General features: G+C 71.2%; 98 protein-coding genes, 2 tRNA genes, 1 other RNA gene and 1 pseudogene (1 of these 102 cut by a window edge). 56 read left to right on the forward strand and 46 right to left on the reverse strand.

The annotated features are described in order from the left end of the window. Both FQY79_RS12930 and FQY79_RS12935 read left to right on the forward strand, forming a co-directional pair. Positions 1–113: integrase core domain-containing protein (locus FQY79_RS12930; protein WP_146313328.1), on the forward strand; the 113-nt coding region annotated here is incomplete at its 5' end. Then, complete coding sequence (locus FQY79_RS12935; protein ID WP_222434288.1) at positions 110–367, forward strand: hypothetical protein; 258 nt, start codon at positions 110–112, stop codon at positions 365–367. The genes FQY79_RS12930 and FQY79_RS12935, both read left to right, overlap by 4 nt. A 6-nt stretch (positions 368–373) precedes the next feature. Here FQY79_RS12935 and FQY79_RS12940 read toward each other — a convergent pair whose 3' ends face one another. From FQY79_RS12940 to ssrA, 3 genes are all read right to left on the reverse strand, one after another. Beyond that, on the reverse strand, positions 374–1,288 hold the full coding sequence (locus FQY79_RS12940) for a nucleotidyl transferase AbiEii/AbiGii toxin family protein (RefSeq protein ID WP_146313329.1): 915 nt from the start codon (positions 1,286–1,288) through the stop codon (positions 374–376). Then, on the reverse strand, positions 1,285–1,884 hold the full coding sequence (locus FQY79_RS12945) for a type IV toxin-antitoxin system AbiEi family antitoxin domain-containing protein (protein WP_146313330.1): 600 nt from the start codon (positions 1,882–1,884) through the stop codon (positions 1,285–1,287). Before FQY79_RS12945 ends, FQY79_RS12940 begins: the two co-directional genes overlap by 4 nt. Positions 1,885–2,233: 349 nt before the next feature. Next, positions 2,234–2,586: a transfer-messenger RNA gene (gene ssrA, locus FQY79_RS12950) on the reverse strand. 114 nt (positions 2,587–2,700) lie between these two features. On the opposite strand from ssrA, the gene FQY79_RS12955 reads away from it, so the two are divergent. Continuing rightward, positions 2,701–4,914 carry a CHASE domain-containing protein gene (locus FQY79_RS12955; protein WP_186760047.1) on the forward strand — a complete coding sequence of 738 codons (2,214 nt, stop codon included), beginning with the start codon at positions 2,701–2,703 and terminating at the stop codon, positions 4,912–4,914. A gap of 33 nt (positions 4,915–4,947) precedes the next feature. Here FQY79_RS12955 and smpB read toward each other — a convergent pair whose 3' ends face one another. After that, positions 4,948–5,442 carry an SsrA-binding protein SmpB gene (gene smpB / locus FQY79_RS12960; RefSeq protein ID WP_146313332.1) on the reverse strand — a complete coding sequence of 165 codons (495 nt, stop codon included), beginning with the start codon at positions 5,440–5,442 and terminating at the stop codon, positions 4,948–4,950. A 40-nt stretch (positions 5,443–5,482) separates the two neighbouring features. On the opposite strand from smpB, the gene FQY79_RS12965 reads away from it, so the two are divergent. Both FQY79_RS12965 and FQY79_RS12970 read left to right on the forward strand, forming a co-directional pair. Then, complete coding sequence (locus FQY79_RS12965) at positions 5,483–5,908, forward strand: type II toxin-antitoxin system RatA family toxin (RefSeq protein WP_146313333.1); 426 nt, start codon at positions 5,483–5,485, stop codon at positions 5,906–5,908. A gap of 5 nt (positions 5,909–5,913) precedes the next feature. Then, on the forward strand, positions 5,914–6,183 hold the full coding sequence (locus FQY79_RS12970) for an RnfH family protein (protein WP_146313334.1): 270 nt from the start codon (positions 5,914–5,916) through the stop codon (positions 6,181–6,183). 9 nt (positions 6,184–6,192) lie between these two features. Here FQY79_RS12970 and FQY79_RS12975 read toward each other — a convergent pair whose 3' ends face one another. Beyond that, positions 6,193–6,579, reverse strand: a complete 387-nt coding sequence (locus FQY79_RS12975; protein ID WP_146313443.1) for an outer membrane protein assembly factor BamE — start codon at positions 6,577–6,579, stop codon at positions 6,193–6,195. A 117-nt stretch (positions 6,580–6,696) separates the two neighbouring features. On the opposite strand from FQY79_RS12975, the gene FQY79_RS12980 reads away from it, so the two are divergent. Next, the gene (locus FQY79_RS12980; RefSeq protein WP_146313335.1) at positions 6,697–7,101 is read left to right on the forward strand and encodes a Fur family transcriptional regulator; all 405 of its coding nucleotides are present in this window, start codon (positions 6,697–6,699) and stop codon (positions 7,099–7,101) included. Positions 7,102–7,147: 46 nt separating this feature from the next. Here FQY79_RS12980 and recN read toward each other — a convergent pair whose 3' ends face one another. After that, the gene (gene recN / locus FQY79_RS12985) at positions 7,148–8,818 is read right to left on the reverse strand and encodes a DNA repair protein RecN (protein ID WP_146313336.1); all 1,671 of its coding nucleotides are present in this window, start codon (positions 8,816–8,818) and stop codon (positions 7,148–7,150) included. A gap of 189 nt (positions 8,819–9,007) precedes the next feature. On the opposite strand from recN, the gene hrcA reads away from it, so the two are divergent. The 5 genes from hrcA (at position 9,008) to dapB (ending at position 14,688) form a co-directional block, all read left to right on the forward strand. Next, positions 9,008–10,072: a heat-inducible transcriptional repressor HrcA gene (gene hrcA / locus FQY79_RS12990; RefSeq protein WP_146313337.1), complete on the forward strand. Its 1,065-nt coding sequence runs from the start codon at positions 9,008–9,010 to the stop codon at positions 10,070–10,072. Between the two features lie 42 nt (positions 10,073–10,114). Further along, complete coding sequence (gene grpE, locus FQY79_RS12995) at positions 10,115–10,639, forward strand: nucleotide exchange factor GrpE (RefSeq protein WP_146313338.1); 525 nt, start codon at positions 10,115–10,117, stop codon at positions 10,637–10,639. Positions 10,640–10,737: 98 nt separating this feature from the next. Beyond that, positions 10,738–12,654, forward strand: coding sequence for a molecular chaperone DnaK (gene dnaK / locus FQY79_RS13000; protein ID WP_146313339.1), 1,917 nt, complete (start codon positions 10,738–10,740; stop codon positions 12,652–12,654). A 133-nt stretch (positions 12,655–12,787) separates the two neighbouring features. Beyond that, positions 12,788–13,912 (forward strand): molecular chaperone DnaJ, encoded by a 1,125-nt coding sequence (gene dnaJ, locus FQY79_RS13005; protein WP_146313340.1) that lies wholly within the window; start codon positions 12,788–12,790, stop codon positions 13,910–13,912. A gap of 53 nt (positions 13,913–13,965) precedes the next feature. Next, the gene (dapB, locus tag FQY79_RS13010; RefSeq protein WP_146313341.1) at positions 13,966–14,688 is read left to right on the forward strand and encodes a 4-hydroxy-tetrahydrodipicolinate reductase; all 723 of its coding nucleotides are present in this window, start codon (positions 13,966–13,968) and stop codon (positions 14,686–14,688) included. Here dapB and FQY79_RS13015 read toward each other — a convergent pair. Continuing rightward, positions 14,685–15,170 (reverse strand): hypothetical protein, encoded by a 486-nt coding sequence (locus tag FQY79_RS13015; RefSeq protein ID WP_146313342.1) that lies wholly within the window; start codon positions 15,168–15,170, stop codon positions 14,685–14,687. The genes dapB and FQY79_RS13015 overlap by 4 nt on opposite strands. 180 nt (positions 15,171–15,350) lie before the next feature. Here FQY79_RS13015 and carA point away from each other — a divergent pair, with 180 nt between their 5' ends. From carA to recJ, 5 genes are all read left to right on the forward strand, one after another. Continuing rightward, the gene (carA, locus tag FQY79_RS13020; RefSeq protein WP_146313343.1) at positions 15,351–16,475 is read left to right on the forward strand and encodes a glutamine-hydrolyzing carbamoyl-phosphate synthase small subunit; all 1,125 of its coding nucleotides are present in this window, start codon (positions 15,351–15,353) and stop codon (positions 16,473–16,475) included. 108 nt (positions 16,476–16,583) lie between these two features. Then, positions 16,584–19,835, forward strand: a complete 3,252-nt coding sequence (gene carB, locus FQY79_RS13025) for a carbamoyl-phosphate synthase large subunit (RefSeq protein WP_146313344.1) — start codon at positions 16,584–16,586, stop codon at positions 19,833–19,835. Between the two features lie 12 nt (positions 19,836–19,847). Continuing rightward, positions 19,848–20,324, forward strand: coding sequence for a transcription elongation factor GreA (greA, locus tag FQY79_RS13030; RefSeq protein ID WP_146313345.1), 477 nt, complete (start codon positions 19,848–19,850; stop codon positions 20,322–20,324). An 11-nt stretch (positions 20,325–20,335) separates the two neighbouring features. Beyond that, positions 20,336–21,274, forward strand: coding sequence for a phosphoglycerate mutase (locus tag FQY79_RS13035; protein WP_146313346.1), 939 nt, complete (start codon positions 20,336–20,338; stop codon positions 21,272–21,274). After that, positions 21,274–22,995, forward strand: a complete 1,722-nt coding sequence (gene recJ, locus FQY79_RS13040) for a single-stranded-DNA-specific exonuclease RecJ (RefSeq protein WP_146313347.1) — start codon at positions 21,274–21,276, stop codon at positions 22,993–22,995. The genes FQY79_RS13035 and recJ overlap by 1 nt, the downstream gene beginning before the upstream one ends. Before the next feature lie 6 nt (positions 22,996–23,001). On the opposite strand, the gene FQY79_RS13045 is transcribed toward recJ, so the two are convergent. After that, complete coding sequence (locus FQY79_RS13045; RefSeq protein WP_146313348.1) at positions 23,002–24,243, reverse strand: acyltransferase family protein; 1,242 nt, start codon at positions 24,241–24,243, stop codon at positions 23,002–23,004. Positions 24,244–24,388: 145 nt separating this feature from the next. Between FQY79_RS13045 and FQY79_RS13050 the strand changes: the two genes are divergently transcribed. From FQY79_RS13050 to FQY79_RS13070, 5 genes and pseudogenes are all read left to right on the forward strand, one after another. Further along, on the forward strand, positions 24,389–25,261 hold the full coding sequence (locus tag FQY79_RS13050; RefSeq protein ID WP_146313349.1) for a LytTR family DNA-binding domain-containing protein: 873 nt from the start codon (positions 24,389–24,391) through the stop codon (positions 25,259–25,261). Positions 25,262–25,351: 90 nt separating this feature from the next. Then, a protein-coding gene (prfB, locus tag FQY79_RS13055) for a peptide chain release factor 2 (protein ID WP_146313350.1) occupies positions 25,352–26,480 on the forward strand; the annotation gives its coding sequence in 2 pieces (ribosomal slippage) (positions 25,352–25,426 and positions 25,428–26,480; 1,128 coding nt in all). 86 nt (positions 26,481–26,566) lie between these two features. Next, positions 26,567–28,084, forward strand: a complete 1,518-nt coding sequence (gene lysS / locus FQY79_RS13060; protein ID WP_146313351.1) for a lysine--tRNA ligase — start codon at positions 26,567–26,569, stop codon at positions 28,082–28,084. Positions 28,085–28,315: 231 nt separating this feature from the next. Beyond that, positions 28,316–29,380, forward strand: a pseudogene (locus FQY79_RS13065) (HD domain-containing phosphohydrolase); the annotation flags it as partial. 22 nt (positions 29,381–29,402) lie between these two features. Next, complete coding sequence (locus FQY79_RS13070) at positions 29,403–31,553, forward strand: ATP-binding protein (protein WP_146313353.1); 2,151 nt, start codon at positions 29,403–29,405, stop codon at positions 31,551–31,553. Between the two features lie 36 nt (positions 31,554–31,589). Here FQY79_RS13070 and FQY79_RS13075 read toward each other — a convergent pair whose 3' ends face one another. Together FQY79_RS13075 and FQY79_RS13080 are read right to left on the reverse strand one after the other, a co-directional pair. Continuing rightward, complete coding sequence (locus FQY79_RS13075; protein WP_146313354.1) at positions 31,590–32,492, reverse strand: crotonase/enoyl-CoA hydratase family protein; 903 nt, start codon at positions 32,490–32,492, stop codon at positions 31,590–31,592. A gap of 188 nt (positions 32,493–32,680) precedes the next feature. Next, the gene (locus FQY79_RS13080) at positions 32,681–34,348 is read right to left on the reverse strand and encodes a long-chain fatty acid--CoA ligase (RefSeq protein ID WP_146313355.1); all 1,668 of its coding nucleotides are present in this window, start codon (positions 34,346–34,348) and stop codon (positions 32,681–32,683) included. A 143-nt stretch (positions 34,349–34,491) separates the two neighbouring features. Here FQY79_RS13080 and FQY79_RS13085 point away from each other — a divergent pair, with 143 nt between their 5' ends. Then, positions 34,492–34,965, forward strand: a complete 474-nt coding sequence (locus FQY79_RS13085) for a nuclear transport factor 2 family protein (RefSeq protein WP_027072484.1) — start codon at positions 34,492–34,494, stop codon at positions 34,963–34,965. Between the two features lie 42 nt (positions 34,966–35,007). On the opposite strand, the gene acnA is transcribed toward FQY79_RS13085, so the two are convergent. Beyond that, on the reverse strand, positions 35,008–37,755 hold the full coding sequence (gene acnA, locus FQY79_RS13090) for an aconitate hydratase AcnA (RefSeq protein WP_146313356.1): 2,748 nt from the start codon (positions 37,753–37,755) through the stop codon (positions 35,008–35,010). 170 nt (positions 37,756–37,925) lie between these two features. Between acnA and FQY79_RS13095 the strand changes: the two genes are divergently transcribed. The 3 genes from FQY79_RS13095 (at position 37,926) to acnB (ending at position 41,195) form a co-directional block, all read left to right on the forward strand. After that, a complete protein-coding gene (locus FQY79_RS13095; RefSeq protein ID WP_146313357.1) occupies positions 37,926–38,135 on the forward strand; it encodes an AbrB/MazE/SpoVT family DNA-binding domain-containing protein in 210 nt (69 codons plus the stop codon). After that, complete coding sequence (locus FQY79_RS13100) at positions 38,132–38,530, forward strand: type II toxin-antitoxin system VapC family toxin (protein WP_146313358.1); 399 nt, start codon at positions 38,132–38,134, stop codon at positions 38,528–38,530. Before FQY79_RS13095 ends, FQY79_RS13100 begins: the two co-directional genes overlap by 4 nt. 70 nt (positions 38,531–38,600) lie before the next feature. Next, on the forward strand, positions 38,601–41,195 hold the full coding sequence (gene acnB / locus FQY79_RS13105) for a bifunctional aconitate hydratase 2/2-methylisocitrate dehydratase (RefSeq protein WP_146313359.1): 2,595 nt from the start codon (positions 38,601–38,603) through the stop codon (positions 41,193–41,195). Positions 41,196–41,262: 67 nt separating this feature from the next. On the opposite strand, the gene FQY79_RS13110 is transcribed toward acnB, so the two are convergent. From FQY79_RS13110 to FQY79_RS13135, 6 genes are all read right to left on the reverse strand, one after another. Further along, complete coding sequence (locus FQY79_RS13110; RefSeq protein WP_146313360.1) at positions 41,263–42,732, reverse strand: MFS transporter; 1,470 nt, start codon at positions 42,730–42,732, stop codon at positions 41,263–41,265. After that, entirely contained in the window at positions 42,732–43,961 is a 1,230-nt protein-coding gene (locus FQY79_RS13115; RefSeq protein WP_146313361.1) for an amidohydrolase, read from the reverse strand. Before FQY79_RS13115 ends, FQY79_RS13110 begins: the two co-directional genes overlap by 1 nt. A gap of 116 nt (positions 43,962–44,077) precedes the next feature. Continuing rightward, positions 44,078–44,680 (reverse strand): lysogenization protein HflD, encoded by a 603-nt coding sequence (locus FQY79_RS13120; RefSeq protein ID WP_146313362.1) that lies wholly within the window; start codon positions 44,678–44,680, stop codon positions 44,078–44,080. Beyond that, complete coding sequence (gene mnmA / locus FQY79_RS13125) at positions 44,677–45,798, reverse strand: tRNA 2-thiouridine(34) synthase MnmA (RefSeq protein ID WP_146313363.1); 1,122 nt, start codon at positions 45,796–45,798, stop codon at positions 44,677–44,679. The genes FQY79_RS13120 and mnmA overlap by 4 nt, the downstream gene beginning before the upstream one ends. Beyond that, the gene (locus FQY79_RS13130; protein WP_146313364.1) at positions 45,795–46,259 is read right to left on the reverse strand and encodes an NUDIX hydrolase; all 465 of its coding nucleotides are present in this window, start codon (positions 46,257–46,259) and stop codon (positions 45,795–45,797) included. The genes mnmA and FQY79_RS13130 overlap by 4 nt, the downstream gene beginning before the upstream one ends. 13 nt (positions 46,260–46,272) lie before the next feature. Then, positions 46,273–46,752 (reverse strand): hypothetical protein, encoded by a 480-nt coding sequence (locus FQY79_RS13135; protein ID WP_146313365.1) that lies wholly within the window; start codon positions 46,750–46,752, stop codon positions 46,273–46,275. A gap of 115 nt (positions 46,753–46,867) precedes the next feature. Between FQY79_RS13135 and clpS the strand changes: the two genes are divergently transcribed. Both clpS and clpA read left to right on the forward strand, forming a co-directional pair. Next, entirely contained in the window at positions 46,868–47,188 is a 321-nt protein-coding gene (clpS, locus tag FQY79_RS13140; RefSeq protein WP_146313366.1) for an ATP-dependent Clp protease adapter ClpS, read from the forward strand. A gap of 81 nt (positions 47,189–47,269) precedes the next feature. Beyond that, on the forward strand, positions 47,270–49,552 hold the full coding sequence (clpA, locus tag FQY79_RS13145) for an ATP-dependent Clp protease ATP-binding subunit ClpA (RefSeq protein ID WP_146313367.1): 2,283 nt from the start codon (positions 47,270–47,272) through the stop codon (positions 49,550–49,552). Between the two features lie 109 nt (positions 49,553–49,661). Here the strand turns inward: clpA and FQY79_RS13150 are convergent, their stop codons facing one another. The 5 genes from FQY79_RS13150 to trxB all read right to left on the reverse strand — a co-directional run bounded on the left by FQY79_RS13150 (position 49,662) and on the right by trxB (position 55,012). After that, a complete protein-coding gene (locus FQY79_RS13150; RefSeq protein ID WP_246123123.1) occupies positions 49,662–51,530 on the reverse strand; it encodes a DUF885 domain-containing protein in 1,869 nt (622 codons plus the stop codon). 156 nt (positions 51,531–51,686) lie between these two features. Next, complete coding sequence (infA, locus tag FQY79_RS13155) at positions 51,687–51,905, reverse strand: translation initiation factor IF-1 (RefSeq protein WP_024890331.1); 219 nt, start codon at positions 51,903–51,905, stop codon at positions 51,687–51,689. 115 nt (positions 51,906–52,020) lie between these two features. Next, entirely contained in the window at positions 52,021–52,773 is a 753-nt protein-coding gene (gene aat, locus FQY79_RS13160) for a leucyl/phenylalanyl-tRNA--protein transferase (RefSeq protein ID WP_146313369.1), read from the reverse strand. Positions 52,774–52,859: 86 nt separating this feature from the next. Continuing rightward, positions 52,860–53,984: a GNAT family N-acetyltransferase gene (locus tag FQY79_RS13165; RefSeq protein ID WP_146313370.1), complete on the reverse strand. Its 1,125-nt coding sequence runs from the start codon at positions 53,982–53,984 to the stop codon at positions 52,860–52,862. A gap of 68 nt (positions 53,985–54,052) precedes the next feature. Then, a complete protein-coding gene (gene trxB, locus FQY79_RS13170; protein WP_146313371.1) occupies positions 54,053–55,012 on the reverse strand; it encodes a thioredoxin-disulfide reductase in 960 nt (319 codons plus the stop codon). A gap of 193 nt (positions 55,013–55,205) precedes the next feature. On the opposite strand from trxB, the gene ald reads away from it, so the two are divergent. The 4 genes from ald (at position 55,206) to FQY79_RS13190 (ending at position 60,321) form a co-directional block, all read left to right on the forward strand. Continuing rightward, the gene (ald, locus tag FQY79_RS13175; RefSeq protein WP_146313372.1) at positions 55,206–56,273 is read left to right on the forward strand and encodes an alanine dehydrogenase; all 1,068 of its coding nucleotides are present in this window, start codon (positions 55,206–55,208) and stop codon (positions 56,271–56,273) included. Positions 56,274–56,319: 46 nt separating this feature from the next. After that, positions 56,320–58,671, forward strand: a complete 2,352-nt coding sequence (locus FQY79_RS13180) for a DNA translocase FtsK (RefSeq protein ID WP_146313444.1) — start codon at positions 56,320–56,322, stop codon at positions 58,669–58,671. A gap of 284 nt (positions 58,672–58,955) precedes the next feature. Next, positions 58,956–59,582 (forward strand): outer membrane lipoprotein periplasmic chaperone LolA, encoded by a 627-nt coding sequence (gene lolA / locus FQY79_RS13185; RefSeq protein WP_146313373.1) that lies wholly within the window; start codon positions 58,956–58,958, stop codon positions 59,580–59,582. A 34-nt stretch (positions 59,583–59,616) separates the two neighbouring features. Next, positions 59,617–60,321: a hypothetical protein gene (locus FQY79_RS13190; RefSeq protein WP_146313374.1), complete on the forward strand. Its 705-nt coding sequence runs from the start codon at positions 59,617–59,619 to the stop codon at positions 60,319–60,321. On the opposite strand, the gene FQY79_RS13195 is transcribed toward FQY79_RS13190, so the two are convergent. Both FQY79_RS13195 and FQY79_RS13200 read right to left on the reverse strand, forming a co-directional pair. Further along, positions 60,233–62,254: a hypothetical protein gene (locus tag FQY79_RS13195; RefSeq protein ID WP_146313375.1), complete on the reverse strand. Its 2,022-nt coding sequence runs from the start codon at positions 62,252–62,254 to the stop codon at positions 60,233–60,235. The two genes, FQY79_RS13190 and FQY79_RS13195, sit on opposite strands and share 89 nt — an antisense overlap. Then, positions 62,255–62,434, reverse strand: a complete 180-nt coding sequence (locus tag FQY79_RS13200) for a hypothetical protein (protein WP_146313376.1) — start codon at positions 62,432–62,434, stop codon at positions 62,255–62,257. It abuts the gene before it with no gap. A 236-nt stretch (positions 62,435–62,670) separates the two neighbouring features. On the opposite strand from FQY79_RS13200, the gene FQY79_RS13205 reads away from it, so the two are divergent. Then, positions 62,671–64,065, forward strand: a complete 1,395-nt coding sequence (locus tag FQY79_RS13205; protein WP_425463209.1) for a replication-associated recombination protein A — start codon at positions 62,671–62,673, stop codon at positions 64,063–64,065. Positions 64,066–64,123: 58 nt separating this feature from the next. Here the strand turns inward: FQY79_RS13205 and FQY79_RS13210 are convergent. From FQY79_RS13210 to FQY79_RS13225, 4 genes are all read right to left on the reverse strand, one after another. Next, a tRNA-Val gene (locus FQY79_RS13210) sits at positions 64,124–64,198 on the reverse strand. Between the two features lie 127 nt (positions 64,199–64,325). Then, entirely contained in the window at positions 64,326–64,583 is a 258-nt protein-coding gene (locus FQY79_RS13215) for an acyl-CoA-binding protein (RefSeq protein ID WP_146313377.1), read from the reverse strand. Positions 64,584–64,692: 109 nt separating this feature from the next. Continuing rightward, a complete protein-coding gene (locus FQY79_RS13220) occupies positions 64,693–65,712 on the reverse strand; it encodes a restriction endonuclease (protein ID WP_146313378.1) in 1,020 nt (339 codons plus the stop codon). A gap of 153 nt (positions 65,713–65,865) precedes the next feature. Continuing rightward, positions 65,866–66,138, reverse strand: a complete 273-nt coding sequence (locus FQY79_RS13225; protein WP_146313379.1) for a polyhydroxyalkanoic acid system family protein — start codon at positions 66,136–66,138, stop codon at positions 65,866–65,868. A gap of 76 nt (positions 66,139–66,214) precedes the next feature. On the opposite strand from FQY79_RS13225, the gene FQY79_RS13230 reads away from it, so the two are divergent. Beyond that, the gene (locus FQY79_RS13230; RefSeq protein WP_146313380.1) at positions 66,215–67,015 is read left to right on the forward strand and encodes an FHA domain-containing protein; all 801 of its coding nucleotides are present in this window, start codon (positions 66,215–66,217) and stop codon (positions 67,013–67,015) included. On the opposite strand, the gene FQY79_RS13235 is transcribed toward FQY79_RS13230, so the two are convergent. Both FQY79_RS13235 and msrP read right to left on the reverse strand, forming a co-directional pair. Then, positions 66,935–67,594 (reverse strand): protein-methionine-sulfoxide reductase heme-binding subunit MsrQ, encoded by a 660-nt coding sequence (locus tag FQY79_RS13235; protein ID WP_246123127.1) that lies wholly within the window; start codon positions 67,592–67,594, stop codon positions 66,935–66,937. The two genes, FQY79_RS13230 and FQY79_RS13235, sit on opposite strands and share 81 nt — an antisense overlap. Before the next feature lie 86 nt (positions 67,595–67,680). After that, on the reverse strand, positions 67,681–68,649 hold the full coding sequence (msrP, locus tag FQY79_RS13240; RefSeq protein WP_146313382.1) for a protein-methionine-sulfoxide reductase catalytic subunit MsrP: 969 nt from the start codon (positions 68,647–68,649) through the stop codon (positions 67,681–67,683). A gap of 122 nt (positions 68,650–68,771) precedes the next feature. Between msrP and serC the strand changes: the two genes are divergently transcribed. The 3 genes from serC to aroA all read left to right on the forward strand — a co-directional run bounded on the left by serC (position 68,772) and on the right by aroA (position 72,552). Further along, positions 68,772–69,866 (forward strand): phosphoserine transaminase, encoded by a 1,095-nt coding sequence (gene serC, locus FQY79_RS13245; RefSeq protein WP_146313383.1) that lies wholly within the window; start codon positions 68,772–68,774, stop codon positions 69,864–69,866. Beyond that, positions 69,859–71,142 (forward strand): prephenate dehydratase, encoded by a 1,284-nt coding sequence (pheA, locus tag FQY79_RS13250; RefSeq protein ID WP_146313384.1) that lies wholly within the window; start codon positions 69,859–69,861, stop codon positions 71,140–71,142. Before serC ends, pheA begins: the two co-directional genes overlap by 8 nt. 87 nt (positions 71,143–71,229) lie before the next feature. Further along, complete coding sequence (aroA, locus tag FQY79_RS13255) at positions 71,230–72,552, forward strand: 3-phosphoshikimate 1-carboxyvinyltransferase (protein WP_146313446.1); 1,323 nt, start codon at positions 71,230–71,232, stop codon at positions 72,550–72,552. Between the two features lie 42 nt (positions 72,553–72,594). Here the strand turns inward: aroA and FQY79_RS13260 are convergent, their stop codons facing one another. Both FQY79_RS13260 and FQY79_RS13265 read right to left on the reverse strand, forming a co-directional pair. Then, positions 72,595–73,173, reverse strand: coding sequence for an energy transducer TonB (locus FQY79_RS13260; protein WP_186760050.1), 579 nt, complete (start codon positions 73,171–73,173; stop codon positions 72,595–72,597). A gap of 89 nt (positions 73,174–73,262) precedes the next feature. Continuing rightward, positions 73,263–73,916, reverse strand: a complete 654-nt coding sequence (locus tag FQY79_RS13265) for an energy transducer TonB (protein ID WP_146313386.1) — start codon at positions 73,914–73,916, stop codon at positions 73,263–73,265. 124 nt (positions 73,917–74,040) lie between these two features. Here FQY79_RS13265 and serS point away from each other — a divergent pair, with 124 nt between their 5' ends. Continuing rightward, positions 74,041–75,369, forward strand: a complete 1,329-nt coding sequence (gene serS / locus FQY79_RS13270; protein WP_146313387.1) for a serine--tRNA ligase — start codon at positions 74,041–74,043, stop codon at positions 75,367–75,369. 79 nt (positions 75,370–75,448) lie between these two features. Here serS and FQY79_RS13275 read toward each other — a convergent pair whose 3' ends face one another. Further along, complete coding sequence (locus FQY79_RS13275) at positions 75,449–76,027, reverse strand: FMN-dependent NADH-azoreductase (RefSeq protein WP_146313388.1); 579 nt, start codon at positions 76,025–76,027, stop codon at positions 75,449–75,451. A gap of 112 nt (positions 76,028–76,139) precedes the next feature. Between FQY79_RS13275 and FQY79_RS13280 the strand changes: the two genes are divergently transcribed. Then, entirely contained in the window at positions 76,140–77,147 is a 1,008-nt protein-coding gene (locus tag FQY79_RS13280) for a LysR family transcriptional regulator (protein ID WP_146313389.1), read from the forward strand. 98 nt (positions 77,148–77,245) lie between these two features. Then, positions 77,246–77,335: transfer RNA gene (locus FQY79_RS13285), tRNA-Ser, on the forward strand. Positions 77,336–77,348: 13 nt separating this feature from the next. Here FQY79_RS13285 and FQY79_RS13290 read toward each other — a convergent pair. Continuing rightward, entirely contained in the window at positions 77,349–77,816 is a 468-nt protein-coding gene (locus tag FQY79_RS13290; protein WP_146313390.1) for an AAC(3)-I family aminoglycoside N-acetyltransferase, read from the reverse strand. Between the two features lie 145 nt (positions 77,817–77,961). On the opposite strand from FQY79_RS13290, the gene FQY79_RS13295 reads away from it, so the two are divergent. Beyond that, positions 77,962–78,609 carry a response regulator gene (locus tag FQY79_RS13295; protein WP_146313391.1) on the forward strand — a complete coding sequence of 216 codons (648 nt, stop codon included), beginning with the start codon at positions 77,962–77,964 and terminating at the stop codon, positions 78,607–78,609. Positions 78,610–78,752: 143 nt separating this feature from the next. On the opposite strand, the gene FQY79_RS13300 is transcribed toward FQY79_RS13295, so the two are convergent. Next, positions 78,753–81,956, reverse strand: coding sequence for a ribonuclease E/G (locus FQY79_RS13300; RefSeq protein WP_146313392.1), 3,204 nt, complete (start codon positions 81,954–81,956; stop codon positions 78,753–78,755). Between the two features lie 433 nt (positions 81,957–82,389). On the opposite strand from FQY79_RS13300, the gene FQY79_RS13305 reads away from it, so the two are divergent. Continuing rightward, on the forward strand, positions 82,390–83,367 hold the full coding sequence (locus FQY79_RS13305) for an RluA family pseudouridine synthase (protein WP_146313393.1): 978 nt from the start codon (positions 82,390–82,392) through the stop codon (positions 83,365–83,367). Positions 83,368–83,385: 18 nt separating this feature from the next. Here the strand turns inward: FQY79_RS13305 and FQY79_RS13310 are convergent, their stop codons facing one another. Next, positions 83,386–83,727, reverse strand: a complete 342-nt coding sequence (locus FQY79_RS13310) for a 4a-hydroxytetrahydrobiopterin dehydratase (RefSeq protein ID WP_146313394.1) — start codon at positions 83,725–83,727, stop codon at positions 83,386–83,388. 115 nt (positions 83,728–83,842) lie between these two features. Between FQY79_RS13310 and FQY79_RS13315 the strand changes: the two genes are divergently transcribed. Beyond that, positions 83,843–84,436 (forward strand): NfuA family Fe-S biogenesis protein, encoded by a 594-nt coding sequence (locus tag FQY79_RS13315; protein WP_146313395.1) that lies wholly within the window; start codon positions 83,843–83,845, stop codon positions 84,434–84,436. A 15-nt stretch (positions 84,437–84,451) separates the two neighbouring features. Further along, on the forward strand, positions 84,452–86,089 hold the full coding sequence (locus FQY79_RS15440) for a hypothetical protein (RefSeq protein WP_186760052.1): 1,638 nt from the start codon (positions 84,452–84,454) through the stop codon (positions 86,087–86,089). Between the two features lie 187 nt (positions 86,090–86,276). Here FQY79_RS15440 and FQY79_RS13325 read toward each other — a convergent pair whose 3' ends face one another. Together FQY79_RS13325 and FQY79_RS13330 are read right to left on the reverse strand one after the other, a co-directional pair. Next, entirely contained in the window at positions 86,277–86,702 is a 426-nt protein-coding gene (locus FQY79_RS13325; RefSeq protein ID WP_146313396.1) for a c-type cytochrome, read from the reverse strand. Next, the gene (locus FQY79_RS13330; RefSeq protein ID WP_146313397.1) at positions 86,699–87,106 is read right to left on the reverse strand and encodes a c-type cytochrome; all 408 of its coding nucleotides are present in this window, start codon (positions 87,104–87,106) and stop codon (positions 86,699–86,701) included. Before FQY79_RS13330 ends, FQY79_RS13325 begins: the two co-directional genes overlap by 4 nt. 323 nt (positions 87,107–87,429) lie before the next feature. On the opposite strand from FQY79_RS13330, the gene FQY79_RS13335 reads away from it, so the two are divergent. The 3 genes from FQY79_RS13335 to FQY79_RS13345 are packed head-to-tail and all read left to right on the forward strand — an operon-like array spanning position 87,430 to position 95,123. Then, entirely contained in the window at positions 87,430–88,563 is a 1,134-nt protein-coding gene (locus tag FQY79_RS13335) for an efflux RND transporter periplasmic adaptor subunit (RefSeq protein WP_146313398.1), read from the forward strand. Next, positions 88,563–92,045: an efflux RND transporter permease subunit gene (locus tag FQY79_RS13340; RefSeq protein WP_146313399.1), complete on the forward strand. Its 3,483-nt coding sequence runs from the start codon at positions 88,563–88,565 to the stop codon at positions 92,043–92,045. The genes FQY79_RS13335 and FQY79_RS13340 overlap by 1 nt, the downstream gene beginning before the upstream one ends. A 3-nt stretch (positions 92,046–92,048) precedes the next feature. Continuing rightward, a complete protein-coding gene (locus FQY79_RS13345) occupies positions 92,049–95,123 on the forward strand; it encodes an efflux RND transporter permease subunit (protein ID WP_146313400.1) in 3,075 nt (1,024 codons plus the stop codon). A gap of 93 nt (positions 95,124–95,216) precedes the next feature. Here FQY79_RS13345 and FQY79_RS13350 read toward each other — a convergent pair whose 3' ends face one another. The 7 genes from FQY79_RS13350 to ykgO form a co-directional block, all read right to left on the reverse strand. Then, entirely contained in the window at positions 95,217–96,431 is a 1,215-nt protein-coding gene (locus tag FQY79_RS13350; protein ID WP_146313401.1) for a TraB/GumN family protein, read from the reverse strand. Positions 96,432–96,564: 133 nt separating this feature from the next. Continuing rightward, positions 96,565–97,461: an alpha/beta fold hydrolase gene (locus FQY79_RS13355; protein ID WP_186760054.1), complete on the reverse strand. Its 897-nt coding sequence runs from the start codon at positions 97,459–97,461 to the stop codon at positions 96,565–96,567. 186 nt (positions 97,462–97,647) lie between these two features. Further along, a complete protein-coding gene (locus FQY79_RS13360; RefSeq protein ID WP_146313403.1) occupies positions 97,648–98,274 on the reverse strand; it encodes a TetR/AcrR family transcriptional regulator in 627 nt (208 codons plus the stop codon). A gap of 67 nt (positions 98,275–98,341) precedes the next feature. Continuing rightward, positions 98,342–99,226 (reverse strand): carbon-nitrogen hydrolase, encoded by an 885-nt coding sequence (locus FQY79_RS13365; protein ID WP_146313404.1) that lies wholly within the window; start codon positions 99,224–99,226, stop codon positions 98,342–98,344. A 38-nt stretch (positions 99,227–99,264) separates the two neighbouring features. Further along, positions 99,265–100,302, reverse strand: coding sequence for an agmatine deiminase family protein (locus tag FQY79_RS13370; RefSeq protein ID WP_146313405.1), 1,038 nt, complete (start codon positions 100,300–100,302; stop codon positions 99,265–99,267). Between the two features lie 67 nt (positions 100,303–100,369). After that, positions 100,370–100,699, reverse strand: a complete 330-nt coding sequence (locus FQY79_RS13375) for a hypothetical protein (protein WP_146313406.1) — start codon at positions 100,697–100,699, stop codon at positions 100,370–100,372. A 294-nt stretch (positions 100,700–100,993) separates the two neighbouring features. Then, positions 100,994–101,119, reverse strand: a complete 126-nt coding sequence (gene ykgO, locus FQY79_RS13380; RefSeq protein WP_010342887.1) for a type B 50S ribosomal protein L36 — start codon at positions 101,117–101,119, stop codon at positions 100,994–100,996. Between the two features lie 168 nt (positions 101,120–101,287). Between ykgO and cmk the strand changes: the two genes are divergently transcribed. The 10 genes from cmk (at position 101,288) to FQY79_RS13430 (ending at position 111,846) form a co-directional block, all read left to right on the forward strand. Beyond that, positions 101,288–101,959, forward strand: a complete 672-nt coding sequence (gene cmk, locus FQY79_RS13385; RefSeq protein ID WP_146313407.1) for a (d)CMP kinase — start codon at positions 101,288–101,290, stop codon at positions 101,957–101,959. 236 nt (positions 101,960–102,195) lie between these two features. Next, on the forward strand, positions 102,196–103,884 hold the full coding sequence (gene rpsA, locus FQY79_RS13390) for a 30S ribosomal protein S1 (protein WP_146313408.1): 1,689 nt from the start codon (positions 102,196–102,198) through the stop codon (positions 103,882–103,884). Between the two features lie 109 nt (positions 103,885–103,993). Continuing rightward, positions 103,994–104,296: an integration host factor subunit beta gene (locus FQY79_RS13395; protein WP_146313409.1), complete on the forward strand. Its 303-nt coding sequence runs from the start codon at positions 103,994–103,996 to the stop codon at positions 104,294–104,296. A 16-nt stretch (positions 104,297–104,312) separates the two neighbouring features. Then, positions 104,313–104,585, forward strand: coding sequence for a lipopolysaccharide assembly protein LapA domain-containing protein (locus FQY79_RS13400; RefSeq protein WP_146313410.1), 273 nt, complete (start codon positions 104,313–104,315; stop codon positions 104,583–104,585). 3 nt (positions 104,586–104,588) lie between these two features. Continuing rightward, on the forward strand, positions 104,589–105,767 hold the full coding sequence (gene lapB / locus FQY79_RS13405) for a lipopolysaccharide assembly protein LapB (RefSeq protein ID WP_146313411.1): 1,179 nt from the start codon (positions 104,589–104,591) through the stop codon (positions 105,765–105,767). Continuing rightward, positions 105,767–106,789, forward strand: coding sequence for an MraY family glycosyltransferase (locus FQY79_RS13410; protein WP_146313412.1), 1,023 nt, complete (start codon positions 105,767–105,769; stop codon positions 106,787–106,789). Before lapB ends, FQY79_RS13410 begins: the two co-directional genes overlap by 1 nt. Before the next feature lie 2 nt (positions 106,790–106,791). Beyond that, the gene (locus tag FQY79_RS13415) at positions 106,792–108,711 is read left to right on the forward strand and encodes a polysaccharide biosynthesis protein (RefSeq protein ID WP_146313413.1); all 1,920 of its coding nucleotides are present in this window, start codon (positions 106,792–106,794) and stop codon (positions 108,709–108,711) included. Continuing rightward, complete coding sequence (gene galU / locus FQY79_RS13420; protein WP_146313414.1) at positions 108,708–109,610, forward strand: UTP--glucose-1-phosphate uridylyltransferase GalU; 903 nt, start codon at positions 108,708–108,710, stop codon at positions 109,608–109,610. Before FQY79_RS13415 ends, galU begins: the two co-directional genes overlap by 4 nt. 98 nt (positions 109,611–109,708) lie before the next feature. Continuing rightward, complete coding sequence (locus FQY79_RS13425; RefSeq protein WP_146313415.1) at positions 109,709–110,488, forward strand: hypothetical protein; 780 nt, start codon at positions 109,709–109,711, stop codon at positions 110,486–110,488. 53 nt (positions 110,489–110,541) lie between these two features. Beyond that, positions 110,542–111,846: a peptidoglycan-binding protein gene (locus FQY79_RS13430; RefSeq protein ID WP_146313416.1), complete on the forward strand. Its 1,305-nt coding sequence runs from the start codon at positions 110,542–110,544 to the stop codon at positions 111,844–111,846. 79 nt (positions 111,847–111,925) lie between these two features. Here the strand turns inward: FQY79_RS13430 and FQY79_RS13435 are convergent, their stop codons facing one another. Next, positions 111,926–112,939: the 3' portion of an acetyl-CoA C-acyltransferase gene (locus FQY79_RS13435; protein WP_146313417.1), read on the reverse strand. The gene runs 195 nt beyond the window's last position; the window shows 1,014 of its 1,209 coding nt (coding positions 196–1,209); its start codon lies off the right edge, out of view; its stop codon occupies positions 111,926–111,928.

The following is a 112,939-nucleotide window of genomic DNA, read 5'->3' on the forward strand; positions in this document are numbered from 1 at the left end:
GGTGGATGCTCGAGTACAACGAGGAGCGCCCCCACGATTCCCTCGGCGATCTCACGCCCGCCGAGGTCCGCCAGCAATACGAGGAAAGTTCTACTTTTGCGTTGTGTGCTTGACGGGGAAGCTTACGAGGGGGCACCGCTGGCTGGCCATGCTGGAGTCGGGGGAAGCGAAGTCACTGAAGGAGATCGCCGCGCGGGAGGGGATCGACAACAGCTACGTGAGCCGGATGGTCAACCTGACCACGCTGGCGCCGGACATCGTGGCCGCCATCCTCGACGACGCGCTGCCGAACCACATCACTCTGTTCGATCTGGCGGTCGATCCACCAGCGCTGTGGGAGGAGCAGCGCACGCGGATTGGGCTCTGACGCGCTTCAACCCGCCACTGGCGACCACGGGCCGCCAGCCTGCCAGTGCTGCGGATGGTGGGTGTCGGCGTTCGCTGCCGTGATGACGGGAAGCAAAAAATCGCGAAGCGTCGCCACGACGTCCTCCAGGCTCAGCGCTTCGATCTTGTTCTTCCCAAGAAACGCCTGCCACTGTGTCTGCTTCTGGGCGTCCTGCACAAAACCATCACTCAGGCCGAGGGGGGCATCCGTGGGCAGTGCCGTCTTGCGGCGATCGAAGGTCGCCCGGAGGGCGCGGCGCAGGGTGTCGCCGTCGAAGTCGGTGTAACGCGACAAGATCCAGAGATCGAAGTAATCCTTCATGCGGCTGTTGGCGATGCCGAGCGAGGCCAACGCCTCCAGCTTTTCCGCCACCACGGTGTAGCGTGGATAGACGCGCAGCTTCGGCGCGTCGAATTCCGGCAGCATCACGGGGTAGTGAACATCCTCGGGCCCTGGCGTGACGGCATCGCCGAAGCCGATGTCAACCTGGATCGGGCAACGTGCCCCATCGATCAGTCCGAGCAAGGTGACGCGCACGCCGGCGTAGTTGGCCTCCTTGCGAATCTCGGCTGCCTGGACGGTGTCCGGCCGAAACGTCACGCCGTCGCCGGTGTCGATGGCGCAGACTTCCTTGAAGACACCTTCGAGGTGCGGCAGCTCGGCCGGGCCAAAGCTCAGGAAATCCGCGTCGCGCGTCGGACGATGCGGGACATCGAACCACAAGTCGAACAGCAGCGCGCCTTTCAGCAGGAACTGGTCGGCGTGAGGCGAGATGCTGAGCCGGTACAGCAGACGCTCGAGCGCATAGCGGGTCAAGACCAGATTGAAGTCCTGCTGGGTGTCGCGTGCGCGATTGAGCCGTCGGGCGCGCACCGAGGCGGCTATGTTGCGTTGGTTCATGACAGGCTTTCCATGTAGGGCCGCATCACATTGGCCACTCGGCACAGCTCAGCAAAGCGCCACAGCTCATCCATGCTGACACGCTTGGCGCGCCAGGCTTCCTGCAGCGCCTCCAGCGCGACATCGAGGCCGATCTTGTTGCGGAATTTGAAGCAGTCGGCCACCGTCCGGGCGACGTTGGTCACGCGCACCGGCACACCATCGACGGAGTGTTCCTCGATCCCCTCCGTCAGCGCTGCGCCAGAGAAGCGCACGATGCGCAGCGGGGGATAATCCATCTTTGGCGCGCGCGCCTTGTTCGGGATGGCCAGCCAGACCTCGAATGGCGACTGTGTGGTGAGTTCGTGCACGCGCAGTGCCGACAGCAGGCAGACGATGGCCTGCGGGTGTTTGCGTGCCACTTCGGCCAGCGCGCCGTGCTCCGAGACGGGCCGGTCCGGAATCGCATACAGGCCCCGTCCCACGCGCTGGAGCAGCCCTTGCCGCACCAGCCGCGTGAGGGCGACAGTGGGCAGCCCGCGCTCATTGAGATCACGTGGACGAATAAGGCCGCGCTGGGCGGCAAGTTTCAGAATGCTCTGGTGTGAACTGTCCATGCCGCCATAATGTTGCGGAACGTCGGTAGTTGTCAATAATTACCGACAAAACACAACGGGCATAGTTTCCTTTGCCTGCCGATGCTGCAATCAAACCGCTTGATTCGTCCGCGCGTAACTCTTTGATTTGTATGCGTTGCGTTCGCGGCCTTTGCGGACTTCGGGCGTGTCCGGGGGAGCGAGGCCGGAGAGAAAAATGGCCAGGAGAGAGTGGAAGGTGGCCCTGGACGGGGCCAGGGGCCGGACGCCGAAGTCCACAGGCTTCCGCAGGAATCCCCGCGAACACGCGGGAGTCGGCGCGATCGGGCAAGAAAAAACCCCAACCGAGAACGGTTGGGGGTTTTGGTATTGGTGGAGGTGGGCGGAGTCGAACCGCCGTCCGAAGGCACTCCATCCCCGGTCCTACATGCTTAGCCCGCCGTTGGATCTCGTCCCCGGGCAGCACGGCGTGCGAAGCGCGCCCGGGAACCAGCCTGTGAGTTCAGCCGTGGCAGACAGGCGGCCGCCGCGGCTGGTTCCCGTGATGATGACCCTACATCCACGAGCACGGGCACAAGTGGGTTCGGGGCTTACGCCTTAAGCGGCGAGAGCGTAGTTGTCGTCGTTGGCAACTATGAGTTTGCCGCTGGATTAACGAGGAAAGCTGCCCCCTCGGCATGCACCAGGTGATTTCGCGACCCCCGTCGAAGCCAATTCACCCCCGGGAGCGTCGATCACGCTGACACTGGCAGTATATGGGCGCCCGGGCGCCACGCAAGGGCGCCCGCGGCCCCCGTTCAGGCCCACCGGCGGCGGATGGGCCGGTATGCTGTGGCGATGTCGCGCACTCCGCCCGAGGAAGGCACGCCGGGGACCGCCCGCCCGTCGCTGCGGCGGGGCTACCTGCTGGCGGTGGTGATCCTGCTCGGATCGCTGCTGATGGTGTGGATGTACGCACGCACCGCCGGCGAGCGCGAGCAGCGGGCCGCGCAGGCCGCGTTCGAAAGCCAGAGCGACGAGGTCCTGACCCTGCTGCGCCAGCGCCTGCTGCACTACGAGCTGGCCCTGCGCGGCGGGGTGTCGCTGTACTGGTCGGTCTCGCGGCCCACGGAGCGGCAGTGGCGCGACTACGTGGGCGGGCTGGACATCGAGCACCAGTTCGAGGGGCTGCTGGGCCTGGGCTACGTGCCGTACCTGCGCCGCACCGACCTGGAGGCCCTGCAGCTGGCGATGCGCGACGAGGGCAAGGGCCTGTTCCAGATCCGGCCGCACGGCGCGCGCGCGATCTACGGCCCGATCCTGATGCTGGAGCCGCAGTCGATCGGCAACCGCAGCGCGCTGGGCTTCGACATGTTCTCGCACCCGGTGCGGCGGGAGGCGATGGCGGCCGCCCGCGACACCGGCCAGGTCCGGCTCAGCGCCCCGGTCGAGCTGATCCAGCGCGGCGGGGACGGGCGCCGCAACGGCCTGCTGATGTACGCGCCGATCTACGCCAACGGCATCCAGCCGGCCAACCTGCAGGCGCGGCGCACGGCGATGTCGGGCTGGGTGTACGCGCCCTTCCACGTGCGCACCTTCATGGAGAGCGCGCTGCGCCAGCTCGACTCGGGCCAGCTGCTGCGGATCGTGGACCTCGGGCAGGGCGGGCCCGGCATCGAGGTCTACGTCGATCCGGAGTTCAGGGCCGATCCGGAGCCGGAGACGTTGCGCCACTCCGAGACAGTCGAGCTGTATGGGCGCACCTGGCGGGTGGATTTCCAGTCGGCGCTGCGCACGGCCGGCGCCGCCGGTGCCGGCGCGGACCTGCGCACCAGCGTCGCCGCGGGCCTGATCGTCTCGTTCCTGCTGTTCGCGGTGGTGCTGACCCTGGCGCACACCCAGTCGCGCGCCGAGCGCCTGGCCGAAGCAATGAGCGAGTCCTACCGGCGCAGCGAGCAGCGCTTCCGCAACGCCATGCTCTATTCGGCCGGCGGCATCGCCCTGCTGGACCGGCAGGGGCGGATCGTCGAGGCCAACCCGGCGCTGGCGCGGATCCTCGGCGTGGCCCCGGCCAGCCTCCCCGGCACGGTATTGGATTCGCGGTTCGTCGATCCGGGGACGGGCGTCGCCCAGGGGGACAGCTATTCCACCGCCACCTGCAAGCTGCTGCGCAGCGACGGCGACATCCGGCTGGTGGAGCTGGTGCGCTCGCCGGTCCCGGGCGACGTCGGCAGCGACGTCGCCAGCCTCGTGCAGGTGGAGGATGTGACCGACCGGGTGCGGGCCGAGCGCGAGGTGCGGCTGCTCAACCGTACCCTCGAGGCGCGGGTCGAGCAGCGCACGCGCGAGCTCACCCTGGCCAACCACGAACTCGAGTCGTTCGCCTACAGCGTCTCGCACGACCTGCGCGCGCCGCTGCGCACGGTGGAAGGCTTCAGCCGCCTGCTGGGCGAACGCTTCGGCGACGCGATCGGGCCGGACGGACAGGACTACCTGGCCCGGGTGCGCAAGGCCGCCAACCGCATGGACGCGTTGATCGACGCCCTGCTGAAGATGTCCCGGATCACGCGCGAACCACTGCAACGCACGCAGGTGGACCTGAGCCGCCTGGCCGGCGAGGTCCTGGCCGAACTGCGGCAGGGGGAGCCGGGCCGGACGGTCGAGGCGGTGGTGGAGCCCGGCCTGGAAGCGTGCGGCGACCCGGCGCTGCTGCGCAACCTGCTGCAGAACCTGCTCGGCAACGCCTGGAAGTTCACCGCGGGCCGTGCGGACGCGCGGATCGAGTTCGGCCGCGACCCCGACGCGCCGCCGGCGCCCGGGATGCTGGCGCTGCGGGTGCGCGACAACGGTGCCGGCTTCGAGCCGGCCTACGCATCGAAGCTGTTCCGGCCGTTCCAGCGCCTGCACGGCGCCGACGAGTTCGAGGGCCATGGCATCGGCCTGGCCACGGTCAAGCGCATCGTCGAGCGCCACGGTGGCGGAATCAGCGCCGAGGCCGCGGTGGGGGAGGGAGCGACCTTCCGGTTCACCTTGCCCGAGCGCGCCCCCGAGCCCCCCCACGAACCGCATTGACCGGGCCGCATCGACCCCGCTGCCGCGGGCCGTTCAGGCGTCGCGGTTGTGCGCGCGCAGCAGCCGCTGGCGGTCGCGCGACCAGTCGCGGTCGCGCGCGGCCTGGCGCTTGTCGTGGGCCTGCTTGCCCTTGGCCAGGGCCAGCTCGACCTTGACCTTGTTGCCCTTCCAGTACATCGCGGTCGGCACCAGGGTGTAGCCTTCGCGCTGGACCCGGCCGACCAGATTGTCGATCTCGCGCCGGTGCAGCAGCAGCTTGCGGGTCCGCTGGGCGTCGGCGACCACGTGGGTCGAGGCCTGGGTGAGCGGGGTGATCTGGGCGCCGAACAGGTAGAGTTCGGCGTCGCGGACCACGGCGTAGGCCTCGCCGATGCTGGCGCGGCCGGCGCGGATGGCCTTGAGCTCCCAGCCCTGCAGCGCGATCCCGGCCTCGAACCGCTGTTCGAGGTGGTAGTCGTGGCGCGCGCGCCGGTTCAGGGCGATGGTCCGGTCGCCGTTTGCCTTATCCTTTCCGCTCTTTTTTCCCATCCGGCCATTCTCCCCGAAGGCGGCCGGCGACGCGAGCCAGATGCCCACGATCGAACGCAGCGCCCTGGTCGAGCACTCCGTCAACCGGATGTTCGACCTGGTCAACGACGTCCCCGCCTATCCCCGCCGTTTCCAGTGGTGCGAGCGCGCCGAGGTGCTGGAGCAGGGCGAGGGGCGGATGTTGGCGCGGCTGGAACTGGGCCTGGCGGGCTTCCGCACCTGGTTCACCACCGAGAACACGCTCGATCCCCCGCACCGGATCGACATGGACCTGCGCGACGGTCCCTTCCGCCGGCTGCGTGGACGCTGGCTGTTCCATGCGCTGGACGAAAGCGCCTGCAAGGTGTCGCTACGCCTGGATTTCGAGCCGCAGCGGGCGCTGATGCTGCCGGTGCTGTCGCTGGGCATGCGCGGGCTGGCTGACCGGATGGTGGACGACTTCGTGCGCGTGGCCGACGGAGGCTGACGGCGATGCGGGTGCAGGTGGTCCGGGCCTGGCCGGAACGCTTCGACGCCGAGGAGCTGGACCTGCCCCGCGGCGCCACGGTCGCCGACGCCCTGGCGGCGACCCGGCTGCCGCTGGACGGCGTGGCCGGGGTGGCGGTCCACGGCACGCGCGTGCGCGAGGACACGCCGCTGGCCGGGGGCGACCGGATCGAGCTGCTGGGGCCGCTGGTCGCCGACCCCAACGAGCGCCGCCGGCGGCGGGCGCAGGCGCAGGCCGGACGCGGGCGGCGCTAGGGCCGGGCGCTAGCGCCGCCGGTTGCCCTTTTCCTTCGGCAGGTTGCCGAAGCGGCGCATGCGTTCGGACAGTTCCTTGTCCTGCTCGGGGAAGTAGTCGCCTTCCCAGCGCGCCAGGCGGTCGTTCTCGAACCACAGGGTCAGGTTCCTGACCTCGGTATGCCCGCGCCGGCTGGTGCGCTGGGTCGCGGTGTAGTCCCAGCGCTGATGGTGGAACGGATCGGCGATCGACGGTGTTCCCAGCAGCACCAGCACCTGCTGCTTGTCCATGCCCGCCTGCAGCTGTTCCACCGCGTCCTTCTCGATCAGGTTGCCCTGGTAGATCGGCTGTTTGTAAAGCATGCCGCAGCCGGCGGTGGCCAGGGCGATCAGGGCGACGAACGCGAAGCGGGACATGGTCATGGAACGCGGGCCTGCGAAAGGGCGGCGGGACTGCCGCGATGATACACTCCGGGCGCCTCGCCACCGGCATCCCAGGCAGCTGGCGTTCAACCGCCTGTGAACGGAGACCCCATGGAATCGATGGATTTGCGCAAGGCCGGCCTCAAGGTCACGCATCCGCGGATGCGGATCCTCGCGCTGCTGGAGCGGAACACCCCGCGCCAGCACATGACGGCCGAAGACATCTACCGCCAGCTCCTGGAGCAGGGCGACGAGATCGGCCTGGCCACGGTCTACCGCGTCCTGACGCAGTTCGAGGCCGCGGGCCTGGTCATCAAGCACAACTTCGAGGGCGGCCACGCCCTGTACGAGCTCGACCGCGGCGACCACCACTACCACATGGTGGACATGAACACCGGGCAGATCACCGAGTTCGAGAGCCCGCAGATCGTCGAGCTGCTGCACAAGATCGCCAGCGAGCATGGCTACATCCTCGACGAGCATTCGCTGGTGCTGTACGTGCGCAAGAAGCGCTGAGCCGCGCCGCGGCGCCGCCGCGACCGGCCCGGTGCCGGGCTCCGGCTCAGGCCACGTGTCCGGCGAGCAGCCTGCGCGCGGCGGCACGGGCTTCCCGCGACACCTCCACGCCGCCAAGCATGCGCGCCAGCTCTTCCTGGCGCTGCTTCGGTCCGAGCAGTTCGACCGAGCTGTGGGTGAGGCCGTCGCGGTCGGCCTTGCTGACCCGGTAGTGGGCGTGTCCCTGCGCGGCCACCTGCGGCAGGTGGGTGACGCACAGCACCTGGCGGCTGGCGCCGAGCGCGCGCAGCTTCTGCCCGACGATCTCCGCCACGGCGCCGCCGATGCCCGAGTCGACCTCGTCGAAGACCATGGTCGGCACCGCGTCCGACCCCAGCGCGGCGACCTCGATCGCCAGCGAGATCCGCGACAGTTCGCCGCCCGAGGCCACCCGGCGCAGCGGGCGCGGCGGCTGGCCGGCGTTGGCCGAGACCAGGAACTCGGCCCGTTCGCCGCCCTGCGGATCGGGCCGGTCGCGCGCCAGGGGTTCGAGTGCGACCTCGAAGCGCCCGCCGCCCATGCCCAGTTCGGCGATCAGGGCGGTGGTAGCGGCCGACAGGCGTTCGGCCGCCGCGGCGCGCGCGCGGCCCAGGGCGTCCGCAGCCGAACGCCAGGCCTCGGCGGCGGCCGCGATCTCGGCGTCCAGGCCCTGCAGGCGCGCGCCCGCGTCGAGCAGCGATTCGCGCTCGGCCTCGAACGCGTCGCGGCGGGCCTCCAGCTCGCCCGGAGCGACCCGGTGCTTGCGCGCCAGGTCGTGCAGCCGGCCCAGGGTGGCGTCGAGCTCCTCGAACCGGGCCGGGTCCAGGTCGAGGTCGTCGCGGATGCGTTGCAGCGCCAGCGCGGCCTCGCCGAGCTGGATCGCGGCCGAATCGAGCAGGGCATCGACCTCGTCCAGCCGCGGCTCGTGGGCGCGTTCGCGGGCGAGGCCGCCGCGTAGCCGTTCCAGCCCGTCCAGCAGGCTGGGGCCGTCGTCGCCCGACAGCGCCGACAGGGCGCCGTCGCAGGCGGCCATCAGCCCGGCCGCATGGGCCAGCCGGCGGTGGCCGGCGACCAGCGCCTCGATCGCTTCGGGACGCAGATCCTCGCGGTCGAGTTCGCCGATCTGGTGGTCGAGCCAGGCGATCCGCTCGGCGACGTCGCCGGTCCGGGACAGGGTGTCGCGCTCGCGCTCGAGCGCGCTCCAGCGCGCCGCCGCCCCGCGCACCGCGGCCAGTTCCCGGTCGTGCCCGCCGAAGGCGTCGAGCAGGGCGAGCTGGCTGGACTTCTCCAGCAGGGCCTGGTGCTCGTGCTGGCCGTGGATTTCCACCAGCAGGCCGGCCAGCTGCGACAGCTGGGAGAGGGTCGCGGGCCGGCCGTTGATCCAGGCGCGCGACCCGCCGTCGGCGCGCAGGGTGCGGCGCAGGGTGCAGGCCTGGCCCTCGTCGAACTCCTGTTCGCGCAACCAGGCCAGGGCCGCGGGCGCGTCGGCGGTGTCGAACTCGGCGTGCAGTTCGGCGCGGCTGGCGCCGTGGCGGACCATGCCGGCGTCCGCGCGCAGCCCCGACAGGAACCCCAGGGCATCGACCAGCAGCGACTTGCCGGCGCCGGTCTCGCCGGAGATCACGGTCATGCCCGGGCCGAACTCGAGTTCGGACGCGGTGACGACGGCGAAATCGCGGATGGCCAGGCGTCTGAGCATGGCGCCTAGTCTAGTCGCCGCCATCGCAGGATCCGAGACGCCGGCGCCCGGCGCGGCGCCCGGCGCGCCCGGCGCGGCCGGGGCGGCCGGGGCGGCCGGGGCGGATGGGGCCCTTGCGGCCGGCCGGGCCCACATCCGCCTCCGGCCCCGGCTTGCGGGAAGGGGAGGGCGGCGATTTAATCGGGGACGATGGCGAACGCGACACCCCACGCCCGACTCGACGCCCGCGCGCGGCAGTTGCTGCGCACGCTGATCGCGCGCCACATCCGCGACGGAGAGCCGGTCGGCTCGCAGACGCTGGCGCGCCATTCGGGGCTGGACGTGAGCCCGGCGACGATCCGCAACATCCTCGCCGACCTCGAGGAGCAGGGGCTGCTGTCGGCCCCGCACACCTCGGCCGGGCGGGTGCCCACCGCCCAGGGCTACCGGGTGTTCGTCGACACCCTGCTGCAGGTCCAGCCGCTGCCCAACGCCGAGGTGGCGCGGCTGCGGGGCGAACTCGCCGGCAGCGGCGGTGGCAGCACCCAGGCGCTGCTGGGCAGCGCGTCGGAACTGGTCTCGGCGATGACCCGGTTCGTCGGCGTGGTCTCGGTGCCCCGGCGCGAGCAGTTCGCGTTCCGCCACATCGACTTCGTGCCGCTCGACGCGCAGCGGGTGATGGCGATCCTGGTGTTTGCCGACAGCGACGTGCAGAACCGGATCATCCAGGTGCGGCGCGCGTACGACGCCTCCGAGCTCGAGCGCGTGGCCAACTACCTCAACGCCAGTTTCGCCGGCCGGCCGATGGCCGAGATCCGCGCCACCCTGGTGCGCGAGCTGCAGGCCGCGCGCGACGAGATGGAGGCACTGCTCTCGCACACGGTCGAACTGGCCGAGCAGGCGCTCGCCCCCGCCGACGGCGACGACATGGTCCTGGCCGGGCAGAACCGCCTGATCGGGGTGCAGGACCTGAGCGACCTGGACCGGTTGCGCGAGCTGTTCGAGGCCTTCGCCCGCAAGCGCGAGATCCTGCAGCTGCTCGAGCGCACCATCCGCGCCCCCGGGGTGCGGATCTTCATCGGCGAGGAGACCGGCCTGGCCCCGCTGGAAGGCGTATCGCTGGTGACCGCGCCCTACGGCGGCCCCGGCAAGGTGCTGGGGGTGCTGGGCGTGATCGGCCCGACCCGGATGGCCTACGACCGGGTGATCCCGGTGGTCCAGGCCACCGCCGAGGTCCTGGGCGCCGCCTTGAATCCGGAACCGCCGGCCCCATAGCTGGGCGGATCGGCGGCCTGACGACCGCCCAGCAGCCAGGACATGACCACCGAACCGATGCGAGAAGAGGCCGCGCCCGCGGCCGGTGAACAGCAGCCCACGCCCACCGCCGAGGAGCGGATCCAGATGCTGGAGGCCGAGCTCGAGCAGCTCCGTGCCCAGATGCTGGTCGACCGCGCCGACATGGAGAACCAGCGCAAACGTCTGGAGCGCGACGTGCGCAACGCCTGCCGTTTCGCCAACAGGCAGCTGCTTGGCGAGCTGTTGCCGGTGTTCGACAGCCTCGAGGCCGCGCTCAACGCCGCCGCCGCCGAGGACCCGATGCGCGACGGTGTGGTCCTGACCCTGCGCGAACTGTCGCGCGTGTGCGAGAACAACGGCCTGGTCGAGGTCGCCCCGGCCCCGGGCGATGCGTTCGACCCCGAGCGCCACAACGCGATGAGCGTGGTCCAGACCGCCGAGGTCCCGGCCGGAACCGTGTTCCAGGTGTTCCAGAAGGGCTACGTGCTCCACGACCAGCTCCTGCGGCCGGCCCTGGTGTCGGTGGCGGGGGAGGAAGGCGCCTGAATCCGCGGCGCGGCGCTTGAAGCGGCGCCGCCCCAGCCCCAGATAGCCAGCATCGGCGGCCTGCCGCCAGCAGAACAGATTCCAGAGGGAAACCCACCATGGCAAAGATCATCGGCATCGACCTGGGCACGACCAACTCGTGCGTGGCGATCATGGACGGCGGCAAGGCCAAGGTCATCGAGAACAGCGAAGGTGACCGCACCACGCCGTCGGTCGTGGCCTATACCAAGGACGGCGAGGTGCTCGTCGGCGCGTCCGCCAAGCGCCAGGCCGTCACCAACCCCAAGAACACCTTCTACGCGGTCAAGCGCCTGATCGGCCGCAAGTTCACCGACTCCGAGGTCAAGAAGGACCTCGGCCTGGTGCCGTACGCGATCGTCGAGCACGACAATGGCGATGCCTGGGTTGCGACCAGCGAGGGCAAGAAGCTTTCGGCGCAGGAGGTCTCGGCGCGCATCCTGGAGAAGATGAAGAAGACCGCCGAGGACTACCTGGGCGAGAAGGTCACCGAGGCCGTGATCACGGTCCCGGCCTACTTCAACGACTCCCAGCGCCAGGCGACCAAGGACGCCGGCCGCATCGCCGGCCTCGACGTCAAGCGCATCATCAACGAGCCGACCGCGGCCGCGCTGGCCTACGGCCTGGACAAGGCCGGCGGCGACCGCAAGGTGGCCGTGTACGACCTGGGCGGCGGCACCTTCGACATCTCGATCATCGAGATCGCCGAGATCGACGGCGAGAAGCAGTTCGAGGTGCTCGCCACCAGCGGCGACACCTTCCTCGGTGGCGAGGACTTCGACAAGCGCGTGATCGACTACCTGGTCGAGGAGTTCCAGAAGGACTCGGGGCTGGACCTGCGCAAGGACCCGCTGGCCCTGCAGCGGCTGAAGGACGCCGCCGAGCGCGCCAAGATCGAGCTGTCGAGCTCGCAGCAGACCGAGGTCAACCTGCCGTACATCACGGCTGACGCCTCGGGCCCGAAGCACCTGAACATCAAGCTGACCCGGGCCAAGCTCGAGGCGCTGGTCGACGACCTGGTGAAGAAGACCCTCGAGCCGTGCCGCACCGCGCTCAACGACGCCGGCCTGCGCGCCAGCGACATCAGCGAGGTGATCCTGGTTGGCGGCCAGACCCGCATGCCCAAGGTGCAGCAGGCGGTTTCGGAGTTCTTCGGAAAGGATCCGCGCAAGGACGTCAACCCCGACGAGGCCGTGGCCATCGGCGCCGCGGTCCAGGGCGGCGTGCTGGCCGGCGACGTCAAGGACGTGCTGCTGCTCGACGTGACCCCGCTGAGCCTGGGCATCGAGACCCTGGGTGGCGTGTTCACCAAGATCATCGAGAAGAACACCACGATCCCGACCAAGGCCTCGCAGGTGTTCTCCACCGCCGAGGACAACCAGTCGGCCGTGACCGTGCACGTGCTGCAGGGCGAGCGCGAGCAGGCCCGCTACAACAAGTCGCTGGCCCGCTTCGACCTGACCGGCATCGAGCCGGCGCCGCGCGGCATGCCGCAGATCGAGGTGTCGTTCGACATCGACGCCAACGGCATCGTCCACGTGACGGCCAAGGACAAGAAGACCGGCAAGGAGCAGAAGGTCGAGATCAAGGCCGGATCGGGCCTGTCGGACGAGGAGATCCAGCGGATGGTCGCCGACGCCGAGGCGCACCGCGAGGAGGACAGGAAGTTCCAGGAACTGGTGGGCGCGCGCAACCAGGCCGATGCGCTGGTGCACTCGGCGCGCACCGCGATCAAGGACAACGGCGACAAGGTGCCGGGCGACGTGATCGGCCGGGTCGAGTCGGCGATCGCCGACGTCGAGGCGGCGATGAAGGGCGACGACAAGGCCCAGATCGAAGCCAGGACCAAGGCCCTGGAGGAGGCGGCGCAGTCGCTGTTCGCGGCCGCCGCGGCCGCCCAGCAGCCGGGCGCGGACGCCGGCGCCGGCCCCGCGCCGGGGGGCGACGACGTGGTCGACGCGGAGTTCACCGAGGTCAAGGACGACGAGAAGAAGTGACGCCGGCGGCGCGTGACCGGGGTCCGGCGGGCGCCATGCGCCCGGCCGGGCGTCCGGTCCCGCGCCGTTGCCCGTCCGCCGAGCGCCCGCTGGGCCTCCGATCCACGATTCCCGATTTCCGGTTCCAGGCCCGATGAAACGCGACTATTACGAAGTCCTCGGTGTCTCCCGCGACGCCAGCGAGGCCGACATCAAGAAGGCCTATCGCCGCTGCGCGATGAAGTACCACCCGGACCGCAACCCGGGCGACAAGGCCGCCGAGGCCGCGTTCAAGGAGTGCAAGGAGGCCTACGAGGTGCTGTCGGACGGCGGCAAGCGCCGGATGTACGACCAGCATGGCCACGCCGCGTTCGAGCACGGCATGGGCGGGGGCGGCCCCGGACCGGGCTTCGGCCCGGACATGGGCGACATCTTCGGCGACATCTTCGGCAACATCTTCGGCGGCGGCGCCGGGCGCGGGCCGCGCCGCGGCGCCGACGTCGGCTACGTGATGGAGCTGGACCTGGAGGAGGCGGTCTCGGGCGTGGAGAAGCGCATCGAGATCCCGACCCTGGCCGAATGCGACGACTGCGACGGCACCGGCTCGCAGGACCGCAAGCTCGAGACCTGCGCGACCTGCCTGGGCCGCGGCCAGGTCCGCTTCCAGCGTGGCATCTTCTCGATGCAGCAGCCATGCCCGCACTGCCACGGCCGTGGCCAGACCATCGCCAACCCGTGCCGGACCTGCCACGGCAACGGCCGGATCGAGCAGCGCAAGGTGCTGTCGGTGAAGGTGCCCGCCGGGGTCGATTCCGGCGACCGCATCCGCCTGGCCGGGGAGGGCGAGGCCGGGCCGGCGGGCGCGCCCCCGGGCGACCTGTACGTCGAGGTGCGGGTGCGTCCGCATCCGATCTTCGAGCGCGACGGCGACGACCTCCACTGCGAGGTGCCGATCCGCATCTCCCAGGCCGCGCTGGGCGATACCGTGCGCGTGCCCACGCTCGACGGCGAGGCCGAGATCCGGATCCCGGCCGAAACCCAGAGCGGCAAGGTGTTCCGCCTGCGCGACAAGGGCGTCCGCTCGGTGCGCAGCCGCGCGCGCGGCGACCTCTACTGCAAGGTGGTGGTGGAAACCCCGGTCAACCTCACCGCCGAGCAGCGCGAACTGCTGGAGAAGTTCGAGGCCACCTTCGTGGGCGAGGGCGCGCGGCGGCATTCGCCCAAGTCCAGCACCTTCGTCGACGGCGTGCGCGGCTTCTGGGAACGCATGACCTCCTGAGGCGGGCACGCCCCGGGCTTGCCGGGGACCGGCCGCGCGGATAGCCTGCCGCCATGCCGACGCCCGTCCGATTGCTGATCCACGGTGCCTCCGGCCGCATGGGGCGCGCGCTGCTGCGCCTGGCGGCGCAGCGCGACGACGTCGAGGTGGCGGCGGCGGTGCAGCGCACGGTGGACCAGCGGGTGCAGGACGGTATCCCGGTCTTCGCCGCCTCCGAGTTGTCCGGGGTGCCGGATTTCGACGTCGCGATCGACTTCAGCCTGCCCGGGGGCTTCGACCCGGTGCTCGCCCTGTGCCAGGCGCGCGGCCGGGCGCTGGTGTCCGGGACCACCGGCCTGTCCGGGCCGCAGCGCGCGGCGCTGGACGCCGCCGGCACCCGGATTCCGGTGTTGTGGCAGGCCAACTTCAGCGTGGGCGTGGCGGTGCTGGACGAACTGGTCGAGCGCGCGGCCGCAGCGCTGCCCGGCTGGGACTGCGACATCGTCGAGTCGCACCACGTGCACAAGCGCGACGCGCCCTCCGGTACCGCGCTGGCGCTGGGCGAATCGGCGGCGCGGGGCGGGGCGCGGCCGCGCTATGCCAGCCTGCGCGCCGGCGACATCGTCGGCGAGCACCTGGTCCAGTTCACCGGCACGGGGGAGCGGATCGAGCTGGTCCACCGGGCGGGCGACCGCGACATCTTCGCCCAGGGCGCGCTGGTGGCCGCGACGCGGCTGGCCGGGTGTCCGCCCGGTCGCTACGGCCTGCGCGAACTGCTGTTTCCGGCGCGGGACTAGTCTTCCTCGAGCAATTGCTCGAAGCGGGCGAGGGCGGCCTTGCCGCGCACGTCGCCGACCATCCTGCGGGCCCGTTCCAGCCATTCCCCGAGCGCCTCGGCGCTGCCGGCCTCTTCGAGCCTGAGCGCCAGGTCCTCGCCCATCGGGCCGAGCATCTCGTTGACCGCGTGGGCGGCGCGGCGGCGGCGCTCGCGCAGGTCGCCGACCGGGACGGCGGGGCCGGGGACGGCCGCCGCCGGCGCGGCGGCCGGTGGTGCCGGACCGGCCAGGGCGCCGGAGGGCGCGACCAGTCCCTTGGCCTGGAGGCCCTCGAGCAGGGCGGGCACGTCCGGCAGGCCGGACAGCCGGGCCAGCTCGTCGGCCGAGCGGTGCCCGTCGACCAGGATCAGCAGCCGCCGCTGGCGGATGTCCAGGCCGGCCTTGCGCTCCCCGATCTCCTGCTGGCCGGCAGGCGTCTTCGCGTACACGGTGTTCCCGTTCATGTTCCCCCCGAACGCACGGTACCGTTCGCAACAAACTTAGCGACAGGCTGCATCCTTGTACAGCGGGTTTTCCTTTTCCCGCCCCGGCCGGTATCATTCCCGCTCGCCTGATTCCCCCCGCTTCCGGACCGGCTTCCCCCCGCTCCGGCGGTTTTTTGCAACCCCACGTAGGCGAAGCCAGTGACCCAAACCGCAATCCTCGTCCTCGAAGACGGCACCGTGTTCGAGGGCGTATCCGTGGGCGCGCCCGGCCTGTCGATCGGCGAGGTGGTGTTCAACACCGCCATGACCGGCTACCAGGAAGTGCTCACCGATCCTTCGTACGCGCGCCAGCTGGTGACGCTGACCTATCCGCACATCGGCAACACCGGTTGCACCGACCAGGACGACGAGGCGGCCCGCGCCTGGGCGGCCGGGCTGATCGTGCGCGACGTGCCGCGCCGCCCGAGCAGCTGGCGCGCACAGGCCGCGCTGCCGGACTGGCTGCGCGAGCGCGGCATCGTCGCCATCGCCGGTGTCGACACCCGTCGCCTGACCCGCCTGCTGCGCGAGCGCGGCGCCCAGAACGGCGCGTTGATGGCCGGCGGGATCGACGTGGAGAAGGCGCTCGAGGCCGCGCGCAAGTTCCCCGGCCTCAAGGGCATGGACCTGGCCTGCGAGGTCAGCACGCCCGAACCCTACACCTGGGACGAGGGTCCGCTGGACCTGGACACCGGCGAGTACCTGCGCGTGCCGCCGCGCTTCCGGGTGGTGGCCTATGACTTCGGGGTCAAGCGCAACATCCTGCGCATGCTGGCCGCGCGCGGTTGCGCGCTAACGGTGGTGCCCGCGCGGACCCCGGCCTCTGAGGTGCTGGCGATGGAGCCGGACGGGGTGTTCCTGTCCAACGGCCCGGGCGACCCCGAGCCGTGCGACTACGCCATCGCGGCGATCCGGGAACTGATCGCGAAGAAGGTGCCGATCTTCGGCATCTGCCTGGGACACCAGCTGCTGGCGCTGGCGGCCGGCGCGCGCACGATGAAGATGCCCAGCGGCCACCACGGCGCCAACCACCCGGTGCAGGCGCTGGACGACGGGCGGGTCATGATCACCTCGCAGAACCACGGCTTCGCGGTCGACGAGTCGAGCCTGCCGCCCAACGTGCGGGTGATGCACCGCTCGCTGTTCGACGGCACCAACCAGGGCATCGAACTGACCGACGCGCCCGCGTTCTCGTTCCAGGGGCACCCCGAGGCTTCGCCCGGTCCCTGCGACGTGGCGCCGCTGTTCGACCGCTTCATCGCCACGCTCGAGGCGCGGGCCTGACCGGGCGCCGCTGAGCCGGCGCCGCGTCCTGCGCAGCCCGCGGGCCGGGCCCCCACGTACGAAACCGGTCGCCCCCCAGGAGCGCGTCCGCGACAGACCGAGGAACGAATGCCAAAGCGCACCGACATCCACACCATCCTCATCATCGGCGCCGGCCCGATCGTCATCGGCCAGGCCTGCGAGTTCGACTACTCGGGCGCACAGGCGTGCAAGGCACTGCGCGAGGAGGGCTACCGGGTGGTGCTGGTCAACAGCAACCCGGCCACCATCATGACCGACCCGGAGATGGCCGACGCGGTCTACATCGAGCCGATCAACTGGCAGACGGTCGAGAAGATCATCGCCAAGGAGAAGCCCGACGCGCTGCTGCCGACCATGGGCGGCCAGACCGCGCTCAACTGCGCGCTGGACCTGGCCGACAACGGCGTGCTGGAGAAGTACGGCGTGGAGCTGATCGGCGCCTCGCGCGAGGCCATCCGCATGGCCGAGGACCGCGAGCTGTTCCGCGTGGCGATGCAGGAGATCGGGCTCGAATGCCCGAAGGCCGAGGTCGCGCGCAGCTTCGAGCAGGCGGTGGAGATCCAGGCCACCGTCGGCTACCCGACCATCATCCGTCCTTCGTTCACGCTCGGCGGCAGCGGCGGCGGCATCGCCTACAACCGCGAGGAGTTCGAGGAGATCGTCAAGCGCGGCCTCGAACTGTCGCCAGTGCACGAGGTGCTGATCGAGGAGTCGGTGCTGGGCTGGAAGGAGTTCGAGATGGAGGTGGTCCGCGACAAGGCGGACAACTGCATCATCGTCTGTTCGATCGAGAACCTCGACCCGATGGGCGTGCACACCGGCGACTCGATCACGGTCGCGCCGGCGCAGACGCTCACCGACAAGGAATACCAGCGCCTGCGCGACGCCTCGCTCGCGGTGCTGCGCAAGATCGGCGTGGACACCGGCGGCTCGAACGTGCAGTTCGGCGTCAACGCCCAGACCGGGCGCGTGGTGGTGATCGAGATGAACCCGCGCGTGTCGCGATCCTCGGCGCTGGCGTCCAAGGCCACCGGCTTCCCGATCGCCAAGGTCGCGGCCAAGCTTGCGGTGGGCTACACCCTCGACGAACTGCGCAACGAGATCACCGGCGGCCGCACGCCGGCCTCGTTCGAGCCGACCATCGACTACGTGGTCACCAAGATCCCGCGCTTCGCGTTCGAGAAGTTCCCGCAAGCCGACGCCCGGCTGACCACGCAGATGAAGTCGGTGGGCGAGGTGATGGCGATGGGCCGCACCTTCCAGGAGTCGGTGCAGAAGGCGCTGCGGGGTCTGGAGACCGGCAAGGTCGGCTTCGACCCGACCGGCCTGGACCTGTCCGACGAGGGCGACCTGGCGACGCTGCGCCGCGAGGTCAAGGAGCCCGGGCCCGAGCGCCTGTTCTACCTGGCCGATGCGTTCCGCGCCGGGCTGTCGTCGGCCGAGGTGTTCTCGCTGTCGTTCGTCGATCCGTGGTTCCTGGACCAGATCGAGGACATCGTGCTCACCGAACAGGAGGTCGCCGCCGCCGGCATCGACGCGCTCGACGGCCCGCGCCTGCGCACGCTCAAGCGCATGGGCTTCTCGGACGCACGCCTGGCGCAGCTGGTCGGGACCGACGAGTCTGCAGTCCGCGCCCTGCGCCGCGCGCACGGCGTGAGGCCGGTGTACAAGCGGGTCGACTCGTGCGCGGCCGAGTTCGCCACCAGCACCGCCTACATGTACTCCACCTACGAGGAGGAGTGCGAGGCCGAGCCGACCGACCGCGAGAAGATCATCGTGCTCGGAGGCGGCCCCAACCGGATCGGCCAGGGCATCGAGTTCGACTACTGCTGCGTGCACGCCGCGCTCGCCCTGCGCGAGGACGGGTACGAGACCATCATGGTCAACTGCAACCCGGAGACGGTCTCGACCGACTACGACACCTCCGACCGCCTGTACTTCGAGCCGCTCACGCTCGAGGACGTGCTCGAGATCGTCGAGCTGGAGAAGCCCAAGGGCGTGATCGTGCAGTACGGCGGCCAGACCCCGCTCAAGCTGGCGCGCGCGCTGGAGGCCAATGGCGTGCCGATCATCGGCACCTCGCCCGACTCGATCGACCTGGCCGAGGACCGCGAGCGCTTCCAGAAGCTGGTCGACCAGCTCGGCCTGAAGCAGCCGCCCAACCGCACCGCCCGCAGTGCCGAGGAGGCGCAGGTGCTGGCGCGCGAGATCGGCTACCCGCTGGTGGTGCGCCCGAGCTACGTGCTCGGCGGCCGCGCGATGGAAGTGGTGCATGCCGATGCCGACCTGGCGCGCTACATGCGCGACGCGGTCAAGGTGTCCAACGACTCGCCGGTGCTGCTCGACCGCTTCCTCGACAACGCGGTGGAGGTGGACGTCGACGTGATCGCCGACAAGGACGGCAACGTGCTGATCGGCGGCGTGATGGAGCACATCGAGGAGGCCGGCGTGCACTCGGGCGATTCGTCCTGCTCGCTGCCGCCGTACTCGCTTCCGGCCGGGGTGCAGGACCGCCTGCGCGAGCAGGTGGTGGCGCTGGCCAAGGCGCTCAACGTGGTCGGCCTGATGAACACCCAGTTCGCGGTCCAGACCGAGGACGACGGCAGCCACACCATCTTCCTGCTGGAGGTGAACCCGCGCGCCTCGCGCACGGTGCCGTTCGTGTCCAAGGCCACCGGCCTGCCGCTGGCCAAGATCGCCGCGCGCTGCATGGCCGGCCGGACCCTCGCCGAGCAGGGCGCGACCCGGGAAATCGTGCCCGACTACTACTCGGTCAAGGAGGCGATCTTCCCGTTCGCCAAGTTCCAGGGCGTGGACCCGATCCTCGGGCCGGAGATGCGTTCGACCGGCGAGGTGATGGGCGTGGGCCGCAGCTTCGGCGCGGCGTTCGCCCGCGCCCAGGAGGCGGCCGGCATCAAGGCGCCGGTGGCCGGCGGCAAGGCGTTCCTGTCGGTCCGCGACCCGGACAAGAAACGCGTGCTGCCGGTGGCCCGCAGCCTGGCCGAGCGCGGCTTCAGCATCGTGGCCACTGCCGGCACCGCGGCCTGGCTGCGCGACAACGGCATCGAATGCGAGCAGGTCAACAAGGTGATCGAAGGCCGCCCGCACATCGTCGACCTGATCAAGAACGGCGAGATCGCCTACATCGTGAACACCACGGAGGGGCGGCAGGCGATCGCCGACTCGTTCTCGATCCGGCGCGAGGCGCTGCAGCAGCGCGTGACCTATTCGACCACCGTGGCGGGCGCGCGCGCGCTCCTGCACTCGCTCGACTACCGCGGCAGCGGGCCGGTCTGGGCGCTGCAGGAACTGCACGAGAGCCTGCGCACGGGCGTTTGAGGAGTCCCAAGCATGAGAGCACCCATCACCCTGGAAGGCGCCAAGCGCCTGCGCGCGGAACTCGAGGAACTCAAGTCGGTCAAGCGGCCGGCGGTGATCGCCGCGATCGCCGAGGCGCGCTCGCACGGCGACCTCAAGGAGAACGCCGAGTACCACGCCGCGCGCGAGCAGCAGGGCTTCATCGAAGGCCGCATCCAGCAGCTCGAGAGCGAGCTCTCGCACGCCGACATCATCGACGTGTCCAAGCTCGACGTCGGCGACAAGGTCGTGTTCGGCGCCAAGGTGACGATCGCCGACGTCGAGACCGACGAGGAGAAGCGCTACCAGATCGTGGGCGACCTGGAAGCCGACATCAAGCTGGGCCTGATCGCGATCTCCTCGCCGGTGGCGCGCGCACTGATCGGCAAGCACGCCGGCGATACGGTCACGATCGAGGCGCCGGCGGGCTCGCGCGAGTACGAGATCGTCGACGTCAGCTACCGCGACTGAGGCCGCCGGCGATGGCCCGCGCCATCCTGCTGCTGCCGGCCGCACGCCGGCTCGGCGCGCCCTCGGCTGCGGTCGCGACCGCGCTGGGGCGCGCGGACGTGGCGGCCGGGCTGGGCGAGGGCCGCCGGGCGCAGCTGCGCCGCAGCTTCCGGCTGTTGCCCGACCACTGGCCGGTCGCCGCGCTCACCCGCCAGCTCGATGCCGGCGACGCCGCCGGCGCGGCCTGGCTGCGCGCCGATCCGTGCCGGATCCAGGCCGACATCAACGGCGCCCGGCTGCTCGACCACGGCGACACCCTCGGCCTCGACGCCGAGGACGCGGCGCAACTGCTGCCGGCGCTGCGCACCGTGTTCGGCGACGCCGGGATGCCGATCGACGCGCCGACGCCGACGCGCTGGTACCTGCGGCTGGCGCCGTCCACCCCGCTGCCGGCGTTCACCGAGCCGGACGACGCCCTTGGCGACGACGTGTTCGAGCACCTGGATCCGGGGGGACAGGGCCGACGCTGGCGCAGCCTGCTCACCGAGGCCCAGGTGATCCTGCACAACCATCCCTGGAACGCGCGGCGGATCGCCGCCGGCAAGCGGCCGGTGAACTCGCTGTGGTTCTGGGGCGGTGGCGAGCTGCCCGACCAGGTGCGTTCGCCGCACGCGCGTGTCTGCACCGGCGACGGGCTCGCGGCGGCGCTGGCCGCGGCCGCCGGCGTCGGCGCGCCGCTGCCGGCGCGGTTCGACGCGGCCGCGGACGGTGGCGACGTCGCCTACGACCTGACCGCGCTGCGCGACATGCGCACGCTCGAACGTGACTGGCTGGAGCCGGCGCTGGACGCGCTCGGGGCCGGGCGGATCGCGTCACTGGTGCTCGATACCGCCGACGGCACCGCGTTCACCCTCGCGCGCGGCCACCGCTGGCGCATCTGGCGCCGACGGCGCGCCGGTTTCCACGCCTGATGGGGCTGCGCATCCGCCGGCGCGAACCCGTCGCGCCCGGTCCGGGCTGGCCCGACTCGATCCCGCCGCTGCTGCGACGGATCTATGCCGCGCGCGGGATCCGCGATCCCGGGCTCGCACGTCCGCGCCTGGCGCAGCTGCCTTCGCCCGCGGGCCTGGGCGGGGTGGCGGAGGCGGTGCGCCTGCTCGCCGATGCCATTGCCCGTGACGTCCGCATCCTGGTGGTCGGGGACTTCGACGCCGACGGCGCAACCGCCTGCGCGGTCGCGGTGCGCGGCCTGCGCATGCTCGGTGCGCGCGACGTGGTCCATGCCGTGCCCAACCGCGCGCTGCACGGCTACGGCCTGTCGCCGGGCCTGGTGGAGGAACTGGCCGCACTGGACCCGGGCCTGCTGGTCACCGTGGACCACGGCGTGGCCTGCCACGCGGGGGTGGCCGCGGCGCGCGCCCGCGGCTGGCGGGTGCTGGTCACCGACCACCATCTTCCAGGCGACACGCTTCCGCCGGCCGACGCCATCGTCAACCCCAACCTGCGCGGCGACGTGTTCGCGTGCAAGGCGCTGGCCGGGGTCGGGGTGATTTTCTACGTGCTGCTGGCGCTGCGCGCGCGGCTGCGCGGGGACGGCGCGTTCGCCGCGCGCAGCGAGCCCGACCTGTCGCGCCTGCTCGACCTGGTCGCGGTCGGCACCGTGGCCGACCTGGTCCCGCTGGACGCCAGCAACCGGGCCCTGGTCGCGGCCGGCCTGCGACGCCTGCGCGCCGGCCAGGGCTGCGCCGGCCTGCAGGCGCTGGCCGAGGTGTCGGGCCGCCGCCTGGAGACGCTGACCGCCGCCGACATCGGCTACGCCATCGCGCCGCGCCTCAACGCCGCCGGCCGGCTCGAGGACATGTCGCCCGGGATCGAATGCCTGCTCACCGATGATCCGGGGCGGGCGCACGAACTGGCCGGGCTGCTACACCGGATCAACGCCGAGCGCCGCGGCCTGCAGCAGGCAATGGTGGACGACGCCGAGGCGGCGCTGGCCCGGCTGCCGACGGCGGCCGGCGAGCCGCCGCCGGCGCTGTGCCTGTTCGACCCGGACTGGCATGCGGGCGTGGTGGGACTGGTCGCCTCGAAGATGAAGGAGCGGCTGCACCGGCCGGTGGTCGCATTCGCGCCGGCCGGGCCCGGCAGCCCGGAACTGCGCGGCTCGGCGCGTTCGATCCCGGGGCTGCATATCCGCGACGTGCTTGCCGCCGTCGACAGCGCGCACCCGGGCCTGCTCGGCCGCTTCGGCGGCCACGCCATGGCCGCCGGCCTGAGCCTGCGCCGCGAGGCCCTCGCCGCGTTCGAGCAGGCCTTCGCCGCGGCCGTGCAGGCGGTGCTCGACCCGGCCCTGCTCCAGGCCGAGCTGCTCAGCGACGGCGAACTGCTGCCGGGCGAGTTCGACCGCTTCCATGCCGAGGCCATCCGCGACGGCGGGCCGTGGGGGCAGGGGTTCGCCGAACCGCTGTTCGACGGCGAGTTCGAGGTCCTCGACTGCCGGCCGGTGGGCGAGCGCCACCTGCGCCTGCGCCTGCGCGCCGACGGGGTGCGCACGCCGCTGGCCGCGATCCACTTCGGCGGGCAGCAGGACGCACCGCCCTCGCAGCACTGCCGCCTGGCCTACCGGCTGGCACCCGACGACTGGCGCGGCGGCGACGCGATCCAGCTGGTGGTCGAGCATCGCGAGCCGGCCTGAGCCGCCTCAGGCGCCCCGGGTGCCGGCGACGCGACCACGGCCGTCGCCCGCCTGGCCCGCGGCCGACGCGGCGCGTCCGCCGGCGAGGGGCTTGAGGCCGAACAGCGGCCGCAGCACGGGGACCCGCTTCACCGCCTCGTAGCCGGCGAAGGACAGGGCGAGGGTGAGTACCACCAGCAGTGGCCCTTCCAGCAGCGGCGGCAGCACGGCCGGGCGCAGGTGCCAGGCCAGCACCACGATGATCGTCTGGTGCAGGATGTAGACCGGGAAGACCGCCTGCGACAGGTAGCGCAGGACCGGGCCGTCGCCCGGGGCCAGGCGGCGGGCGAAGCCGAGCACGGCGACGATCGCGCACCACTGGTCCAGCCCCCAGGCCACGCGCATGGCCAGCCGCAGCCCGGTGGGCGGCGCCTGCCCGGCCAGGCCGGCGTAGTACCCCGCGATCGCCGCCCAGCTGGCCAGCCACAGCCACAGCGCGGGCCAGCGCACCCGCTCGATGGCGTCCCAGACGCGGTCGCTGCGCGCGACCAGGAACCCCAGCAGGAACACGGTGAAATACTGGGCGTGGTTGTACCAGTCGTCGACCAGGGCATGGGTCGACTGGAAGCGCCCGACCAGCAGCACGCGCACCAGGGCGAGCAGCAGCGCGGGCGCCAGCAGCACCGTCGGGCCGGCGGCCAGCAGCGTGTCCAGCCGCGCCCCCGCGCGCTCCATCGCCCGCGGCGCAAGGCGCAGCAGCAGCCAGGCCGCCACCGTATACGCCCACAGGTAGGCCACGAACCACAGGTGGTTCCAGGTCGGCACGATCAGGCAATCGTCGCCGCGGCAGAAGCCCTGGTCCGCGGCCAGGTAGCGGGCCCAGAAGGCGAGGTAGCCGTCGTGGTAGCCGCCGGGCAGCTTCTCCACCACTTCGTAGTACGCCTGTGGTGGCACGACCACCAGCATGCCGAAGGCCAGCGGCACCAGCAGCCGCCACGAGCGCGCACCGAGGAACCGCACGCGACCGCCGCCGGTCTCGGCCTCGCGCCGCGCACGGGCCAGGAGGAACGCGGTGGCCACGCCCGAGACCAGGAACAGCAGCGACAGCCGCCAGGGCGAGCTGAGCATCATCAACGGCTCCAGCGCGCGCCCGGCGTGCGGACTGTTGATGTGCCAGTCCCAGCTCACGTAGTACATGCCCACGTGGTAGAGCACCAGCAGGCCGAAGGCGAGGATGCGGACCCAGTCGAGATCGTGGCGTCGTGACATGGCGGAGGATTTCCTGGGGACCGGGCGAGGGTGGGCGTCGCCCGGATCCCCGGCAAGACCGCGGTGACCAGGCGACCGCTCCCGGGGACGAACCGCGGGCCCGCGGGGACCGCCTCCGGGCCGTGCCCCGTAGAATGGCCGCCCCATGGCAGAACCGGCGACCCTCTATGAACGCTATGCGCCCTGGCGGCGCTGGGCCGAGGCCGGGTTCGTGGTCCTGGTCGTGGCCGGCAACGCGGTGGGCAACGCTGTCACCGCCTGGATCGAGCTCGCCCGCTACCCGTACAACCCGTTCCAGCGCTGGGAGCCGGCGGTCTGGGAGGGCAGCAGCGCGGTGATGTGGCTGCTGCTGGTCCCGCTGGTCGCGTGCCTGCTGCGCCGTTACCCGACCCACTGGGACAACTGGCATCGCCGCCTGCCGCTGCACCTGGCCGCGAGCGTCGTGGTCTCGCTGGCGCACGTGCTCGGGATGGTGGCGCTGCGGGTGCTGGCCTACCGCTGGCAGGGCATGGACTATGACTTCGGCCCCTGGCCGCGCGAACTGCTGTACGAGTACCTCAAGGACGTGCGCGTCTATGCGGCCATCGTGTTCGTGGTCGAGGGCTACCGTTTCCTGCTGCGCCGCATGCAGGGCGAGGCGAGCCTGCTGGGCGCCCCCGACGAAGGGCCGGCGGTGGAGCCGCTGGAGCGGCCGGAGCGCTTCCTGGTGCGCAAGCTGGGGCGCGAGTTCCTGGTCGCGGCCGCGGACATCGAATGGCTCCAGGCCGCCGGCAACTACGTCAACCTGCGGGTGCGCGGCCACGACTATCCGCTGCGCAGCACCCTGGGCGGGATCGCCGCGCGCCTGGATCCGCAGCGCTTCGTGCGGATCCACCGCAGCTACATCGTCAACCTCGATCACGTGGCCTCGATCGAGCCGCTCGACACCGGCGATGCGCGCCTGCAGCTCAGGGATGGCGGCGTGCTGCCGGTCAGCCGCAGCTACCGCGCGCAGTTGCGCGAACGCTTCGGCACCTGACCACGCCGAGTCGCGTGGCCGGCCCGGCGCCTGCAGGGGCGCGGCCGGATTGCTAGAATTGCCGGCTGTTTATCCCCGTGAACGGCTGCCATGATCGAACTCAATCCCGTGCGCCAGCGCATCGCCGACCTGGTCGGCCGCCTGGACGCGCTCAGGGGGTTTCTTTGACTACGATGCCAAGCGCGAACGGCTCGAGGAAGTAGAGCGCGAGCTGGAGCATCCCGACGTCTGGAACGACCCGGCCCGCGCCCAGGCGCTGGGCCGCGAACGCTCCATCCTCGACAAGACGGTGAACGGCATCCGGCGCCTGAGCGAGGGCCTGGCCGGGGCCGCCGAACTGCTGGAACTGGCCGAGGCCGAAGGCGACGAGGAAACCGCGCAGGCGGTGGCCGAGGACGTCGACGGCTACCAGAAGGGCGTCGAGCAGCTCGAGTTCCAGCGCATGTTCTCCGGCGAGATGGACAGCGCCAACGCGTTCGTCGACATCCAGGCCGGCGCCGGCGGCACCGAGGCCCAGGACTGGGCCGAGATGCTGCTGCGCATGTACCTGCGCTGGTGCGAATCGCGCGGCTGGAAGACCGAGCTGCTGGAGGCGTCCGGCGGCGACGTGGCCGGGATCAAGTCGGCCACCTTCCGGGTGGAAGGCGAGTACGCCTACGGCTGGCTCAAGACCGAGACCGGCGTGCACCGCCTGGTGCGCAAGTCGCCGTTCGACTCGGACAACCGCCGCCACACCAGCTTCACCTCGGTGTTCGTCTCGCCCGAGGTGGACGACGACATCGCCATCGACATCAACCCGGCCGACCTCAGGACCGACGTGTACCGCTCGTCCGGCGCCGGCGGCCAGCACGTGAACAAGACCGAGTCGGCGGTGCGCATCACCCACGTGCCCACCGGGATCGTGGTGGCCTGCCAGACCGAGCGCAGCCAGCACGCCAACCGCGACCGCGCGATGAAGATGCTGGCCGCGAAGCTCTACGAGTTCGAGCTGCAGAAGCGCAACGCCGAGAAGGACGCGGTGGAGGCCAGCAAGTCCGACATCGGCTGGGGCAGCCAGATCCGCAACTACGTGCTCGACCAGAGCCGGATCAAGGACCTGCGTACCGGGATCGAGCGCAGCGATACCCAGAAGGTGCTCGACGGCGACCTGGACGAGTTCGTCGAGGCCAGCCTCAAGGCCGGCCTCGAGGCCGGCGCCAAACGCAGCGACGCGGTCTGACGCGCCTCCGGCCGCCGGCGCCGCGGCCGCCACCGCCATCCGCCGACCGGCGGCATCCACCCGATCCATCCCACAGGCAACGCACCGTGACCGAGTCCAAGCCCGACAGCCAGCAGCCCGCCGACGAGAACGCACTGATCGCCGAGCGCCGGGCGAAACTGGCCGCGCTGCGCGCGCAGGGCGTGGCGTTCCCCAACGACTTCCGCCGCCGCGACCTCGCCGGCGACCTGCAGGACGAGTATGGCGATGCCGGGCGCTGGACCGGGGAAGCGCTGGAAGGACTCGACCGCCGGGTCTCGCTGGCGGGCCGGATGCTGGCCAAGCGGGTGATGGGCAAGGCCGCCTTCGCCCAGATCCAGGACGTCAGCGGGCGGATCCAGCTGTTCCTGCAATCGGCCAGCCTCGGCGAACGCTACGAGGCGTTCAAGGGCTGGGACGTGGGCGACATCGTCGGCGTGGAAGGTTCGCTGATGCGCACCCGCACCGGCGAGCTGTCGGTCAAGGCCGACACCCTGCGGCTGCTGACCAAGTCGCTGCGGCCGCTGCCGGACAAGTGGCACGGCTTGGCCGACGTCGAGCAGCGCTACCGCCAGCGCTACGTCGACCTGGTGGTGAATCCCGAGGCGCGCGAGGTGTTCGTCAAGCGCTCGCGGATCATCGCCGCGATCCGCCGCTGGCTCGACGCGCGCCGCTTCCTCGAGGTCGAGACGCCGATGATGCACTACATCGCCGGCGGCGCCGCGGCGCGTCCGTTCGTCACCCACCACAACGCGCTCGACCTGGACCTGTACCTGCGGGTGGCGCCGGAGCTCTACCTCAAGCGCCTGGTCGTCGGCGGCTTCGAGCGCGTGTACGAGATCAACCGCAACTTCCGCAACGAGGGCGTGAGCACCCGGCACAACCCGGAGTTCACGATGCTCGAGCTGTACGAGGCCTACGTCGCCTACGAAGAGGTGATGGACCTCACCGAACAGCTGATCCGCGACGTCGCCCACGAGACCCTGGGCACCACCGACCTGCGATGGGAAGGCATGGAGATCGACGTCGGCGCCCGGTTCCGCCGCTGGCGGCTGGAGGAGGCGGTGCGCGAGCTCAACCCGCAGGTCAGCGAGGCCGACTGCCGCGACCGCGACGCCCTGGCCCGCCATTGCGCCGCGCTCAAGGTCCCGGTCAAGCCGTCCTGGGGCTGGGGCAAGCTGCTGCTGGAGATCTTCGAGAAGACGGTCGAGCCCGGCCTGGTCCAGCCGACCTTCATCACCCACTACCCGGTGGAGGTCTCGCCGCTGGCGCGCGAATCGGATACCGAGCCGGGGATCACCGACCGCTTCGAGCTGTTCATCGGCGGCCGCGAGATCGCCAACGGATTCAGCGAGCTGAACGACCCCGAGGACCAGGCGGCCCGGTTCCGGGCCCAGGTCGAGGCCAAGGCCGGGGGCGACGAGGAGGCCATGCACTACGACGCCGACTACATCCGCGCGCTGGAGGTCGGCCTGCCGCCGACCGGCGGCCTGGGCGTGGGCATCGACCGGCTGGTGATGCTGTTCACCGACTCGGCCTCGATCCGCGACGTGCTGCTGTTCCCGTACATGCGCCCGGAGTCCTGAACGCCGGGGCGTGGGGCCGGACCTGCCGCAGGCTGCGCACAATGTGCGCATTTAGGGCATGATCTGCGTCCATGGATGGCCCCTGCGCGGGGCGGTTCCCGTGCATTGGGGTGGATGAGCCGCGGAAACAGGGAGGTCTCGGGCTTGGGCACAGGACTTGCTTACGAAGTCGACAGGCGGCGGTCAGAAAGCGGACGAACCGGCCGGTCGCCACGAGGACCTGCCGCGCCAATGAACATCGTCATCGTCGACGACCAGACTTCCGCCCGCACGATGCTGCGGCACATCCTCGAGGACATCAGCCCCGAGCTGGAGGTGATCGATTTCGGCGATCCCCAGCAGGCGTTGCGCTGGTGCGAGGAGAACCGCCCCGACCTGCTGCTGCTCGACTACCGCATGCCGGTGATCGACGGGCTCGAGTTCGCGCGCCGCTTCCGCAAGCCGCTGCTGCACCGCGACGTGCCGATCGTGCTGGTGACCGTGGTTGGCGACGAGCCGATCCGCCAGGCCGCCCTCGACGCCGGGGTGATCGATTTCCTGGTCAAGCCGGTGCGTCCGCGCGAACTGCGCGCGCGCTGCCGCAACCTGCTGCAGCAGCGCCAGCAGTCCGAATCCATCAAGCAGCGCGCGCTCTCGCTCGAGCAGCGCCTGCTGTCGAGCATGCACGAGGTCGAGGAACGCGAGCGCGAGACCCTGAGCCGCCTGGCGCGCGCGATCGAGTACCGCGACTCCGGCAACAGCGCCAATCTCGCGCGCCTGGCCGCCATCGCCGGCCTGATCGCCGAGCAGCTGGGCATGTTCGAGGACGAGGTGCGGATGATCGAGCTGGCCGCGCCGCTGCACGACATCGGCAAGATCGCGATCCCCGATTCGGTGCTGCTCAAGCCCGGTCCGCTGGACCCGGAGGAAATGGCCCGGATGCGCGAGCACCCGCGGATCGGCCACGAGCTGCTCAGCGGCAGCCAGAACCGCTTCATCCAGATGGGGGCGGTGATCGCGCTGCGCCACCAGGAGCGCTACGACGGCAGCGGCTACCCCGACGGCTTGGCCGGCGACGAGATCCCGCTCGAGGCGCGGATCGTGGCCGTGGCCGACGTGTTCGACGCCCTGGTCTCGACCCGGCCGTACAAGCGCGCCTGGACCATCGACGAGGCGCTGGAGTACATCGAGCAGAACGCCGGTTCGCTGTTCGACCCGGCCTGCGTGCGGGCCTTGCTCAAGGACCGCAGCCGGATCGACGCCATCTGCCAGCGGTTCGGGCCGCTGCCGCCGCCCGAGGCAGGGACGGGTGGATAGCCTGCGGACATTGCCCGCGGCCGTGCGTGCGCGGCTGAGCGGCCGTCCCGACAGCGAGCACGGGCAGGCGCTGGTGCGCCTGGTCATCGCCTTCCTGATCCTGAGCTACCTGGGCTGGCTGCGGCTGCGCGGGCAGGGGGCCTGGATCGACGCGCCGCTCGCGGTGATGGCCGGCGAGGCCGTGATCGCCGCGGCGATCATGGGCGCGATCCTGCTGCGCCCCGGCGTCTCGCACGTGCGCCGCTGGGTCGGCATGGTGACCGACTACGCGACCCTGGCCACGCTGATGCTGCTGGGCGGGGCCGAGATGGCGCCGCTGTACGTGATCATCCTCTGGGTCACGATCGGCAACGGCATGCGCTACGGGCGCAACTACCTGCGGTCGGCCTCGGGCCTGGCCGCGGTGTCGTTCCTGGCCGTGATTCTGTTCTCCGACTACTGGCAGCAACAGCCGCACCTGGCCGCCGGCCTGCTGATCGGCGCGGTTGCGGTGCCGATGTACCTGTCCTCGCTGCTGCACGACCTGCATCGCGCCACCGCCGAGGCCAAGCGCGCCAACGAGGCCAAGTCGCGCTTCCTGGCCAGCATGAGCCACGAGTTCCGCTCTCCGCTCAACGGCATCATCGGTATGGCCGAACTGTTGCGGAGCATGAAGCTCGACGCCGAGCAGCGCGAATGCGCCGAGGTCATCCACACCTCCGCGCACAGCCTGCTGCTGCTGGTCGACGACGTCCTCGACATCTCGGCGATCGAGGCCGGCAAGCTCAGCCGCAAGGACGCCGACTTCGAACTCCCGGAGGTGCTCCGGCGGGTGCGCCAGATGCTGCAGCCCCAGGCCGAGGCCAAGTCGTTGCGCCTGAGCGTGGAGCAGGACGAGGACGTGCCGTCGAGCCTGCACGGCGACGGCGCCTACCTCACCCAGATCCTCCTCAACCTGGTCCACAACGCGATCAAGTTCACCCCGGCCGGCTCGGTGTCGCTGCGGGTCAGCCTGCTCGAAGGCGGCGAGGGGAGGGCGCGCCTGCGCTTCTCGGTCCGCGACACCGGCATCGGTATCCCCGACGAGCACAAGCAGCGGATCTTCCAGGCCTTCGAACAGGTCGACTCCGGTCCGAGCAGGCGCTTCGGCGGTACCGGCCTGGGCACGACCATCGCCCAGACCCTGGCGCGGCTGATGGGCGGCGAGGTCGCGCTCGGCGACAACCCCGGCGGCGGCAGCCACTTCTGGGCTGATGTCCCGTTCGAGGTGCGCGCGGTCGAGGTCGAGCCCGAGCCGGGGACGGGGCATCGCCACAGCAACGTGGTTTCGTTCGACGACCCGTTCGTGCGGCACCGCGCCCGGGTGCGCGGGTTGCGCATCCTGGTGGCGGACGACCAGCACGCCAACCGTCGGGTGCTGGTCCGGATCCTGGAGAAGGCGGGCCACGCGGTGGTCACGGCCACCAACGGCGACGAGGCTCTCGACCGGCTCGAGGACGGCGGGATCGATCTGGCGATCCTGGACATGCACATGCCGCAGGTCAGCGGCATCGACGTCATCAAGCACCTGCGCTTCATGCAGGCCGGTGGCCCGCGTACGCCGGTGATCGTGCTCAGCGCCGACGCCACCCCGCAGGCCTCCGAGCAGGCGGGCGCGGCCGGCGCCCGCGCATTCCTGACCAAGCCGGTGGTGGTCGGGAAGCTGCTGGAGACGATCGCCGAGACGGTGCGGGCCCAGGACCAGGCGCCGCAGGAGGCCGCCAGGCCGGTCGACGACCTGGTCCAGCCGGCCCCGGCCCATTCGGAGCTGCTCGAAGAACTGGCGGAGATGGGGCTGGGTGACGAGTTCCTGGTGTCCTTCGTCGACCAGTGCCTCAAGGACGCTGCTTCGTGCGTGGTGAACCTGGGCGAGGCCGGCCGCCGGCGCGACTGGGGCGAGTTCCGCGACGCGGCCCACGCGCTCAAGGGCATCGTCCAGAACCTGGGCGCCTGGACGATCGCCGAGCGTTGCCAGCACATCATGCGCGCCGGGGACGACTTCCTCGGCCGCGAGCACGGCCGGCTGGTCGACGAACTCGGGACCCAGCTGCACGTCACCGCGCAGCAGAGCAAGCGGGAGGTGGAGCGCATCCTGCGCAGCCATGCCTCCCCCGGGGATGCCGGGCACGGCGGCCCGCGGCCCGACGCCTCCTGATCCGGCGGGGCCCTGCCTGGGCCCCGCGCCGGCGGATCAGCCGACCAGGCTGACCTGCTCGCCGCCGCCGTAGACGCTGGCGGCCCGCTTCTGCTGCGCCCGGACCAGGCGCTCCATGGCCCTGAGGCCGCGGTCGTTCAGGCGCATGGCCGCGTCCACCCACTGGGTAGTCACCGACAGCAGCTCCTCGAGGCTGACCGGCTTGCAGGCCTGGCGCACCGCGTTCATCGAGCGCAGCGCGTTGCCGATGCGCTTGTGCTTGCGGATCAGCTCGCGCGCGGCGTTGAGGCCCTCGCCACGGGGGACGACCATGTCGACAACGCCCATCTCCAGCAGTTCGCGCGCACCGTAGACCTTGGCGTCGAGCATCATCTGCTCCGCGCGCGCGGCCGGGACCCGGCGGGTGAGGAAGGTGTACGCGCCCATGCCCGGGAACAGGTCGAACAGCACCTCCGGGAAGCCCATGCCGGCGCCTTCCTCGATGATGATCGTATTGCAGCACAGCGCGGACTCGAAGCCGCCGCCGAGCGCGTCGCCCTGGACCACGGCGATGCTGTGCACGCGGTCCTCGTACAGGCAGGAGAAGTTGAACGCCACCTCGATGCAGAGCTTGGCGTATTCGAGCAGGCGTCCGCGGTTGCCGTTGCGGATCATCTGCGAGAACAGCGCCAGGTCGCCGCCGAGGTTGAACACGTCGGCGTCGGAGGCGAGCACCAGGTGGTGGATGCCGGCGTGCGGGTCGTTGTCGGCGGCCAGGGTCCTGCGGATGCCTTCCTGGCTGCGCTTGAGCTCGTTGAGCAGCCGCTCGGAGAAGCAGGGATGGTAGAGCTGGGGCGGGTTGGCGTGCATGAAGCACCAGTCGACCCCCCCGGCGTCGTCGCGCACGTGGCGCACCAGGGACGAATCGACACCAAAGGACGAGGACTGGAGGATGGACATGGACGGACTCCGGATGACGACTGGACAGGAATGGACGGAACCATGCCCCGCGTGGGCGGGGCGCGTTTCGACTATACACGCCGCTCAGGTGGCGTTTGGTCGGATGAAGAACGCTTGTCCGCGTCCCGGCCGGCGCCTGCAGGGCGGCGCGCTGGGCCGGGACGATCCAGTCCCCGGATCCGCCCGGCTCAATCCCCGCGCAACTCGCGCCGGAGGATCTTGCCTACGTTGGATTTGGGAAGTTCGTCACGGAATTCGATGATCTTGGGCTGCTTGTAGCCGGTCAGGTTGGCCCGCGCATGGGCCTTGACCTGCTCGGCGGTCAGCGCCGGGTCCTTCTTGACGATGACCAGCTTCACGACCTCGCCCGAGCGCTCGTCGGGGACCCCCACGGCCGCCACCTCCAGGACCTCGGGCATCATCGCGATGACGTCCTCGATCTCGTTGGGGTACACGTTGAAGCCGGACACCAGGATCATGTCCTTCTTCCGGTCGACGATGTAGAAGAAGCCGTTCTCGTCCATCTTCGCCATGTCGCCGGTATGCAGCCAGCCGTCGGCGTCGATCGCGGCGGCGGTGTCCTCGGGGCGGTTCCAGTAACCCTTCATCACCTGCGGGCCGCGGATGCACAGCTCGCCCACCTCGCCCACGGGCAGCATGTTGCCGTCCTCGTCCTTGATGCAGGCGTCGGTGGAGGGGATCGGCAGGCCGATCGAGCCGTTGTACTCGGCCAGGTCCATGGGGTTGATGCAGGCGGCCGGCGAGGTTTCGGTCAGGCCGTAGGCCTCGACCAGGGTCACCCCGGTGACCTTCTTCCAGCGTTCGGCGACCGCGCGCTGCACCGCCATGCCGCCGCCGAGGGTGAGGTGCAGCTTCGAGAAGTCGACCTGGTCGAAGCCCGGCGTGTTGAGCAGGCCGTTGAAGAGCGTGTTGACCCCGGTGATCGCGGTGAACGGCTCGCGCCTGAGCTCCTTGACGAATCCCGGCATGTCGCGCGGATTGGTGATGAGGATGTTCTTGGCCCCGAACTTGGTGAACACCAGCCCGTTCGCGGTCAGGGCGAAGATGTGGTACAGCGGCAGGGCGGTGATGATCACCTCCTCGCCGGGGCGGGCGTTGCCGCCGACCCAGGCCGAGGCCTGCTGCATGTTCGCCACCAGGTTGCGGTGGGTAAGCATCGCGCCCTTGGCCACCCCCGTGGTGCCCCCGGTGTACTGCAGGAAGGCGATGTCCTCGGGCCCGATCGAGACCTCGGGCAATTCGTGCCTGGCGCCCAGCGCCAGCGTGTCGCGGAAGCGCACCGCCGACGGGAGGTCGTAGTCGGGCACCATCTTCTTCACGTACCGCAGCACGAAGTTGACGATGGGGCCCTTGGGGAAACCCAACATGTCGCCCAGGCCGGTGGTGATCACGTGCTGCAGCGAGGTCTCGGGCAGCACCTCCTGGACGGTCCTGGCGAAGTTGTCCAGCACCAGGATCACGCTGGCGCCCGAGTCCACCATCTGGTGCTTGAGCTCGCGCGCGGTGTACATCGGGTTGACGTTGACCACCGTCAACCCGGCGCGCAGCACGCCGAACGTCGCGATCGGGTACTGCAGGCAGTTGGGCATCATGATCGCGACGCGATCGCCCTTCTTGAGCCTGAGCTCGCCCAGCAGGTAGGCCGCGAACCGGTTGCTGAGCGTCTCGACCTCCCCGTAGGTGATGCACTTGCCCATGTTCGAGAACGCGGGCCGGTCGCGGTAAAGGCGGATCGACTCGTCGAGCATCGCCGGGATGGAGGGGTATTGGTCGACGTCGATCTCCGCGGGAACCCCGGCGGGGTAGTGAGCAAGCCAGGGGCGTTCGATCGTCATTCCATCCCTCCGCGGAACCGGTGCATGTGTTGTCTGGGGATACTGTCTGGTATGGATTGGAGCATAGGCCTCGGGGGCTGGCAAGGCGCGAACGCGCGCGGTCCAGCGGGGCGCGGAAGGGCCGCTCGGCTACAGTAGCGGCCATGGAAACGGAGCGTTCCCGACCCGGTGGCGGACGGCGTGCGGCGGCATTGGCGGGGGCGTGCGCGCTGCTGCTGCTGGCCATGCTGGGCGGGTGTTCGCGGCCCGATCCGGAGGCCGCGCTGCGCGATGCCTTCGCCGAGCTGCAGGCCACGATCGAACGTCGTGATCCTGCTGCAATGCAACAGCACCTGGCCGACGACTTCATCGGCAACGACGGGCTGGACCGCGACGGCGCGCGCCGCCTGGCGGCGCTGCTGGTGCTGCGGCACCGTGACCTGGCGGTCGATACCGGACCGCTGCGGCTCGAACTCGGCGAGGGACACGCCGTGGTCCGCTTCACCGCACTGCTGCGCGGCGGATCCGGTGGGCTGCTTCCCGACGCCGCGCGCGTGTACCAGGTCGAGACCGGCTGGCGCCTGGAGCAGGGGCGGTGGCGGCTGGCGAGCGCCCGCTGGACGCCGGTCGTGGACTGAGCCCGCCGGCCATCGCGGCCGGCGGGCCGTGCAGGCGCGCGGCTAGGCGGCGGCCAGCTGCCGCAGCACGTAGTGCAGCAGCCCGCCGTGCCGGAAGTACTCCACCTCCTTCGGGGTGAGCAGCAGCACGTGGACCTCGAAGCGCACCTGGCTGCCGTCGACCTTGCGCGCGACCACCGTGGCCGTGCGCGCGTTGCCGTCCTCCAGGCCGGTGATCTCGTACACCTCGGTGCCGTCCAGGCCCAGGGTCTGGGCGTTCTCGCCGTCGTGGAACTGCAGCGGCAGCACGCCCATGCCGACCAGGTTGGAGCGGTGGATGCGCTCGAAGCTGGCGGCGATCACGGCCTTGACCCCGAGCAGGTTGGTGCCCTTCGCCGCCCAGTCGCGCGACGAGCCGGTCCCGTACTCGTGGCCGGCGATCACCACCAGCGGGGTGCCGTCGGCCTTGTACTTCATGGCCGCGTCGTAGATCGACATCTTCTCCGGTGGGTTGCTGCCGAAGTAGAGGGTGTTGCCACCTTCCTCGCCGCCGAAGAACAGGTTCTTGATCCGGATGTTGGCGAAGGTGCCGCGCACCATCACGTCGTCGTTGCCGCGCCGCGAGCCGTAGCTGTTGAAGTCCGGCGGTGCCACGCCCTTCGACTGCAGGAACCTGCCTGCGGGCGAATCGGGCTTGATCGCGCCGGCGGGCGAGATGTGGTCGGTGGTGATCGAATCGCCGAACAGGCCCAGCACGCGCGCGCCATGGATGTCGTCGATCCGGCCCACCTGCATCGTCATGCCCTCGAAGTAGGGCGGGTTCTTGATGTAGGTGGAGTCGGCGCTCCACTGGTAGAGCTCGCTGTCGGGGGCGTCCATCGAGTTCCAGCGGCTGTCGCCCTTGAACACGTCGGCGTAGTTCTGGCGGAACAGCTCCGGTCCCACGGTGGCGGCGATCAGGTCGCCGATCTCCTTGTTGCTCGGCCAGATGTCGCGCAGGTAGACGTCGTTGCCGTCCTTGTCCTTGCCCAGCGGTTCCCGGGTCAGGTCGATGTCCACCGTGCCGGCGATGGCGTAGGCCACGACCAGCGGCGGCGAGGCGAGGTAGTTCATCTTCACCTCGGGATGGATCCGGCCTTCGAAGTTGCGGTTGCCCGAAAGCACCGAGGCCACCGCCAGGTCGTTTTCGGCGATGCCCTTGGACACCGCCTCGGGCAGCGGGCCGGAATTGCCGATGCAGGTGGTGCAGCCGTAGCCGACCAGGTAGAAGCCCATCTTCTCCAGGTCGTCCATCAGCCCGGCCTTCGCCAGGTAGTCGGTCACCACCAGCGAGCCCGGCGCCAGCGAGGTCTTGACCCACGGCGCGGGCCTGAGGCCGCGCGCGGCGGCATTGCGCGCCAGCAGGCCGGCCCCGATCATCACCGCCGGATTGGAGGTGTTGGTGCAGGAGGTGATCGCTGCGATGACCACCGAGCCGTCCCGCAACTCGTGCTGGCAGTCGTCCAGGCAGATGGTGGACACCGGCTTGGCCGCCAGCCGCGGTGCCTGGGGCTGGCCGCCGCCCTCGCGCTCGAAGCGCACGACCTGCGGATCCGGGCCGCCGTTGCGGCGCGCGATGAGCGGGCCGAGGTTCTCGTGGAAGTTGGCCTTCATGTCCTCCAGCAGCACCCGGTCCTGGGGCCGTCGCGGGCCGGCCAGCGATGGCTTGACCGTGGCCATGTCGAGTTCGAGCACCGAGGAGTACCGCGCCTCGGGCTGGCCCGGCTCGTGCCACAGCCCCTGGGCCTTCGCGTAGGCCTCCACCAGCGCGATCTGTTCCTCGCTGCGGCCCGACAGGCGCAGGTAGCGGATCGCCTCGGCGTCGATCGGGAAGATGCCGCAGGTGGCGCCGTACTCGGGCGACATGTTGCCGATGGTGGCACGGTCGGCCAGCGGCAGGTGCTGCAGGCCGTCGCCGAAGAACTCGACGAACTTCCCGACCACGCCGTGCTGGCGCAGCATCTGGGTCACCGTGAGCACCAGGTCGGTGGCGGTGGCGCCCTCGGGCAGGCGGCCGGTGAGCTTGAAGCCGACCACCTGCGGGATCAGCATCGACGAGGGCTGGCCCAGCATCGCGGCCTCGGCCTCGATGCCGCCCACGCCCCAGCCCAGCACGCCGATACCGTTGATCATGGTGGTGTGGGAGTCGGTGCCGAACACGGTGTCCGGGAACGCCCACCGGGTGCCGTCGATCTCGCGCTCGAACACCACCCGCGCCAGATGCTCCAGGTTCACCTGGTGCACGATGCCGGTGTTGGGCGGCACCACCTTGAAGTTGCGGAAGGCGTTCTGCCCCCAGCGCAGGAAGCCGTAGCGCTCGCGGTTGCGCTCGAACTCGATCCGGCCGTTGAGGTCCAGTGCCTCCGGGCGGCCGAAGGCATCCACCTGCACCGAGTGGTCGATGACCAGTTCCGACGGGATCTGCGGGTTGATCTGCTCGGGCCGGCCGCCGAGCTTGACCACCGCGTCGCGCATCGCCGCCAGGTCGACCACGCAGGGCACGCCGGTGAAGTCCTGCAGGACCACGCGCGCGGGCATGAAGGCGATCTCGGTCTCCGGCTCGGCCGCCGGGTCCCAGTTCGCCACCGCCTCGATGTGCCGGGGCTGGACCGTCACGCCGTCCTCATGGCGCAGGAGGTTCTCCAGCAGGATCTTCATCGAGAACGGGAGCCGGGCGATGTCGAAGCGCTCGCCCAGCCTGGGCAGGCTGGCGTAGGTGTAGGTCTTGCCGTTGACCTCGAACGTGGCGCGGGTGGCGAAGGAATCGGCCATGGGGGGCTCCTCTGGCTGGCGGGCGTCAGGTCTGTCCCGAGTCTACGCCGCTTCGCGTCGCGGCCCGATTACGCGGCTGGCGGCGGGGTCGGCCCAAAGTATGCGGGCTGGAGTATGGATGACAAGGTATGTATCATGTTCCCATATCGTTTCATCCATGGAGCCAGGCGATGGAAGCCACCGTGGCCGAGCGGGGCCAGATCACCCTGCCCAAGGCCGTGCGCGACGCCCTGGGCCTGACCAAGGGCAGCGTGCTCAAGGTCGAACTCGACGGCAGCCGCATCGTGCTCAGCAAGCACGTCGACGACGCGATCTCGCGGGTGCGCGGCAAGTTCGCGCTCGACGCGGCCGCCGAGCCCGCCAGCAAGCCGCGCGGATGATCGCGGTCGAGGCCCCGGTCCTGGTCGAGCTGCTGGTCGACGGCCCGCGCGCGGATGCGGTCGAATCCAGCCTGCGCCAATGCCTGGGCGGCGGCCGGGTGGTGGTCTGCGACGTGGCCCTGGCGCAGGTCAGCGCGGCGCTGCGCAACGGTGCCGAAGCGCTGGCGGCGCTGGAGGAGATGGGCGTGCATTTCAGCGTGCTGGAGGCCAAGTCGGCCCTGCGCGCGGGGGAGATGCTGCGCCGCCACCGCCAGCGCGGGGACGGCCGCCGCCCACTCGCCGACTTCCTGGTGGGGGCGCACGCGATGTTGCAGTGCGACGGCCTGGTCACCTTCGATGCCGCCTTCCACCGTGACTACTTCAAGGGCCTGAAGCTGATCGTGCCGCGGGCCTGAGCCGCGCGCCCGGGCCGGGCCGCCGATCCATTCCTTCCCATCCTTTCCGTCCCATCCTCTGGAGAGCCCAATGCTCGAAGCCTACCGCCAACACGCCGCCGAGCGCGCCGCCCTCGGCATCCCGCCGCTGCCGCTGTCCGCGCAGCAGACCGCGGACCTGATCGAACTGCTCAAGAACCCGCCGGCGGGCGAGGCCGAATTCCTGCTCGAACTGCTGGTGCACCGGGTCCCGGCCGGCGTCGACGACGCCGCCAGGGTCAAGGCCTCGTACCTGGCCGCGATCGCCTTCGGCACCGAGGCGAACCCGCTGATCAGCCGCGCCCGCGCCACCGAGCTGCTCGGCACGATGCTTGGCGGCTACAACGTCTCGCCGCTGATCGACCTGCTCGACGACGCCGAGCTCGGTCCGATCGCCGCCGACGCGCTCAAGCACACCCTGCTGGTGTTCGACGCCTTCCACGACATCGAGGAGAAGGCCAAGGCCGGCAATGCCAACGCCAAGGCCGTGCTGCAGAGCTGGGCAGACGCGGAGTGGTTCACCAGCAAGCCGGAAGTGCCGCAGAGCCTGACCGTCACCGTGTTCAAGGTGCCGGGCGAGACCAACACCGACGACCTGTCGCCGGCCCCCGACGCCACCACCCGCCCGGACATCCCGATGCACGCGCTGGCGATGCTGAAGAACAGGCGCCTGGACGCGCCGTTCCAGCCCGAGGAGGACGGCAAGCGCGGCCCGATCGGCGAGATCCTCAAGCTCAAGGAGAAGGGCCACCAGGTCGCCTACGTGGGCGACGTGGTCGGCACCGGTTCCAGCCGCAAGTCCGCCACCAACTCGGTGCTGTGGTGGACCGGCGAGGACATCCCGTACATCCCCAACAAGCGCGCGGGCGGCGTGTGCCTGGGCGGCAAGATCGCCCCGATCTTCTACAACACCATGGAAGACGCCGGCGCCCTGCCGATCGAGCTCGACGTGTCGAAGATGGAGCACGGCGACGTGGTCGAACTGCGCCCGTACGAGGGCAAGGCGCTCAAGAACGGCGAGGTAATCGCGGAGTTCCAGGTCAAGAGCGAGGTGCTGTTCGACGAGGTGCGCGCCGGCGGCCGGATCCCGCTGATCATCGGCCGCGGCCTGACCGCCAAGGCGCGCGAGGCGCTGGGCCTCCCCGCCACCACGCTGTTCCGCCAGCCGGCGGCGCCGGCCGATAGCGGCAAGGGCTTCACCCTGGCACAGAAGATGGTCGGCCGTGCCTGCGGGCTGCCGGAGGGGCAGGGCGTGCGCCCGGGCACCTACTGCGAACCGCGGATGACCACGGTCGGTTCCCAGGACACCACCGGGCCGATGACCCGTGACGAACTCAAGGATCTGGCGTGCCTGGGCTTCTCCGCCGACCTGGTGATGCAGTCGTTCTGCCACACCGCGGCCTACCCCAAGCCGGTGGACGTCAAGACCCACCACACCCTGCCCGAGTTCATCTCCACCCGCGGCGGCGTCAGCCTGCGCCCGGGCGACGGGATCATCCACTCCTGGCTCAACCGCATGCTGCTGCCCGACACCGTCGGCACCGGCGGCGACAGCCACACCCGCTTCCCGATCGGCATCTCGTTCCCCGCCGGCTCGGGCCTGGTCGCCTTCGCCGCCGCCACCGGCGTGATGCCGCTGGACATGCCCGAATCGGTGCTGGTGCGATTCAAGGGCAAGCTGCAGCCCGGCGTGACCCTGCGCGACCTGGTGCACGCGATCCCGCTGTACGCCATCAGGCAGGGCCTGCTGACGGTCGCCAAGCAGGGCAAGAAGAACATCTTCTCCGGCCGCATCCTGGAGATCGAGGGCCTGCCCGACCTGAAGATCGAGCAGGCGTTCGAACTGGCCGACGCCTCGGCCGAGCGCTCGGCCGCCGCCTGCACCGTGCGCCTGGACAAGGCGCCGATCATCGAATACCTCAACAGCAACATCGTGCTGCTGAAGTGGATGATCGCCCAGGGCTACCAGGACGCGCGCACCCTGCAGCGCCGGATCGCGAAGATGGAGGAGTGGCTGGCCAACCCGCAGCTGCTCGAGCCCGACGCCGACGCCGAGTACGCCGCGGTGATCGAGATCGACCTGGACGAGATCGTCGAGCCGATCGTGTGCTGCCCGAACGACCCCGACGACGCCAAGACCCTGTCGGACGTGGCCGGGGCGAAGATCGACGAGGTGTTCATCGGCTCGTGCATGACCAACATCGGCCACTTCCGCGCCGCGGCCAGGCTGCTGGAAGGCCAGCGCGACATCCCCACGCGGCTGTGGGTGGCCCCGCCGACCAAGATGGACGCCGCCGAACTGACCAAGGAAGGCCACTACGGCACTTTCGGCACCGCCGGCGCGCGGCTGGAGATGCCGGGCTGCTCGCTGTGCATGGGCAACCAGGCCCAGGTGCGCGAGGGGGCCACGGTCATGTCCACCAGCACCCGCAACTTCCCCAACCGCCTGGGCCGCAACACCAACGTGTACCTGGGCTCGGCGGAGCTGGCGGCGATCTGCTCGCGCCTGGGCCGGATCCCGACCCGCGAGGAGTACCTGGCCGACATCGGCGTGGTCAACGAGCGCGGCGCCGAGATCTACCGCTACATGAACTTCGACCAGATCGAGGAATACCGCCAGGTGGCCGAGACGGTCACGGCGGCCTGATCCGGCCCGCCGCGGCATGCGCAGACGCCCGGCCTCGCGCCGGGCGTTTGCGTGTCCGCCGCCGGCGTCAGGCCTTCTTCTGCCTGGGGATGAAGATCGTGACCGACACCAGCGCCGCGATCGCCATCAGCGCGTTGAAGGCCAGGCCCACCATGCCGGCCTCGCGCACCGCCAGGTTGTCCTGGCGGCCGCTGAATTCGATCACCGTGCCGACGATCTCCAGGCCGGTGGTGGACAGCGCGGTGAAGATCGCCGCCGAGGCCGCGACGCCGAACGCGGCCCCGAGCGAGGACGCCATCTTGTAGATGCCCGAGCCCGCGCCGGCCTGGTCGCCGGGAAGGTTGGTCAGGGCCGCGTCCGTGGACGGCGTGGCGTAGAACGCCAGGCCAAGGCCGAACAGCGAGTAGGCCACGACCGCGAGGATCGCGTACTGCCACTGCAGCGTGTGCGTGGCCATCAGCAGCAGGATCGAGGCCAGCACGACCAGGCAGCCCCAGAGCATCGGCTTGCGCGGGCCGAAGCGCTGCAGCAGCTTCTCGCCCACGCGGATGAAGGCGATGATGAAGACCGCGTAGCCGATGGTGAGGTAGCCGGCCATCGCCGCCGACATGCCGGCCGCGCCCTGCAGCACCCACAACGACACCGTCAGTGCCCCGGCGGTGCCGTTGATCAGGAAATTGGAGATCGTCGCGCCGGTGAACACGCTGTTGCGGAACAGCTTGAAGTCCACCAGCGGGTAGGCGGCATGCGTCTCGGCGTTGACGAAGACGCCGAACGCGAGCAGGAACACCGCCAGCAGCGCCCAGGTCGCCAGGCTTGTCCAGCCGATCCTCGAGCCCTGGGTCACCACGATCAGCAGCGCGGCCAGGCCGACGGCCATCGACACGATCCCGGCCCAGTCGGTCTTGCCGGGCCGGCCGGCCAGCGGCGCGGACTCCGGGATCTGCCGCATCAGTGCGATCGAGGCCACCGACACCAGCGCGCAGATGATGAAGATCAAGCGCCAGCCGAGCACGGTCGAGGCCATGAACCCGCCGAAGATCGCGGTCAGTCCGGAACCGCCCCACGAGCCGATCGACCACATCGACACCGCCCGCTGGCGGTCCCTGCCGTCCCAGTAGACCTTCAGCAGGGCCATCGTGCAGGGCATGATCGCGCCCGCGGCCAGGCCCTGGAGGATGCGGCCGCCCAGGACCATGGGCGTGGCCAGGGCGCCCCCGACCGCCAGCGCGATCAGCAGTGAGCCGGCGATGTTGAGCACGTTGCCGAAGAACACCACCCTGACCCGGCCGAAGCGGTCGCCCAGCCCGCCCAGCACCACGATGAACATGCCCGAGAACAGCGCCGACAGCGAGATCGCGATGTTCATCGTCGGCATCGGCATGCCGAGGTCGTCGGCCATCAGCGGGCCGATGTTCATGGTGGTCTGGGCGAACAGCCAGAAGGTGACGACGGCCAGCACGATGCCCAGCAGGGCCGAGTCGTTGCCCTTGAAGCCGGTGTCGCTGGCGCCCGTGGTCGCGGCGGTGGTGTTCATCACTTGCCTCCAATGAGCCAGGGCGATGCGGCGACCACGATCGCTTCGGTGCCGCGGTCGAGCGTGGGCTGGATGTCGGGCGCGAAGAAGGGCGAATGGTTGCCCGGCGCGTTCTTCCAGTCCTTGAAGCCGCCCAGGCCCCAGTAGGTGTAAGGGCAGCCGAAGGCGTCGGGGATGACCGAGAAGTCCTCGGACGCCGGCACCGGCGCCATGTCCACCGAGTCCTCGCCGAAGTACGCATCGAAGGCCGCGCGCACCCGGGCCGTGGGCTCGTCGTGGTTGGAGGTCAGCGGATACTGGTCGTAATAGCGGAACTCCGGCGGCTTCGGGCAGCGCGCCGCTTCGCATTCGGCGCGGACGATGCGCTCGATCGCCTCGTGCAGGTGGGCCTCCACGGCCTTGTCGAAGGCGCGGGTGTTGAGCTGCAGCACGGCCGAGTCGGGGATGATGTTGGACTTGGTGCCGGCGTGGAAGCTGCCCACGGTGACCACCGCCGTTTCTTTCGGCGCGACCTCGCGGGCCACGATGGTCTGCAGCCGGGTCACGATCGCCGCCCCCAGCACGATCGGGTCCACGCCCAGGTTGGGCATCGAGCCGTGCGACCCCTTTCCGTACAGCGTGATCTCGATCGAGGCCGCGGCCGAGAACAGCGGTCCGCTGCGGATGCCGACGGCGCCGCCGGGGAGCGAGCCGAGCACGTGCTGGCCGAGGTAGACATCAGGCCTGGGTACCTTGTCGACGATCCCCGCCGCGACCATGGCCTTCGCCCCGGCCGCGTTTTCCTCGCCGGGCTGGAACACCGCGACGAAGGTGCCCGACCAGCTGTCGCGGTGCGCATGCAGCGCCTGGGTCGCGCCCAGCAGGCAGACGATGTGGAAGTCGTGCCCGCAGGTATGGGCGACCGGCGTCTCCTTGCCGGTGGCTTCGTCGACCTGGGTGACGCCTTCGGCGGCGTAGTCCACCCCCGAGCGCTCGGCCATCGGCAGGCCGTCGGTGTCGCCGCGCATCGCGACCACCGGCCCGCCGCCGTTGCGCAGGATGGCCACCACCCCGGTCCTGCCGATCCGCAGCACCTCCTCGATGCCCGACGCCCGCAGCTCCTGCTCGATGCGGTCGGCGGTCGCGTATTCCTGCAGCGACAGCTCGGGGTGGCGGTGGAAATGCCGGTACAGCGCTTCGCGCGCGTCCCGGGTGGAGTCGAGGTCGGAAAGGATGGTCCGGATCCGCATGGCTCGCTCCGTCTGGGCTGTGCGCGCAGACCAGCGCAGTCGCGTGCCCCGCGTCTGCAGGGCGGCCACGTCGATCGGGCGGGGCTTCGCCACCGCCCCTGGGGCGGTGGCCGGCTTCAGCCCAGCCAGCCCTCCACCGACTGCTGGAGCGCCCGCTTGCGCAGGAGGAAGTCCCATACGCTGCCGCCCAGCTGGCGCCACAGCACCGCCGAGCGCAGGGCCGCGAGCAGGATGGCGCGGATCTCCGCCACCACGCTGGCCTGCCCCAGGTAGTGGGGGTTGCCCTGCACCATCACCCGCGGACGCAGGTGGCTCACGGTCTCGGCGTACAGCGCGCCGAGCGCGGAGATCACCTCGGGGTGGCTGCTGCCCAGCTCGCTGGCCCTGGGGCCCAGTTCGAGGATGCCCTCGTGGACCCGGTCGGCGATCGGGCCGGCCGTGGCGAAGCGCCGCTCGAGCTGGGTCACCGACAGGGCCAGCTTCGGCAGCTGCGCGTCCTCGCCCTGGCCGGCCAGGTGCCCGCGCAGCAGCAGCAGGCCGTCGCGCAGGCGGTTCGCGCCGCCGTACACGCCCTCCACCGAATCGGCCTCGATCCGGAACACGCTGTCGAGCGCGGTGGCCAGCACGGCGGCGTCGGCCTGGCCGGTCTCGGCGATCCGGCGCACCTGCTTGAGCGCCTGGGCCAGGCCGGCGAGGGCCAGGGTACGGTCGTCGCTCATGCTGCGGCCTCGCGCAGGCGCCGCTCCAGCGGGGCGTCGGTGGCGGCGATCACGGCGCCGCCCAGGCACACATCGCCATCGTAGAGGACCACGGACTGGCCGGGGGTCACCGCGCGTTGCGGGCGGGCGAACACCACTTCGAGGGCGCCGCTGGATTCGTCGATGCTCACCTGGCAGGGTTCCTCCGGTTGCCGGTATCGGGTCTGGGCCATGCATTCGAAGCGGGCCGCGGGCGGGGCGCCGTCGATCCAGTGGGCCGGCTCGCTCCACAGCCGCGTGGACATGAGATAGGGGCTGTCGCTGCCCTGGTCAACCACGAGCACGTTGTGCGCCACGTCCTTGCCGACCACGTACCAGGGCGCCGCGTCGAAGCCGCGCACGCCGCCCAGCTGCAGGCCCTCGCGCTGGCCGAGGGTGAAGTAGAACACGCCCGGATGGCGGCCCAGCACGCGACCGTCCGGGGTCTGGATCTCGCCTTCGCGCGCGGGCAGGTACTGGGCCAGGAAGCTGCGGAAGTCGCGCTCGCCGATGAAGCAGATGCCGGTCGAATCCTTCTTGTCCGCGGTCGGCAGCCCGGTCTCGCGCGCGATCCGGCGCACCTCGGGCTTGGGCATGTCGCCCAGCGGGAACAGGGTGTGCGCCAGCTGCACCTGGCCCAGCTGGTGCAGGAAATAGCTCTGGTCCTTGCCGCGGTCGCGTCCGCGCAGCAGGCGCCACCGGCCGCGCTCCTGCGCGAGGCGGGCGTAGTGGCCGGTGGCGATGTGGCGCGCGCCCAGTTCGCGCGCGGCGTCGAGGAAGTAGCGGAACTTGATCTCGCGGTTGCACAGCACGTCCGGGTTGGGCGTGCGGCCGGCGGCGTATTCGGCCACGAAGTGCTCGAACACGCCGCTCCAGTATTCGGCGGAGAAGTCGCGGAAGTGGATCGGGATGCCGAGCCGGCCACAGACCGCGACCGCGTCCCGGCGGTCCTCTTCGGCCCGGCACTCGCCGCTGCCGTCGTCCGCCCAGTTCTGCATGAACAGGCCGGCGATCGGGTGCCCGGCGTCGCGCAGCAGCAGGGCGGCGACCGAGGAGTCGACGCCGCCGGACACGCCGACGATGACCTGCGCGGTGCTCATCCCAGCTGCGCGACCAGGTCCAGCGGGTGCCGGCGCCCGGCCAGGAAGTCGGCCACCACCCGCCACACCAGGGGGCTGCGGTGGCGGTCGGACGCCGCCCGCAGTTCGGCGGGGGTCATCCACAGGGCGCGCTCGATGCCCTCGTCCAGGGCACGCGCCGGGTCGTGCGCCACCGGCTCGGCGGCGAATGCGAAGCGCAGGTAGTGGGCCCCGGTCTCCGGGACCTTCCACTGGTAGGCGCCGACGAAAGCGGTCAGGCGCACGTCCCAGCCGGTCTCCTCGCGGGTCTCGCGCAGGGCCGCCTCGAGCAGCGACTCGTCCGGCTCCAGGTGCCCGGCCGGCTGGTTCAGCACCAGCCGGCCCTGGACCCGTTCCTCCACGCACAGCAGGCGGCCGGCGTCGACGACCACCGTGGCCACGGTGACGTCGGGTTGCCAGAACCTGCCTTCGCGGAAGCTCATCGGGCGCCGGTCCTCACAGGTCGTCGCGATCGCCGCTGAACTCGATTTCCTTGTCGTCCGCGATCTCGGCAGCGATGTCCATGGCCGCCTCGAGCTGGGCGGCGTCGATGCTGTCGGGCAGCTTGATGACGTAGTAGAGCACGTCGCCGGCGATCTCCCAGGCGCCGATCTTCTGCCGCCGGCTCTCCTCGAGCAGCTCCAGCGCCTTGTGCCCGGTGACGCCATCGCGGCCGATCCGGGCGGCCGGCGCGAACACCTCGCGGATCCGGAATCCGGCGATGCTCTCGGTGCGCCCCGACACGAACACCAGCTGGGTCCGGCCCTCGTCGGCGTAGTTGTAGGTGACCCTGTAGTCGCCGTCCTCGTCGACGACGTAGCGCACCCCGCGGGCGTCCAGGCGCGCGGCGACCGAGGGATCGGCCTGCGCCGGGGCGGCGGCCAGCCCGCCGAGCAGCAGGGCCGTGGAAAACGCAAGAACGTTGCGCAGCAGCATCGGAACAACCCCCCTGTGGTTCTGTTGGAACGGCGGATTGTCTCCCGCCGCTGCGGGCCCGTCCATGCCGGCCCGGATGGACGTGCGCTGCACGCGACCTTCGTATAATGGGGACATGACCCGGAAACATTCGCCAGACCACGAGCAGGGCACGGTGGTGGAGACCGGCCGTCCCGAGCTGGCGCGGCCGCCGCTGTATTCGGTCCTGTTGCTGAACGACGACTACACCCCCATGGACTTCGTGGTCGACGTCCTGGTGCGGTTCTTCGCCATGGACGTGGAGAAGGCCACCCAGGTCATGCTCCACGTCCACACCCGCGGGCGGGGGGTCTGCGGGGTCTACAGCCGGGAGGTCGCCGAGTCCAAGGTGGCCCAGGTGAACGAGTACTCGCGGCTCAACCAGCACCCCTTGCTCTGCACCATGGAAAAGGCCTAAAAGGGAGCCGGGCCAGGGGGGCATGGAAAAGCCGGGATCGTGGCCCCATACAGGTGGCAGTTCCCCGGAGGCTCCAGCCCCATGTTCAGCAAGGATCTCGAATACAGCATCGGCCAGTGCTACAAGCGGGCCCGCGAGGCGCGCGACGAGTACATGACGGTCGAGCACCTGCTGCTGGCGCTGCTCGACAACCCGTCCGCGGAGGCGGTGCTCAAGGCCACCGGCGCCGACTTCCACCGCCTGCGCAGCGACCTGGAGCAGGCCATCCTCACCTCCGTCTCCAAGCTGCCCGACGACGACGGCCGCGACACCCAGCCCACGCTCGGCTTCCAGCGCGTGCTGCAGCGGGCGGTCTACCACGTCCAGTCCTCGGGCAAGAAGGAGGTCACCGGCGCCAACGTGCTGGTGGCGATCTTCGGCGAGAAGGACTCGCACGCGGTGTACTTCCTGCACCAGCAGGACATCACCCGCCTGGACGTGGTCAACTACATGTCCCATGGCATCGCCAAGACCGGCGGCGAGGATCCGGCGCACACCGGCGAGGACGGTGCCGCGCGCGCCGAGGGCGGCGAGGGCGAGGGCAAGGCCGACGCCCTGGCCGAGTTCGCGACCAACCTCAACGCGATGGCGCTCGAGGGCCGGATCGACCCGCTGGTGGGCCGCGCCGAGGAGATCGAGCGCACCATCCAGGTCCTGTGCCGCCGGCGCAAGAACAACCCGCTGTACGTGGGCGAGGCCGGCGTGGGCAAGACCGCGATCGCCGAGGGCCTGGCGCGGCGGATCGTCGACGGCGAGGTGCCCGAGGTGCTGGCCGACGCCACCATCTACTCGCTCGACCTGGGCGCGCTGGTGGCCGGCACCAAGTACCGGGGCGACTTCGAGAAGCGCCTGAAGGCGGTGCTGACCGCGATCCGGAAGCACCCGGGCGCGATCCTGTTCATCGACGAGATCCACACCATCATCGGTGCCGGGTCCGCCTCCGGCGGCACCATGGACGCCTCGAACCTGATCAAGCCGGCCCTGGCCTCGGGCGAGCTGCGCTGCATCGGCTCGACCACGTTCCAGGAGTACCGCGGCATCTTCGAGAAGGACCGCGCGCTGGCGCGGCGGTTCCAGAAGATCGACATCGCCGAACCGACCGTGGGCGAGGCCTACGAGATCCTGCGCGGCCTCAAGGCGCGCTACGAGGAGCACCATGACGTCCGCTACGACGACGACGCCCTGCGCGCGGCCGTGGACCTGTCGGTCAAGCACATCGGCGACCGTCTGCTGCCGGACAAGGCGATCGACGTGATCGACGAGGCCGGCGCGCGCCAGCGGCTGTTGCCGGAGGAGGCGCGCAAGACCCTGATCGACGTCGAGGAGGTCGAGCAGATCGTGGCCAAGATGGCCCGCATCCCGACCAAGCAGGTCAGCGCCTCGGACAAGGACGTGCTCGCCCACCTGGAGCGCAACCTGAAGATGGTGATCTTCGGCCAGGATCCGGCGATCGAGACCCTGACCTCGGCGATCAAGCTGGCCCGCTCGGGCCTGGCCAATCCCGACAAGCCGATCGGCAACTTTCTGTTCGCCGGCCCGACCGGCGTGGGCAAGACCGAGGTCACCCGCCAGCTGGCCCTGCAGCTGGGCATTGAGCTGGTGCGCTTCGACATGTCCGAGTACATGGAGCCGCATTCGGTCTCGCGCCTGATCGGCGCGCCCCCGGGCTACGTCGGCTTCGACCAGGGCGGCCTGCTGACCGAGAAGATCGTCAAGACCCCGCACTGCGTGCTGCTGCTCGACGAGGTGGAAAAGGCCCACCCGGACATCTTCAACATCCTGCTGCAGGTCATGGATCGCGGCATGCTCACCGACACCAACGGGCGCGAGGCGAACTTCCGCAACGTGATCCTGGTGATGACCACCAATGCCGGCGCGGCCCAGGCCTCGCGCCGCTCGATCGGCTTCACCCGCCAGGACCACAGCACGGACGCGATGGAGGTGATCCGCAAGAGCTTCAGCCCCGAGTTCCGCAACCGCCTCGATGCCATCGTGCAGTTCCAGCCTCTGGGCATGGAGCACGTGCTGCGGGTGGTGGACAAGTTCCTGATCGAACTCGAGTCGCAGCTGCACGAGAAGAACGTGGCCCTGACCGCGACCCCGGAGGCCCGCGACTGGCTGGCCGCGCACGGCTTCGACCCGCAGATGGGCGCGCGGCCGATGGCGCGGGTGATCCAGGACAAGGTCAAGCGGCCGCTGGCCGACGAACTGCTGTTCGGCAAGCTGGTCAACGGCGGCCGGGTCAGCGTCGACGTCAGGGACGACGAGCTGCTGGTCGAGGCCTTCCCCGAGCCGGAGAAGCTGCTGCCGGCGACGGTCGAGTGACCGCACGGTAGCAGGAGCGAAACAGGGCGGCCCGATGGCCGCCCTGTTTCGTTTCATGGGCACGACCGCTGCCGGCGATCGCCGCGACGCAATCCCCGCAGGAGCGGCTTCAGCCGCCCTGGACCCTGGCGATCCACTGGTCCACGCGGCGCTCGAGCAGGTTCATCGGCAGCGCCCCGCCGCCAAGCACCGCGTCGTGGAACCCGCGGATGTCGAAGCGCTCGCCCAGTTCCGCCTCGGCCTTGCGCCGGAGCTCCTGGATCCGGAGCATGCCGATCTTGTACGCCGTGGCCTGTCCCGGCCAGGTGATGTAGCGCTGCACTTCCGAGCGCACCGAGGCGTCGGGGATGGCAGTGTTGGCCTGGAAGTAGTCCACGGCCTGCTGTTCGGTCCAGCCCTTGGCGTGCAGGCCGGTGTCCACCACCAGGCGCACGGCGCGCCACAGCTCGCTGCTCAGGCGCCCGTACTCGGAGTAGGGATCCTGGTAGGTGCCCGGCATCTCCCGCGCCAGCCATTCTGCGTACAGGCCCCAGCCCTCGGAGTACGCGGTCGAGCGTGCCTGGGTGCGGAACTGCGGCACGCCGGTGAGCTCCTGCGCGATCGAGATCTGCATGTGGTGGCCAGGCAGGCCCTCGTGGTAGGCGATCACCTCGAGCTCGGGGATCGGCATCGCGCCCATGTCCGAGAGGTGCGCGTAGTAGACGCCGGGGCGCGAGCCGTCGGGCGCGCCCGGCATGTAGTGCTGCGCCGCGCCGGGCTGTTCGCGGAAGGACTCCACCCGCCTCACTACCAGGTCGGCCTTGGGCAGCAGCCCGAAGTAGCGGGGCAGCACCTGCTTGATGTTGTCGATCGCCGCGGTCGCGGCATCGATGTAGGCCTGGCGGCCCTCGTCGGTGTCGGGGAAGCGGAACTTCGGGTCGCTGGCGATGTAGGCGAAGAAGTCCTGCAGGCTGCCCTCGAAGCCGACGCGCTCCATCACCGCATGCATCTCGCGGTGGATGCGCTCCACCTCTTCCAGGCCGATCCTGTGGATCTGCGCCGGGTCCAGGTCGGTGCTGGTGTGCAGGCGGAGCATGGCCCGGTAGTACTCCGCGCCCTCGGGCTGGGTGCTGCCGACGCCCGCCGGGTTCTCCTGCGCGTTCACGAGGTCGGCCTCTGCCCAGGCGATCAGTTCGCGGTAGGCCGGGGCCACGTGCGCCAGCAGCGCCTCGCGCGCCTGCGACTTCAGCGTCTCCGCGCGGGCGGCATCGATGGTGCCGGCCTTCGCCAGGCCGTCGGCCTTGGCCTGCAGGTCGGCCCACAGGGCGGAGTCCGGGCCCTCGTCGAACGGCGCCCCGGACACGACCGCGCGGGCTTCGGCCAGCACGCCCTCGTATGCGAAGCGCGGCATGCGGTAGCCGTCCTCGGCGTTGCGCCGCGCCCGCTCCAGCAGCGTTCCGAAACCCTTGCGCAACGCCGCCAGGCGCGACAGGTAGGCCTGGAAGTCGGCCTCGCTCTCGACCTTGTGGAAGTTGATCAGGAACGTCGGCAGGAACGACTGCACCCCCTGCATCTGGTTGAACACATAAGCGTTGCGGCGGAAGCGGTGGCGCACGGCGGCAAGTTCGTACTGCTGCTTCCACAGGTCCCAGGACAGCCGGGCCTCCTCGTCGAGCGCGTCGTAGTCGAACCGCGATTCCATCTCCTCGACGGTCGCCCGGCGCCAGGCCAGCTGGCGCTCCGCGGCCTCGTCGGAGACGTCGTCGAGCTGGTCGTACAGCTCCTTGCGCCCAAGCACGGTCAGGGCGATCGGGCTGAAGCGCAGCTCCTCGGCGAACTTCTCGTCGAACCAGGCGTTGAGCCGGCGGCTCTCGTCCTGGACGGCCTCCTGGGCCGCGGGAGCCGCCCCGGACCGCTCGGCGTGGGACGCCGGCGCCGCGAGCGCGAGGGCGAAGGCGATCGACAGGGCGAGTGCGTGGGGCAGGTGGGGCCTGTGCATGGGCATCTCCGGTCGAGGAAATGCCGGAGCATAGGCGCGCCGCCGGCAGCCCGCCATGGGACTGATGGCATGGACGCCGGTCGGGGAGGGACGGGCCGGGCCCGGCCCGGCGGCCCGCGCGGGGGCGGGCGTGGTCGCGGCAGCGGCCGCGCGACCCTACTTCATGCGGTAGGTGATGCGACCCTTGGTGAGGTCGTAGGGCGTCATCTCGACCTTGACCCGGTCGCCGGTCAGGATGCGGATGTAGTTCTTGCGCATCCGCCCGGAGATGTGCGCGATGATCTCGTGGCCGTTCTCCAGCTTCACCCGGAACATCGTGTTCGGGAGCGTTTCGGAGACCGTGCCTTCGAATTCGATGACGTCGTCTTTCGCCATTCGTCCTGTTTGCCGTGGGTTGCGGGCGCGGCGTGGCCGCGAAAAAAAGCAGGCCATTGTGGCATGCGGGGGGCTGGGGATGCAAAGAACCGCGCCCGTGGCGGTGCGCCGGGCGTCAGCCGGGCGCGGCGAGCTGGCGCACCGGCCGCGCGCCGAAGGCGGTGGTCCAGCGGCCCGGCCCGCCGGGCGCCGCCGCCAGCGCCGCAACCCGGTCGAGGAACCGCGCGCGCGGCACCGTTTCGGCCCCCAAGGCGAGCAGGTGCGGGCTTTCGACCTGGGCGTCGATCCAGGGCCAGCCGCGTGCGTGCAGCCAGGCCGCCAGCGAGGCCAGCGCCGCCTTCGAGCCCCCGGAGGCGTCGCTGAACATGCTCTCGCCGAAGAACATCCGCCCGATGGCGACGCCGTAGATGCCCCCGACCAGCGCCGCATCCGGTTCGGGCCCGGCGTACACCTCGACGCTGTGCGCATGGCCGAGCGCGTGCAGGCGCTGGTAGGCCGCGCGCATCGCCGGGGTGATCCAGGTTCCGCGCTGGCCGGGGCGGGGGGCGTCGGCGCAGCGTGCGACCACGCGTTCGAAGGCGGTGTCCGCGCGCGCCACCCAGGGCGAGGACCGCAGCGTGCGGCGGAAGCGCCGGGACAGGCGCACGCCGTCGGTGCGCAAGACGGTGCGCGGATCCGGGGACCACCACAGGATCGGCTGGCCTTCGGAGTACCACGGGAAGATTCCCTGCCGGTAGGCGTTGAGCAGGCGCGTGGTCGACAGGTCGCCGCCCGCCGCGAGCAGTCCGTCGGGCAGCCCGCGCACCGCGCCCGGATCGGGGAAGGGGGCGTCGGGATCGTCGTCCAGCCACGGGATCTGCAGGCTCACCCGTCCATTGTAGGCGCCGCTCGCGGGCCCGGGCCCCGGAGTGACGCCGGCAGGGCGTGGTGCGCCAGGTGCCGTGGCGGCAGGCGCTAGCGCGCGCGGAACGGGCTGCGGCGCCCGAGCCAGAGGCCGTGCTGGCGCACGGCCGCGCGTTCGCGGGCGCACCAGTCGGCCAGCGCCTCGCGGAACCGGGGGTCGGCGATCCAGTGCCGGCTGCGCACCGGCGCGGGCAGGAAGCCGCGTGCGATCTTGTGTTCTCCCTGGGCACCCGGCTCGAATGCGTGCAGGCCCTCGCGCAGGCAGTAGTCGATACCCTGGTAGTAGCAGGTCTCGAAGTGCAGGCCGGGCAGCTGCACGTGCGCGCCCCAGTAGCGTCCGTACAGGGTGTCGGCCCCGCGCAGGCACAGCGCGCCGGCCACGGGGCGGCCGTCGTGCTCGGCCAGCACCAGCACCAGCCGCGCCGGCACCGCGCTGGCCAGGTGGCGCAGGAAATCCAGGGTCAGCGCCGGCGCGTTGCCGTATTCGGCGAAGGTCTGCAGGTAGAAGCCGTGCATCGCCGCTAGGTCGGCGTCGCTGGCCTCGCCGCCGTGGACGACGCGGAACGACACCCCGGCCCGCGCCACCTTCGCCCGCTCCTGGCGGATGTTCTTGCGGTGCTTGTGGTCCATCGCCGCCAGGTAGTCGTCGAAGCACGACCAGCCGGCCTCGTTGCGCCAGTGGTACTGCAGGTCGGCCCGCTCGAGCCAGTCGCCGTCGAAGGCGCCGTCCTGCTCCGCGGCATGGAAGTTCACGTGCGCCGACGACAGGCCCAGGCGCGAGGCCTCCGCGGCCAGTGCCCGTGCCAGCCTGGTGCGCAGGTCCGCGGTCGGTGCCAGCAGGCGTGGCCCGGTCACCGGCGAGTAGGGCACCGCGCACAGCAGCTTGGGGTAGTAGTCGAGCCCGTGCTGCGCATGGGCGTGCGCCCAGGCATGGTCGAACACGAACTCGCCGTGCGAGTTGTCCTTCAGGTACGCCGGCGCCGCGGCCAGCAGCCGGTCGCCTTCCCAGAGCGCGACATGGTGGGGGATCCAGCCCCATTCCGGGCGCAGGCAGCCGGTCTCCTCCAGGCCCGCGAGGAAGGCGTGCGCGATGAACGGATTGGCGCCGTCGTGCAGGGCGTCCCACGCGGCGGCGGGGATCTGCGACAGGCGGGAATGGATCCGGACTTCAGCCATGCGGGCGTGGTCCGGCGGCCGGCCGCGGCGCCCCCGCGGCCGTGCGCGGGGGCCGGCGTGGCGTGGCCTCAGGCCTCCTTGTCCAGGAACCGCTCGGCATCGAGCGCGGCCATGCAGCCGAAACCGGCGGAGGTGATCGCCTGCCGGTAGTGCTGGTCGGTGACGTCGCCGGCGGCGAACACGCCCGGCACCGAGGTCGCGGTGGCGTTGCCGCCGAGCCCGGAGCGGATTTCGATATAGCCGTTGTCCATCGCCAGCTGGCCCTCGAACAGGCCGGTGTTGGGGGTGTGGCCGATGGCGACGAAGAAGCCCTGCACGTCGATCTCGCGCGTGGAGCCGTCGAGCACCGACTTCAACCGCATCCCGGTCACGCCGGCATCATTGCCGAGCACCTCGTCGACCACGTGGTGCCAGACCGGCTCGATTTTCCCGGCCTCGACCTTGGCGAACAGCTTGTCCTGCATGATCTTTTCCGCGCGCAGCGTGTCGCGGCGGTGCACCAGGTAGACCTTGCGCGCGATGTTGGACAGGTACAGCGCCTCCTCGACCGCGGTGTTGCCGCCGCCGACCACGGCCACGTCCTGGTCCTTGTAGAAGAACCCGTCGCAGGTGGCGCAGGCGGACACGCCGCGACCCTTGAACTTTTCCTCCGACTCGAGCCCGAGGTACTTGGCGGTGGCGCCGGTGGCGATGATCAGCGCGTCGCAGGTGTAGGTGCCGCTGTCGCCGACCAGGGTAAACGGGCGCCTGGACAGGTCGGCGGTGTGGATGTGGTCGAACACCACCTCGGTGTCGAAGCGCTCGGCGTGCGCCTGCATCCGCGCCATCAGGTCCGGCCCCAGCAGCCCGTGCGGGTCGCCCGGCCAGTTGTCGACCTCGGTCGTGGTCATCAGCTGCCCGCCCATCTGCAGCCCGGTGATCACCACCGGCTTGAGGTTGGCACGCGCGGCGTAGACGGCGGCGGTCCAGCCGGCGGGGCCGGAACCGAGGATCAGGAGGCGGACGTGCCGGGGCGAAGAAGCGCTCATGTATACTCGCTGTGGATAGGTCGCGGCGTGACGGGGCAATAGCTTGGCGGCGCGGCGGCGGCAACACAAGGCGCGTGCGCCGGTGTCGCGCGGAACGCTGCGTACTCGTCCCGCGACCCGTCGTCCCGGCCGGACCCGTGCACGTGCTGCGCGGGTTTTTTGTCGAGGTCCCCGCGCCTGACCGGAGGCACGCATGCGCATCGGCGTACCCAGGGAGACCAGGATCATGGAAGGGCGCGTGGCGCTCGTCCCCGCCGCCGCCGGCGACCTGGTCCGGCGCGGGCATGAAGTGTGGGTGGAGCGTGGCGCCGGGCTGGCCTCGGGTTTCGACGATGCCCAGTACGAACGGCTTGGCGTGCGCATCGCCGGCGATGCGGCCGAGGCGTATGCGCGCGGCGAACTCATCGTCAAGGTCAAGGAGCCGGTGGAGGGTGACCTCGCGCTGCTGCGTCCCGGCCACCTGCTGTTCTGCTACCTGCACCTGGCGCCCGACCCGCCGCTGGCGCGCCGGCTGCTGGAGATCGGGCTGACCGCGGTGGCATTCGAGACCGTGGAGCTCGACGACGGCACCCTGCCGCTGCTGGCCCCGATGTCGGTGATCGCCGGCCGGATCGCGGTCCAGGTGGGCACCCACTACCTGCACCAGCCGTTGGGCGGCAAGGGCGTCCTGCTCGGCGGCCTGCCCGCCACCCCGCGTGGCAAGGTGGTGGTACTGGGGGCGGGACAGGCCGGTGGCGCGGCGGCGTCGCTGGCGGCGGCCGGCGGCGCGCGCGTGGTGGTGTTCGAGAAGCGCGGCGACCGCCTCGATGCGATGACCCGGCTGGGCCACAACGTCACCGCCCTGTATCCCTACGAGGACCAGGTGGCGCGCGAAGTGGCCGAGGCCGACCTAGTGGTGGGCGCGGTGCTGGTGACCGGCGCGGTCGCACCGCGCGTGGTCAGCCGGGAGATGGTCCGGGGCATGGAGCCCGGCAGCGTGATGGTGGACATCGCAATCGACCAGGGCGGCTGCTTCGAGACCTCGCGGCCTACGACCTGGCAGGAGCCGGTGTTCGTGGAGGAGGGCGTGGCCCATTTCTGCGTGACCAACATGCCCGGCGCGGTCCCCAGGACCGCGTCGCAGGCGATCAGCGCCGCTATCCTGCCGTGGGTGGACCGGCTGGCCTCGGGCGACTGGCGCGGGGACGCGGCGCTGGTCCGGGGCCTCAACGTGGAACGCGGGGAGCTCCGGCACCCGGCACTGCAATCACTGAAACTTTGAATTAAGATCAAGTAATTGGGTCTCTTTCCTAAGGCAGTGCATGACGGTGGCTCGGGCGGTTCCTGAACGCGGCAGGCGCCAGCGCGCGTCGACGAAGGACGTCGCGCCGCCGGATCCGCGCCGCCAGCGGCTGCTGCGCGACATCGCGATGATCCTCATCGCGCCCCTGCTGCTGTACCTGCTGGTGTGCCTGGCGACCTACTCGCCCGACGACCCGGGCTGGTCCACCGCGGCCGGCGGGGTGACCGCGCCCTTGTCCAACGCCGGCGGGCCGGTCGGGGCCTGGATCGCGGACGTGCTGCTGTACCTGACCGGCTACGTGGCCTACCTGCTGCCGCTGGTGCTCGGCGCGGTGGCCTGGATCGCGCTGTTCGGGAGCGAGCCGGCCGGCGGCGGGCGGGTGGATTTCGGCCCGGCGCTGCGCCTGGTGGGCATCGTCGGCTTCCTGGTCGCGGCCACCGGGCTGCTGTACCTGCGCATGGGCGCGGTGCCCGGGCTGCCGGCTGGCGGCGGCGGGGTACTGGGGCGGCTGGTGGGAAATTCGCTGGACCGGGGCTTCGGCGCACTGGGCGGCAACATGTTCCTGCTGGCGCTGCTGCTGGTGTCGGTCACGCTCGCCACCGGGCTGTCCTGGCTGGCGCTGGCCGACCGGATCGGCGGCTGGGTGCTGATGCTGCCGGAGTTGCTGCGACGCGGGCGCAAGCAGGCCTCCGAACACATCCAGGCCCGCGAACGGCGGGTGGAGCGCGAGGAAACAAGGCGCGCGGAAAGCGAGCTGCGCGCCCGGCGCGAGAAGGTGAAGATCGAGCCGCCGCCGGCGCCGGTGGTCGAGAAGAGCGAACGCGCCAAGCGCGAACAGCAGATCCCGCTGTTCCACGTCGGCGACGGCACCGGCCTGCCGCCGCTGGCCCTGCTGGACGATCCCAAGCCGCAGCCCAAGGGCTACGACGAGGAGACGCTGGAAACGCTCTCGCGCCAGATCGAGTTCAAGCTCAAGGACTTCCGCATCGACGCCCAGGTGGTCGGTGCCTATCCGGGGCCGGTGATCACCCGCTTCGAGATCGAGCCGGCACCGGGGATCAAGGTCAGCCAGATCAGCTCGCTGGACAAGGACATCGCGCGCGGCCTGAGCGTGAAGTCGGTGCGGGTGGTGGACGTGATCCCGGGCAAGTCGGTGATCGGGCTGGAGACGCCCAACACCCACCGCGAGATGATCTACCTTTCCGAGCTGCTGCGTTCGAAGGAGTACGACAAGTCCTCGAGCCTGCTCACGCTTGCGCTGGGCAAGGACATCGCCGGCCGTCCGACGGTGGCCGACCTGGCGCGCATGCCGCACCTGCTGGTGGCCGGCACCACCGGCTCGGGCAAGTCGGTGGCGGTCAACGCGATGGTGCTGAGCCTGCTGTACAAGGCGTCCGCCAAGGACCTGCGGATGCTGATGATCGACCCGAAGATGCTCGAGCTCAGCGTCTACGAGGGCATCCCGCACCTGCTGGCGCCGGTGGTCACCGACATGAAGGAGGCCGCCAACGGCCTGCGCTGGTGCGTGGCCGAGATGGAGCGCCGCTACAAGCTGATGAGCGCGGTGGGCGTGCGCAACCTGGCCGGCTTCAACAAGAAGGTGCGCGAGGCGCAGGAGGCCGGCCAGCCGCTGCTCGACCCGCTGTTCCGGGCCGAGGAAGGCTCCGGCGAGGTCGCGCCACCGCTGGAAACGCTGCCGTTCATCGTCATCTTCATCGACGAGTTCGCCGACATGATGATGATCGTCGGCAAGAAGGTCGAGGAACTGATCGCGCGCCTGGCGCAGAAGGCGCGCGCAGCGGGCATCCACCTGATCCTGGCCACCCAGCGCCCGTCGGTGGACGTGATCACCGGCCTGATCAAGGCCAACATCCCGACCCGCATCGCGTTCCAGGTCTCGAGCAAGATCGACTCGCGCACGATCCTCGACCAGTCCGGCGCCGAGACCCTGCTCGGCCACGGCGACATGCTCTACCTGCCGCCGGGCACCGCCATGCCCGAGCGCGTGCACGGCGCCTTCGTCTCCGATGACGAGGTCCACCGCGTCGTCGAGCACCTCAAGCAGAGCGGCGGCGGCCCGGACTACGTCGAAGGCGTGCTGGACGAAGCGCAGACGATGTACGACGGCTCCGCGGTGGGCGCCACCGGCCTGCCGGAGGCCGGTGGCGGTTCGGGCGACGAGTCCGACCCGCTGTACGACGAGGCGGTGAAGATCGTCACCGAGACCCGCCGCGCCTCGATCTCGGGGGTCCAGCGCCGGCTCAAGATCGGCTACAACCGCGCCGCCCGCCTGGTGGAGGCGATGGAGGCCGCCGGCGTGGTCTCCGCACCCGAGCACAACGGCGACCGCACGGTCCTGGCGCCGCCACCGCCCTAGCCACGGCGCAGGCGAAAAAGCGGGCATCGGGTGCAGGAACGGTGCCGGCCGCGACCCGTCCGCCACCCCGGGTGCCCTGGTCTCCCGCCCGGATCCGGACGCCCCGGCCGTCCGGCCCCGGCCGGACGCCTTGCGATGGCATCGCGGCGGGCAACGGGGGGGGCGCGGCCGCCGGCCGCGTCCGCTGCCGCTCGCGTCCTGCGTTTGCTGCACTGGATGGGTGCGCTGCGGGTTCAGCTTGGACTTTGCAGACTTGCGCCACCCATGCATCCGAGGACGCCTGAATGATCCGCAATTGCCGCTGGCTGCTCATCGCCCTGGTCGCACTCGCCGGCGTCGCGCACGCGGGGGCGCGCGAGCAGCTCGACCGCTTCACCCGCGGCCTGCATGGCCTGGAGGGCGAGTTCACGCAGCAGGTCCTGGACGAGGCGGGGCGCGAGCGTGAGTCCTCCAGCGGCCGGGTGGCGCTGGCCGCGCCGCGCCTGTTCCGCTGGGAGTACCGCGCGCCGTACCCGCAGCTGATCGTCGCGGACGGCACCACGGTCTGGGTGCACGATCCCGACCTGGAGCAGGTCACCCGGCGCCCGCAGGGCGGGGCGGAGCAGGACAGCCCGTTGGCCGCGCTGATCGACCCGGCGCGCCTGGACCGCGATTTCGTGGTTGAGGAGCTGGGCGATTCCGAGGGCCTGCAGTGGCTGGTGCTGCGGCCACGGCAGGGCGGGGAGGACGCCGCGTTCCAGTCCGCCAGGCTCGGCCTGGACGCGCAAGGGCTGGTGCGGATGGAGATCGTGGACGCGCTCGGGCAGCGCACCCGGATCCAGTTCAGCGGCTGGAAGCGGAATCCGGCCTTCGATTCCGGCACGTTCACGTTCACGCCGCCGCCCGGGGTGGACGTGGTCGGCGAAGGCTGACCGCGCGCAATCCATGGCGACGAGGACGCGACGCATGCACGCCCCGGCCCGCACCCTCGCACCGCCGGGTGCATGGATCCGTGGCGTGCTCGCGGCCCTGTGCCTGGCGACGGTGCCGGCGCTGGCGCAGTCGGCGCCGGTGGCCGAGCCGCCTGGGCCGCCGTCGCCGGCCGGACAGCGCCCGATGGCGGCCACCAGTGGCGACGAGGCGCTCGACAACGCGGTCGCGGCCGTGGTCGTGGCGGCCCTGGCCGAACAGCTCGACACGACCATGATCGAAGTGGGCATCGATTCGTTCGACGTGGCGATCGCCAGCGTGCGCGACCGCCGCGTGAGTGGCGAGGGCCGGCTGCGCGTGGGCGACGACGCGGACTGGATCGGCTTCCGCTACAGCACGATCTACGACACCACGTTCCAGAGCGCCGGCTATCCGCAGCTGACCATCGGCGGCGTGGCTGCCGGCGAGCGCCTCGTTCCCAACGATGCGCTCCTGGTGCGGCAGCTCGAGGACCGGATCACGGTCGAGCTCGACCGCCAGCTCGGGATCCCGGCCGCGCGGCTGCAGTTCGACGACATCAGCACCGTGGAAGGCGGCCAGCGCCTGTTGCGCATCACTGCCCAGGGCGTGGCCGACTTCGGCCGCAGCGGCATCACCCCGGTGCGGATCGAGGCCCTGTACGACCAGGTGGCCAATGCCTGGCGGCGGGTGAACTACGAACTGGGCGGCGCGGCGCGCTGACTCCGGCCCGGGGCCGCGGATCGCGGGCGACGTCGGCCCTCCTGCGGCCACGGAGCACTCCGGTGTCGCGCGCCGCGCCGGCGCGCATCAGCGCCTGTCGCGGTGTGCCTCGCGGGTGCGTGAACGGTCCCCGTCGTCGGCCAGGAACGGCAGCAGCCGCAGCAGGAGATCGTGCAGGCCCGTGGCGCGTCGCGCGGGGGGCCGGCATGGCCACGTCCCCGTCCGCGGTCGCCGGCGTCGCCGACGCACGTGCGGCCGCGGAAACAGCCGCGGGCACGGGAGGCGGGGCGGCGGCAGTGGTGGACGAGGCGGCCGGTGGCGTCAGCGGCGTCGCGCCATTGCGGCGCACGCGCCGCGGCTGCAGGGGCGCCATGCCGTAGCCCGCGCGCAGCCAGTCGTTGATCGCGCCGGCCGTCAGCGCCGCGTTCCAGGTCGCCTTGGATTGGGCGTGGAATGCGTCCAGCAGGCCCTGGAAGCCGTCGAGGCCGAGGGTGGCGGCGTAGCCCTCCAGGTCGCGTTGCGGCGCCGGGAAGGCCGGCATCGAGCCGGTCGCCCCCTGGTCGCCGGTGTCGCTGCGCCACTGCGCGAGCGTGCGCAGGGTGCCGTCGACCTGGAACGCCTGGCTGGCGCCGCTGACGTAGCGGTTGGTGCCGGCGAAGGTGTAGCCGCCGCCGGCGAGCCGCACCAGCCGGCTGTTGCTCGGACTGACCACGGTATTGTCGCGGTACACGACGTTCACGCCGTCGCCGAGCTGGACGCTCGGGGTGCCGGTGCCGGTCGCGAATGCCAGCACGTTGCCGCTGATCACCACGTCCTCGAAGCGCGTGCCCGAGTCGGTCTTGAGCGCGTAGGCATTGGTGATGCCGGAGCGGTTGTGGATCACCAGGTTGCCGGTCACCTCGCCGCCGAGCCAGTCGATCAGGTCGATGCCCCAGGCCAGGGAGCGGTTGGTGGGCCGGCTGCGGCCGATGTCCACCAGCACGTTGTCGCGGAACACCATGTCGCGAAAGCGCGCCGGGCCTTCGGAGTTGCCGCCGACGCTGACGCCGATCTCGCCCTCCACGTACAGGTTGTCCTCCATCACCACGCCGAGGGTCGGGTCGCCGGTATCGCCGGTCCACTTGTTGCCGATGGACGAGGCGCGCAGGAACAGGTTGCGCTGGAAGATCACGCCCTTGGCGCAGGAGAAGTACCTGTTGTGGTTGAACATCGTCGCCTGGCCTTCGGCCTGGGCGTTGTTGCCGTCGCGCGACTGGATCCGCCAGCCGTTGTGGTCGAACAGGTTTTCCTGCAGCAGCACCGAGGGTTGCAGCGGCTGTCCCGAACCCGTGTGGTACAGGCCCTGGGCGTGGGCGCTGGTGGAATAGTTGCCCGAGAGGATGCTGCGCCGGATCACGAAGCGGGTGATGGGCTCGTTGCCGTCCCCGACGCCGCCGGTCAGGACGTTGTTGCTGTAGGCGCGGAACACGCAATCCTCGATCAGCACGTCGCGCACCTGGCGCCGGTCGCCGCGCAGGCGGGTGAACACGCTGATGCCCGAGGAACCGTCGAAACCCGTGAAGTAGGGGCCGTCGCTGTCGCGGGTGTGGGCCCAGAAGCGGAGGCCGACGATCGCGACGTTCACCAACTGGTAGTTGCCGATCGCCTTGTCGGTGCCGGTGCGCAGCTCGGGTCGCGGACCCGCGCCCCACGAGGTCGCGACCGCGCGCTCGGCCGGCGAACGGCCGCGCTTGACGTCGAGGCGCTCGTTCCAGACCCGGCCGGCGCGCAGCAGGATCCAGTCGGGCTGGTCCTCGCGCAGGTTGGCATGGGCGGCGGCAATGGTCCGGAAGGCGCGGATCGGGCCGCGTGGCGACTGCGGGTCCGCACCGATCTGGGGATCGGCGGGCAGGTAGATGCGCGCATCCGCGTCGTTGCCCTGCTGCGAATCCACCTACACCAGGCGGCTGTCGGCGGAGGGCGAAAGCCGGGTCCAGCCGTTCGCGTCCTGGGGCGGCAGCTGGAAATCGGCGACGGTGACCGGATCGGCGGCCGGCGCGGGGGCCGCCGCCAAGGCGACGGCGAGGGCGAAACAGGGGGCGAGGGTCCGGTGCAGCCGGGCGAACAGGGACATCCGATATCCTCCTGCAGGCAAGCGGGGCACTGCGTGCAATTCCCGACCTGCGCCGCCGGGGTGCGCCAGGGCGGCGGACGGCGCGGTCGGGCGGACGGTACCACGCTGCGCAGGCCGCGGGATGCGGGATGGGTCGCGGATCCGGCGCGCCCGCACCCGCTGCGCAGGCGGGTGCCGGTGCAGCCTGCGGACCGGCTTGGTAAGGTGCCGGTCCCCCAGTCCCCCAGCCGCGATCCGTGCCACGCGCCAGGCGCCCAGCGCCCACCCCCGACGATACCGGCGACCTGCTCGGTTCCTCCTCCGCCGCACTGCAGCCGCTGGCCGAACGCATGCGGCCGCGCAGCCTGGACGAGATGGTCGGCCAGCGCCGGCTGCTGGCGCCCGGCTCGGCGCTGCGGCGCTCGGTCGAGGCCGGCGCGGTGCATTCGATGATCCTCTGGGGCCCGCCGGGCTGCGGCAAGACCACGCTCGCGCTGCTGCTGGCGCGCTACGCCGATGCCGAGTTCCGCTCGGTGTCGGCGGTGCTGTCCGGACTGCCGGAGGTGCGCCAGGTGCTGGCGGAGGCCGCGCAGCGTTTCGCCGGCGGGCGCCGCACCGTCCTGTTCGTGGACGAGGTGCACCGGTTCAACAAGGCGCAACAGGACGCGTTCCTGCCGCACATCGAACGCGGCACGATCGTGTTCGTCGGCGCCACCACGGAGAACCCCTCGTTCGAGCTGAACTCGGCGCTGCTCTCGCGCTGCCGGGTGCACGTGATGGAGGCGGTGTCGGCCGAGGACATCGAGGCCGCGCTGCGGCGCGCGCTGGCCGACGGCGAGCGTGGGCTGGGCGGGCGCGGCCTGCAGGTTGAGGGCGACGGGCTGCGCATGATCGCGGTCGCGGCCGACGGCGACGTGCGCCGCGGCCTGACCCTGCTCGAGATCGCCGCCGAGCTGGTGGGCGAGGGCGGCACCATCGATCCGGCGGTGCTGGAGCAGGTGCTCGCCGACCGTACCCGCCGCTTCGACAAGGGCGGCGAACAGTTCTACGACCAGATCTCGGCCCTGCACAAGTCGGTGCGCAGCTCCAACCCCGACGCCGCGCTGTACTGGCTGGCGCGGATGCTCGACGGCGGCTGCGATCGAATCTACCTGGCGCGGCGCCTGACCCGGATGGCGGTCGAGGACGTCGGCCTGGCCGATCCGCGCGCGCTGCAGATGGCGATCGACGCCTGGGACACCTACGACCGCCTCGGCAGCCCCGAGGGCGAACTCGCCCTGGCGCAGCTGACGATCTACCTGGCCAGCACCGCCAAGTCGAATGCCGCCTACCGCGCGTTCGGCGCCGCCCGCCGCGACGTGGCCAGGTACGGGACCCAGGAGGTGCCGCTGCACCTGCGCAATGCGCCCACGCGGCTGATGAAGGAACTCGGCTACGCGAAGGGCTACCAGTACGACCACGACGCCGAAGGCGGGGTCGCGCTGGACCAGACCGGCTTCCCCGACGCGATGGGCGAGCGGATCTACTACGAACCGGTCGAGCGCGGCCTGGAGATCCGGCTCAAGGAGAAGCTCGACGGCCTGCGCGCGGCGCGCGCGCGGCAGCGGCCGGCCCCGCGGCGCGGGGGCGCGGATCCCGGGCGCGAGGATTGATTCCGCCACTTCGCAACGAGAAAGGCCACCTGGGCAGGTGGCCTTGATCGTCGGTGTGTGGTGGGCGGTAGTGGGATCGAACCACTGACCCTTGCCGTGTGAAGGCAATGCTCTACCGCTGAGCTAACCGCCCGGGTGTCGCGGCACCGGAGGGATCCGGGGCGCGGCGCTTCCACGGCAACGGGGCGCGGGGAAACGGGACGCGAATTCTACGTGCGCGCCGCCGCGTCGGCAAGCCCGGAGGCGGAGCGGGGCGTCGTTCAGCGCCTGAGCTGGCGGACCAGTTCGATGTACTGGCGGCGTGCCGCTTCGCGGGACATGCCCTTGAGCCGGCTCCAGGCTTCGTATTTGGCGGTGCCCACGAAATCGAAGAAGCCCGGCCGCCGGCCCGTGATGTCGCCCTGCGTGGCCTGACGGTGGAGCGCGTACAGCCGCAGCAGGGTGTCGTTGTCGGGACGTTCGACCAGGGCCTGCATCTCCCTCACGGCCTCCTCGAACGTCATCGGGGCCTCGCCCATCGCCGCCTCCCGCAGGTCCGGCCCATGACAGCACGCGCTCCCGACCCGGTCAACACGGGCGTCTTGGTGACGTCCGGCGCGATGTGCGCCGTGGTCCCGGCTGCACGCGTCAGTACGAGCGGCACTGCCGGAAGCGCACGTTGCGGCCGCTTTCCGGCGGTGGAGTCAGCTGGATGCGCGAGGAGGCCAGTTCGTCGTAACGCTCGACCAGCGGGCAGATGCGGCTGAAGGCGTCGCCCTCGATGGCGTTGAGCATCACGTGCAAGGTCGACTCGGTCGACCAGAACGCGCGGTCCACGTCCGGCAGGGTGGCGACCGCGGCAGCGACGTCGGCACGCTGCCGCTCGATGGGCAGCGTGGCCGGCGCGGGGTCGGCCGGGCGTGCCGCCGGCGCGGGGTCCGGGCCCGCGGGCGGAGCGCCGTCGGTGTCGTTCCCGCGTCCGGCCGCTTGGGCATCGTCCGCGGGCTCCGCGCCGGCCGTCGCCACCGGGACGGTCGGGGCCGCCGGCGCCATCGCCGGCGCAGGCCCGCGGGGGGCGGGTCGCGACGGCGACGGCAGCGCGAGCCAGGTCGCTACGCCCGCCAGCAGCGCGGCCAGCCACGACAGCACGATCCGTCGGCGGGACAGTCCGGCCGCCTGGTCGCGGATCGCAGCCAGCTGCTGCGCCGGCAGGAAGTCACGCAGCTGCGGCCACAGCGCCGGGCCGTCGAGCAGCTCGATCCGCTGCAGCGATGCGACCGGGCGCACTTCGTCGCTGATGCGCCCCTGGGTGACCAGGAAAGCGCCCGCGGCCTCCTTGAGTTCGATCGCGCGCGCCAGTTCGTTCACCGCCAGGCGACCGAGCACGAACGCGCTGCCGTGCTTGCACGAGAGCAGCCAGCGCTCCTCGCCGCGCACCAGCACGAAATCGCGGTCGTCGCCAGCGTTGTCCTCGTCGACCAGACGAGTGAACCCGCGACGCCCGAGCGCATCGAGCACCATGTGGATGAAGCTGCGCCAGGACACGCCCGACAGCGCGGTGATGCCGGCGCGGGTTTCGTCGCGCCGGCGCTGGATGACGTGGAAGTAGAACGTCGCCACGCCACCGAGCAGCAGCGTCACGGCGATCGCAATGAGCCAGTTCGACATGGGCACCAGGGGACCGGGGGCGTGCAGAGCATAGCGGAATCGCCGCCGCGTGAAGCCGTGGGCCGGGGCGCGGGGAGGGCCGGTCCGGCCCAGGAGGGCGGGCGGGACCGGCGATCGCGCCGGCCGGGCGGGGGCGTCGCCTCCGGGCGGCGCTCAGAACCGCTCGGCCAGCACCCGCCGGATCTCCGCCTCGATCGGGCCGCGCATCGCCGAGAGGACGAACCCCAGCGACGCGGTGACGTGCACCTGCCGCGGGGCCAGGGCGATGCGCCCGTCGACGCCGGGCCGGTTGAAGCGCAGCGTGTCGCCCTGCCAGTCGCAGTCGACGCCGAAGCGCTGCGCCAGGGAGTCGGCCACCTGCTGCACCGCCTGGCGTGCCTGCTCCATCGACAGGTCGTGGTCGTGTCGGATGTCGATGCCGGCCATGGATGCGGGGGGAAGCGGTGGGGGCGCCATTCTGCCAGACGCGGGGCGGGACGCCGCGTGATAGATTGCGGCGGCTATGGATCCCGTCAGACTGCGATTCGCCGGCGATGCGGTGGACGACCGTCCACTGGCGATCGGCGTGCACGGCCTGGGCCGGCGCGCGGGCGGGAAACTGGAGCTGGTCGAGGGCGCGGACGAGCCGGTGCGGTTGTGCGTGGATCGCCGCGGCGTGTGGCTGAACGTCGACGAAGGCGGGCCCGGCGTGCACGTGAACGGGCGCCAGGTGCGACGCATGGCGATGCTGCGCGTGGGCGACGCCATCTACGTGGACGGCACCGAACTGCGGCTGGTCTCGGCGCTGCCGGTGCAGCGGCCGCCCGACGATCCGCCGCCGGCCCCCGCCGACGGGATGCCGAACCTGCGCGTGGTGCTGCGCGGCGTCGGCGGGCGCTACCACGGGCGCTGCTTCACCCTGGAGCGGCCGCGGCTGGTGGGGCGCCACTCCGATGCCGACATCCGCATCGACGATCCGGCCTTCGCCGACCGCCACGCGCGTCTTGAGCTGGCCGGCGACCAGGTGGTGCTGCGCGACCTGGGATCGGCCGAGGGCAGCGTGGTCAACGGTGAACCGGTGCGCGACGCGCTGCTGTCCCCGGGCGACCAGGTCGTGTTCGACGGCCACCACCGCTTCGTGGTGGAAGCGCCGCAGCGACGGCCGCGCGTTGCCGAAGCGGCCGGGCCCGACGCCGGGCCCGCGTCCAACGACGATGTCGGCGCCCAGCCGCCGCGCCCGGGCTCACGGCTCCCCTGGCTGCTGTTGGCCGCGGTCGGCATCGCCGCGGCCCTGGCCGCGCTGCTGCTGTTCGGGCCGGGCTGAGGTCCGCGGTCGCGCCAGCCGCCTGGCCATCCGCCAGCCGAGCAGCAGCGCGAGGATCGCCGCGTACAGCAGCGGTTCGCGATAGTCGGACTTCACGATCCACCAGAAGTGCAGCACCGCCAGCACCGCGATCGCGTACGCCAGCCGGTGCAGGCGGCCCCAGTGGCGCCCCAGCCGCCGCATCCAGCCGCGGGTGGAGGTCAGGGCCAGCGGCAGCAACAGCAGCCACGCGGCGAAGCCCGCGGTGACATAGGGTCGCCTGGCGATCTCCTCGAACACCTGGCGCCAGTAGCCGCCCAGGTCCAGGCCGAGCCAGGCGGCGAAATGCAGGCTGGCATATGCGAACGCGTACAGCCCGAGCATGCGCCGGAACCGCAGCAGCACCGGCTGGCCTGTGAGTTGCCGCAGCGGCGTGACCGCCAGCGTCAACAGCAGCAGCCGCAACGCCCACTGTCCCAGTTCGTGCTCGATCGCGGCCACCGGGTCCGGTCCGAGTGCATCGATGTCGATGCCGCGCGCCACCAGCCACGCGCGCCAGGCCAGCAGCGACAGCGGCGCCAGCGCGAGCAGGTGGACGATGGCCTTGGCCGCGACGAGCGGCGCGGGCGCCGGCTGCGCGGGAGAACGGCGGCCGCCTCGCCCGGTGGGCGCGGCAGGGCCCCGGCTCAATACCACTTGCGCAGGTCCATGCCGGCGTACAGCGCGGCCACCTGCTCGCCGTAGCCGTTGAATGGCAGGGTCGGGATCCGGTCCGCCCGCAGCCGGTTGCCGGTGCCGGCGATGCGCCGTTCGGTCTTCTGGCTCCAGCGCGGATGGTCAACGTCCGGGTTGACGTTACTGTAGAAGCCGTACTCGCGCGGCTGCAGCCGATTCCAGGCGGTCGGCGGCATGCGCTCGGTGAAGCGGATGGCGACGATCGACTTGATGCTCTTGAAGCCGTACTTCCACGGCACCACCAGCCGCAGCGGCGCGCCGTTCTGCTGCGGCAGCGGCTTGCCGTACAGACCGGTGGCCAGGAATGCGAGCGGATGCATCGCCTCGTCGATGCGCAAGCCCTCGCGGTAGGGCCAGTCGATCGAGCGGAAGCGCACGCCCGGCATCTGCACCGGGTCGGCCAGGCTGGTGAAGGCGACGTACTTCGCCTTCGAGGTCGGCGCGAACTTCCGGAGTACATCGCCCAGCGGCACGCCCAGCCATGGGACCACCATCGACCAGCCTTCCACGCAGCGCAGGCGGTAGATGCGCTCGGTCGGCGCGATGCCGTGCAACAGGTCGTCGAGCGCCAGCGTGCCGGGGCGCTCGCATTCGCCCGAGACCTCGACGTGCCAGGGCGCGGTGCGCAGGGTCTTCGGCGCCCGCGACGGATCCGACTTGCCGGTGCCGAACTCGTAGAAGTTGTTGTAGCCGGTGATGTCCTCGTAGCGGGTGAGCGGCTCGTCGGTGGTGAAGCCGGCGCCCGCCTGCGCGGGCGTGACGCGGACGCTGGAGGGCGGTGGCGGCTCGGCATCGGCGCAGCCGGCGAGCGGAAGCAGTGGCGCGGCGGCCATCGCGCCGAGCAGCTGCCGGCGCCTGCGATACACGGTTTCATCAGTAACGGAAGACTCGGGAATCGCGAGCACGCTGCGCAGGGACATGGCTGGTTTCCTCCGGAACTTCCATTGGAGCGCGCACGCGGGCGAAAAGTTGCGTTCCGGCGTGAATCGCTGGTGCACTGCGGCATACTAATGGACTTCCCGTCCCCGCATCCCGAACCCCCATGGCGCGCTCATACAACTTCAGTCCCGGACCCGCAGCCCTGCCCGAAGCCGTGCTGCGACAGGTGCAGCAGGACATGCTGGAGTGGGGCGAGACCGGCGCCTCGGTGGTCGAGATCAGCCACCGCGGTCCCGAGTTCCTCGAGGTTGCGCGCCAGGCTGAAGCGGACCTGCGCACGCTGCTGGCGATCCCCGACGACTACGCGGTGCTGTTCCCGGCCGGCGGTGCGACCACCCAGCAGGCGCTGATCGCGCTGAACTTCGCCAGCCCCGGCCAGCGCGTGGACTACGTGGTCACCGGGCACTGGGGCCGCACCGCGCTCAAGCAGCTGGCGACGGTGGACGTGAACATCGCCGCGAGCAGCGAGGACGACGGGTTCCGCACCATCCCGGCGCGCGCATCCTGGCGGCTGTCGAAGGACGCGGCCTACGTCCACGTCACCTCCAACGAGACCATCCACGGCGTCGAGTTCCGTCCCGCGTGGGGCCCGGTGCCCGACACCGGCGACGTGCCGCTGTTCGCCGACTTCAGCTCGAACATCGCGTCCGAGCCGATCGACATCTCGCGCTACGGACTGATCTATGCCGGCGCGCAGAAGAACCTGGGGCCGGTGGGCATCGCCGTGGTGATCGTGCGCCGCGACCTGCTCGAGCGCGCCGGCCATCCGCGCGCGGACATCTTCAACTACGCCTCGCAGCTGCGCGCGGAGTCGATGCTCAACACCCCGCCGACCTGGAACTGGTACGTGCTGGGCCTGACCGTGCGCTGGATGATCGAGCAGGGCGGCACCGCCGAGTTCGACCGACGCAGCGCCGAGAAGAGCGCGCTGCTGTATGAAGCGATCGACGGTTCGGGCGGCTTCTACCGCAACGACGTGGACCCGGCCGTGCGCTCGCGCATGAACGTGCCGTTCTTCCTGCCCGATCCGGCGCTGGACGCGCCGTTCCTGGACGGGGCGCGCGAGGCGGGCCTGATCGGGCTCAAGGGCCACCGCGTGCTCGGCGGCATGCGCGCCTCGATCTACAACGCCATGCCGGTCGAGGGCGTGCGCGCCCTGGTGGGCTACATGCGGGAGTTCCAGGCGCGCCATGGCTGACAAGCGCAGGTCCACCACCACCCGTGGGCGCAAGCCGGCGACGAAGGCCTCCGCGGCGTCGGCCAAGGGCGGACGGAAGCCGGTGGCCGGCGCGCGGCGGGCGACGGCCCCCGCGCCGGCGGCCGTCGACGCGCCGGCCCCGGTCAAGATCGACGCCGAGGCGTCGGCGCGCAGCCGGATCGAGTTCGCCAAGCAGGCCCGGCCCGACCTGGCCGCGGTGCGCGCCCAGATCGACGGCATCGACCGCGAGATCCAGGCCCTGATCGCCGAGCGCGCGCTGTGGGCGCACCAGGTCGGCAAGGCCAAGGGCAAGCTGGCCGCGGCGATCGACTACTACCGGCCCGAGCGCGAGGCGCAGGTGCTGCGGCGGGTGGTCGACCGCAACCAGGGACCGCTCAGCGACGAGGTCCTGGTGCGCCTGTTCCGCGAGATCATGTCGGCCTGCCTGGCGCAGCAGGAGCCGCTCAAGATCGGCTACCTCGGCCCCGAGGGCACGTTCTCGCAGCAGGCCGTGCACAAGCACTTCGGCCACTCGGCGCGCGGCCTGCCGCTGGTGAGCATCGAGGAGGTGTTCGACGAGGTCGCCGCGGGCAATGCCGACTTTGGCGTGGTGCCAGTGGAGAACTCGGGGCAGGGCACGATCCAGTCCACGCTTGACATGTTCCTGACCTCGCCGCTGAAGATCTGCGGCGAGGTGGAGTTGCGCGTGCACCAGTACCTGCTCTCGCGCACCGGCCACATCGAGGACATCGAGCGCGTGTACTCGCACGGCATGTCGCTGGCCCAGTGCAAGAACTGGCTGCGGCAGAACCTGCCGGGGGTGCACAAGGAGGCGGTGTCGAGCAACGCCGAGGCGGTGCGCCGCGCCAAGAAGTCCGACGACGCCGCGGCGATCGCGGGCGAGAACGCCGCGCACGTCTACGGCATGAAGGTGGTGGCTGGCCCGATCGAGGACCGCAACGACAACACCACCCGCTTCCTGGTGATCGGCCGGGCTTCGTTCCCCCCCTCGGGCAACGACCGCACCTCGCTGATGGTGTCGATCCGCGACCAGCCGGGCGCGCTGTACCGCATCCTCGAGCCGCTGGCCCGGCGCGACATCAGCATGAACCGGATCGAGTCGCGGCCCGCCCATGCCGCCTTGTGGCAGTACGCGTTCTTCATCGACGTCGCCGGCCATGCCGACGAATCGCCGCTGAAGGACGCGCTGGCGGAGATCGACGACTTCGCCGGCGACGTGCGCGTGCTCGGCTCCTATCCGGTCGCCGTGCCCTGACCGCCCGCGGGCGGCGCTGGCGCCGCGCACGCGGGCCGGGCGCCCGCGCGGCCATTTCCGACTCCCTTTCCTGAGGACCCAATGAGCATGAGCAGCGTCAACGGCACGGACTGGATCGCAACACGGGGCGCGCCGCTGCGTGGCTCGATCGCGGTCCCGGGCGACAAGTCGGTGTCGCACCGCGCGATCATGCTGGCCTCCATCGCCGAGGGCATCTCGCGCATCGAAGGCTTCCTGGAGGGTGAGGACGCGCGCGCGACCGAAGCGATCTTCCGCCGCATGGGCGTGCGCATCGAGGCGCCGGGCCCCGGCCGGCGCGTGGTCCACGGCGTGGGCCTGCATGGCCTGCAGCCTCCCGACGGCCCGCTCGACTGCGGCAATGCCGGCACCGGCATGCGGCTGCTGGCGGGCCTGCTGGCCGGGCAGTCCTTCGATACCGAGCTGGTCGGCGACGCCTCGCTGTCGAAGCGCCCGATGCGCCGGGTGACCGGGCCGCTGGCGCGCATGGGTGCGCGGATCGAGACCGGCGAGGGCGGGGTGCCGCCGCTGCGCATCCATGGCGGCGCAGCGCTGCAGGGCATCGAGATCCGCACCGAGGTTGCCAGCGCCCAGGTCAAGTCGGCGCTGCTGCTGGCCGGGCTGTACGCCTCGGGCACGACCGTCGTGCACGAACCGCACCCGACCCGCGACTACACCGAACGCATGCTGCAGGCGCTAGGCTGGCCGATCGAGTTCTCGCCGGGCTTCGCGCGGCTGGAAGGCGGCCACCGCCTGGTCGGGCGCGACATCGTGGTGCCGGCGGACTTTTCCTCGGCGGCGTTCTTCATCGTCGCCGCCAGCCTGGTCCCGGGCTCGGAACTGCAGCTGCAGCGGGTCGGCATGAATCCGCGCCGCACGGGGCTGCTGCACGTGCTGCGGGCGATGGGCGCCGATATCGAGGAGACCCCGGCCGGCGAACAGGGCGGCGAGCCGGTGAGCGACCTGCACGTGCGGCACGCACCGCTGCGCGGCATCGAGGTGCCGGTCGAACACGTCCCGGACATGATCGACGAGTTCCCGGCCCTGTTCATTGCCGCGGCCTGCGCCGAAGGGGCGACCGTGGTGCGGGGGGCGGCCGAGCTGCGGGTCAAGGAGTCCGACCGCATCGCCACCATGGCCACCGGGCTGCGCACCCTGGGGGCGCGGGTGGACGAGACCGACGACGGCGCCACCATCCACGGCGGCGCGCAGCTGGGATCGGGCGCCGTGGACAGCCACGGCGACCACCGGATCGCGATGTCGTTCGCGATCGCCGCGCAGCTGGCCGCCGGCGAGGTGCGGATCCGCGACGTGGACAACGTGGCCACCTCGTTCCCCGGCTTCGACGCGCTGGCGCGCGAGGTGGGATTCGGGCTGCGTACCGCGCAATGACGCCTCGCGCCGGCCGGCGCACCCGGCCGCGCGGCGCCCGCGTCACCGGCGGTCGAGGTGGAAGTCCACCGGCACCTGGACGGTGGACGCGACCGGCTTGCCATCGCGCATGGCCGGCTCGAAGGTCCAGCTGCGCACTGCCTGTTCGGCGGCGCGGTCGAGTTCGCGTGAACCGCTGCGCCGGGCCACGGTGATGTCGCCGGGACGGCCGTTGGCGTCCACCTCCACCTGCAGCACGACGGTGCCTTCGGCGCCCGCGCGACGCGCGGTATCGGGATACGCGGGCACGGCCCGTGTCAGAGGCTGCGCTTCCCGGTCCGGAAGCCGCATCGAGGGGCTTGCGCGTTCGCGCGCGGTGATGTCGCGCGAAGCCGGCGGCGTGGACACCGGCGAACGCGACGCCTCCGGCACGGGTTCGCCGATCGGCACCGGCGCTGGCGGCGGCGCGTGTTCTTCCCCGCGGCCGAGGAAGTACCAGGCAGTGGCGATGATCACTACCAGCAGCAGGAGCCACAGCAGCAGGCTCAGGGCGCCGCGCCCGCGGCGTGCAGCTGCGGGTGGCGACGGTGCGGGTGGCGACGGTGCGTCCGCCTCGGGCCGTGGCTGGTTCGGGTCTGGCATGGTGCGGGTCCTCGTGGGCGTCGGGGCGACCATTCCACGAGGTCGGTGCACGGACCGTCGGCTCGGCGTGCACGGGGGGTGAGTGCGGCTCAGCGCGGGGCGTCGAAACTGATGACCTGCTGAACGGTGGCCGGGACCGCGACGCCGTCGCGCATCGCCGGCTCGAAGCGCCAGCGCTGCACCGCGCGCACCGCGGCCCGGTCGAGCACGCGGTGGCGGCTGCTCTCGACCACGACCACTTCGCGCGGGCGTCCGTCCGTGCCCACGTCGATGCGCAGCACCACGCGTCCGGTCAGGCCCGCGCGCAGCGCCGAGCGCGGATACTCCGGCTGCGGCGCCGACAGCAGCCTGGGCACGGCGGCCGCCGCGGCCGTTTCCGGGGGTGGAGAAGCGCCGGCACCGGGTGCGGCCGACGGGTCGACCATGCCCTCGGGCGGCGCCGGCGCGCCGGCATGCTGGTCGATGCGCACCGCTTCGCCTTCGCCAGCCTGGTCCTGCATGCCGCTCGCCGACTCGCTGGCGGGCAGCGGGGCAGGCAGCGGCTCGAACACCTGTCCGGGCGTGCCGGGCGGTCCGTCGCCCGCGCGATGGAACTCGAAGCGCTCGCGTTTGCCCGACAGCACCAGGGCGAACAGCAGCAGCCCGGCCAGCACCGCGCCCGCCACCAGCCACCAGCCGCGGGCGGCGGGGAGGAAGGCGGCGAGCTTGCGTCGCCACGGATTCGGTGGGGGCGGCGTGGACATGCGGCCAGCGTCTGGTACCGGGAGCTGCGATTCTGGCACAGCCGCCGGCCACGGCCGCGCCGGCCCGACGGCAGGGACCGCGCAAGTCGGCGATAATCACCGCTTTCCCGCCGTTGCTTCCGCCATGCTCGATCCAGTCCTGCTCCGCCAGCACCTCGACGACACCGCCGTGCGCCTGCAGCAGCTGCGCGGCTTCGCCCTGCCGGTGGCGCAACTGCAGTCGCTGGAGGCCGAGCGCAAGCAGATCCAGGTGCGCACCCAGGAGCTGCAGAACCTGCGCAACACCCGCAGCAGGGAGATCGGCCAGCTGATGGGCACGGCGTCGCGCCTGGGCAAGCAGGGCGACGCCGACGGCGCGGCGAAGGCGCGTGCCGACGCCGAGGCGATGAAGGCCGAGGTGGCCGGCCTCGGCGACGAGCTCAAGGCCAGCGAGGCGCGGCTGGACGCGATCCGCGGCGAGATCGAGGCGATCGCGCTGGGAGTGCCCAACCTGCCCGATCCGAGCGTGCCGGCTGGCGCGGACGAAAGCGGCAACGTCGAACAGCACCGCTGGGGCACGCCGCGCGCGTTCGACTTCGGGGTGAAGGACCATGTCGAGCTGGGCGCCCGCCACGGCTGGCTCGACGGCGAGACGGCGGCCAAGCTGTCGGGCGCGCGCTTCACCGTGCTGCGCGGCCAGCTGGCGCGCCTGCACCGCGCGCTCGCCCAGTTCATGCTCGACCTGCATACCGGCGAACACGGTTACGAGGAAACCAACGTCCCGCTGCTGGTCAACGCCGACTCGATGCGCGGCACCGGCCAGCTGCCCAAGTTCGAGGAAGACCTGTTCAGGACGCCGTTCGGAGAGGACGCGCGCTACCTGATCCCGACCGCCGAGGTGCCGCTCACCAACATCGTGCGCGACGCGATCGTCGAGGCCGGGCAGCTGCCGCTGCGGATGACCGCGCATTCGCTGTGCTTCCGTTCCGAGGCCGGCAGCGGCGGGCGCGACGTGCGCGGCATGATCCGCCAGCACCAGTTCGAGAAGGTGGAGCTGGTGTCGATCACCCGGCCGGAGGACAGCGACGCCGAGCTCGAACGCATGACCCGCTGCGCCGAGACCGTACTGGAGAAACTCGGCCTGCCGTACCGTCGCATGCTGCTGTGTTCGGGCGACATGGGTTTCTCGGCGCGCAAGACCTACGACCTGGAGGTCTGGCTGCCGTCGCAGGACACCTACCGCGAGATTTCCTCGTGCTCGAACTGCGGCGACTTCCAGGCCCGCCGGATGCTGGCGCGCTGGCGCAACCCGGACACCGGCAAGCCCGAGCTCGTGCACACGCTCAATGGCTCGGGCGTCGCGGTGGGGCGCGCCCTGATCGCGGTCATGGAGAACGGCCAGCAGGCCGACGGTTCGATCCTGGTGCCCGAGGTGCTGCGCCCCTACATGGGCGGGCTCGAACGCATCGCCTGACCCCGGTCCGGGCGCGGGCCCGGCCGCGCGCCGGCGGGCCGCGCCGACCTCGTCGACGGGACGCCAGCGCGACGCCGGGTCAGGCCGCCTCGAGCTGCGGCAGCGGCAGGCGATCCAGGGCCTGGCCGACGGCCGCGGCACGATGCTCGGGCGAGATGGCCACGCCGTCGGCACGGACGAACTCCACCTCCTCCACACCGAAGAAGCCCAGCACGAAGCGCAGGTAGGGTTCGACGAAGTCCGAGGGCTGGCCTGCGTGCGGCCCGCCGGCCGACGCCACCACGATCACCCGCTTGCCGCCGGCCAGGCCCTCCGGCCCGTCCGCGGTGTAGCGGAAGGTCCGGCCCGCCACGGCGAGCCGGTCGATCCACGCCTTGAGCGTGGAGGGAATGGAGAAGTTGTACATGGGGGCGCCGACCACGACCACGTCGGCCTCGAGGAACTCGACCAGTGCTTCCTCCGCGCGGGCGGCCTCCACCTCGTCCTTGCCGGCCAGGCTGCCGGAGGACAGATGGGGCAGGGGATCGCGCGCCAGGTCGCGGCGGACGACCTCCAGTTCGGGCAGTTGCGCCTGCCAGCGTGCGACGATGGCGGCGGTGAGTTCACGGCTGACCGACTGGTCGCCGGTGATGCTTGAATCCACGTGCAGCAGCTTCATGTCTGGTGTTCCCGTGCTCCGGCCCGTGCCGGCAAGGGAACACCTTAGTCCGTTGCGATTATGGAATAAATGTGGTCAAATATGACTCATTGTTCCAAAAAAGGAGCCCATCGTGCAGGACCTCAACGATCTGTACTACTTCGCGGTGGTGGTCGACCACGGTGGATTCGCCGCTGCCGAACGCGCCCTCGGCATCCCCAAGTCCCGCCTGAGCCGGCGCATCAGCCAGCTCGAGAACGAACTGGGCGTGCGCCTGCTGCAGCGCTCCACCCGCCGCTTCGCCGTCACCGACGTTGGCCAGAGCGTGTACCGCCATGCGCAGTCGATGCTGGCCGAGGCCACGGCCGCGCGCGAAGTGGTGGACCGCCTCAGCGCCGAACCGCGCGGGGTGGTCAAGGTGAGCGTGCCGGTGGGCATCGCCCAGCAGCTGATGCCGAAGCTGCTTCCCGAGTTCCTGGCCCGCTACCCCGAGGTGCGGGTGCAGATGCACGTGAGCAACCGCCGGGTGGACGTGATCAACGAAGGCTTCGACGTCGCGATCCGCGTGCGCACCAAGTTCGACGACGACGGCAGCCTGGTGATGCGCACCTTCGGCCAGATCCAGGAGCTGCTGGTGGCCAGTCCGCGCTACCTGGACAAGGCCGGCCGTCCCAGGGTGCCCGAGGACCTCGCCTCGCACACCTCGATGACGATGGGCGAGGATGACGGCCGCCATCGCTGGGAGTTGCAGGGCCGGGACGGCGAGGTGCGCCGGATCGAGCTCAAGCCGCGGGTGTCGGGGTTCGACTTCCCGATGCTGATGGACCTGGCGCGACAGGGGCTGGGCATCACCATGCTGCCCGAAACCATGTGCGCCGACGCGGTGCGCAGCGGCGCGCTGGAAGTGGTGCTGCCCGATTGGCGCCTGCCGCAGGGCGTGGCCCACGCGGTGTTCGCCTCGCGCCGCGGCATGCTGCCGGCGGTGCGGGTGTTCATCGACTTCCTCGCCGAGAAGCTGCCGCCGCTGATCGAGGAGTCCAGCCTCAACTGCCGCAGCTGCGGCAACGGCCAGGACGCCACCCGGCCGGTGCGTCCGGTCCAGCATCCCGAGCCGCCTGCCGCGCATGCGACAATGTCCTGACGCCCCCCACCGGTGGAGCGGCGCCCGGCCGACGCACGCGGCGCCGGCCGGGCGGCGTGCGGCGTGGCCGCTGGTCAAGCCGAGTGGGCAGCGCTATCGGAGAGATGGCCGAGTGGTTTAAGGCACCGGTCTTGAAAACCGGCGAAGGGTCAAACCTTCCGTGGGTTCGAATCCCACTCTCTCCGCCAACTCCCCGCGGCATCAATCCACTCCGATATCGAAGTGGCACACGTCCTCGCGCGTGCCCAGCTTCGCGTACAGCGCCATCGCCGGCCCGTCGTCCGGGTCAGCCTGGACGTAGACCACCCATGCGCCGCAGGCGCGCGCGATCGGCCGCAGCGCATCGATGAGCGCGGTGGCGATGCCGCGCCGGCGATGGTCGGCGTCGACCGCGAGATCGTAGATGTAGACCTCGCTGCGCGCCTGCTCGTACTTGCGCAGTTCGTAGGCGACCAGGCCGCCGACCACGTCCCCGTCGCAGGTCGCGGCCAGCGCGATGAAGCGGTCGTCGCCGAGCAGGGCGCGAAGGTAGCCGTCGTCGGGCGGGGCGGCACCATGGACGTCGCGCTGGTCGAACGCCTCGCCCATCATCGCGTTCATCGCACGCATCGTCGGGATGTCGTCCGCGCCCAGGCGGCGGATGCGGGCGTCGCGGCGTTCGGGGTCCATGCGGGCTGTCTCTGCGGGCGCGCTGGTGGTGCGGCAGTCTCCCATGGGCGCGGATGGGGGACGAGCCGGGCCTGCGAAGCCGCGGCTTGCACGCGGCCGGCGCTAGGCGCTAGCCTCGCGAGTCGGTTGTCAGGGGACGACAGGGATGACGATCCGTGTGTTCATGGTCGACGACCATGCGTTAGTGCGCGCAGGGATGCGCATGATTCTTTCGGGTGAAACCGACATCGAGGTGGTCGGCGAGGCCGAAACCGGCGAAGAGGCGCTGCCGCTGATCCGCAGGCTCAAGCCCGACGTGGTGCTGTGCGACCTCCACCTGCCGGGCGGCATGAGTGGCCTGGAGGTCACCGAGCGCGTGGTCAAGGGCGGGCATGCGCGCGTGATCGTGGTGTCGGTGCTCGAGGACGGGCCGATGCCGCGCAAGCTCATCGAAGCCGGCGCCGCCGGCTACGTCGGCAAGGGCGGGGATTCGGCCGAACTGCTGCGCGCGGTGCGCGACGTGGCCCGCGGCAAGCGTTACCTCGCGGCCGGGATCGCGCAGAAGCTGGCGCTGTCGGGCATCGCGGGCGAGCAGTCACCCTTTGACGCCTTGTCGCCGCGCGAGATGGAGATCGCGATGCTGCTGGTGCAGGGCATGCGCCAGGAGGACATCGCACGCAGGCTCAGCCTCAGCCCGAAGACGGTCAACACGCACAAGTCGCGCCTGTTCGCGAAGCTCGGGATCGAGGACAGCATCGCGCTGGCGCGGCTGGCCAGCCAGTACGGCCTGCTGGATCCGGCGCTGGCGCTGTAACCGGTCGAGCCGGGGCGTCGGTCGGCGCTGCCCCGATCCCCGTCGGCGGTGGGCGACGGGGCGCATGGCGGTCCCGGCCGCCGTGCCCGGCTGCCCGGAGGAGCCGGGCAGCCGGGCAGCCGGGAAGGCGTCGTCGCTGGGCGTCAGGCGCTGCGCTGGGCGCCCTGGCCGGCGGCGGGGTCCGCCGTGCCGTCGCCGGAGGGCGGGGCCTCCTCGCCGCTGGCAACGTCCTTGCCTCCGGCGCCGGCCAGCGCCTCGGCCTCGGCCGCGTCGTCGCCATCGCCATCGCTGATGGCATCGACCTTGGCGGGAGACGCCTCCTGCGCGGGCGGGTCGAACAGGCCGGGCGCGACCGGTGCCGGATCGACCGGTGCAGGGGCGGGCCCGGGGGGCGCGTCGGTGGCCGTGGCCAGGGGCGATTCCGCGGATGGATCCGCAGGCGACTCCGCTGGCGATTCCACGGGTGATTCCGCGGGTGATTGCGTCGGCGCGGTGGCTGCCGTATCCGCGACCGCGGCGGCTGCAGCCTCGGCCGGCGTCGGCGGCTCCTGCCCGACCGCAGGCTCTTCAGCGGGCGCCGGCACTGCGGCCTCTTGCGCCACGGGGGCGCCGGCGGGCGTGCCCACCGGAGCCGGATCGTCGGTGGCCTCCGGCGCCGGGGGCGCAAGCGGCGCGGCTTGCGGCACCGTGCCCACGGCGGTCTCGGGCGCCCGGGACGCCGCCACGTCGGCGGTGGTGTCCGCGGCAGGCGCCGCTGCGCCCGTCGTGGCGCCGGCAGCCGGGGGAGCGCCAGCGGTGGCCTGCGCCGGCTCCGTCCCGGCTTCGGTAGCCGTCACGATGACGCCGCTATCGGCTGCGGAGGCAGGGCCGGGCGCGTCGGCCGGCGTGGTCGCCGCGACCTGACCGTCAGCCGGGGGCCGGGTCGCCGCACCGGCGGGCTCTTCGAACTCGAACTCCGGCTGGCTCCCGAGCGGCGCCGGGGCGGTGGCCGATGCCGCTTCGTCCTGGTCCTCGCCCTCGCGATCGGCCTGGTCAGCCGCATCCGCGGCGGCCAGACCGGCGGCTTCGCCGCTGCCGCGACGGCGGCGGCGACCGCCGCGGCGCCCGCGACGGCGGCGACCGGTGGTCGCGCCTTCCTCGCCAGCGGGGGGGGTGGCCTCGGTATCGGCAGCGGTGGTGGTGCTGGCCACGGCCTCGGTTTCGGCCGCGGGCTCGGGCGCCGGGGCTGGCGACGGCGAAGTGGCCGGCGCGGCCGGCGCAGCCGCGGCCGCGGCCGGCGACGGCCTGGCGGCGGTCTCGGTCTCCGCCGCAGCCCGGGTCGCGGCCTGCGGCTGTTCGGCCGGCTCGGCGGCGCGGGGCTGGCGAGCAGGCTTCTGCTTCCTGGCGGCGGGCGCTTGGGCGGGCTGGGCCGCCTGGCGCGACTGCTGGCCGCGCGATGCCTGGCGCGCGTCCTTCTGCTGCCCGGCATCGGCCTGGGCGCCGCCATCGCGGCGCGCGCCCTTGCCGTTGCGCCCGCCGCGTCCGCCGCGGCCACTGCGCTCGGCCGAGGCGCCGCGCGGCTCGCGCTGGGGCTGAGACGCGGGGGCGGGCGCGGCCGCCTGGGGGGCCGGTTCGCCGACGAACACCCGCTTGAGCCATCCCAGCAGGCTCCCTGCGGCGACCGCCTGCGCCACCGGCGCCGGTTCGGGCGCGGCGGGGCGCGCGGGCGCCGCGGGCGCGGGCTCCGGTGCCGGCTCGCGGACCGGCGCCGGGGTCGGCGGCCGCACGTTGGTCACCGCCGGTGGCGGAATGTTGAGGTTGTTCTTGTTGAGCGCGATCGTCGCCACCTTGCGCGGGGTGCCACGCTGGTAGCTGGGGCGCGAGGTCTCCTCGCCCAGCTCGTTCTCGCGGATGCGGGTGACCTCGTAGTGCGGGGTCTGCAGTTGCTCGTCGGCCACGATCACGATCGGCGCCTTGTGCCGCTTCTCGATCTCGGCCAGCGCGCTGCGCTTCTCGTTGAGCAGGAAGTTGGCGATCTCCACCGGCGCCTGCACCAGCACCTGGCCGGTGTTGTCCTTCATCGCGTGCTCCTCGACCACGCGGATGATCGACAGGCTCAGCGACTCCACGCTGCGCATGCGGCCGTGGCCCTCGCAGCGCGGGCAGACGATCTGGCTGGACTCGCCGAGGCTCGCGCGCAGGCGCTGGCGGCTCATCTCCAGCAGGCCGAACTTGGAAATCCGGCCCAGCTGCACGCGCGCGCGGTCGTACTTGAGCGCGGCCTGCAGGCGCGCCTCGACCTCGCGCTGGTGCTTGGACGAGTCCATGTCGATGAAGTCGATCACCACCAGGCCGCCCAGGTCGCGCAGGCGCATCTGGCGCGCGACCTCGTCGGCCGCCTCCAGGTTGGTGTTGAACGCGGTGGTCTCGATGTCGCTGCCCTTGGTGGCGCGGGCGGAGTTGACGTCGATCGCGGTCAGCGCCTCGGTCTGGTCGATCACCAGGGCACCGCCGGAGGGCAGGCGCACGGTGCGCTCGTAGGCGCTCTCGATCTGCGATTCGATCTGGTAGCGGTTGAACAGCGGGACGTCGTCGGTGTAATGCTTGAGCTTGCGCAGGTTGTGCGGCATCACCTGCTCGACGAACTCCCGCGCTTCCTCGTACATCTCGGGGGTGTCGACCAGGATCTCGCCGATGTCGGCGCGCATGTAGTCGCGCAGGGCGCGGGTGATCAGGCGCGACTCCTGGTAGATCAGGAACGGCGCCGGCTTGCTCAGCGCGGCCTCGGCGATCGCCCGCCAGATGCTCAGCAGGTAGTCCAGGTCCCACTGCAGCTCCTCGGCGTCGCGGCCGACGCCGGCGGTGCGGATGATCACGCCCATGTCGTCCGGGATCTGCAGCGCGTCCATGGCCTTCTTCAGCTCGGCCCGGTCGTCGCCCTCGACCCGGCGCGAGACGCCGCCGGCGGTGGGCGAGTTGGGCATCAGCACCATGTAGCGGCCGGCCAGCGAGATGAACGTAGTCAGGGCGGCGCCCTTGTTGCCGCGCTCCTCCTTGTCGACCTGGACCACGACCTCCTGGCCCTCGCGCAGGAGCTCCTTGATGTTGCCGGAGCGGTGGTCGGCGCCGGCCTGGAAGTAGTCGCGGGAGATTTCCTTCAGCGGCAGGAAGCCGTGGCGCTCGGCGCCGTAGTCGACGAAGGCCGCCTCGAGGGAGGGTTCGAGCCGGGTGATGCGGCCCTTGTAGATGTTGGACTTCTTCTGTTCGCGGGACGGCTGTTCGATGTCGATGTCATACAGGGTCTGGCCGTCGACGATCGCCACGCGCAATTCTTCCGCCTGCGTGGCATTGATGAGCATTCGCTTCATTTGTATGCGTTCCTTGCGCTTGCCGCTGCGCGCGCCCCCTCGGGAGCGTGTGCAGGCGCGCGGAACGCCGGGGCGTTTCGCCTGGAGCTTCGGTTGGCCGCCAGCCGCGCAAGCGCAGCGGCGATCCCGGGTTTCCAGCGCTACGACACCACGGCGGACCGCGGGAGCGCTTCAATCAAAAGTGTTGCAGGGCCGGCGGCTCCTCGCTCCGACCCTTCCGGGACCGGCGCTCGCGCCACGCGGGACATGTTCAGCACCGCTGCCGTGGCAACGGACGATATCCGGAACTGCCGTGCAGCCGCTAACATGGCCGCCCCTGGGGCGGTGGCCGCGCACTGGCACGGGCCTCGCGGAAGGCGGGCTTTCGGCCCGTGATCTCCCAGCGAAATCAGCACCTTATCTCGCGCCGCGAGTGTAACAGATAAACCCGACGATGAATGACACCCGCAACCCGGACGCGCCGGGCGGCCGCGTCCGCCTGGTCCAGGTGGACCCAGGACGCGCCGGCCAGCGGCTCGACAACTTCCTGCTCGGCCAGCTGAAGGGGGCGCCGAGGTCGCTGGTCTACAAGCTCGTGCGCAGCGGCCAGGTGCGGGTGAACGGGGGCCGGGCCCGGGCCGAGACCCGGCTGGAGGCGGGGGACGAGGTCCGGATCCCGCCGGTCCGGCTGGAGGCGCCGGAGGACCGGGGCGCACCGGCCGCCGGCCTGATGGAGGCCATGGCGGCGAGCATCGTGTACGAGGACGCGCGCCTGCTCGCGATCAACAAGCCCGCCGGGGTGGCCAGCCATGGCGGCAGCGGGATCGGTTTCGGGGTCATCGAGACCCTCCGGGCGCTGCGGCCGGGCGAGGAGCTGGAACTGGTCCATCGGCTCGACCGCGACACTTCCGGGCTGATGGTGGTCGCCCGCAAGCGCTCGGCCCTGCGCGAGCTGCAGGCGCTGATGCGAGAGGATCCGCGCGCCGGCGGCGAACGGATCCGCAAGCGCTACCTGGCCCTGCTGGCCGGGCGCATGCCCGACGGGGTGATGAGCGTGGACGCGCCGCTGCACGTGGGCCTGCGCCAGGGCGGGGAGCGGCATGTCCAGGTGCGCGGGGACGGCAAGCCTTCGCTCAGCCACTTCAAGGTGTTGGAGCGGCGCGGCGGACATTCCTACTGCGAGGTGCGGATCGAGACCGGCCGCACCCACCAGATCCGCGTCCACGCCGCCCACATCGGCCATCCGGTGGCCGGCGACGCCAAATACGGGGATCCGGACGCGAACCGCCGGCTGCGCGACCAGGCCGGGTTGCGGCGGCTGTTCCTGCACGCGGCCTCGCTCGAGTTCGCGCTCGAGGGCGGACGCGTGCCCTACGTGCTCAACGCGCCGCTGGCGCCGGAGCTGGGCGAGGTCCTCGACCGGCTCGGCTGAGCCGCAGCCCGCCGCCGTCTAGCCGGCCAGCGCGCTCGCCTTGGCCGCGCAGATGAAGTCGTTCTCGCTCAGTCCACCCACGTCGTGGGTGGACCAGCGCACGACGCAGCGGTCGTAGTGCACGCCGAGGTCGGGGTGGTGGTCCTCGCGGTGCGCGATCCAGGCCAGCGCGTTCACGAAGGCCATGGTGCGGTGGTAGTCGTCGAATCGGAACGTCCGCACCAGCGCACGGCCGTCTTCGGCCAGTTCCCAGCCGGGGACCTGCGGCAGCAGTTCCCGGATCCGGGCCTCGCCCAGCTGGTGTTCGCGGCCGCGGCGGGGGGTGCAGCGGGCCTGGGCGAGGGGGACGAGGTCCGACATGGCGGGTTCTCCTGCGGGCGGCGCCGCGCATGAACGGCGCCGGGAACGGGCATGGGCGGACGCGGGGCGTGCGCGGCGGGGCGGGGCTAGAATAGTGCAAACCGGTAGCCAGGCCATGATCCAGATTTCCGACAGCGCCCAGGCGCACTTCCGCAAGCTCATCGAACGCGAGGCCACGCCCGGCATCGGCGTGCGCCTGGCCGCGGTCCAGCCGGGCACGCCACGTGCCGACGTACGCCTGGAGTTCGCGGCCCCCAACGAACTGCAGGGCGACGAATGGGCGATCGACTGCGAGGGTTTCACGCTCTGGCTCGATGCGCCCAGCGCGCCGTTCCTCGACGGCGCCCGCATCGACTACGAGGCGCGGGCGACCGGCGGCCAGCTGCAGATCCGCGCGCCCAAGATCAAGGGCGAGGCGCCGCCGGAGTCGGCCTCGCTGGTCGAGCGCGTGCGCTGGCTGATCGAATCGGAGATCAACCCGCAGCTGGCCCAGCACCGCGGCCACGTGTCGCTGCAGGAAGTGACCGCCGAAGGCGTGGTGGTGTTGCGCTTCGGCGGCGGCTGCCATGGCTGCGGCATGGTCGATGTCACCCTCAAGAACGGGATCGAACGCACGCTGAAGGACAAGGTGCCCGGGGTCACGGCGGTCCGCGACGCGACCGACCACGACACGGGAACGGCGCCCTACATGCCCCGCGGCGCGGGCTGACGGACCACGGCCCGCGTGTTCTCGTCCGGTGAGCTGGTCGAGGCGACACTGCGCCTGATGCGGCGGGGCCGCTCGATCCGGCCGCTGCGCCCGGCGGGGGAATTCCCGCCCACCTGGGATGCCTGGTTCCGGACCGCCTCGGTCGAGGCGCGGCCGTCGCGGCTGCCGGTGCAGCAGCTGGTTGCGGCCATGCTGGTGCGCGAGCCTCGCTTCCCGACCGGTTACCCGCGGATCGGCACGCTCGGTGCCTTCCGGCGACTGTGGCGCCAGGACTGGCGCGAAGGGCCCGCGCCCGACCGCCGCGCGCGCAGGCTGTCGATGGCCGCCTCGATCCTGCTGCACGTGCTGTGGCTGCAGCTGATGGTGCTGCTCACCGTGGCCAGCTTCCCCGGCGGGGAACAGGACGAACGCCCGGGCGAGGACGTCATCCAGGTGGAATTCATCGGCGACGGCACGCCGGAAGACGCGGGGGGCGGCGCACGGCAGGCCGAGCAGCCCGACCCGGCGCAGGCGGCGAGTGCCGCGCGGCCGGCCCCGGCGGCGGCGTCCGCGGCGGGGGCGCGCGTCGCACCGCCGCCCCCGCCCGCGCAGGCGCCGCCGCTGCCGCCCGCGGAGCAGGCGCCGCCGCCGGCGGTGGAACCGCCGCTGGTGGTCTCCGAGCCGGTGCAGCCCGAGCCCGAGTTCGAACTGGTGGTGCCGCCGCTCGAGGCGCTGCCCACGCCCACGCTCCCCACCCCAGGGCTGCAGTTGCCGACGCCGGAGATCCAGATGGTGGAGGTGCCGGTGGCCAGCCCGCCGCCCCCCGTGCGGCCCCTGCCGCAGCGCGAAATCGCGGTCCCGGACCTCGGCCAGCCGGACGTGGAACTCGTCGAGCGGGCGCTGCCGGCGCCGGCGCCGGTGGTCGAGCTGCGTGCGCCGTCCGCGCTGCCGGCGGCGCCGGAACTGCGCAGCGAGGGGCCGGCGCTGGCCGAGCGCGAGATCGAACTGCGTGCGCCCGAGCCGGGGAGTGGCGTCGACGAGGGCGGCGGCGAGCAGAGCGCCGGGGCGACGGCACCCGGCACGCAGGCCACCGCCGGGGCCGCGGCAGCGGGCGGAACCCGCGAGGCTGGGCAGGGCGCCTCGCCCACCGGCACGACCGCCGGCGCGGGCCTCGAACCGGCGGCGCGGCCGGGCGCGTTGCCCTCGCCACGGCGCGGCGATGACTGGGGCGACTCGACCCGCAACGTCCCCGGCGGCCAGGCGGGCAGCCCGTCGGGGCTGTTCGATGCCGAGGGCCGGCCGCGGCTGGCCGGCAATACCGGTCGCGTCGGCGGCGGACTCCCGCCGGGCACGATCACCGAGGACTACGAGAAGATCGACCGCATGGGCACCTGGCTCAAGCGGCCGCCCATCGGCTACGAGCCGACTTCGCTCGACCGCTTCTGGATCCCGCACGAGACCCTGCTCGAAGAGTGGGTCCGGCGCAGCATCAAGGAGGTCCTGATCCCGATCCCGGGAACCGGCAAGCGCATCCGCTGCACGGTGGCGATGCTGATGCTGGGCGGCGCCTGCGGGATCACCGACCCGAACCTGCTGGACGTCGACGCCGAGCAGCGGCCGCCGCCGGACGTGCCGTTCAAGCGCGAACTGCACGAGGATCCCGACAGCCTCTAGCCGATCGCCGGGGTCCGGCCGTGCGGTGGGCGCGGCCGCGGGATCGTCCCCCGGGGACGCCGGCCGGGCGCCCACGGAAATCGCGTGACGACGTTGCCGAGGCGACCGGCCCTTGCGCCGCGCCCGGCGTGCGGACACGAAAAGGCCCGCGCATGGCGGGCCTGTCCGGTCGCGGGGGGCGTCGGGGTCAGTGGACGCCGTGCAGGTCCCGCAGCTGGGTCGGGCGCGAACCGAAGTAGGCCGCCAGGTCGGCGATCTGCTGGTCGGTCAGGTGCGCGGCCTGCTGCGACATCAGCGCATGCTCGCGCCGGCCCTCGCGGTACTGGTGCAGCGCGTGCGCCAGGTAGTCGGCGTACTGGCCGCCGATCCTGGGATAGCTGTCGTCCAGCGGGGCGTTGCCGTCCTCGCCGTGGCAGTCGATGCACGACTGGCCGGTCGCCGGACCCTTGGCATTGGCCAGGATCTCGCCTTCGGAGACGCGGCCGTCGGGAAGCCCGGCGACCGACGTGGCGCGGCGGCCATCGGCGTCGTCGGCGGTGCCGCCGCAGGCGGCGATGGCGAGGACCAGCAGGCTGGCGGCCGCCAGGCGGCCGATGCGGGACAGATGGATCATGGGCTCAGCTCCGACAGGAAGGCGGCGATGTCAGCGATGTCCTGGTCGGAGAAGCTCCGGGCCTGCGTCTCCATGGTCGGGTGCCGGCGGGTGCCGTTGCGGTACTCGTTGAGCGCGTTGGTGAGGTAGAGCGCCGACTGTCCGCCGATCATCGGGACGTGGTACGTCGGGTACACGTTCTTGTAGCCGGTGATCCCGTGGCAGCCCAGGCAGGTGTAGGTCAGCTGGCGGCCCGCTTCGGGATTTCCGACCGGAGCGGTGGTCGCCGCCTCGGCCGGTGCGGCCGGTTCGGCCTCCCCGGAGGCGGGGGGCGCGGCGTCCTGTGCCGACGCGGTGAGTGGCAGCGAGGCCAGGGTGAACAGTGCGACGGCAAGGCCGGCGGCGATCGTCAACGGTCGCGTCATGGAAGGGTCCGCAATCCTTGAATGGCTGTCTGGCTGGTGTATCGCGATCGCGCCGGAGGCCCCGACATCGCGCAATCGGCGCAGTATAGCCTGCGACCTTTCGGCTGTTAACGCACCCGGGTCGGCGCGCTCCGCCGGGCGCTGGAGCCGCCCGGGGCGCAGCGCACCCATCGGTCCGGAGACCCGCCGCCGCCGTCGCGTCACGTTCGTTACGCCGGCTTCGTCCTGCCGCACCGGCCGGGAGTCACCATGACCTTCGGCGGATGCCGCCGTCTGGCGAGGTGATATACCTTGCTACAACACCAAAGGGGCTCTGCACTTCCATGCACAAGAACAGCATTCTTCATCGCTTCCGGCCGCTGCTGGCCGTGGCCGCGCTTTCCATGGCCATCGTGCTGCCCGGATGCGGCGGCGGAGCCCCGGCCCAGGCCAAGGACGACGCGGCGAAGGGCCCCGAAGCGATCCCCGTGGAGGTCGCCGTGGTGGAGCGCCGGGCGATCGCGGCCAGTTACGCCAACACCGCGACGCTCGAGGCGCGCGCCGAGTCGCAGGTCGTGGCCAAGACCTCGGGCGTGGCCCTGGAGGTGCTGGTCGAGGAGGGCCAGTACGTGCGCGCCGGACAGCCGCTGGTCCGCCTGGACGCCGACCGGGCGCGCCTGCAGGCGGCGCAGAGCGCGGCCCAGCTGCGCAAGCTCGAGGCCAACTACGAGCGCGCCCGGCAGCTGGCCGCGCAGCAGATGGTCAGCGCCAACGACCTCGACCAGCTGCGGTTCGACCTGGAGAACGCCCGCGCCGCCAACCGGCTGGCCAACCTGGAGCTGTCCTACACCACGGTAGTGGCCCCGATCTCGGGGGTGATCGCCTCGCGCGACATCAAGGCGGGCAACTTCGTGCAGATCAACTCGCCGATCTTCCGCATCGTCGACGCCAGCCACCTGGAGGCCACGCTCAACGTGCCCGAGCGCGAGCTCGCCAAGCTCAAGCCCGGCCAGGCGGTGGAGCTGACCGCGGACGCGCTGCCCGGCAAGCGCTTCGCCGGCGTGGTCGACCGGGTGTCGCCGGTGGTCGATACCGGCAGCGGCACGTTCCGCGTGGTCGCCCGCTTCGCCGGCGACGGCGAGCTGCAGCCGGGCATGTTCAGCCGCCTGTCGATCAACTACGACCAGCGCGCCGATGCGCTCGTGGTCCCGCGCGAGGCCCTGCTCGAGGACGGCGGCGAGCCGGCGCTGTACGTGGTGCGCGAGGGCACCGCCTCGCGCGTGCCGGTGCAGCTGGGCTACTCCGACGGCGGCTGGGTGGAGGTGCGCAGCGGCCTGGAGGCCGGTGACAAGGTGGTGGTGGCCGGCAAGGCCGCGCTGCGCGAGGGCAGCCTGGTGCAGGTGATCGGCGACGAGGCCGCCGCGGCCGTGGCCGCCAAGGCCGACACCGCGACCGACGCGAAGCAGGCAGGCAACTGATGGCTCCGCACGATTCCCACTCCACCGGCGGTTCGGGCCTGGTGGAGTTCTCCACCCGTCGCCGCGTGACCGTGGCGATGATGACCCTGACCCTGGTCCTGTTCGGCCTGATCTCGCTGTCCTCGCTGAAGGTCGAGCTGCTGCCCGACCTCAGCTATCCGACGCTGACGGTGCGGATCGACTACGAGGGCGCGGCGCCCTCCGAGGTGGAGACGCTGATCTCGCAGCCGGCCGAGGAGGCGCTGGGCGTGGTCAAGGGGCTGCGCAAGCTCAAGTCGATCTCGCGCACCGGCCAGAGCGACGTCGTGCTCGAGTTCGCCTGGGGCACGGACATGGAGCAGGCCGGCCTGGACGTGCGCGACAAGATGGAGACGCTGCAGCTGCCGCTGGAGGCCAGCCCGCCGGTGCTGCTGCGGTTCAATCCCTCGACCCAGCCGATCATGCGCCTGGCGCTGTCCTCGACCGTGGAGGACGGCGACGAGGCGGAGGCCCTGCGCCGGCTGATGGAGCTGCGGCGCTACGCCGACGACGACCTCAAGCGCCGGTTCGAACCGGTGCCGGGCGTGGCCGCGGTCAAGGTGGGCGGCGGCCTGGAAGACGAGATCCAGGTGGACATCGACCAGCGCAAGCTGGCCCAGCTGGGCCTGTCGCTGGGCGACGTGGTGCAGCGGCTGCGGCAGGAGAACGTGAACCTGTCGGGCGGGCGCCTGGAGGAAGGGTCGCGCCGCTACCTGGTACGCACCGTCAACCAGTTCGCCAGCGTCGAGCAGTTGCGCGACATGCTGCTCACTACCGCAGGCGGCTCCGCGCCCCAGCAGGCCACCGGCGAAAACCGCCAGCTGATGCTGGCGATCCTGGGCAGCCGCGATCCCAACGTGATCGCTGCGCTGCGCAACGACGGCTCTGGCGGCGGCGCGGCGCCGGTGCGGCTGCGCGACGTGGCCGAGGTACGCCAGGGCCACCGCGAGCGCGAGGCGGTGATCCGCAGCGGCGGCAACGAGGCCGTGGAGCTGGCCATCTACAAGGAAGGCGATGCCAACACCGTGGCCACCGCCGACGCGCTCCATGAGCGCCTGGAGCAGGTGCGCGAGCGGCTGCCGCGCGGCATCGAGCTGGCCGTGGTCGAGGACCAGTCGGTGTTCATCCGCCAGGCGGTCCACGACGTCAAGGTCGACGCCGCGATCGGCGGCATGCTCGCGGTGCTGGTGATCTTCCTGTTCCTGCGCGACGGCTGGAGCACCCTGGTGATCTCGCTGTCGCTGCCGGTGTCGATCATCGCCACCTTCTTCTTCATGGGCCAGCTGGGGCTGAGCCTCAACCTGATGTCGCTGGGCGGACTGGCCCTGGCCACCGGGCTGGTGGTGGACGACTCGATCGTGGTGCTCGAGTCGGTCGCCAAGGCGCGCGAGCGTGGCCTGGGCATCCTCGAGGCGGCGATCTCCGGCACCCGCGAGGTGTTCATGGCGGTGGTGGCGTCCACCCTGACCACGATCGCGGTGTTCCTGCCGCTGGTGTTCGTCGAGGGCATCGCCGGCCAGCTGTTCCGCGACCAGGCGCTGACGGTCTCGATCGCGATCGCGGTCTCGCTGCTGGTGTCGATGACGTTGGTGCCGATGCTCAGTTCGCTCAAGGGGCGCCCGCCGCTGGCCTTCCCGGAAGAGGCGCCGCATCCGCGCTGGTACCCGGAGAGCCGCTGGAAGAAGCCGTTGGCGGCGACCGGCCGCGGCGTCGGCGCCACGGTGCGCGGGGCGTTCTTCGGCATGGCCTGGCTGGTGGTGCGGCTGTGGCGCCTGCTGGCTGCGGTGGTCGGGCCGGCGATGCGCAAGGCCAGCGACCTGTCGATGGCGCCCTATCGCCGCGCCGAGGCCGCCTACCTGCGCATGCTGCCGGAAGCGATCGCGCGCCCGCGGGCGGTGCTGGCGTTCGCCGCGCTGGCCTTCGCCGCGACCCTGGCCGCGCTACCCTTCATGGGCATGGACCTGATCCCGCAGCTGGCCCAGGACCGCTTCGAGATGACCGCCAAGCTGCCGCCGGGGACGCCGCTGGCGCGCACCGACGCGCTGATCCGCGAGGTGCAGGAGCGCCACGCCGGCGAGCCGGGCGTGCGCCTGCTGTACGGCGTGTCCGGCACCGGCACCCGGCTGGACGCGAGCCCGACCGAGAGCGGCGAGAACATCGGCAAGCTCACCGTGGTGATGGACGACACCTCGCGCGAGGCCGAGCTGATCGAGAAGCTGCGCAGGACGATGCAGGCCTGGCCCTCGGCCCAGGTCGACTTCGCCCGCCCCGAGCTGTTCTCGCTTTCGCCGCCGCTGGAGATCGAGATCGAGGGCAGCGACCTGGAGTCGATCCGGACAGCGGGCATGCGGTTGGCCGAACTGCTGCGCGGCAATCCGCACTACGCCGACGTGAAGTCGACGGTGGAGCAGGGCTTCCCCGAGATCCAGGTCGTGTTCGACCAGGAGCGGGCCGCGGCCCTGGGCCTGACCACGCGCCAGATCGCCGACGCGGTGGTCGACAAGGTGCGCGGCAACGTGGCCACCCGCTACAGCTTCCGCGACCGCAAGATCGACGTGCTGGTGCGGGTGCGCGAGTCCGAGCGTTCGTCGGTCGACGACATCCGCCGGCTGGTGGTCAATCCCACCCGCTCCAACCCGGTCGAGCTGTCGTCGGTGGCAGACATCGTCTCGACTACCGGGCCGAGCGAGATCCACCGCGCCGACCAGCGCCGGGTGGCGATCGTGTCGGCCAACCTGCGCGGGATCGACCTGGGCACGGCGGTGGCCGAGGTGCAGCGGATGGTGGCCGAGAACCCGATCGGCACCGATGTGGAGATGCGCATCGGCGGCCAGGGCGAGGAACTCGACGACTCGGTCCGCTCGCTGCTGTTCGCCTTCGGCCTGGCCGTGTTCCTGGTGTACCTGGTGATGGCCTCGCAGTTCGAATCCCTGCTGCACCCGTTCGTCATCCTGTTCACCATCCCGCTGGCCCTGGTCGGCGCCATCGCGGCGCTGCTGCTGACCGGCTCGCCGATCTCGGTGGTGGTGTTTATCGGCCTGATCCTGCTGGTCGGCCTGGTGGTCAAGAACGCGATCATCCTGATCGACAAGGTCAACCAGCTGCGCGAGGCCGGCGTGGCCAAGCGCGAGGCGCTGGTCGAAGGCGCCCGCTCGCGCCTGCGCCCGATCATGATGACCACGCTGACCGCGGTGTTCGGCTTCATGCCGCTGGCGCTGGCCCCGCTGTTCGGCAGCCCGGGCGCCGAGGTGCGTTCGCCGATGGCGATCACCGTGATCGGCGGGCTGCTCGTCTCCACCCTGCTGACCCTGCTGGTGATCCCGGTGGTGTACGACCTGCTCGACCGCAAGCCCGACGAGTACTACGCCGAACGCGGCAGGCGCGCCCGCCGCACTGCGGCCCAGGTGGCCGAGGTGCTGGCCGGCGAGCAGGACCCGTTCGACCCCGCCGGCGCCCGGGGCTGAGCCATGAACATCACCGAGCTGTCGATCCGCCGCCCGGTCACCACCATCATGCTGTTCGTGTCGATGGTGGTGATCGGCCTGATCGCCTCCTTCCGCCTGCCGATGGAGGCCGAGCCGGAGGCGACGATCCCGTTCTTCTTCGTCTGGCTGCCGTATGCCGGCTCCACCCCGGAGGAGGTGGAGCGCAACATCGTGCGGCCGGTGGAAGAGGCGCTGTCGACGATGTCCGGCATCAAGTCGATGAACTCGCGCGCCAATGCCGAGGGCGGGCAGATCCAGGTCGAGTTCAGCGACTGGAACCGCGACATCGCCATCGCCGCCTCGGAAGCGCGCGAGCGCATCGACGCGGTCCGCGACCAGCTGCCCGACGACTTCCGCCGCTATTTCGTGTACCGCTGGAGCACCAGCGACCGCGAGGCGATGCACCTGCGCCTGACCAGCGGGGAGGACCTGAGCGCCCGGGCCGAACTGATCGAGCGCAACGTCAAGCAGAAGCTCGAGCGGCTGCCCGGGGTGGCCCGGGTGGAAATCGAGGGCGTGGCGCCCCAGGAACTGCTGGTGGCGCTGGACAAGGACCGGCTGGTGGCCCACGGCGTGGCCCTGAACGACCTGGTCCAGCGGCTGCAGGCGGCCAACTTCTCGGTCTCGGCCGGGCAGATCACCCAGGGCAACCAGCGGCTGCGGGTGCAGCCGCGCGGCGAGCTCGAGTCGCTGCAGGCGCTGCGCGAGCTACGCCTGGACCAGCGCGGCACGCGCCTGTCGGACGTCGCCACGGTCGAGCTCAGGCCGCAGCGGATGAACTACGTGCGCCAGCTCGAAGGCCGGCCGAGCGTGGGGGTGGACATCTACAAGGAGCGCGCGGCCAACCTCGTCGACCTCTCGCAGGCGGTCCGCGCCGAACTCGAGGAACTCGCCGACGACCCGGCACTGCGCGGGGTGGAGATCGAGATCATCGACGACCAGGGCCAGGCGGTCACCAGCTCGCTGCTGGCGCTGGCCGAGGCGGGCGCGATCGGCCTGGCGCTGTCGGTCATCGTCCTGTACGCGTTCCTTCGCCACTGGCCGTCGACGCTGATGGTGACGGCCGCCATCCCGATCTGCTTCATCATGACCCTGGGGTTCATGTACTTCGCCGGGATCACCCTCAACATCATCTCGATGATGGGCCTGCTGCTGGCGGTCGGCATGCTGGTCGACAACGCGGTGGTGGTGGTGGAGAGCATCTACCAGGAGCGCGAGAAGTACCCTGACCGGCCGGTCCTGGCCTCGATCATCGGCACCCGGCACGTGGCGATCGCGCTGTCGGCCGGCACCCTGTGCCACTGCGTGGTGTTCCTGCCGATGATCTTCGGCGAGAAGAACATCATCACCATCTACCTCGCGCAGCTGGCGGTGACGATCTCGGTCTCGCTGCTCGCGTCCTGGCTGGTGGCGGTGAGCCTGATCCCGATGCTCTCGGCGCGGATGAAGACCCCGCCCGCGGTGCGATCTCCCTTCATCACCAGGATGCAGCAGCGCTATGCGCGGCTGCTGCGCTGGACGCTCGATCACCGCGGCTGGAGCGTGGCCGGGATCCTCGCCATCTCGATGGTGAGCGTGGTGCCGATGATGAACACCAAGGGCGGGGGCGACGACAGCAATCCGGGGCAGATCAACATCTTCTACCAGTGGAAGGGCGCCTACTCCAAGGAGGAGATGGGCCGCGAGGTGGCGCGGGTGGAAGAGTTCGTCAACGCCAACCGCGAGCGTTTCCACATCGATAAGGTCTACAGCCGCTACAGCGAGCAGGGCTGGGCGTTCACCCGGCTCTACCTGACGATCAAGGACCGCGAGCTGCACCAGCAGATCCAGGAGCAGGTGCGCGAGGGGTTGCCGCAGTCGGCCCGGGCCAAGCTCGGCATCGGCTGGCCCAGCGGCATGGGCAGCGACGGCCAGGGCATCCGCTTCAGCCTGGTGGGCGATTCCACCGAGGTGCTCAAGCAGCTGGCCGAGGACATCGTGCCGCTGCTCTCCCGCAACGAGAAGCTGCGCGACGTGCGCGTGGACACCGGCGACGCGAACACCGAACTGTCGGTGCGGGTGGACCGCGAACGCGCCGCCGCCTACGGCTTCAGCGCCGATGACGTCGCCCAGTTCGTGGGCATGGCGCTGCGCGGTTCCTCGCTGCGCGACTTCCACCGCGGCGACATCGAGGTGCCGGTGAACGTGCGCTTCGCGGGCTCCGACCATTACCGGATCGAGGACCTGTCCGGGTTCACGGTGCGCGCGGCCAATGGCACCCAGGTGCCGCTGCTGGCGATGGTCGACGTGGACGTGAGCCCGGCGGCGACCTCGATCCAGCGCCTGAACCGGCAGACGATGCTGCGGATCGAGGCCGGCATCGCCCAGGGCGTGCCGATGGATGAGGCGCGCGCCGCGGTGGAGGCGGCGCTCGACCGGATCGAGTTCCCGCCCGGCTACGGCTACACCTTCTCGGGCATGGGCTTCAACATCAATTTCGACGGCATGGACCAGCTGGTGCGCGCGATCATGATCGCGCTGGTGCTGATGCTGGTGATCATGGCGGCGGTGTTCGAGTCGCTGCTGTTCCCGACCGCGATCATGTCCTGCGTGGTGTTCTCGATCTTCGGCGTGTACTGGCTGTTCTGGATCACCGGCACCGAGATGAACATCATGGCGGTGATTGGCATCCTGGTGCTGATGGGCGTGGTGGTGAACAACGGCATCGTGATGATCGAGCACATCAACAACCTGCGCCGGCGCGGGGTGCCGCGCACCGAGGCGCTGGTGGAGGGCAGCCGCGAGCGCCTGCGCCCGATCATGATGACCATGGGCACCGCGATCCTGGCGATGATCCCGATCGCGCTGCACACCGACACGCCCGACGGCATGCCGCCGTACTTCCCGATGGCGCGCGCGATCGCGGGTGGCCTGGCGTTCTCGACCGTGGTCAGCCTGCTGTTCCTGCCGACGATCTACGCGATCCTCGACGACCTGCGCGCCGGCACCGCGCGCCTGGTGCGGCGCGCCCGCGGCCTGGAGCCGTCATCCGGTCCCACGCCGGTGCCCGCCGACTGAGCTTGCCCGTCTCCCCGCCCCGGGATGCGCCGGTCGCGGGGTGGGGCGGGTGCGACAGAAGGACCCGTCGCGCGTGCGTGGACCGGCCCGGCCTCAGCCGAACAGCCGCGCCAGCATCCTGGCGCCGCCGGTCCAGACCCCGATCGCGGTACCGAGCGAGGTCAGGAAGAAGTTCACCATCACCCGCGCCACCCGGTTGCGCCACCAGCCGCGCATCGTGTTCAGGTCCTCGCGCAGGGCCATGAAATCGGCATGCGTGGGCTTGCGCACCCAGGCCTCCACCAGCGCGCTGACCGTGCCCGAGGCCAGCGCGGGGTGCAGCGGGGTGAACGGGGAGGAGACGAACGCGCCGAGGATGCTCAGCGGATGCCCGCCGGCAAGCAGGCAGCCCAGCGCGCCCAGGCCCCCGGTCCACAGCACCCAGTACAGCATCAGGTCGGCACCGACGTCGAAGCCGCCGCTGGCGAAGCCCCAGGCGAAGCCGCCGAGCAGGAACACGCCGATGCCGATCTCCAGCAGCGGGACGCTGGATTTCGGCTTCACCGATTCGAGCGCGGACACGGTCGCGGCCGGGTCCGCGTCATCCTCGCGCAGGTGCCTGGCCAGGCCGTCGAGGTGCCCGGCGCCGACCACCGCCAGCACCTCGCGCGCATCGCCCGCGGTCGCCCGCAGGCGCGCGGCCATGTAGCGGTCGCGCTCTGCGATCAGCGCCTCGTACAGCGGCGGGCTCTGTTCGGCGAACTCGCTGAAGCTGGCCTGCAGCATGTCGCCCTGCTTGAGCTTCTCGATGTCGTGCTCGGCCAGCTCCTCGTCCGCGATCAGGCCGGCGAGGATTCCGCCGGCGAGCTTGGCCCGCTGCCACCAGCCCAGGCCCTGCAGGGCGCGACGGAAGGTCAGGCCGACGTCGCGGTCGACCAGGTGCATCGGCAGCCCGCGCGCCTGCGCGTCCTCGACCGCGGCCTTGAGCTCCGCCCCCGGCTCGATGCCCAGCTGCTCGGCCAGGCGCCGCTGGTAGCTGGCCAGGGCGAGGTTGGCGGCGAACATCGGCGTCTTGCCCTCGCGCAGCACCTTGACCAGGTCGAGTTTCGCCAGCGCGTCGGGATCACCCATCGCCTTGAGCCGCTGCTCGTCGAGTTCCACCGCGACCGCGTCGAACGCGCCCGAGCCGATCGCCTCGCGCACGGCCTGGACGCTGGCGTGGGAGACGTGCGCGGTGCCGAGCAGGGTGTAGCGCACGCCGTCGCGCTCGACGATCGCGTGCGGCTGCTCGCGCCAGCCGGCGCTGGTGGAAGCGGGGGAGTCGGGCAAGGGTCGGTCCGGGTTCGCGGGGAAGGGCGTGCGGCCGTGGAGGCCGCGCGGCGCCGCCGCTTCCGCGACGGCGGGCGACAGGTTAGAGGCTCGCGCGGGGCAAGGAAAGCCGGCCGGGAAGGCGCCGCCGCACTCAGCCGGGCGTGGACCCGTGCGGGTCGAAGAGGCGGTCGAGCTCGTCGCGCGCGTCCGAAGGACGCCAGCGGCGCGGGCGGTCGCCGCCGGCGATGAAGTCCGCCACGCGGGCGACCACGGCCGGGTCGCGCAGCAGGCGGCGGTGGCCCAGGCCGGCGGTCTCCAGCCAGCGCGCTCCCGGCCAGGCCCCGGCCAGCGCCCGGCCATGCGCTGCCGGCACTTCGCGATCGCCTGCGTCGTGGACCACGAGCGACGGCGGCGGCGTGCGGGATGCGGGCAGTCCGGTCATGTCGAATTCCGTCCACGGCCGGCCGAGCCAGGCCTGGACGCGGGCGCTGAAGCGGGCGGTCACCGCGTCGCTGGCGCCGATCGCCCGGCCGAACGGCGCCACCGCCTGCGAAGGCAAGGCGAACGGTGCGACCAGGGCCATGCGGCGTGGCCCGGTCCAGCCGCCGCGCAGCGCGAGTGCAGCCGCGGTGCAGCCGCCCGAGTGCGCCACGAGGCCATGCAGCGGACCGGCGCCGGCGGCGACGATCCGCAGCGCGTCGGCGATCTCGACCAGGGTCACCCGGCGTGCGCCCAACCGGCTCGGGCCGGACTGGCCGTGCGCCGGCGCGTCGTAGGCGACCACGCGCAGGCCGCGTTCGCACAGCGCTTGGCCGATCGCATGCAGGTGCCCGGCATGGCCGCCCCAGCCGTGGACCAGCAGCACCGTGGGGCCCTTGCCCCAGGACCAGGCCCGCACCGCATGGCCATGGACGCGGAACGCCATCGGTTCGCCGCGCGCCAGCCAGCGGAGCGCGTCGCCACGGGGCCGGACCCTTGGCGGGGTGAACCAGGTCCGCTGGAACAGGTCCACCGCCAGCGGCGGGGCCACGCGCGACAACAGGCGCATGGATCCACGCAGCATGGTGAAGCGCCAGTCGCGGCCCAGCCAGGCCGCTTCGGAGGGGGGCAGCGGCGTCTGGGGAATCGAAGGCGGCGGGCTGGCGGGTGGACCCGGTATCCCGTCATCAGTACGAACGGTCGTGCTATTTATGTCGTGCAAGTGGTCCATGCGCGGGCCTCGCGTGGGGAAGGGTCAACGGGCGGGGGCGTAGCCCCGGATCAGGCGTTCGAACGCGCGCTGCCCCCGCGCGACGGCCCCGACGTAGCCGGTCAGGCCGGCGTCGTGGTGGATCGCGAGCGCGATCGCGTACATCTCGAAGGCGAACTGGGCAGGATCTGTGGAGGCATCGAGTTCGCCGGCGTCGATCGCCTGCTGCACGGCGCGGGCGAGCTGCTCGCGCCAGGCCGCCTCGAGCGCCAGCAGGCGGTCGCGGATCGGTCCCGGGCGGTCGTCGTACTCGCTGGCGGCGGCGAGGAACAGGCAGCCGCCGTCCTTCTCGTGCCGGACCCACCCGGCCCAGTTGGCGAAGATCGCGCGCAGCCGCGGCAGCCCGCGCCTGGCCTCCAGCGCCGGCTGCAGCACGTCGCGGGCGAACAGCTCGCCGGCCAGGTCGAGGGTGGACAGCTGGAGGTCCTCGCGGGAGCCGAAGTGGGCGAACACGCCGCTCTTGGACATCCCGACCTGCTCGGCCACCAGACCGATGGTCAGCCCTTCCAGGCCGTTGCGGCAGGCGAGCGCGTAGGAGCGCGCGAGGATCGCCTCGCGCGTGGCGGCGCCCTTGGCCGAAGCGGGACCGGCAGCGGACGGCTTCCTCGTCATGGTCGCGATAAAAGCACGACCGTTCGTACGGGTCAAGGCGGCCGGCGCGGGCCGCGCCGCCGCAACGTCAGTCCAGGTAGCGCTTGAGCAGGCCGTCGTAGGCGTCGATGCGGCGGTCGCGCAGGAACGGCCAGATCCGCCGGACCTGCTCGCTGCGCTGCATGTCCAGTTCGGCCAGCAGCAGCGTCGGCTCGCCGCCGGCCTCGGCCAGGAACTCGCCCTGCGGCCCCAGGACGTGGCTGTTGCCCCAGAAGTCGATGCCCGACGCGCCCAGCGGCGAGGGCTCGTGGCCGACGCGGTTGCAGCTGAGCACCGGCAGGCCGTTGGCCACGGCGTGGCCGCGGTGGCTGAGCACCCAGGCGTCGCGCTGGCGGTCCTTCTCGGCCTGGTCGTCGTCCGGATCCCAGCCGATCGCGGTCGGGTAGAGCAGCACTTCGGCCCCGGCCAGCGCCATCAGGCGCGCGGCCTCCGGGTACCACTGGTCCCAGCACACCAGCACCCCCAGGCGGCCGACCGAGGTGTCGATCGGGGCGAAGCCGAGGTCGCCGGGGGTGAAGTAGAACTTCTCGTAGAAACCCGGATCGTCCGGGATGTGCATCTTGCGGTACGTGCCGGCGATGTTGCCGTCGGCCTCCAGCACCACTGCGGTGTTGTGGTACAGCCCCGCCGCGCGGCGCTCGAACAGCGACGCCACCAGCACCACCCCGTGCCGCCTGGCGAGCGCGCCCAGGCGCTCGGTGCTGGGACCGGGGATCGGCTCGGCCAGGTCGAATTCGTCGACCGACTCGTGCTGGCAGAAGTAGCAGCTGTTGTGCAGTTCCTGCAGCAGGACCAGCCGGGCGCCGGCCTTCGCGGCTTCGGCCACGCGCTGTTCGATGATCGCCAGGTTGGCGTCGGCGTCGCCGTGGTTGCGTTCCTGGACCAGGGCGACGGGAAGGGTGCGGGTTTTCATGCCTTCCATTGTAGGACGCGGCGCGCAGGGCGCCGTGTTCAGGCCACCAGCCCTTCAGGCAACTGCATGGTGAGGCAATGCAGGCTGCCGTTCTGCCAGATCAGCGGCCGGCAGGGGATCGGCACGATCTCGCGTCCCGGGAAGGCCTCGCCCAGCACCGCCGCCGCGGCGGCGTCGGCCGGGTCGCCGTAGGCGGGCATCAGCACCGCGCCGTTGGCGATGAGGAAGTTGGCATAGCTGGCGGCCAGGCGCCGGCCGCCGTCGATCACCGGCCGCGGCCAGGGCAGGGGGAACAGCCGGTAGGGGCGGTCGTCGGCGGTGCGCAGCGCGGCCAGTTCGGCCGCCATGGCCTGGAGCGGGGCGTGGTGGCTGTCGGCCGGATCGTCGCAGGCCTGGAACACGATGGCATCGGGTGCGGCGAAGCGGGCGAGGGTGTCGACGTGCGCATCGGTGTCGTCACCCTCCAGGTAGCCGTGGTCGAGCCACAGCACCCGGTCCTGGTGCAGCCAGTCCGCCAGTTGCCTGCCCAGCTGTTCGCGTTCCGCGTCCGGGTGGCGCTGGTGCAGGCACTGCCAGGTGGTCAGCAACGTGCCTGCGCCATCGGTCTCGATCGCTCCCCCTTCCAATGAAAAATCAATATGTTGCCGTGAACTGTTGCAGAAAATTCCCATGCCGTGCAGGCGCTCGACCAGCCGGTCGTCGCGGCTCGCCTCGAACTTGCCGCCCCAGCCGGTGAACCGGAAGTCCAGCAGGCGGAAGCTGTCGCCCTCGCGCAGGGTGATGGGGCCGGTGTCGCGCAGCCAGGTGTCGTCGTAGGGCACCTCGACGAAGCGCACCCGCGCCATGTCGACGCGGTTGGACGACAGCCGCGCCTGGGCGTAGCTCTCCACGTCCTCGTCGGCGACGCAGACGATCACGGGCTGGAAGCGGGTGATCGCGGCGACCAGGGCGATGTAGGTGTCTTCGACCTCGCCCAGGCGCTCGGCCCAGTCGGTGCCGGCGTGGGGCCAGGCGATCAGGATCGCGGACTGCGGCTCCCACTCGGCGGGGAAGCGCGGGGCGGACGTGTCGGGCATCGGGCGGGCAGGCGGAAACGGGGCCGCGCATTATGCGCGACCCTGTTGCCCGAAGTGGAATGGCGCGTCAGCGGATCGCCGGCTTCGGGCCGATCTCCGAGGGGTCGGCCTGGTTGAGCACGGCGTCGATCACTCGGTCGCGCTCGAAGTACACGGTGAACTGCGGGTACACCCAACGGTTGATGGTGGGCCACTGGCGCTTCTGGCCACCGCGCGGCTCCAGGCGCTGGGTCGGCGCGCCGAAGCGGGCCTGGACCTGGGCGGCGGTGAGCCCGCGTTCGGGCAGGGTCACGTGGGCCTTGGCCTGGGCGCGTTCGACCAGCAGGGTATCGGCGGACGCGGCGCCGGCGGCGCACAGCAGTACGGACAGGGCAAGGCTGGGGAACAACAGGCGCATGGTCTGGGCTCCGTCGATGGCCTGGGGCGTGGGCGGCCCCGTGTTTTAGCAGATTCAGGCGCTGGCCGCTGTGCCGGGGTGCCGGAAGCCGGCGTCGGCATGTCCTCCGGGGGCGGCGGCGCCTGGTCGCACCGGAAGCGGGGCCTTCGGCGCCGGGCCGATCCGGATGGGCATCCGGGGGACCTGCGGCGCGACGCGGTACGTGTCCGCGGCAAAAACAAAAGGGGCCGCATCGCTGCGGCCCCTCCGGATACTGCCCGATGCCCGTCCGGCGCGGACCGGAGGGCGCTGCGCTCAGCGCTGGCGCGCCTTGAAACGCGGGTTGGACTTGCAGATCACGAAGACCTTGCCACGGCGACGGACGACCTTGCAGTCGCGGTGGCGGGCCTTCGCCGACTTCAGGGAGGACAGGACCTTCATGACGGAAACCTCTGGGAAACCGGTTGGATGCGGCGGGAAAAATGAAGCCGCGCATTATACCGGGCGCAGGGCGTCGCCTTCAAGCGGACCTTCGGCCCCGCCCGCCGCCTCGCCCGGGATGGGGTGTTGAAGGATAATCGCGGCCCCCCGGCGCCGGCAGAGATCCCCATGGCAGACCCCGTTCCCGTGCTGACCATCGACGGCCCGTCGGGCTCGGGCAAGGGGACGGTGAGCCGCCTGGCGGCCGCACGGCTGGGCTGGCACTACCTCGATTCGGGCGCGCTGTACCGCGCGGTCGGCGCGGCGGCGGCCAGGGCCGGCCTCGATCTGGCCGATGTCGAAGCCCTGGCCCGGCTCACCCGGGACACCCGGATCGAGTTCCGCGAGGATCCCGACGGCGAGTTGCGGGTGCTGGTGGACGGCGAGGACGCCACCGACGCACTGCGCACCGAGGAGGCCGGGGCGGCGGCCTCGACGATCGCCGCGATCCCGGAAGTCCGGGAAGCCCTGAAGGACCGCCAGCGCGGTTTCCGGCGCCCGCCGGGGCTGGTGGCCGACGGGCGCGACATGGGCACGGTGATCTTCCCGGACGCCCCGTTCAAGGTCTTCCTGACCGCCAGCGCCGGCGAGCGCGCCGAAAGGCGCTATAAACAGTTGAAGGGCAAGGGGGTTTCGGTCACAATGGACGGTCTGCTGCGCGAGATCCTCGCGCGCGACGCCCGCGACGCCGATCGCGCGGTGGCGCCGTTGCGGCCGGCCCCGGGGGCCGTCCACATCGATACCACCGGCCTCGGCATCGACGAGGTGGTCGAGCGCGTCCTGGCCGTCGTGGCGTCCTGACCGCAGGCGCGAGCGCCCGCGGCCGCACCGGCCCGCCGCCCTGGCGCGCCGGCGGGCGCCGGCCGGGATCCGGGGTCGGACAAGGCAGACAACGGCCCCGCGCGGGAGTTCCCGCGCGGATTTCAATCCACCACAACACTCACGGCCATACGCAATCCCGCGCAGGTCGACAAACGGGTGGACCGCGGCGCCCGCGCCATGGACACGCGGTCTGTGTCATCAACCGAGTAAACCAAATGACCGAATCATTCGCAGAACTGTTCGAGGCCAGCCAAGCCAACCTGGCGAAGCTCAAGCCCGGCGCCATCGTCAACGGAACCGTAGTGGACGTGCGGACCGACGTGGTGATCATCAACGCCGGCCTGAAGTCGGAAGGCATCGTGCCGATCGAGCAGTTCCGTAACGAGGCAGGAGAGATCGACGTCGCCGTCGGCGACACCGTCAAGGTGGCGCTGGACTCGATCGAGAACGGCTTCGGTGAGACCGTGCTGTCGCGCGAGAAGGCCAAGCGCGCCATGGTGTGGGACGAGCTGGAAGAGGCCCTGGAGAAGAACGAGACCGTGGTCGGCCGCATCAGCGGCAAGGTCAAGGGCGGCTTCACCGTCGACATCAAGGACGTCCGCGCGTTCCTGCCGGGCTCGCTGGTCGACGTGCGCCCGGTCCGCGACCCGGTGTACCTCGAGGGCAAGGAACTCGAGTTCAAGCTCATCAAGCTCGACCGCAAGCGCAACAACGTGGTCGTCTCGCGCCGTGCCGTCGTCGAGAGCGAGCACTCCGAGGAGCGTGAGGCGCTGATGGAGAAGCTGGTCGAGGGCGCCGTGCTCAAGGGCGTGGTCAAGAACCTCACCGACTACGGCGCGTTCGTCGACCTGGGCGGCATCGACGGCCTGCTGCACATCACCGACATGGCGTGGAAGCGCGTGCGCCATCCGTCCGAGGTGGTGGAGGTCGGCCAGGAGCTCGAGGTCCGCGTGCTCAAGTACGACCGCGAGCGCAACCGCGTCTCGCTGGGCCTCAAGCAGCTGGGCGAGGATCCGTGGGAGAACATCTCCCGCCGCTACCCGGCCAACACCCGCGTGTTCGGCAAGGTCTCCAACGTCACCGACTACGGTGCGTTCGTCGAGATCGAGCCGGGCGTCGAGGGCCTGGTGCACGTGTCGGAGATGGACTGGACCAACAAGAACGTCAACCCGTCCAAGGTGGTCCAGGTTGGCGACGAGATCGAGGTCATGGTCCTGGACGTGGACGAGGAGCGCCGCCGCATCTCGCTGGGCATCAAGCAGGTCACCAGCAACCCGTGGGAGACCTTCGCCGCGATCCACAAGAAGGGCGACAAGGTCACCGGCCAGATCAAGTCGATCACCGACTTCGGCGTGTTCATCGGCCTGGAGGGTGGAATCGACGGCCTGATCCACCTGTCCGACATCAGCTGGAACTCCACCGGCGAGGACGTGGCCCGCAACTTCAAGAAGGGCGAGACCCTCGAGGCGGTGGTGCTGGCGGTCGACCCGGAGCGCGAGCGCATCTCGCTGGGGGTCAAGCAGCTCGAGCAGGATCCGTACGGGCAGTTCCTGGCCAACCATCCGCGCGGCTCGAAGGTGAGCGGCACGGTGAAGGAAGTCGACGCCAAGGGTGCGGTCATCGACCTGGGCGACGGCGTGGAAGGCTACGTGGCCGCGCGCGACATCTCCGATGTCCGCGTCGACGACGCCAGCCAGCACCTGAAGGTCGGTGACGCGATCGAGGCCAAGTACATCGGCCAGGACCGCAAGAGCCGCACCCTGCAGCTGTCGATCCGCGCCAAGGACGAGGCCGAGGCGGCCGAGACCCTCGCCGAGTACAACAAGGCGGCGGCGGAAGCCTCCAGCGGCACCACCAAGCTGGGCGCGCTGCTGCGCGAGCAGCTGGAGAACAAGTCCGAGTAAGTGCGACGGCGGCTTCGGCCGCCTGCGTCCGGCCCCGCGCGGCCGGGCGCCTTGACCGGGGGGCGGCCCGCGTGGCGGGCCGCCCCCAGCTTCCACGGGCGTGTCGAAGATGACCAAATCGGAACTGATCGAGATCCTCACCCAGCGCCAGGCGCACCTGAAGGCCGACGACGTCGACCTTGCGGTCAAATCGCTGCTGGAGATGATGGCGGCCTCGCTCGCCCGCGGCGACCGCATCGAGATCCGCGGTTTCGGCAGTTTTTCGCTGCACTTCCGGCCCCCGCGCACGGGCCGCAACCCCAAGACCGGCGAAGCGGTGGCGCTGCCGGGCAAGTACGTCCCCCATTTCAAGCCGGGCAAGGACCTGCGCGAGCGGGTCACCGACGTGATCCCGCTGCCCGCGGAGGACTAGGCCGCAGGCCCCGCGCATGCGGCTGCTCCGGATCCTCGTCGCCGTGCTGTCCGTGGCGCTCGGCGCCGCAGTGGGCGCGCTCAACCGGCAGCCGGTGGTCCTGGACCTGGGGTTCACCGCGATCCACGGCGGCCTTGGCGTGCTGCTGCTGGCGGCGTTGCTGCTGGGCGCGCTATGGGGCGGGCTGGTGCTGGCGATCGGCGTGGTGCTGCCGTTGCGGCGCAGGCTCGGGAATGGACAATCCGCGGACCGGCACGCGCCACGTGCCGCCCAAGACACGGGAGTCTGAGCCATGGCATTCGTCAGCGAGTGGTTCTGGTTCTTCCTGCTGCTGCCCCTGGCCGCGCTGAGCGGCTGGGTGGTGGGCCGGCGGGGAGGCGAGCGCCACAGCGATACCCAGGTCAGCCGGTTGTCCACCACCTACTTCCGGGGCCTGAACTACCTGCTCGACGAACAGCCGGACAAGGCGATCGAGCTGTTCCTGCACATCGCCGAGCTGGACAAGGAAACCTTCGAGACCCAGCTGGCCTTGGGCCACCTGTTCCGCCGTCGCGGCGAGGTCGACCGCGCCATCCGTCTGCACCAGGGTCTGGCCCAGCGCCCGGACCTGAGCGACCCGCAGAAGGTCCAGGCGCTGCTGGCGCTGGGCGAGGACTACATGAAGGCCGGCCTGCTCGACCGTGCGGAGGTCGTGTTCACCGACCTGGCGCGGATCGACCAGCGCGCCCCGCAGGCGCTCAAGCACCTGATCGGCATCTACCAGGCCGAGCGCGACTGGGCCAAGGCGATCGAGAACGCGACCCGCTACGAGGCCGCCACCGGCGAGCCGATGGGCAAGCTCATCGCCCACTTCGAATGCGAGCTGGCCGAACGCGAGCGCCTGGCCGGGAATGCGGAGGCGGCGCGGGCCGCGGTGGCGCGCGCCTACGCGGCCGATGCGACGTCGGTGCGCGCCGGCATCCTCGAGGGGCGGCTGGAAACCGACGCCGGCAACGACGCCGGCGCGATCCGCGCCTATGAACGCGCCGCGCGCCACGACACCGACTTCCTGCCCGAGGTGCTTCCGGCCCTGCTGGCCGCCTACGACCGGGTTGGCGACGCGGCCGGCGCGCGCAAGTTCCTGGCCGAGATGAGCGAACACTACCGCGGCATCGCGCCGGTGCTGGCGCTGACCCGGCTGGTCGAGGCGCAGGACGGCGTGCATGCCGCGCGCGCCTACCTGGCACAGCAGCTCAAGGACCGGCCCTCGGTCCGCGGCGAAGCGGCCCTGATCGATCTCACCCTGGCCGAGAACACCGACCTGTCGGCGACGCTGCAGGACTTGCGCCTGATCACCGAGCAACTGCTGGTGCGCAATCCCAGCTACCGCTGCAATCGCTGCGGTTTCGGCGCCCGCAGCCACCACTGGCAGTGCCCGAGCTGCAAGGAGTGGGGCACGATCAAGCCCCTGCTCAACTACGCCGTCGTCTGATGGCGCCTGCCGCACAGGCCCTGGCATGGATGCTGGCGGGGACCGTGCTCGGTGCGGTCGTCACGGCGCTTGCCCGTGCCTATGCGTTGCGGCGCCGGCTGGTCGACCTTCCTGGCGAGCGTCGCAGCCACCAGGCGGCGACGCCGCGTGGTGGTGGGGTGTCGATCGTGCTGGTGCTGCTGGCCGCCGGCGGGATCCTGGCCGTGGTCGCGCCCGGGGAACGGCCCGCATGCCTGCTGGCCGGCGCCGGCCTGCTGCTGGTCGCCGGCATCGGCTGGCTCGACGACCACCGGCCGCTGCCGGCGTGGCCGCGCCTGTGCGTGCACGCGCTCTCGGCCGCCCTGCTCGCTGCGGCGGCGTGGTCGCGGGGCGGGGACGCGCTTGACGTGTCGGTGGCCTTCGCCTCGGCCCTGGTGCTGGTCAACGTCTGGAACTTCATGGACGGCATCGACGGCATCGCTGCGATGCAGGCCCTGGTGGTGGCGGTGGCATGGGCGATGCTCGCGGGGGCGGGGCCGGTGTGGTGGCTGGGCCTGGCGCTGGCCGCAGGGGCGCTCGGTTTCCTGCCGTTCAACTTCCCGCGGGCCCGGATCTTCCTCGGGGACGTGGGCAGCGGTGCGCTGGGATACGGCCTGGCGATGCTGTTCACCGTCGGTTCGCAAGGAGGGGGACCGGTCGCACGGGTGCTGTGGGTTCTGCCACTCCTGCCGTTCCTCGTTGACGCGTCTTTGACGCTTGCTTTGCGCATCTTGGCGGGTGAGGCGTGGTGGCGTCCGCACGTCCGGCATGCCTACCAGGTCTGGGCCCGTACATTGGGCTCCCACGTCCCGGTCACGCTCGCGTATGCCGCCGCCGCGGTGCTTGCTTCGATGCTCATGTTTCTTGTGCGTTCAGGCACTTCGGTCATTATCATCGCGGCCTGCTCGACGTTCCTAGCGGTGGGTGCGCTGGCGTGGAACAGGCTCCGCGGCGCGTCGCCCGTGGATGGTTCGACGGACGAGCTCGGTAGAAGGAACCGCTGAACATGCTCAACTGGAAGGATCGGGTCAGCATGGCGACGCCGCGAATGGCAATCGTCGCGCACGACCTGTTCATGGTCTGGCTGAGCTGGACTGCGCTTCATCATTTCCGCCACGCGATGCAGCCGGGCGTGCCGTTCCCGTCGCTGGCCACCGCCGAGATCCTGCTGGTGCTGGCCGCGCAGGGCGCGGTGTTCTGGCAGGTGGGCCTGTACCGCGGCGTCTGGCGGTTCGCGAGCCTGCCCGACCTGGTCAACATCCTGAAGGCGGCGATGGTCGGCCTGCTGGCGATCATGCTGGTGCTGTTCGTCTTCAACCGCCGGCTCGACCAGGTGCCGCGCTCGGTGCTGCTGCTGTACCCGTTGCTGCTCACCGCGCTGCTGGGCATGCCCCGGCTGGTCTACAGGGCGTGGAAGGACCACCAGATCGCGCGCACCGACAAGGCCGCGCTGCGGGTGCTGATCCTGGGCGCGGGGCGGGCCGGCGAAACCCTGGTGCGCGACCTGCGCAGGACCGGGGCGTATGTCCCGGTCGGCTTCCTGGACGATGCGGCCAAGCTGCGCGGCAGCCGGCTGCAGGGCGTACCGGTGCTGGGGCGGGTCGAGGACGTGGCCCGGATCGCGCCGGAGACGGCGGCCCAACTGCTGGTGATCGCAATGCCCTCGGTGGACGCGGCCACGATGCGCCGCGTGGTGGCCGCCTGCGAACGCACCGGGCTTCCGTTCCGCATGGTGCCGCGGCTCGACGACATGCTCGAAGGGCGTTCGCTGCCGGGCGAACTCAAGGAGGTGGCGATCGAGGACCTGCTCGGCCGCAAGCCGGTCACGCCGGACTGGAAGGCGATCCGCGCATGGCTCGGCGGCCGCAGCGTGCTGGTGACCGGCGCCGGCGGTTCCATCGGCGCCGAGCTGTGCCGGCAGTGCGCCCGGCACGGGGCGTCGACGATCGCGCTGGTCGAGATCGACGAACTGGCGCTGATCAAGACCGAGTCGGAACTGCGGCGCGACTTCCCGCAGATCCGCTGCGTGCCGGTGCTCGGCGACTGCGGCGATCCGGCGGTGATCCGCCATGCGCTGCGCCTGTCCAGCCCCGACGCGGTGTTCCATGCCGCGGCCTACAAGCAGGTCCCGGTGCTGGAAGGGCAGCTGCGCGAAGCGGTGCGCAACAACGTGCTGGCCACCGAGGTGGTGGCGCGCGAGGCGCGCGCGGCCCGGGTCGGCACCTTCGTGCTGATCTCCACCGACAAGGCGGTCGATCCGGTCAACGTGCTCGGCGCGTCCAAGCGCCTGGCCGAGATGGTGTGCCAGTCGATGGCCCAGACCGACGGCACCCATTTCGTAACCGTGCGCTTCGGCAACGTGCTCGATTCGGCCGGCAGCGTCGTGCCGCTGTTCCGCGAACAGATCCGCAGCGGCGGGCCGGTGACCGTGACCCATCCGGAGGTCACGCGCTACTTCATGACCATCCCCGAGGCCTGCCAGCTGATCATGCAGTCGGTGGCGATCGGCGCGCGCGAGGCGGTGTACACGCTGGACATGGGCGAGCCGGTACCGATCCGGCTGCTGGCCGAGCAGATGATCCGGCTGGCGGGCAAGCAGCCCGAGCGCGACATCGCGATCGTCTACACCGGGCTGCGGCCCGGGGAGAAACTCCACGAAACCTTGTTCCACGCCGACGAACGGTACCGTCCGACGGTGCACCCGAAGATCCTCCAGGCCGAGGCCCGTTCGGTGTCCGCGGAGAAGCTCCAGCCGGCGCTCGCGCGCATGCGCGAGGCGGTGGCCGCATTCGATACCGAGGAGCTTGCGCGCCTGCTGCGCGAGACGCTCCCCGAATTCCGTCCCGGCAACGCGGATGCGGAGGCCGAGCGCGAGGACACGGGCACCGTCGTCGCATTCCCCGCACGACAGGCTAGAAAGACATGACCCGACGCATCCGAAAAGCGGTGTTCCCGGTCGCTGGACTGGGAACACGGTTCCTCCCTGCCACGAAAACCGTTCCCAAGGAGATGCTGCCGATCGTCGACCGCCCGCTGATCCAGTACGCGGTGGACGAGGCGATCGAGGCCGGCTGCGACACCCTGGTGTTCGTGACCAACCGCTACAAGCACGCGGTGGCCGACTACTTCGACAAGGCCTACGAACTCGAGCAGAAGCTCGAGAAGGCCGGCAAGCACGAGCAGCTCGAGCTGGTGCGCAACGTGTTGCCCGAAGGCGTCCGTGCCGTGTTCGTCACCCAGGCCGAGGCCCTGGGCCTGGGCCATGCCGTGCTGTGCGCGAAGCCGGTGGTGGGCGACGAGCCGTTCGCGGTGCTGCTGCCCGACGACCTGATCTGGAACCGCAACGGCCCGGGCGCGCTCAAGCAGATGGCCGACCACGCCGAGGCCCACGGCGTCGGCGCGATCGCGGTGCAGGACGTGCCGCGCGAGCAGACCGGCAGCTACGGCATCGTCGAGACCGGGGACTTCCGCGACCGCAGCGGTGCGATCCGGCGCATGGTCGAGAAGCCAAGGCCCGAGGAGGCGCCGAGCACCCTGGCAGTGGTCGGCCGCTACATCCTGCCCGGGGCGATCTTTGACCATCTGGAGAAGACCGGCCGCGGCGCCGGCGGGGAGATCCAGCTCACCGACGCCATCGCCAGCCTGCTGGGCGAGCAGCAGATCGACGCCTACCGCTTCCGCGGCACGCGCTTCGACTGCGGTACCCACATTGGCCTGGTCGAGGCGACGATCCGCTTCGCGCTCGACCACGAGAAGCTCAGCGAAGCCGCCAGCGAGGCCATGGCCAGCGCACTGCGCGAACTGGGCGTGACCGACATCAGCTGAGCCGACCGCCCACGGGCGCGGGATGCGTGTAGGATGGTGCGCAGAGCGGGGCGAGGGGACGGATCCCCGTGGCGATGCGTCGACAGGGATGGTGACGGATGAAGCAGGCCAGGACAGGCAGACCTGATTCCAGGGTGGTCAGGACGGTGGCGGCAGGCACGGCCGCCCGGGCCCTCTGGGCCACCGCCGCGCTGATGGCGGGCGTGGCGTGCAGCGGCAGGACGCTGCCGTCACCGTCGTCGGCGACCGGCTCCGGCGGGCGGCAGGTCCCGCAGGTGGTTTCAGCTTCCCCGGCGCAGTCCGAGGCACGCTCTGGCGATGCCATGCCGCCCATGATGCCCGGACGGATCCGGCTGCCCGTGGAGGTCGAGCCGGCCTGTCCCTCGGAGGACTTCGAGGAGTTCATCCGCGCATTCTTCAACAGCGGCGACCTCCAGGTCCGGTTCACCGCCCGGCCCTACGAGGTCAAGGGCCCGTACTACGAGCAGCACAATACAGACCCCGGTGATCCGGCCAATCCACAGTGGGAGGTCGTCGAGCGCAGCGCGCCTTCGCATGACCGCTATCGCTACGACACCGAACGGGAGGCCTTCGTCTCGGACAATGCGCGGCTCCGGGCGGGTGAGAAGTGGAACGGCTTCGATGCGAACGGCGACCATGTGCTTCGGCCTGTCACCGATCTCAAGGTCCGGAAGGTGTCGACGGGGGAGTACGCCGTCGACACGCCCGGCCGCATCACCACTTTCACCTGGCGAGGCGACTGCTGGTACCTGACGCAGGACTGGACCCTGGACCCGTTCGAGGGGTGCCGATGGCCCGACGAGTGCCGGCGCCTGCTCGAATACGAAGGGCAGTACTACAGGGACGATGAGGACTGAACGCAGGTCCGGGTGCAGCGCCCGACAGGCGAAGAACCGGCCAGGGAGGGGCCATGACCATGCAGAACGCCACGCCGCCCGGGCCGGCGGCCTACCGCATCCAGCAACTGGGACCACCGCGCGACCGAGACGGTTCGCCGGTCCGGGTCCATGGGCAGGGTACGCAGCTGAACGAGCCGGTGACCGGGTTCGACAGCCTCGTGCTGCATCATCCGGGGGACAGCCGGGGCGTGCGGATGGTGGACGGGTCGATCATCGGCGGCGAGCGTGGACGCGTGTTCGCCTATGTCGGCGGTCGGATCGAGGAGATCGAGTTCCCACGGCCGGTCGCGGGCCGGTTCCGCGATTACGGGCTCGCGACGGACCAGGTACTGATCAAGAAGGATTTCATCCTGTCCAGTTCCGCGCTTGACGCCATGAGTCGTGAGGGCCGATCCGTCGAGGTCCCCAGCCCGGTTGCCGGCGTCGTGGGCGCGCGGCGCGATCGCGAGGGACTGGTGGACATCCTCGATCGGCGGGGCGGGGAGGTCATCGCCCGCATCCGCCACATGAGCGATATCGAAGTCGATGTCGGGGACGCGGTGGAATACGGACAGACGCTCGGCATCCAGAGTGACGTGGACACGCGCCGGATCCACGTGCACATGGAAATGGATTCGCGCTACTACCTGCAGTTCCGCAACTATGTCGACGACCTGGCCAGCGGCCGGCTGCCCGTGGACGCCGTCCACCGCACGAACGTCCAGCCACGCCCCGTGCCCGCTGACGGTACCTTCCGGCTGGGAGCGTCCGATCCGCGGATCCGCGACCTGCAGCGCGTCATGGGCGGGGAAGGGTATCGCGCGGCTGATGGCGGACCGCTGGATCGCGATGGCGTCTACCGGATCGGGATGCAGGGCGCGCTGCTGGATTTCCAGCGCGACCACGGGATCCGGCAGACCGGAGACATCGACCCGCCCACGCTGCGGTTCGCTCCCGCGACGCGGCCGCGCGAAGTGGACCGGTTGGACTACGTCGCGCCCGGGCGCACGCCGCAGGTCCACCCGTCGCAGCAGCAGGCGCCTAGCCATCCCGATCACCCGGACCACCGACCAGGCCTGCCCGCGGAACCCGAGCCGGCGGTCAACCAGCGCAGGGCGCAGGCGCCCTGCTTCGGGTGTCCGCCCATCGACCGGCTCTCGGCCGCGCTGCGTTCGGGCGACGAGGCCGAGGTGTCACTGGCCTTTGCCGCGATCGGGACCTCGCCGGAGATGCTGGCGATGCTCGAACGCGGAAACAGGCTGCTTGCAGCCGCGCAGGAGGACTCCAGAAGCTCGCAGCAGATCCAGGCGCAGCCCGATGCGCCGGTACGCGGCTGACCGGACGACGCGCGTCAGGGACAAGCGCAAACGGCGCCCCGGGGGGCGCCGTTTTTCTGCGACAGGGGGGGCGGGAGGGTCAGAGCGCCTCGAAGATCCCCGCCGCGCCCATGCCGGTGCCGATGCACATCGTCACCATGCCGTACTTGTGCTTCCTGCGGCGCATGCCGTGGACGATGGTCGCGGTGCGGATCGCGCCGGTCGCGCCCAGCGGATGGCCGAGCGCGATCGCGCCGCCGAGCGGGTTGACCTTGTCCGGGTCCAGCTCCGAATCGCGGATCACGGCCAGCGCCTGGGCGGCGAAGGCCTCGTTGAGCTCGATCCAGTCCAGCTGGTCCCTGGTCAAACCGGCCTGCCTGAGCGCCTTCGGGATCGCGGCGATCGGGCCGATGCCCATCACCTCCGGGCGCACGCCGGCGACCGAGAAGCTGACGAAGCGGGCCAGCGGCGTCAGGCCGTAGTCCTTGATCGCCTGCTCGGAAGCCAGCAGCACCGCACCGGCGCCGTCGCTCATCTGCGAGGAGTTGCCGGCGGTGACGGTGCCGCCGAACTGGCCGTTGCGGAACACGGTGCGCAGCTTCGCCAGGCCTTCGGCCGAGGTGTCGGCGCGCGGGCCCTCGTCCTGTTCGACCCGCAGCTTCTTCAGCCGCACGGTATTGCCGGCGAGGTCGGGCACGCGCGAGACCACCTCGTAGGGCGTGATCTCCTGGGCGAACTCGCCGGCGGCCTGGGCCGCGAGCGCCTTCCTGTGCGAGGCGAGGGCGAAGGCGTCCTGGTCTTCGCGCGAGACCTTCCACTCCTCGGCCACCTTCTCGGCGGTGATGCCCATGCCGTAGGCGATGGCGACGTTCTCGTCGCGCGCGAACACCTGCGGGCTGAGCGCGACCTTGTTGCCCATCATCGGCACCATCGACATCGACTCGGTGCCGCCGGCCAGCATCAGGTCGGCGTTGCCGAGCCGGATCTGGTCGGCCGCCAGCGCCACGGCCTGCAGGCCGGAGGAGCAGAAGCGGTTGATGGTCTGCGCGGCGATGGTGTTCGGCAGGCCGGCCAGCAGCACGCCGATGCGGGCCACGTTCATGCCCTGTTCGCC

The sequence above is a fragment of the Luteimonas wenzhouensis genome, assembly GCF_007859305.1.
Taxonomy (GTDB): Bacteria; Pseudomonadota; Gammaproteobacteria; order Xanthomonadales; family Xanthomonadaceae; genus Luteimonas; species Luteimonas wenzhouensis.

Bases quoted from the DNA above. Each gene is read 5' to 3' on its own strand.
- FQY79_RS12940 (WP_146313329.1), bottom strand. From the start codon at position 1,288: ATGAACCAACGCAACATAGCCGCCTCGGTGCGCGCCCGACGGCTCAAT.
- FQY79_RS12945 (WP_146313330.1), bottom strand. From the start codon at position 1,884: ATGGACAGTTCACACCAGAGCATTCTGAAACTTGCCGCCCAGCGCGGC.
- FQY79_RS12955 (WP_186760047.1), top strand. From the start codon at position 2,701: ATGTCGCGCACTCCGCCCGAGGAAGGCACGCCGGGGACCGCCCGCCCG.
- smpB (WP_146313332.1), bottom strand. From the start codon at position 5,442: ATGGGAAAAAAGAGCGGAAAGGATAAGGCAAACGGCGACCGGACCATC.
- FQY79_RS12965 (WP_146313333.1), top strand. From the start codon at position 5,483: ATGCCCACGATCGAACGCAGCGCCCTGGTCGAGCACTCCGTCAACCGG.
- FQY79_RS12970 (WP_146313334.1), top strand. From the start codon at position 5,914: ATGCGGGTGCAGGTGGTCCGGGCCTGGCCGGAACGCTTCGACGCCGAG.
- FQY79_RS12975 (WP_146313443.1), bottom strand. From the start codon at position 6,579: ATGTCCCGCTTCGCGTTCGTCGCCCTGATCGCCCTGGCCACCGCCGGC.
- FQY79_RS12980 (WP_146313335.1), top strand. From the start codon at position 6,697: ATGGAATCGATGGATTTGCGCAAGGCCGGCCTCAAGGTCACGCATCCG.
- recN (WP_146313336.1), bottom strand. From the start codon at position 8,818: ATGCTCAGACGCCTGGCCATCCGCGATTTCGCCGTCGTCACCGCGTCC.
- hrcA (WP_146313337.1), top strand. From the start codon at position 9,008: ATGGCGAACGCGACACCCCACGCCCGACTCGACGCCCGCGCGCGGCAG.
- grpE (WP_146313338.1), top strand. From the start codon at position 10,115: ATGACCACCGAACCGATGCGAGAAGAGGCCGCGCCCGCGGCCGGTGAA.
- dnaK (WP_146313339.1), top strand. From the start codon at position 10,738: ATGGCAAAGATCATCGGCATCGACCTGGGCACGACCAACTCGTGCGTG.
- dnaJ (WP_146313340.1), top strand. From the start codon at position 12,788: ATGAAACGCGACTATTACGAAGTCCTCGGTGTCTCCCGCGACGCCAGC.
- dapB (WP_146313341.1), top strand. From the start codon at position 13,966: ATGCCGACGCCCGTCCGATTGCTGATCCACGGTGCCTCCGGCCGCATG.
- FQY79_RS13015 (WP_146313342.1), bottom strand. From the start codon at position 15,170: ATGAACGGGAACACCGTGTACGCGAAGACGCCTGCCGGCCAGCAGGAG.
- carB (WP_146313344.1), top strand. From the start codon at position 16,584: ATGCCAAAGCGCACCGACATCCACACCATCCTCATCATCGGCGCCGGC.
- greA (WP_146313345.1), top strand. From the start codon at position 19,848: ATGAGAGCACCCATCACCCTGGAAGGCGCCAAGCGCCTGCGCGCGGAA.
- FQY79_RS13035 (WP_146313346.1), top strand. From the start codon at position 20,336: ATGGCCCGCGCCATCCTGCTGCTGCCGGCCGCACGCCGGCTCGGCGCG.
- recJ (WP_146313347.1), top strand. From the start codon at position 21,274: ATGGGGCTGCGCATCCGCCGGCGCGAACCCGTCGCGCCCGGTCCGGGC.
- FQY79_RS13045 (WP_146313348.1), bottom strand. From the start codon at position 24,243: ATGTCACGACGCCACGATCTCGACTGGGTCCGCATCCTCGCCTTCGGC.
- FQY79_RS13050 (WP_146313349.1), top strand. From the start codon at position 24,389: ATGGCAGAACCGGCGACCCTCTATGAACGCTATGCGCCCTGGCGGCGC.
- FQY79_RS13075 (WP_146313354.1), bottom strand. From the start codon at position 32,492: ATGTCCATCCTCCAGTCCTCGTCCTTTGGTGTCGATTCGTCCCTGGTG.
- FQY79_RS13080 (WP_146313355.1), bottom strand. From the start codon at position 34,348: ATGACGATCGAACGCCCCTGGCTTGCTCACTACCCCGCCGGGGTTCCC.
- FQY79_RS13085 (WP_027072484.1), top strand. From the start codon at position 34,492: ATGGAAACGGAGCGTTCCCGACCCGGTGGCGGACGGCGTGCGGCGGCA.
- acnA (WP_146313356.1), bottom strand. From the start codon at position 37,755: ATGGCCGATTCCTTCGCCACCCGCGCCACGTTCGAGGTCAACGGCAAG.
- FQY79_RS13095 (WP_146313357.1), top strand. From the start codon at position 37,926: ATGGAAGCCACCGTGGCCGAGCGGGGCCAGATCACCCTGCCCAAGGCC.
- FQY79_RS13100 (WP_146313358.1), top strand. From the start codon at position 38,132: ATGATCGCGGTCGAGGCCCCGGTCCTGGTCGAGCTGCTGGTCGACGGC.
- acnB (WP_146313359.1), top strand. From the start codon at position 38,601: ATGCTCGAAGCCTACCGCCAACACGCCGCCGAGCGCGCCGCCCTCGGC.
- FQY79_RS13110 (WP_146313360.1), bottom strand. From the start codon at position 42,732: ATGAACACCACCGCCGCGACCACGGGCGCCAGCGACACCGGCTTCAAG.
- FQY79_RS13115 (WP_146313361.1), bottom strand. From the start codon at position 43,961: ATGCGGATCCGGACCATCCTTTCCGACCTCGACTCCACCCGGGACGCG.
- FQY79_RS13120 (WP_146313362.1), bottom strand. From the start codon at position 44,680: ATGAGCGACGACCGTACCCTGGCCCTCGCCGGCCTGGCCCAGGCGCTC.
- mnmA (WP_146313363.1), bottom strand. From the start codon at position 45,798: ATGAGCACCGCGCAGGTCATCGTCGGCGTGTCCGGCGGCGTCGACTCC.
- FQY79_RS13130 (WP_146313364.1), bottom strand. From the start codon at position 46,259: ATGAGCTTCCGCGAAGGCAGGTTCTGGCAACCCGACGTCACCGTGGCC.
- FQY79_RS13135 (WP_146313365.1), bottom strand. From the start codon at position 46,752: ATGCTGCTGCGCAACGTTCTTGCGTTTTCCACGGCCCTGCTGCTCGGC.
- clpS (WP_146313366.1), top strand. From the start codon at position 46,868: ATGACCCGGAAACATTCGCCAGACCACGAGCAGGGCACGGTGGTGGAG.
- clpA (WP_146313367.1), top strand. From the start codon at position 47,270: ATGTTCAGCAAGGATCTCGAATACAGCATCGGCCAGTGCTACAAGCGG.
- FQY79_RS13150 (WP_246123123.1), bottom strand. From the start codon at position 51,530: ATGCACAGGCCCCACCTGCCCCACGCACTCGCCCTGTCGATCGCCTTC.
- infA (WP_024890331.1), bottom strand. From the start codon at position 51,905: ATGGCGAAAGACGACGTCATCGAATTCGAAGGCACGGTCTCCGAAACG.
- FQY79_RS13165 (WP_146313370.1), bottom strand. From the start codon at position 53,984: ATGGCTGAAGTCCGGATCCATTCCCGCCTGTCGCAGATCCCCGCCGCC.
- trxB (WP_146313371.1), bottom strand. From the start codon at position 55,012: ATGAGCGCTTCTTCGCCCCGGCACGTCCGCCTCCTGATCCTCGGTTCC.
- ald (WP_146313372.1), top strand. From the start codon at position 55,206: ATGCGCATCGGCGTACCCAGGGAGACCAGGATCATGGAAGGGCGCGTG.
- lolA (WP_146313373.1), top strand. From the start codon at position 58,956: ATGATCCGCAATTGCCGCTGGCTGCTCATCGCCCTGGTCGCACTCGCC.
- FQY79_RS13190 (WP_146313374.1), top strand. From the start codon at position 59,617: ATGCACGCCCCGGCCCGCACCCTCGCACCGCCGGGTGCATGGATCCGT.
- FQY79_RS13200 (WP_146313376.1), bottom strand. From the start codon at position 62,434: ATGTCCCTGTTCGCCCGGCTGCACCGGACCCTCGCCCCCTGTTTCGCC.
- FQY79_RS13215 (WP_146313377.1), bottom strand. From the start codon at position 64,583: ATGGGCGAGGCCCCGATGACGTTCGAGGAGGCCGTGAGGGAGATGCAG.
- FQY79_RS13220 (WP_146313378.1), bottom strand. From the start codon at position 65,712: ATGTCGAACTGGCTCATTGCGATCGCCGTGACGCTGCTGCTCGGTGGC.
- FQY79_RS13225 (WP_146313379.1), bottom strand. From the start codon at position 66,138: ATGGCCGGCATCGACATCCGACACGACCACGACCTGTCGATGGAGCAG.
- FQY79_RS13230 (WP_146313380.1), top strand. From the start codon at position 66,215: ATGGATCCCGTCAGACTGCGATTCGCCGGCGATGCGGTGGACGACCGT.
- msrP (WP_146313382.1), bottom strand. From the start codon at position 68,649: ATGTCCCTGCGCAGCGTGCTCGCGATTCCCGAGTCTTCCGTTACTGAT.
- serC (WP_146313383.1), top strand. From the start codon at position 68,772: ATGGCGCGCTCATACAACTTCAGTCCCGGACCCGCAGCCCTGCCCGAA.
- pheA (WP_146313384.1), top strand. From the start codon at position 69,859: ATGGCTGACAAGCGCAGGTCCACCACCACCCGTGGGCGCAAGCCGGCG.
- aroA (WP_146313446.1), top strand. From the start codon at position 71,230: ATGAGCAGCGTCAACGGCACGGACTGGATCGCAACACGGGGCGCGCCG.
- FQY79_RS13260 (WP_186760050.1), bottom strand. From the start codon at position 73,173: ATGCCAGACCCGAACCAGCCACGGCCCGAGGCGGACGCACCGTCGCCA.
- FQY79_RS13265 (WP_146313386.1), bottom strand. From the start codon at position 73,916: ATGTCCACGCCGCCCCCACCGAATCCGTGGCGACGCAAGCTCGCCGCC.
- serS (WP_146313387.1), top strand. From the start codon at position 74,041: ATGCTCGATCCAGTCCTGCTCCGCCAGCACCTCGACGACACCGCCGTG.
- FQY79_RS13275 (WP_146313388.1), bottom strand. From the start codon at position 76,027: ATGAAGCTGCTGCACGTGGATTCAAGCATCACCGGCGACCAGTCGGTC.
- FQY79_RS13290 (WP_146313390.1), bottom strand. From the start codon at position 77,816: ATGGACCCCGAACGCCGCGACGCCCGCATCCGCCGCCTGGGCGCGGAC.
- FQY79_RS13295 (WP_146313391.1), top strand. From the start codon at position 77,962: ATGACGATCCGTGTGTTCATGGTCGACGACCATGCGTTAGTGCGCGCA.
- FQY79_RS13300 (WP_146313392.1), bottom strand. From the start codon at position 81,956: ATGAAGCGAATGCTCATCAATGCCACGCAGGCGGAAGAATTGCGCGTG.
- FQY79_RS13305 (WP_146313393.1), top strand. From the start codon at position 82,390: ATGAATGACACCCGCAACCCGGACGCGCCGGGCGGCCGCGTCCGCCTG.
- FQY79_RS13310 (WP_146313394.1), bottom strand. From the start codon at position 83,727: ATGTCGGACCTCGTCCCCCTCGCCCAGGCCCGCTGCACCCCCCGCCGC.
- FQY79_RS13315 (WP_146313395.1), top strand. From the start codon at position 83,843: ATGATCCAGATTTCCGACAGCGCCCAGGCGCACTTCCGCAAGCTCATC.
- FQY79_RS13325 (WP_146313396.1), bottom strand. From the start codon at position 86,702: ATGATCCATCTGTCCCGCATCGGCCGCCTGGCGGCCGCCAGCCTGCTG.
- FQY79_RS13330 (WP_146313397.1), bottom strand. From the start codon at position 87,106: ATGACGCGACCGTTGACGATCGCCGCCGGCCTTGCCGTCGCACTGTTC.
- FQY79_RS13335 (WP_146313398.1), top strand. From the start codon at position 87,430: ATGCACAAGAACAGCATTCTTCATCGCTTCCGGCCGCTGCTGGCCGTG.
- FQY79_RS13340 (WP_146313399.1), top strand. From the start codon at position 88,563: ATGGCTCCGCACGATTCCCACTCCACCGGCGGTTCGGGCCTGGTGGAG.
- FQY79_RS13345 (WP_146313400.1), top strand. From the start codon at position 92,049: ATGAACATCACCGAGCTGTCGATCCGCCGCCCGGTCACCACCATCATG.
- FQY79_RS13355 (WP_186760054.1), bottom strand. From the start codon at position 97,461: ATGCGCCTGTTGTCGCGCGTGGCCCCGCCGCTGGCGGTGGACCTGTTC.
- FQY79_RS13360 (WP_146313403.1), bottom strand. From the start codon at position 98,274: ATGACGAGGAAGCCGTCCGCTGCCGGTCCCGCTTCGGCCAAGGGCGCC.
- FQY79_RS13365 (WP_146313404.1), bottom strand. From the start codon at position 99,226: ATGAAAACCCGCACCCTTCCCGTCGCCCTGGTCCAGGAACGCAACCAC.
- FQY79_RS13370 (WP_146313405.1), bottom strand. From the start codon at position 100,302: ATGCCCGACACGTCCGCCCCGCGCTTCCCCGCCGAGTGGGAGCCGCAG.
- FQY79_RS13375 (WP_146313406.1), bottom strand. From the start codon at position 100,699: ATGCGCCTGTTGTTCCCCAGCCTTGCCCTGTCCGTACTGCTGTGCGCC.
- ykgO (WP_010342887.1), bottom strand. From the start codon at position 101,119: ATGAAGGTCCTGTCCTCCCTGAAGTCGGCGAAGGCCCGCCACCGCGAC.
- cmk (WP_146313407.1), top strand. From the start codon at position 101,288: ATGGCAGACCCCGTTCCCGTGCTGACCATCGACGGCCCGTCGGGCTCG.
- rpsA (WP_146313408.1), top strand. From the start codon at position 102,196: ATGACCGAATCATTCGCAGAACTGTTCGAGGCCAGCCAAGCCAACCTG.
- FQY79_RS13395 (WP_146313409.1), top strand. From the start codon at position 103,994: ATGACCAAATCGGAACTGATCGAGATCCTCACCCAGCGCCAGGCGCAC.
- FQY79_RS13400 (WP_146313410.1), top strand. From the start codon at position 104,313: ATGCGGCTGCTCCGGATCCTCGTCGCCGTGCTGTCCGTGGCGCTCGGC.
- lapB (WP_146313411.1), top strand. From the start codon at position 104,589: ATGGCATTCGTCAGCGAGTGGTTCTGGTTCTTCCTGCTGCTGCCCCTG.
- FQY79_RS13410 (WP_146313412.1), top strand. From the start codon at position 105,767: ATGGCGCCTGCCGCACAGGCCCTGGCATGGATGCTGGCGGGGACCGTG.
- FQY79_RS13415 (WP_146313413.1), top strand. From the start codon at position 106,792: ATGCTCAACTGGAAGGATCGGGTCAGCATGGCGACGCCGCGAATGGCA.
- galU (WP_146313414.1), top strand. From the start codon at position 108,708: ATGACCCGACGCATCCGAAAAGCGGTGTTCCCGGTCGCTGGACTGGGA.
- FQY79_RS13425 (WP_146313415.1), top strand. From the start codon at position 109,709: ATGAAGCAGGCCAGGACAGGCAGACCTGATTCCAGGGTGGTCAGGACG.
- FQY79_RS13430 (WP_146313416.1), top strand. From the start codon at position 110,542: ATGACCATGCAGAACGCCACGCCGCCCGGGCCGGCGGCCTACCGCATC.